At 61.0% G+C, this 111,665-nt stretch carries 110 protein-coding genes (2 of these 110 running past the window's edge); 62 read left to right on the forward strand and 48 right to left on the reverse strand.

Annotated features, from left to right (window positions below; all coding sequences use genetic code 11):
* On the forward strand, positions 1-338 hold the 3' end of the coding sequence (argA, locus tag OC445_RS05965) for an amino-acid N-acetyltransferase (protein WP_003195273.1). Its footprint begins 961 nt before the window's first position; 338 of the gene's 1,299 nt are visible here — the last part of the coding sequence; the start codon falls outside the window, past its left edge; its stop codon occupies positions 336-338.
* Between the two features lie 113 nt (positions 339-451).
* Here the strand turns inward: argA and tauA are convergent, their stop codons facing one another.
* The gene (gene tauA, locus OC445_RS05970; RefSeq protein ID WP_262020017.1) at positions 452-1,438 is read right to left on the reverse strand and encodes a taurine ABC transporter substrate-binding protein; all 987 of its coding nucleotides are present in this window, start codon (positions 1,436-1,438) and stop codon (positions 452-454) included.
* A 370-nt stretch (positions 1,439-1,808) separates the two neighbouring features.
* Here tauA and OC445_RS05975 point away from each other — a divergent pair, with 370 nt between their 5' ends.
* The 8 genes from OC445_RS05975 to OC445_RS06010 all read left to right on the forward strand — a co-directional run bounded on the left by OC445_RS05975 (position 1,809) and on the right by OC445_RS06010 (position 9,061).
* Positions 1,809-3,152 (forward strand): OprD family porin, encoded by a 1,344-nt coding sequence (locus OC445_RS05975; RefSeq protein ID WP_034128998.1) that lies wholly within the window; start codon positions 1,809-1,811, stop codon positions 3,150-3,152.
* 274 nt (positions 3,153-3,426) lie between these two features.
* Positions 3,427-4,065, forward strand: a complete 639-nt coding sequence (locus OC445_RS05980) for a peroxiredoxin (RefSeq protein WP_003195267.1) — start codon at positions 3,427-3,429, stop codon at positions 4,063-4,065.
* Between the two features lie 328 nt (positions 4,066-4,393).
* On the forward strand, positions 4,394-4,987 hold the full coding sequence (gene ssuE, locus OC445_RS05985; RefSeq protein WP_054895984.1) for an NADPH-dependent FMN reductase: 594 nt from the start codon (positions 4,394-4,396) through the stop codon (positions 4,985-4,987).
* A 97-nt stretch (positions 4,988-5,084) separates the two neighbouring features.
* Entirely contained in the window at positions 5,085-6,053 is a 969-nt protein-coding gene (locus tag OC445_RS05990; RefSeq protein WP_089041500.1) for a sulfonate ABC transporter substrate-binding protein, read from the forward strand.
* A gap of 26 nt (positions 6,054-6,079) precedes the next feature.
* A complete protein-coding gene (ssuD, locus tag OC445_RS05995) occupies positions 6,080-7,228 on the forward strand; it encodes an FMNH2-dependent alkanesulfonate monooxygenase (RefSeq protein WP_003195260.1) in 1,149 nt (382 codons plus the stop codon).
* Between the two features lie 9 nt (positions 7,229-7,237).
* Positions 7,238-8,023, forward strand: coding sequence for an aliphatic sulfonate ABC transporter permease SsuC (gene ssuC / locus OC445_RS06000; RefSeq protein ID WP_072445609.1), 786 nt, complete (start codon positions 7,238-7,240; stop codon positions 8,021-8,023).
* On the forward strand, positions 8,020-8,826 hold the full coding sequence (gene ssuB / locus OC445_RS06005) for an aliphatic sulfonates ABC transporter ATP-binding protein (RefSeq protein ID WP_032902254.1): 807 nt from the start codon (positions 8,020-8,022) through the stop codon (positions 8,824-8,826). Before ssuC ends, ssuB begins: the two co-directional genes overlap by 4 nt.
* Positions 8,827-8,845: 19 nt before the next feature.
* Positions 8,846-9,061 carry a molybdopterin-binding protein gene (locus OC445_RS06010; protein WP_003176783.1) on the forward strand — a complete coding sequence of 72 codons (216 nt, stop codon included), beginning with the start codon at positions 8,846-8,848 and terminating at the stop codon, positions 9,059-9,061.
* A gap of 122 nt (positions 9,062-9,183) precedes the next feature.
* Here OC445_RS06010 and OC445_RS06015 read toward each other — a convergent pair whose 3' ends face one another.
* Both OC445_RS06015 and OC445_RS06020 read right to left on the reverse strand, forming a co-directional pair.
* Positions 9,184-9,813 carry a TetR/AcrR family transcriptional regulator gene (locus OC445_RS06015; RefSeq protein WP_054917063.1) on the reverse strand — a complete coding sequence of 210 codons (630 nt, stop codon included), beginning with the start codon at positions 9,811-9,813 and terminating at the stop codon, positions 9,184-9,186.
* A gap of 245 nt (positions 9,814-10,058) precedes the next feature.
* Entirely contained in the window at positions 10,059-11,435 is a 1,377-nt protein-coding gene (locus tag OC445_RS06020; protein ID WP_003195252.1) for a glutamine synthetase family protein, read from the reverse strand.
* 597 nt (positions 11,436-12,032) lie between these two features.
* Here OC445_RS06020 and OC445_RS06025 point away from each other — a divergent pair.
* From OC445_RS06025 to OC445_RS06055, 7 genes are all read left to right on the forward strand, one after another.
* Complete coding sequence (locus OC445_RS06025; RefSeq protein WP_003195249.1) at positions 12,033-13,391, forward strand: glutamine synthetase family protein; 1,359 nt, start codon at positions 12,033-12,035, stop codon at positions 13,389-13,391.
* A 57-nt stretch (positions 13,392-13,448) separates the two neighbouring features.
* Positions 13,449-14,813 carry an aspartate aminotransferase family protein gene (locus OC445_RS06030; protein ID WP_014720386.1) on the forward strand — a complete coding sequence of 455 codons (1,365 nt, stop codon included), beginning with the start codon at positions 13,449-13,451 and terminating at the stop codon, positions 14,811-14,813.
* A gap of 183 nt (positions 14,814-14,996) precedes the next feature.
* Complete coding sequence (locus tag OC445_RS06035; protein ID WP_034129075.1) at positions 14,997-16,091, forward strand: polyamine ABC transporter substrate-binding protein; 1,095 nt, start codon at positions 14,997-14,999, stop codon at positions 16,089-16,091.
* Positions 16,092-16,332: 241 nt separating this feature from the next.
* Positions 16,333-17,427 carry a polyamine ABC transporter substrate-binding protein gene (locus OC445_RS06040; protein WP_014720384.1) on the forward strand — a complete coding sequence of 365 codons (1,095 nt, stop codon included), beginning with the start codon at positions 16,333-16,335 and terminating at the stop codon, positions 17,425-17,427.
* A 66-nt stretch (positions 17,428-17,493) separates the two neighbouring features.
* Entirely contained in the window at positions 17,494-18,636 is a 1,143-nt protein-coding gene (locus tag OC445_RS06045) for an ABC transporter ATP-binding protein (protein WP_003195240.1), read from the forward strand.
* Complete coding sequence (locus OC445_RS06050; RefSeq protein ID WP_003195238.1) at positions 18,633-19,553, forward strand: ABC transporter permease subunit; 921 nt, start codon at positions 18,633-18,635, stop codon at positions 19,551-19,553. The genes OC445_RS06045 and OC445_RS06050 overlap by 4 nt, the downstream gene beginning before the upstream one ends.
* A complete protein-coding gene (locus OC445_RS06055; protein ID WP_003195236.1) occupies positions 19,550-20,434 on the forward strand; it encodes an ABC transporter permease subunit in 885 nt (294 codons plus the stop codon). Before OC445_RS06050 ends, OC445_RS06055 begins: the two co-directional genes overlap by 4 nt.
* Positions 20,435-20,562: 128 nt before the next feature.
* Here the strand turns inward: OC445_RS06055 and OC445_RS06065 are convergent, their stop codons facing one another.
* The gene (locus OC445_RS06065) at positions 20,563-21,204 is read right to left on the reverse strand and encodes an HD domain-containing protein (RefSeq protein ID WP_054917059.1); all 642 of its coding nucleotides are present in this window, start codon (positions 21,202-21,204) and stop codon (positions 20,563-20,565) included.
* A 248-nt stretch (positions 21,205-21,452) separates the two neighbouring features.
* Here OC445_RS06065 and OC445_RS06070 point away from each other — a divergent pair, with 248 nt between their 5' ends.
* Positions 21,453-22,418, forward strand: a complete 966-nt coding sequence (locus OC445_RS06070) for a GlxA family transcriptional regulator (RefSeq protein ID WP_262020018.1) — start codon at positions 21,453-21,455, stop codon at positions 22,416-22,418.
* Here the strand turns inward: OC445_RS06070 and OC445_RS06075 are convergent.
* Positions 22,396-22,749, reverse strand: coding sequence for a carboxymuconolactone decarboxylase family protein (locus OC445_RS06075; RefSeq protein WP_034128991.1), 354 nt, complete (start codon positions 22,747-22,749; stop codon positions 22,396-22,398). The genes OC445_RS06070 and OC445_RS06075 overlap by 23 nt on opposite strands.
* Before the next feature lie 99 nt (positions 22,750-22,848).
* On the opposite strand from OC445_RS06075, the gene OC445_RS06080 reads away from it, so the two are divergent.
* Complete coding sequence (locus OC445_RS06080; RefSeq protein WP_034128990.1) at positions 22,849-23,757, forward strand: AraC family transcriptional regulator; 909 nt, start codon at positions 22,849-22,851, stop codon at positions 23,755-23,757.
* A gap of 109 nt (positions 23,758-23,866) precedes the next feature.
* On the opposite strand, the gene OC445_RS06085 is transcribed toward OC445_RS06080, so the two are convergent.
* Positions 23,867-26,221 (reverse strand): penicillin acylase family protein, encoded by a 2,355-nt coding sequence (locus tag OC445_RS06085; RefSeq protein WP_198790967.1) that lies wholly within the window; start codon positions 26,219-26,221, stop codon positions 23,867-23,869.
* A gap of 26 nt (positions 26,222-26,247) precedes the next feature.
* Positions 26,248-26,823, reverse strand: a complete 576-nt coding sequence (locus OC445_RS06090) for a DUF6436 domain-containing protein (RefSeq protein WP_032894642.1) — start codon at positions 26,821-26,823, stop codon at positions 26,248-26,250.
* 98 nt (positions 26,824-26,921) lie between these two features.
* Between OC445_RS06090 and OC445_RS06095 the strand changes: the two genes are divergently transcribed.
* Complete coding sequence (locus tag OC445_RS06095) at positions 26,922-27,863, forward strand: alpha/beta hydrolase (RefSeq protein ID WP_054896031.1); 942 nt, start codon at positions 26,922-26,924, stop codon at positions 27,861-27,863.
* Between the two features lie 86 nt (positions 27,864-27,949).
* Here OC445_RS06095 and OC445_RS06100 read toward each other — a convergent pair whose 3' ends face one another.
* Complete coding sequence (locus tag OC445_RS06100) at positions 27,950-28,702, reverse strand: DUF2059 domain-containing protein (RefSeq protein ID WP_003195224.1); 753 nt, start codon at positions 28,700-28,702, stop codon at positions 27,950-27,952.
* 131 nt (positions 28,703-28,833) lie between these two features.
* Between OC445_RS06100 and OC445_RS06105 the strand changes: the two genes are divergently transcribed.
* Both OC445_RS06105 and OC445_RS06110 read left to right on the forward strand, forming a co-directional pair.
* Positions 28,834-29,466, forward strand: coding sequence for a 2OG-Fe(II) oxygenase (locus tag OC445_RS06105; RefSeq protein ID WP_054895976.1), 633 nt, complete (start codon positions 28,834-28,836; stop codon positions 29,464-29,466).
* Between the two features lie 2 nt (positions 29,467-29,468).
* Positions 29,469-29,951, forward strand: coding sequence for a DUF523 domain-containing protein (locus tag OC445_RS06110; protein WP_034128986.1), 483 nt, complete (start codon positions 29,469-29,471; stop codon positions 29,949-29,951).
* Positions 29,952-30,059: 108 nt separating this feature from the next.
* Here the strand turns inward: OC445_RS06110 and OC445_RS06115 are convergent, their stop codons facing one another.
* Positions 30,060-30,533 (reverse strand): transporter substrate-binding domain-containing protein, encoded by a 474-nt coding sequence (locus OC445_RS06115; RefSeq protein WP_054895975.1) that lies wholly within the window; start codon positions 30,531-30,533, stop codon positions 30,060-30,062.
* 134 nt (positions 30,534-30,667) lie between these two features.
* Here OC445_RS06115 and OC445_RS06120 point away from each other — a divergent pair, with 134 nt between their 5' ends.
* The gene (locus tag OC445_RS06120) at positions 30,668-31,108 is read left to right on the forward strand and encodes a DUF4399 domain-containing protein (protein ID WP_198790969.1); all 441 of its coding nucleotides are present in this window, start codon (positions 30,668-30,670) and stop codon (positions 31,106-31,108) included.
* A 135-nt stretch (positions 31,109-31,243) separates the two neighbouring features.
* Here the strand turns inward: OC445_RS06120 and serA are convergent, their stop codons facing one another.
* Positions 31,244-32,473 (reverse strand): phosphoglycerate dehydrogenase, encoded by a 1,230-nt coding sequence (serA, locus tag OC445_RS06130; protein WP_003195214.1) that lies wholly within the window; start codon positions 32,471-32,473, stop codon positions 31,244-31,246.
* 205 nt (positions 32,474-32,678) lie between these two features.
* Between serA and OC445_RS06135 the strand changes: the two genes are divergently transcribed.
* The 4 genes from OC445_RS06135 to OC445_RS06150 all read left to right on the forward strand — a co-directional run bounded on the left by OC445_RS06135 (position 32,679) and on the right by OC445_RS06150 (position 36,962).
* Positions 32,679-34,073, forward strand: a complete 1,395-nt coding sequence (locus OC445_RS06135; RefSeq protein WP_005792341.1) for an FAD-binding oxidoreductase — start codon at positions 32,679-32,681, stop codon at positions 34,071-34,073.
* Positions 34,074-34,095: 22 nt separating this feature from the next.
* Positions 34,096-34,761, forward strand: a complete 666-nt coding sequence (locus tag OC445_RS06140; RefSeq protein ID WP_034128983.1) for a fumarylacetoacetate hydrolase family protein — start codon at positions 34,096-34,098, stop codon at positions 34,759-34,761.
* Positions 34,762-35,008: 247 nt separating this feature from the next.
* A complete protein-coding gene (locus OC445_RS06145; protein WP_034128982.1) occupies positions 35,009-35,932 on the forward strand; it encodes an SdiA-regulated domain-containing protein in 924 nt (307 codons plus the stop codon).
* A gap of 121 nt (positions 35,933-36,053) precedes the next feature.
* Positions 36,054-36,962, forward strand: a complete 909-nt coding sequence (locus tag OC445_RS06150) for an SdiA-regulated domain-containing protein (protein WP_034128981.1) — start codon at positions 36,054-36,056, stop codon at positions 36,960-36,962.
* On the opposite strand, the gene OC445_RS06155 is transcribed toward OC445_RS06150, so the two are convergent.
* Both OC445_RS06155 and rpiA read right to left on the reverse strand, forming a co-directional pair.
* Entirely contained in the window at positions 36,963-38,909 is a 1,947-nt protein-coding gene (locus tag OC445_RS06155; protein ID WP_054895973.1) for an autotransporter domain-containing protein, read from the reverse strand.
* A 333-nt stretch (positions 38,910-39,242) separates the two neighbouring features.
* A complete protein-coding gene (gene rpiA, locus OC445_RS06160) occupies positions 39,243-39,914 on the reverse strand; it encodes a ribose-5-phosphate isomerase RpiA (protein ID WP_003195201.1) in 672 nt (223 codons plus the stop codon).
* A 138-nt stretch (positions 39,915-40,052) separates the two neighbouring features.
* On the opposite strand from rpiA, the gene ilvA reads away from it, so the two are divergent.
* The gene (ilvA, locus tag OC445_RS06165) at positions 40,053-41,567 is read left to right on the forward strand and encodes a threonine ammonia-lyase, biosynthetic (RefSeq protein WP_034128978.1); all 1,515 of its coding nucleotides are present in this window, start codon (positions 40,053-40,055) and stop codon (positions 41,565-41,567) included.
* Positions 41,568-41,607: 40 nt separating this feature from the next.
* Positions 41,608-42,021, forward strand: a complete 414-nt coding sequence (locus OC445_RS06170; RefSeq protein WP_014720366.1) for a DUF2269 family protein — start codon at positions 41,608-41,610, stop codon at positions 42,019-42,021.
* 105 nt (positions 42,022-42,126) lie between these two features.
* Here the strand turns inward: OC445_RS06170 and OC445_RS06175 are convergent, their stop codons facing one another.
* The gene (locus tag OC445_RS06175) at positions 42,127-42,783 is read right to left on the reverse strand and encodes an HAD family hydrolase (RefSeq protein ID WP_054895972.1); all 657 of its coding nucleotides are present in this window, start codon (positions 42,781-42,783) and stop codon (positions 42,127-42,129) included.
* A 143-nt stretch (positions 42,784-42,926) separates the two neighbouring features.
* On the opposite strand from OC445_RS06175, the gene OC445_RS06180 reads away from it, so the two are divergent.
* The 3 genes from OC445_RS06180 (at position 42,927) to OC445_RS06190 (ending at position 45,990) form a co-directional block, all read left to right on the forward strand.
* Complete coding sequence (locus tag OC445_RS06180; protein ID WP_003176750.1) at positions 42,927-43,406, forward strand: RNA pyrophosphohydrolase; 480 nt, start codon at positions 42,927-42,929, stop codon at positions 43,404-43,406.
* 22 nt (positions 43,407-43,428) lie between these two features.
* Entirely contained in the window at positions 43,429-45,708 is a 2,280-nt protein-coding gene (ptsP, locus tag OC445_RS06185; protein WP_003195193.1) for a phosphoenolpyruvate--protein phosphotransferase, read from the forward strand.
* A gap of 129 nt (positions 45,709-45,837) precedes the next feature.
* The gene (locus OC445_RS06190; protein ID WP_262020019.1) at positions 45,838-45,990 is read left to right on the forward strand and encodes a hypothetical protein; all 153 of its coding nucleotides are present in this window, start codon (positions 45,838-45,840) and stop codon (positions 45,988-45,990) included.
* A gap of 98 nt (positions 45,991-46,088) precedes the next feature.
* On the opposite strand, the gene OC445_RS06195 is transcribed toward OC445_RS06190, so the two are convergent.
* Positions 46,089-46,835 (reverse strand): NRDE family protein, encoded by a 747-nt coding sequence (locus OC445_RS06195; RefSeq protein WP_262020020.1) that lies wholly within the window; start codon positions 46,833-46,835, stop codon positions 46,089-46,091.
* A gap of 216 nt (positions 46,836-47,051) precedes the next feature.
* On the opposite strand from OC445_RS06195, the gene lgt reads away from it, so the two are divergent.
* Together lgt and OC445_RS06205 are read left to right on the forward strand one after the other, a co-directional pair.
* A complete protein-coding gene (gene lgt, locus OC445_RS06200; protein WP_003195189.1) occupies positions 47,052-47,864 on the forward strand; it encodes a prolipoprotein diacylglyceryl transferase in 813 nt (270 codons plus the stop codon).
* Between the two features lie 51 nt (positions 47,865-47,915).
* Positions 47,916-48,749 (forward strand): thymidylate synthase, encoded by an 834-nt coding sequence (locus OC445_RS06205; protein WP_014720362.1) that lies wholly within the window; start codon positions 47,916-47,918, stop codon positions 48,747-48,749.
* A 130-nt stretch (positions 48,750-48,879) separates the two neighbouring features.
* Here OC445_RS06205 and cadR read toward each other — a convergent pair whose 3' ends face one another.
* Positions 48,880-49,320, reverse strand: a complete 441-nt coding sequence (gene cadR / locus OC445_RS06210; RefSeq protein ID WP_003195185.1) for a Cd(II)/Pb(II)-responsive transcriptional regulator — start codon at positions 49,318-49,320, stop codon at positions 48,880-48,882.
* 85 nt (positions 49,321-49,405) lie between these two features.
* Between cadR and OC445_RS06215 the strand changes: the two genes are divergently transcribed.
* The 6 genes from OC445_RS06215 to OC445_RS06240 all read left to right on the forward strand — a co-directional run bounded on the left by OC445_RS06215 (position 49,406) and on the right by OC445_RS06240 (position 57,888).
* The gene (locus tag OC445_RS06215) at positions 49,406-51,718 is read left to right on the forward strand and encodes a heavy metal translocating P-type ATPase (RefSeq protein WP_082423454.1); all 2,313 of its coding nucleotides are present in this window, start codon (positions 49,406-49,408) and stop codon (positions 51,716-51,718) included.
* A 16-nt stretch (positions 51,719-51,734) separates the two neighbouring features.
* Positions 51,735-52,598: a LysR family transcriptional regulator gene (locus OC445_RS06220; RefSeq protein ID WP_054898683.1), complete on the forward strand. Its 864-nt coding sequence runs from the start codon at positions 51,735-51,737 to the stop codon at positions 52,596-52,598.
* A 224-nt stretch (positions 52,599-52,822) separates the two neighbouring features.
* The gene (locus tag OC445_RS06225; protein WP_054898684.1) at positions 52,823-53,887 is read left to right on the forward strand and encodes a putative 2-aminoethylphosphonate ABC transporter ATP-binding protein; all 1,065 of its coding nucleotides are present in this window, start codon (positions 52,823-52,825) and stop codon (positions 53,885-53,887) included.
* A gap of 1 nt (position 53,888) precedes the next feature.
* Positions 53,889-55,601, forward strand: coding sequence for a putative 2-aminoethylphosphonate ABC transporter permease subunit (locus OC445_RS06230; protein ID WP_054898685.1), 1,713 nt, complete (start codon positions 53,889-53,891; stop codon positions 55,599-55,601).
* 22 nt (positions 55,602-55,623) lie between these two features.
* Positions 55,624-56,637, forward strand: coding sequence for a putative 2-aminoethylphosphonate ABC transporter substrate-binding protein (locus OC445_RS06235; RefSeq protein ID WP_034128970.1), 1,014 nt, complete (start codon positions 55,624-55,626; stop codon positions 56,635-56,637).
* Positions 56,638-56,760: 123 nt separating this feature from the next.
* Positions 56,761-57,888, forward strand: coding sequence for a TIGR03364 family FAD-dependent oxidoreductase (locus OC445_RS06240; protein WP_054917032.1), 1,128 nt, complete (start codon positions 56,761-56,763; stop codon positions 57,886-57,888).
* A 29-nt stretch (positions 57,889-57,917) separates the two neighbouring features.
* Here the strand turns inward: OC445_RS06240 and OC445_RS06245 are convergent, their stop codons facing one another.
* On the reverse strand, positions 57,918-59,285 hold the full coding sequence (locus OC445_RS06245) for a DUF3482 domain-containing protein (RefSeq protein WP_054898687.1): 1,368 nt from the start codon (positions 59,283-59,285) through the stop codon (positions 57,918-57,920).
* Positions 59,278-60,657, reverse strand: coding sequence for a DUF2868 domain-containing protein (locus tag OC445_RS06250; RefSeq protein ID WP_054898688.1), 1,380 nt, complete (start codon positions 60,655-60,657; stop codon positions 59,278-59,280). The genes OC445_RS06245 and OC445_RS06250 overlap by 8 nt, the downstream gene beginning before the upstream one ends.
* A gap of 69 nt (positions 60,658-60,726) precedes the next feature.
* Between OC445_RS06250 and OC445_RS06255 the strand changes: the two genes are divergently transcribed.
* The gene (locus OC445_RS06255) at positions 60,727-61,275 is read left to right on the forward strand and encodes a dihydrofolate reductase (RefSeq protein WP_262020021.1); all 549 of its coding nucleotides are present in this window, start codon (positions 60,727-60,729) and stop codon (positions 61,273-61,275) included.
* A gap of 59 nt (positions 61,276-61,334) precedes the next feature.
* Here the strand turns inward: OC445_RS06255 and OC445_RS06260 are convergent, their stop codons facing one another.
* Positions 61,335-62,726 (reverse strand): L-cystine transporter, encoded by a 1,392-nt coding sequence (locus OC445_RS06260; protein ID WP_054898690.1) that lies wholly within the window; start codon positions 62,724-62,726, stop codon positions 61,335-61,337.
* A 242-nt stretch (positions 62,727-62,968) separates the two neighbouring features.
* Between OC445_RS06260 and OC445_RS06265 the strand changes: the two genes are divergently transcribed.
* The 4 genes from OC445_RS06265 (at position 62,969) to OC445_RS06280 (ending at position 68,292) form a co-directional block, all read left to right on the forward strand.
* Positions 62,969-64,030, forward strand: coding sequence for a hypothetical protein (locus OC445_RS06265; protein ID WP_054898691.1), 1,062 nt, complete (start codon positions 62,969-62,971; stop codon positions 64,028-64,030).
* Positions 64,031-64,243: 213 nt separating this feature from the next.
* Entirely contained in the window at positions 64,244-64,777 is a 534-nt protein-coding gene (locus OC445_RS06270; protein WP_034128963.1) for an RNA polymerase sigma factor, read from the forward strand.
* Positions 64,774-65,721: a FecR family protein gene (locus OC445_RS06275; RefSeq protein ID WP_054898692.1), complete on the forward strand. Its 948-nt coding sequence runs from the start codon at positions 64,774-64,776 to the stop codon at positions 65,719-65,721. Before OC445_RS06270 ends, OC445_RS06275 begins: the two co-directional genes overlap by 4 nt.
* A 129-nt stretch (positions 65,722-65,850) precedes the next feature.
* A complete protein-coding gene (locus OC445_RS06280; RefSeq protein WP_198790974.1) occupies positions 65,851-68,292 on the forward strand; it encodes a TonB-dependent siderophore receptor in 2,442 nt (813 codons plus the stop codon).
* A gap of 205 nt (positions 68,293-68,497) precedes the next feature.
* Here the strand turns inward: OC445_RS06280 and ilvD are convergent, their stop codons facing one another.
* From ilvD to OC445_RS06295, 3 genes are all read right to left on the reverse strand, one after another.
* A complete protein-coding gene (gene ilvD, locus OC445_RS06285) occupies positions 68,498-70,339 on the reverse strand; it encodes a dihydroxy-acid dehydratase (protein WP_262020022.1) in 1,842 nt (613 codons plus the stop codon).
* Between the two features lie 229 nt (positions 70,340-70,568).
* On the reverse strand, positions 70,569-71,759 hold the full coding sequence (locus OC445_RS06290) for an MFS transporter (RefSeq protein WP_262020023.1): 1,191 nt from the start codon (positions 71,757-71,759) through the stop codon (positions 70,569-70,571).
* 125 nt (positions 71,760-71,884) lie between these two features.
* Positions 71,885-73,081 (reverse strand): class I SAM-dependent rRNA methyltransferase, encoded by a 1,197-nt coding sequence (locus OC445_RS06295; RefSeq protein WP_005792302.1) that lies wholly within the window; start codon positions 73,079-73,081, stop codon positions 71,885-71,887.
* A gap of 277 nt (positions 73,082-73,358) precedes the next feature.
* On the opposite strand from OC445_RS06295, the gene OC445_RS06300 reads away from it, so the two are divergent.
* A complete protein-coding gene (locus OC445_RS06300) occupies positions 73,359-74,171 on the forward strand; it encodes an HDOD domain-containing protein (protein ID WP_169918786.1) in 813 nt (270 codons plus the stop codon).
* A 21-nt stretch (positions 74,172-74,192) separates the two neighbouring features.
* Positions 74,193-75,005 carry a bifunctional DNA-formamidopyrimidine glycosylase/DNA-(apurinic or apyrimidinic site) lyase gene (mutM, locus tag OC445_RS06305; protein ID WP_003195148.1) on the forward strand — a complete coding sequence of 271 codons (813 nt, stop codon included), beginning with the start codon at positions 74,193-74,195 and terminating at the stop codon, positions 75,003-75,005.
* 123 nt (positions 75,006-75,128) lie between these two features.
* Here mutM and OC445_RS06310 read toward each other — a convergent pair whose 3' ends face one another.
* From OC445_RS06310 to OC445_RS06330, 5 genes are all read right to left on the reverse strand, one after another.
* A complete protein-coding gene (locus OC445_RS06310; RefSeq protein ID WP_003195146.1) occupies positions 75,129-75,380 on the reverse strand; it encodes a YfhL family 4Fe-4S dicluster ferredoxin in 252 nt (83 codons plus the stop codon).
* Positions 75,381-75,542: 162 nt separating this feature from the next.
* Positions 75,543-76,022 carry a pantetheine-phosphate adenylyltransferase gene (gene coaD, locus OC445_RS06315; RefSeq protein ID WP_262020024.1) on the reverse strand — a complete coding sequence of 160 codons (480 nt, stop codon included), beginning with the start codon at positions 76,020-76,022 and terminating at the stop codon, positions 75,543-75,545.
* 103 nt (positions 76,023-76,125) lie between these two features.
* A complete protein-coding gene (locus tag OC445_RS06320) occupies positions 76,126-77,721 on the reverse strand; it encodes a GMC family oxidoreductase (RefSeq protein WP_198790976.1) in 1,596 nt (531 codons plus the stop codon).
* A 53-nt stretch (positions 77,722-77,774) separates the two neighbouring features.
* Positions 77,775-78,320, reverse strand: a complete 546-nt coding sequence (locus OC445_RS06325; protein WP_020301931.1) for a hypothetical protein — start codon at positions 78,318-78,320, stop codon at positions 77,775-77,777.
* A gap of 29 nt (positions 78,321-78,349) precedes the next feature.
* Positions 78,350-79,777, reverse strand: a complete 1,428-nt coding sequence (locus OC445_RS06330; RefSeq protein ID WP_054917018.1) for a coniferyl aldehyde dehydrogenase — start codon at positions 79,775-79,777, stop codon at positions 78,350-78,352.
* 145 nt (positions 79,778-79,922) lie between these two features.
* Between OC445_RS06330 and OC445_RS06335 the strand changes: the two genes are divergently transcribed.
* Positions 79,923-80,594 carry a TetR/AcrR family transcriptional regulator gene (locus OC445_RS06335; protein ID WP_005792294.1) on the forward strand — a complete coding sequence of 224 codons (672 nt, stop codon included), beginning with the start codon at positions 79,923-79,925 and terminating at the stop codon, positions 80,592-80,594.
* Between the two features lie 33 nt (positions 80,595-80,627).
* Entirely contained in the window at positions 80,628-81,482 is an 855-nt protein-coding gene (locus OC445_RS06340) for a sulfurtransferase (RefSeq protein WP_197881951.1), read from the forward strand.
* A gap of 116 nt (positions 81,483-81,598) precedes the next feature.
* Here the strand turns inward: OC445_RS06340 and OC445_RS06345 are convergent, their stop codons facing one another.
* The 4 genes from OC445_RS06345 to OC445_RS06360 all read right to left on the reverse strand — a co-directional run bounded on the left by OC445_RS06345 (position 81,599) and on the right by OC445_RS06360 (position 86,213).
* A complete protein-coding gene (locus tag OC445_RS06345; RefSeq protein ID WP_034128954.1) occupies positions 81,599-82,597 on the reverse strand; it encodes a hydrolase in 999 nt (332 codons plus the stop codon).
* A gap of 160 nt (positions 82,598-82,757) precedes the next feature.
* On the reverse strand, positions 82,758-83,375 hold the full coding sequence (gene rsmD, locus OC445_RS06350; RefSeq protein WP_105228864.1) for a 16S rRNA (guanine(966)-N(2))-methyltransferase RsmD: 618 nt from the start codon (positions 83,373-83,375) through the stop codon (positions 82,758-82,760).
* Positions 83,375-84,865 (reverse strand): M16 family metallopeptidase, encoded by a 1,491-nt coding sequence (locus OC445_RS06355; RefSeq protein ID WP_198790977.1) that lies wholly within the window; start codon positions 84,863-84,865, stop codon positions 83,375-83,377. Before OC445_RS06355 ends, rsmD begins: the two co-directional genes overlap by 1 nt.
* Complete coding sequence (locus OC445_RS06360) at positions 84,858-86,213, reverse strand: M16 family metallopeptidase (protein WP_054897586.1); 1,356 nt, start codon at positions 86,211-86,213, stop codon at positions 84,858-84,860. The genes OC445_RS06355 and OC445_RS06360 overlap by 8 nt, the downstream gene beginning before the upstream one ends.
* A 232-nt stretch (positions 86,214-86,445) precedes the next feature.
* Here OC445_RS06360 and ftsY point away from each other — a divergent pair, with 232 nt between their 5' ends.
* From ftsY to rpoH, 4 genes are all read left to right on the forward strand, one after another.
* Positions 86,446-87,846: a signal recognition particle-docking protein FtsY gene (gene ftsY, locus OC445_RS06365; RefSeq protein ID WP_054897585.1), complete on the forward strand. Its 1,401-nt coding sequence runs from the start codon at positions 86,446-86,448 to the stop codon at positions 87,844-87,846.
* Positions 87,843-88,514, forward strand: coding sequence for a cell division ATP-binding protein FtsE (ftsE, locus tag OC445_RS06370; protein ID WP_003195112.1), 672 nt, complete (start codon positions 87,843-87,845; stop codon positions 88,512-88,514). Before ftsY ends, ftsE begins: the two co-directional genes overlap by 4 nt.
* Complete coding sequence (gene ftsX / locus OC445_RS06375) at positions 88,511-89,533, forward strand: permease-like cell division protein FtsX (RefSeq protein WP_054897584.1); 1,023 nt, start codon at positions 88,511-88,513, stop codon at positions 89,531-89,533. The genes ftsE and ftsX overlap by 4 nt, the downstream gene beginning before the upstream one ends.
* Positions 89,534-89,663: 130 nt before the next feature.
* Positions 89,664-90,518: an RNA polymerase sigma factor RpoH gene (gene rpoH, locus OC445_RS06380; protein ID WP_003176698.1), complete on the forward strand. Its 855-nt coding sequence runs from the start codon at positions 89,664-89,666 to the stop codon at positions 90,516-90,518.
* A 188-nt stretch (positions 90,519-90,706) separates the two neighbouring features.
* Here the strand turns inward: rpoH and mtgA are convergent, their stop codons facing one another.
* Positions 90,707-91,429 carry a monofunctional biosynthetic peptidoglycan transglycosylase gene (gene mtgA, locus OC445_RS06385; protein ID WP_198790979.1) on the reverse strand — a complete coding sequence of 241 codons (723 nt, stop codon included), beginning with the start codon at positions 91,427-91,429 and terminating at the stop codon, positions 90,707-90,709.
* A gap of 74 nt (positions 91,430-91,503) precedes the next feature.
* Here mtgA and OC445_RS06390 point away from each other — a divergent pair, with 74 nt between their 5' ends.
* From OC445_RS06390 to trmB, 4 genes are all read left to right on the forward strand, one after another.
* Entirely contained in the window at positions 91,504-91,878 is a 375-nt protein-coding gene (locus OC445_RS06390; protein ID WP_054897582.1) for a DUF423 domain-containing protein, read from the forward strand.
* Between the two features lie 79 nt (positions 91,879-91,957).
* Positions 91,958-92,158, forward strand: a complete 201-nt coding sequence (gene thiS, locus OC445_RS06395) for a sulfur carrier protein ThiS (RefSeq protein ID WP_020301926.1) — start codon at positions 91,958-91,960, stop codon at positions 92,156-92,158.
* Positions 92,159-92,212: 54 nt separating this feature from the next.
* Positions 92,213-93,007, forward strand: a complete 795-nt coding sequence (locus tag OC445_RS06400) for a thiazole synthase (protein WP_054897581.1) — start codon at positions 92,213-92,215, stop codon at positions 93,005-93,007.
* A gap of 9 nt (positions 93,008-93,016) precedes the next feature.
* Complete coding sequence (gene trmB, locus OC445_RS06405; RefSeq protein ID WP_003195101.1) at positions 93,017-93,742, forward strand: tRNA (guanosine(46)-N7)-methyltransferase TrmB; 726 nt, start codon at positions 93,017-93,019, stop codon at positions 93,740-93,742.
* A gap of 138 nt (positions 93,743-93,880) precedes the next feature.
* On the opposite strand, the gene OC445_RS06410 is transcribed toward trmB, so the two are convergent.
* From OC445_RS06410 to OC445_RS06450, 9 genes are all read right to left on the reverse strand, one after another.
* Positions 93,881-94,204, reverse strand: a complete 324-nt coding sequence (locus tag OC445_RS06410) for a DUF3392 domain-containing protein (RefSeq protein WP_003195099.1) — start codon at positions 94,202-94,204, stop codon at positions 93,881-93,883.
* Between the two features lie 19 nt (positions 94,205-94,223).
* Positions 94,224-95,426 (reverse strand): radical SAM family heme chaperone HemW, encoded by a 1,203-nt coding sequence (gene hemW / locus OC445_RS06415; protein ID WP_089041476.1) that lies wholly within the window; start codon positions 95,424-95,426, stop codon positions 94,224-94,226.
* Entirely contained in the window at positions 95,423-96,019 is a 597-nt protein-coding gene (rdgB, locus tag OC445_RS06420) for an RdgB/HAM1 family non-canonical purine NTP pyrophosphatase (RefSeq protein ID WP_070415484.1), read from the reverse strand. Before rdgB ends, hemW begins: the two co-directional genes overlap by 4 nt.
* Positions 96,016-96,450 carry a DUF4426 domain-containing protein gene (locus tag OC445_RS06425; protein ID WP_032894709.1) on the reverse strand — a complete coding sequence of 145 codons (435 nt, stop codon included), beginning with the start codon at positions 96,448-96,450 and terminating at the stop codon, positions 96,016-96,018. Before OC445_RS06425 ends, rdgB begins: the two co-directional genes overlap by 4 nt.
* 21 nt (positions 96,451-96,471) lie before the next feature.
* Positions 96,472-97,092, reverse strand: a complete 621-nt coding sequence (gene metW / locus OC445_RS06430) for a methionine biosynthesis protein MetW (protein WP_003195091.1) — start codon at positions 97,090-97,092, stop codon at positions 96,472-96,474.
* A complete protein-coding gene (locus OC445_RS06435) occupies positions 97,089-98,240 on the reverse strand; it encodes a homoserine O-acetyltransferase (protein WP_034128945.1) in 1,152 nt (383 codons plus the stop codon). The genes metW and OC445_RS06435 overlap by 4 nt, the downstream gene beginning before the upstream one ends.
* 215 nt (positions 98,241-98,455) lie before the next feature.
* Positions 98,456-99,043 (reverse strand): YggT family protein, encoded by a 588-nt coding sequence (locus tag OC445_RS06440; RefSeq protein ID WP_003195087.1) that lies wholly within the window; start codon positions 99,041-99,043, stop codon positions 98,456-98,458.
* A gap of 25 nt (positions 99,044-99,068) precedes the next feature.
* Positions 99,069-99,887, reverse strand: a complete 819-nt coding sequence (gene proC, locus OC445_RS06445; RefSeq protein WP_054897578.1) for a pyrroline-5-carboxylate reductase — start codon at positions 99,885-99,887, stop codon at positions 99,069-99,071.
* A gap of 34 nt (positions 99,888-99,921) precedes the next feature.
* The gene (locus OC445_RS06450; protein ID WP_054916915.1) at positions 99,922-100,608 is read right to left on the reverse strand and encodes a YggS family pyridoxal phosphate-dependent enzyme; all 687 of its coding nucleotides are present in this window, start codon (positions 100,606-100,608) and stop codon (positions 99,922-99,924) included.
* Positions 100,609-100,665: 57 nt separating this feature from the next.
* On the opposite strand from OC445_RS06450, the gene OC445_RS06455 reads away from it, so the two are divergent.
* Positions 100,666-101,700, forward strand: coding sequence for a type IV pilus twitching motility protein PilT (locus tag OC445_RS06455; protein ID WP_054897576.1), 1,035 nt, complete (start codon positions 100,666-100,668; stop codon positions 101,698-101,700).
* Between the two features lie 148 nt (positions 101,701-101,848).
* Here the strand turns inward: OC445_RS06455 and OC445_RS06460 are convergent, their stop codons facing one another.
* Positions 101,849-102,487 (reverse strand): C40 family peptidase, encoded by a 639-nt coding sequence (locus tag OC445_RS06460; protein ID WP_034128941.1) that lies wholly within the window; start codon positions 102,485-102,487, stop codon positions 101,849-101,851.
* 249 nt (positions 102,488-102,736) lie between these two features.
* On the opposite strand from OC445_RS06460, the gene OC445_RS06465 reads away from it, so the two are divergent.
* A complete protein-coding gene (locus OC445_RS06465) occupies positions 102,737-103,165 on the forward strand; it encodes an NINE protein (protein WP_054897575.1) in 429 nt (142 codons plus the stop codon).
* A 125-nt stretch (positions 103,166-103,290) separates the two neighbouring features.
* Here OC445_RS06465 and OC445_RS06470 read toward each other — a convergent pair whose 3' ends face one another.
* The 7 genes from OC445_RS06470 to gshB all read right to left on the reverse strand — a co-directional run bounded on the left by OC445_RS06470 (position 103,291) and on the right by gshB (position 109,351).
* Entirely contained in the window at positions 103,291-104,562 is a 1,272-nt protein-coding gene (locus OC445_RS06470; protein WP_034128939.1) for a dihydroorotase, read from the reverse strand.
* Positions 104,559-105,563, reverse strand: coding sequence for an aspartate carbamoyltransferase catalytic subunit (locus OC445_RS06475; protein WP_198790980.1), 1,005 nt, complete (start codon positions 105,561-105,563; stop codon positions 104,559-104,561). Before OC445_RS06475 ends, OC445_RS06470 begins: the two co-directional genes overlap by 4 nt.
* A 24-nt stretch (positions 105,564-105,587) precedes the next feature.
* Positions 105,588-106,094 carry a bifunctional pyr operon transcriptional regulator/uracil phosphoribosyltransferase PyrR gene (gene pyrR / locus OC445_RS06480; RefSeq protein WP_198790981.1) on the reverse strand — a complete coding sequence of 169 codons (507 nt, stop codon included), beginning with the start codon at positions 106,092-106,094 and terminating at the stop codon, positions 105,588-105,590.
* A 132-nt stretch (positions 106,095-106,226) separates the two neighbouring features.
* A complete protein-coding gene (gene ruvX / locus OC445_RS06485) occupies positions 106,227-106,664 on the reverse strand; it encodes a Holliday junction resolvase RuvX (RefSeq protein WP_198790982.1) in 438 nt (145 codons plus the stop codon).
* On the reverse strand, positions 106,664-107,233 hold the full coding sequence (locus tag OC445_RS06490) for a YqgE/AlgH family protein (RefSeq protein ID WP_198790983.1): 570 nt from the start codon (positions 107,231-107,233) through the stop codon (positions 106,664-106,666). The genes ruvX and OC445_RS06490 overlap by 1 nt, the downstream gene beginning before the upstream one ends.
* Positions 107,234-107,414: 181 nt before the next feature.
* Positions 107,415-108,320 (reverse strand): energy transducer TonB, encoded by a 906-nt coding sequence (locus tag OC445_RS06495; protein WP_054897573.1) that lies wholly within the window; start codon positions 108,318-108,320, stop codon positions 107,415-107,417.
* A 77-nt stretch (positions 108,321-108,397) separates the two neighbouring features.
* On the reverse strand, positions 108,398-109,351 hold the full coding sequence (gshB, locus tag OC445_RS06500) for a glutathione synthase (protein ID WP_034128936.1): 954 nt from the start codon (positions 109,349-109,351) through the stop codon (positions 108,398-108,400).
* 238 nt (positions 109,352-109,589) lie between these two features.
* Between gshB and pilG the strand changes: the two genes are divergently transcribed.
* The 4 genes in view from pilG to OC445_RS06520 are tightly spaced (at most 46 nt apart) and all read left to right on the forward strand, a layout consistent with a single transcriptional unit that may run on beyond the window.
* Complete coding sequence (gene pilG / locus OC445_RS06505; RefSeq protein WP_014720321.1) at positions 109,590-109,997, forward strand: twitching motility response regulator PilG; 408 nt, start codon at positions 109,590-109,592, stop codon at positions 109,995-109,997.
* A gap of 46 nt (positions 109,998-110,043) precedes the next feature.
* Positions 110,044-110,409, forward strand: a complete 366-nt coding sequence (gene pilH / locus OC445_RS06510; protein WP_014720320.1) for a twitching motility response regulator PilH — start codon at positions 110,044-110,046, stop codon at positions 110,407-110,409.
* A gap of 11 nt (positions 110,410-110,420) precedes the next feature.
* A complete protein-coding gene (locus OC445_RS06515; protein ID WP_057976483.1) occupies positions 110,421-110,945 on the forward strand; it encodes a chemotaxis protein CheW in 525 nt (174 codons plus the stop codon).
* A protein-coding gene (locus tag OC445_RS06520; protein ID WP_198790984.1) for a methyl-accepting chemotaxis protein crosses the window boundary here: on the forward strand, positions 110,942-111,665 show its start. Its footprint extends 1,328 nt past the window's final position; the window shows 724 of its 2,052 coding nt (coding positions 1-724); it begins with the start codon at positions 110,942-110,944; the stop codon falls past the right edge of the window. Before OC445_RS06515 ends, OC445_RS06520 begins: the two co-directional genes overlap by 4 nt.

Genomic DNA, 111,665 nt, shown 5'->3' on the forward strand with positions numbered 1-111,665 from the left:
AGCGTGAGATCGAGCAGTTCAGCGTGGTCGAGCGCGAAGGCATGATCATCGCCTGCGCGGCGCTGTATCAGATCGCGGATTCGGATGCGGGGGAGTTGGCGTGCCTGGCAGTGAACCCGGAGTACCGCCACGGCGCGCGAGGCGATGTGTTGCTCGAACGCATCCAGACCCGGGCACGCGCCCAAGGCTTGAAAACCCTCTTTGTACTCACCACGCGCACGGCCCATTGGTTCCGCGAACGCGGCTTTGTACCCAGCAGCGTGGACCGCCTGCCGTCGGCGCGAGCGTCGCTGTACAACTATCAGCGCAACTCCAAGATCTTTGAAAAGGCCCTGTAAAAGAGTACGGCTCTGTGTGGGAGCTGGCTTGCCTGCGATAGTGGCGCCTCGGTTTATCTGAAGGACCGAGTTGCTGGTATCGCAGGCAAGCCAGCTCCCACCGAAGACTGTATTTATTGTGTGATGAATTTGTCGGTCACATACGCCGAATAATCCGGCAGCACTGTCTCCACCTTCCCCTGTTCCTTCAAGAACTTCGCCGTCTCCTCAATCGCCTTCGCCGTGCCGTCCTTGAGCAGCGCAGCGGTTTGCTGTGCCTGCGCATCCGGAAACGTCGTACCGGCCAAGAGTTCCGGAATGTCATCCGCATTTGAACCTGTCAATTTGGCGATTTTCTGCACTGGCTCGGAATCCACCGTCCAGCTGTCTTTGTGGGCGGCATAGTCGGCAAAGGCATCCAGGGTAACTTTGGCGAACTTGGCCACTACCTCAGGATGTTTTTGCGCAAAATCCTTGCGCGCCACCCACACCTCAAACGTCGGCGCGCCCCATTGGCCCACCTGCGCCGCGTCTGTGAGGGTCTTGCCGCTCTTGCGGATTTCACCCAGGGCCGGGGACCACACAAAAGCCCCATCAATATCGCCACGCTTCCAGGCGGCGGCGATTTCGGCCGGTTGCAGGTTCACCACTTTGACTTGCTGGGTGTTCAGACCCCAGTGTTTCAGCGCGCCGAGCAGGCTGTAATGGGAGGTGGAGACGAAGGGCGTGGCGATGGTTTTACCGATCAAGTCCTGGGGGTTGTCGATGCCACTGCCGTTGCGCACCACCAGGGCTTCAGAAGCGTTGATCTGTGCCGATACGATAAACGCCACAATCGGCAGGTTGCGCGAGGCCGCCGCCGCGAGCGGGCTGGAGCCGAGGTTGCCGATTTGTACATCACCCGAAGCGATGGCCGTGACTACCTCTGGCCCGCTGTTGAAGCGGCGCCAGGCGATTTTTTCGCCGATGGCTTTTTCATACAGGCCGTCGGCCTGGGGAACCTTGCTGGGATCGATGCCGGTCTGGTAGCCCACCGTCAGGTCGGTGGCGTTGACACCAAAAGAAAGTAATAGCGATACAAAAACTGTAACAAATTGACGGGAGGATGTGCGTTTGGCCATGATGGCGTCGCCTTTTTGATCGTGAGTGACGTATGCAACCGTACGGCAACACTAATCGATCTAAAAAAGCACCAGTAAATACCCTTTAGGAATTAGCTTATGGAGCGGCGCGTCTATCCTGACCGGCCAGCTTCACGGAAAGTCTTATTCCTGGATCGTATGAAAAAGAATGAAATAATTCTTTTTGGGTGTATGAAAAACTCATTACCCTGCAGGGACCAAATCAACTGCGATTAGACGAAGGTAGTAGACACACAAGGTTACGATTGACTTGGTGGTCACTATCTGGCGCTAATCGCGCATCTGTGGATCGAGGGCGTCAGACCCGAGACCAAAGAAATACAAAAATTAGAAATGAGAGGAGCGGTACATGAAGAAGTCCACCTTGGCTGTGGCTGTAACGTTGGGCGCAATCGCCCAGCAAGCAGGCGCTGCCGGTTTCATCGAAGACAGCAAGGCCACACTGGGCCTGCGTAACTTCTACATCAACACCGATAACCGCGAAGGCACGGCCAACCCGAGCCGCAACGAAGAGTGGGGCCAAGGCTTCGATCTGCGTTTCATCTCCGGTTACACCCAAGGCACCGTCGGCTTCGGTCTGGACGCTATCGGCCTGCTGGGTGTTCGCCTGGATTCCGGCGGTGGCACCAACGGCGCGACTGCCAGCTCCTACGGTGGCACGATCTTCCCGAGCAAGTCCAATGGCGAAGCCGTTGATAACTACTCCAGCCTGGGCCTGACTGCCAAGGCCAAGATCTCTCAAACCGAACTGAAGTTGGGTACCTTGCAGCCCAAGCTGCCGGTCATCGTCACCAACGATGGTCGTATGCTGCCGCAAACCTTCCAAGGTGGCCAGATCACCTCCAGCGACATCAAGGACCTGACCCTGGTCGCGGGCCAGATCGAAAAGGCCAAGGGCCGTAACTCCAGCAACAACGAAAGCCTGTCCATTTCCGGCGCCAACAGCCGCGGTGTGAACTGGCGTTCGAGCAACAAGTTCTACTACGCCGGTGGCGACTACAAGATCACCAAGGATCTGACCGCCCAGTACTACTACGGCAACCTGGAAGATTTCTACAAGCAACACTTCCTGGGCCTGACCCACAACTGGGCTATCGGCCCTGGCGTGCTGAAGTCTGACCTGCGTTACTTCAACAGCTCCGACGATGGCAACAACGGTAACCAGTCCGCTTATTTCTCGACGGGCAACTACAGCGGCGTGAACTCCGGCCGTGGCAAAGTCGACAACAACCTGTACAGCGGCCTGTTCCTGTACTCGGTGGCCGGTCACACCTTCGGTGGCGGTTACCAGGTCAGCAACGGCAGCAGCGACTTCCCTTGGCTGAACCAGGGTGACGGCTCGTCGGCTTACATCACCACCGACATGCAAATCCAGAAGTTCGCCCGTGCCGGCGAGCGTACCTGGCAAGCTCGCTACTCCTACGACTTCGCCAAAGTCGGCGTGCCTGGCCTGACCGCCGGTGTGGTTTACCTGAAAGGTGATCATATCGACACCGTCGCCAGCAACCGTACCGAGTTCACCGGCCAGTCCGAGTGGGAGCGTGACATCACTGTTGCCTACGTCGTACCGGAAGGTCCGCTGAAGAACGTCGGCGTGGCGTGGAAAAACGCTATGTGGCGCAGCGACATCGCCAACGCGCGTAACCAGGACGAAAACCGCTTGATCGTCAGCTACTCGATCCCGCTGTTGTAAGACTGTAAAACCTTGCCCGGCGCAATGCCGGGCAAGGTGTCTTGCTATTCAAGTCGGGCTCAACCCCCGCAAGCCCTTCCTGAATCCCTCTTTTTTGCAGCGTCTCAAGGCCTTCTCGAACCTTGAAGGCGATGTTGGCCTCAGGCCGTTCCCAAGTCCAATGAACTGATTTTTAATATTCTTTTATCGTCTAGATAAATCGATATTTATTCTTTTTAAATCACCAAAAATCCATGCACAGTGGGCTCCATAAGCACTCATCAGGAGCCACACCATGAGTCTAAGACTGGGCGATATCGCCCCCGACTTCGAACAGGATTCCAGCGCCGGCAAGATTCGCTTCCACGAATGGCTGGGCGACAGCTGGGGTGTGCTGTTTTCCCACCCTGCGGACTTCACGCCGGTGTGCACCACCGAGCTGGGTTTTACCGCCAAGCTCAAGGATGAATTCGCCAAGCGTGGCGTCAAGGCCATCGCCCTGTCGGTAGATCCGGTGGACTCGCACCACAAGTGGATCGAAGACATCAACGAGACCCAGAACACCGTGGTCAACTTCCCGATCCTGGCCGACGCCGACCGCAAGGTCTCGGACCTCTACGACCTGATCCACCCGAATGCCAGCGATACCCTCACCGTGCGCTCCTTGTTTGTGATCGACCCGAACAAGAAGATCCGCCTGACCATCACCTACCCGGCCAGCACCGGGCGTAATTTCCATGAAATCCTGCGGGTGATCGACTCGCTGCAGCTGACCGACAACCACAAGGTGGCAACACCGGCCAACTGGCAGGATGGGGATGAGGTGGTCATCGTGCCGTCACTCAAGGACGAGGAAGAGATCAAGAAACGCTTTCCCAAGGGCTATCGCGCGGTGAAGCCGTACCTGCGTCTTACCCCACAACCCAATCGTTAAGGCATCACGGACCATGCCTCTGTAGGAGCGAGCTTGCTCGCGAAAAACGTCAACGATAACGCGTGCTTCCTGAATGAACGCGGCGCCTGTGAGTTTTTCGCGAGCAAGCTCGCTCCTACCAAAAAGCACTGACTCACAGCAGGGGTTTTCAGGCCGTTTCCACGGCCTTTTTTTTCGCCTGGGGATTGATCAATCGCTTATGTTTTTATGGAATAAACAAATGAATAAATAAGATTTATAGATATATAAATCTGCTGATAAGGTCTATCCCATCTTGGCGCCATCGCCGTACAGCGAACCGCCGACACTTGCTCAAGGAATCTCCTGCATGCTGGTCGTAACACTTGGAGGCAGTCCCAGCCAGCGGTCCCGCTCTGGGGTCTTGCTGGATAAAACCCGTCAGTGGCTGCAACAGCAGGGCGTGGAAGTGGTGAGTTACCAAGTACGGGACTTCCCGGCTGAAGACTTGCTGCATGCGCGCTTCGACAGCCCCAAGGTCATCGACCTGCTGCAACAAGTCGCCAATGCCGACGGCCTTGTGATTGCCACGCCGGTGTACAAGGCGTCGTTTTCCGGGGCGTTGAAGGCCGTACTGGACCTGCTGCCGGAGCGTGCGTTGGCCCATAAGGTGGTGCTGCCGATGGCGACCGGCGGCAGCATCGCCCACATGCTGGCGGTGGACTACGCCCTGAAGCCGGTGCTGTCGGCCCTCAAGGCCCAGGAATTGCTCCACGGTATTTTTGCCGAAGACAGCCAGATCGCCTATGGCGAAGGCAGCGTGCAGGCGCAACTGGTGCCGGTACTCGAACAGCGTCTGCACGAAGCCCTGGAGCAGCTCTACAGCGCCATGGCGCGCCGGCCAAAACCGCTGGACCCTGACGTATTGAATGAACGTTTGTTGAGTGCTCGCTGGAGCATCTGAGCCTCACCCCGAAAAGCTGGAAACACTCACCTTACTCAGCCGACAACGGCCAAGCAGGTGCAGCCAAAACCCTAATCGCACAGTTGGAGAGAGCGCCATGCGCACTGTCATCTTGCGTCGTGGTCTGGTCGCACTCTTTGCTGCGGCTGTGTCCCTCGGCGCCATCGTTCAAGCCCAAGCCGCCGAGACCTTGCGGATCGGTTATCAGAAGTACGGCACCCTGGTGCTGCTCAAGGCCAAGGGCACCCTGGAAAAACGCCTGGCCGACCAAGGCGTGCAGGTGCAGTGGACCGAGTTTCCCGGTGGCCCGCAATTGCTCGAGGGCCTGAACGTCGGCTCCATCGACTTCGGCGTTACTGGCGAAACCCCACCGGTGTTTGCCCAGGCGGCTGGCGCCGATCTGCTCTACGTCGCCTACGAACCACCCGCGCCTACCAGCGAAGCGATCCTGGTGCCCAAGGACTCGCCGATCAAATCGGTGGCCGAGCTCAAGGGTAAAAAGGTCGTGCTCAACAAAGGCTCCAACGTGCACTACCTGCTAGTGCGTGCCCTGGAAGATGCCGGCCTCAACTACACCGACGTAAAGACCGTGTTCCTGCCCCCCGCCGATGCCCGTGCTGCGTTCGAGCGTGGCAGCGTGGACGCCTGGGTGATCTGGGACCCGTACCAGGCCGCCGCCGAGAAGCAACTGCAAGCGCGCACCCTGCGAGACGGCACCGGGATTGCCGACAACCATCAGTTTTACCTGGCCACCAAACCCTACGCCGAACAGCACCCGCAAGTGATCAAGGCGTTGGTGGAAGAGGTGCGTGCGGTAGGCGAATGGTCCAAGGCCAACCCGCAGGAAGTGACTGAGCAGGTCGCCCCACTGCTCGGCCTGCCGGCAGATATCACCCTCACATCGGTGAAACGCCAGGGCTACGGCGCGCTGTTCCTGACCCCGGCAGTGGTCGCCGCTCAGCAGAAAATCGCAGACACCTTCTACCAACTCAAATTGATCCCCAAGCCCTTGAGCATCAAGGACGTGATCTGGACGCCACCCGCCGCGGTTGCCAAAGCGCCGTAATCCGACTTCATTCAGGAGACAACTCCATGAGCCTCAATATTTTCTGGTTCCTGCCCACCCACGGCGACGGTCATTACCTTGGCACCGCCGAAGGCGCCCGCGCTGTCGACCACGGTTACTTGCAACAAGTGGCCCAGGCTGCTGACCGCCTGGGTTTCGGCGGGGTGTTGATCCCTACGGGTCGCTCTTGCGAAGACTCGTGGTTGGTGGCCGCCTCGCTGATCCCCGTGACCCAGCGCTTGAAATTCCTGGTTGCCCTGCGCCCTGGGATCATCTCCCCGACCGTGGCCGCGCGTCAGGCCGCGACCCTGGATCGCCTGTCTGGTGGCCGTGCGCTGTTCAACCTGGTCACCGGTGGCGATCCGGAAGAACTGGCTGGCGACGGATTGTTCTTGAGCCATGAAGAGCGCTACCAGGCGTCGGTGGAATTCACCCGCATCTGGCGCCGTGTGCTGGAAGGCGAGACCGTGGACTACGACGGCGAGCACATCAGCGTCAAAGGCGCAAAATTGCTCTACCCACCGATTCAACAACCACGCCCGCCGCTGTATTTCGGGGGTTCCTCCGAAGCCGCCCAGGACCTTGCGGCCGAACAGGTCGAGATGGTGCTGACCTGGGGCGAGCCGCCGGCAGCCGTTGCGGAAAAGATCGCGCAGGTACGCGCCAAGGCTGCAAAACTGGGACGCACGGTGCGCTTTGGCATTCGCTTGCATGTGATCGTGCGCGAAACCAACGACGAAGCCTGGAAAGCCGCCGACAAACTGATCTCCCACCTGGACGACGAGACCATCGCCCGCGCCCAGGCGTCCTTGGCGCGCTTCGATTCGGTGGGCCAGCAACGCATGGCAGCCTTGCACGGCGGTAGCCGTGACAACCTGGAAGTCAGCCCCAACCTGTGGGCCGGCGTCGGCCTGGTACGTGGCGGCGCAGGGACGGCGCTGGTGGGCGATGGCCCAACGGTTGCGGCGCGGGTCAAGGAGTACGCGGACCTGGGTATCGATACCTTTATCTTCTCCGGTTATCCACATTTGGAAGAGTCGTATCGGGTCGCCGAGCTGTTGTTCCCGCACCTGGATATCGAACGTCCCGAGCTGCCCAAAAGCGCCGGCTACGTCAGCCCGTTTGGCGAGATGGTGGCCAACGACATCCTTCCCAAAGCTGCGTCACAGAGCTGAGGCGCCGTTATGGACTTAGAAAAAATCAGCCATCGCGTGGCGCCCTGGGTGCTGCCGATCTTATTGCTGGCGGTGTGGCAGTTGTCGGTGTCGGCGGGTTGGTTGTCGACGCGCATTCTGCCAGCGCCGAGTGCGGTGATCGAAGCCGGGATGAACCTGGTGGTCAGCGGCGAAATCTGGACGCACCTGGCCATCAGCGGCTGGCGCGCCGGCCTGGGCTTTGTGATCGGTGGCAGCATCGGTCTGGCCCTGGGCTTTATCACCGGCTTGTCGAAGTGGGGCGAACGCTTGCTCGACAGCTCGGTGCAGATGATCCGCAACGTGCCGCACCTGGCGCTGATTCCGCTGGTCATCCTGTGGTTCGGCATTGATGAGACTGCGAAAATTTTCCTGGTGGCCCTGGGTACCTTGTTCCCGATCTACCTGAACACTTACCACGGCATCCGCAATGTCGACCCGGCACTGGTGGAAATGTCGCGCAGCTATGGCTTGTCCGGTTTCAGCCTGTTCTGGCAAGTGATCCTGCCGGGCGCGCTACCGTCGATCCTGGTTGGGGTGCGCTTTGCCCTGGGCTTCATGTGGCTGACGTTGATCGTGGCGGAAACCATCTCGGCAAGTTCCGGCATCGGTTACCTGGCGATGAATGCCCGTGAATTCCTGCAAACCGACGTGGTGGTGCTGGCCATCGTCATGTACGCCATCCTCGGCAAACTGGCAGACCTGGCAGCCCGCGGGCTGGAACGTGTGTGGCTGCGCTGGCACCCGGCGTACCAAGTCAAAGGAGGCGCAGCATGACGGCTCAACAACCTCCGCGTCTGTTGAAGGGCATCCCTCTGGCAGTGCGCAAATTGCGCAAGGCCTTTGGTACCCGCGAAGTGCTCAAAGAGATTGACCTGCATATTCCCGCGGGGCAGTTCGTGGCCGTGGTCGGTCGCAGTGGTTGCGGCAAAAGTACCTTGCTGCGCCTGTTGGCGGGGCTGGACAAAGCCAGTGGCGGCGAGCTGCTGGCCGGCTCCGCGCCACTGCACGAAGCGATTGAAGATACGCGGTTGATGTTCCAGGAAGCGCGCTTGCTGCCATGGAAGAAGATCATCGATAACGTCGGCCTGGGCCTCAAGGGCGACTGGCGGCCCAAAGCGCTGGATGCGCTGGAAGCGGTTGGCCTGGCCGAGCGCGCCAATGAATGGCCGGCGGCGTTGTCCGGTGGCCAGAAACAGCGCGTGGCACTCGCACGGGCGTTGATCCATCAGCCGCGCCTGTTACTGCTCGATGAGCCGCTGGGCGCACTGGATGCCCTGACCCGCATCGAGATGCAGCAACTGATCGAAAACCTGTGGCGCAAGCACGGTTTCACGGTGTTGCTGGTGACCCACGACGTCAGCGAAGCCGTGGCGATTGCCGACCGCGTAATTCTGATTGAAAACGGCGAAATCGGCCTCGATCTGAACATCGATCTGCCACGCCCACGGGCCCGTGGCTCACACCGCCTGGCCGCGCTGGAAGCCGAAGTGCTCAACCGCGTGCTGTCGCTACCCGGTTCCCCACCGGAACCCGAACCTGTTTCACCGCTGCCGACGCAATTGCGTTGGGCTCAATAACTCACACAGGAAAAACACCATGACTATTAAAGCCATCAACGTGCGTAACCAGTTCAAAGGCACCATCAAGGAAATCGTGGTCGGCGACGTGCTGTCGGAAATTGACGTGCAGACCGCGTCCGGCATTGTCACCTCGGTGATCACCACCCGTTCGGTCAAGGAGTTGGAGTTGGTGATCGGCAGTGAAGTGATTGCCTTTGTGAAATCCACTGAGGTGTCGATTGCCAAGTTGTGATAACCCCACTGATCGTTCCCACGCTCTGCGTGGGAATGCCGCCTGGGGCGCTCCGCGTCCCGCTGTGCCAAAGGTGACGCAGAGCGTCACGGGATGTATTCCCACGCAGAGCGTGGGAACGATCAGCGCTTGGGCAGATAGGCCGGCAAATAAAGCCCCACATACGCATCAAACACCCGCATCCCTTCCTCCGCCATGCGCGGCGTAATCAGCCCATGCTGATGCACCGAGCGCGCGTACACGCGGTCGCTCAACTCCAATGCCAGGGCAAACACGTCCACATCGCCCGGTAGCGTTGGCACTTCAAAGTGGCGATTGAACACCGCCAGCATCAAGTCGCCCAATTCCAGATCATGCTGGCGATCGGCCTGGGTCACTTCGGTCAACCCATGCTGGGCCAGGATCAACTGGCGCGCCGCGGCATCGTTGCTGTAGATGCTGAGCATGCGTTGTTCAACGATGTAGGACAGGTCGCGCCAATGCTTGAGCGATTCATGCTCGATGGGCGCCTGGATGGCGGCGCGAAAGGCTGCGTGAACGTCAGCGGTCAACGCCTCAAGCAACGCCGGCACACTGGCGAAAAAGTGGTACACCGATGACGGTGGAATCTGTGCCCGTTCGGCCACGCTGTAGATCGACAAGCTGGCCACACCTTCGGCGGCCAGCAAGGTGCGGGCGGCGTCGAGGATCGCGTCGATCCGGGCCTGGCTGCGGGCGCGGGGTTTGCGAACAGTGGCGGGGCGGGTGGTCATGGATGTCTCCTACAAGGCAGCGGGCATTGTATGAGCAGGAAGGTGTGTTGTCTGCCAGGCCGCTATCGCAGCGATGCGGCGACCCGACAAGCCAGCTCCCACAATGGAACGCATTTCAAGGTTGGAACGCGATCAAATGTGGGAGCTGGCTTGCCTGCGATGAGGCCAACCCGGTTTCCCAAAATAAACCCATAAAAAAACGCCACTGACCAAAATCAGCGGCGTTCTTTTATTGCAGCAACCGCTTACACGGTATGCAGGTACCAGTTGTACTCAAGGTCGGAGATGGAGTGTTCAAACTCCTCCAACTCACTTTCCTTACAGGCGACGAAGATATCGATGTATTTAGGATCGATGTACTTGGCCATCACCTCGCTGTCGTCCAACTCACGCAGCGCATCGCGCAGGTTGTTCGGCAGGCTCTGCTCGTTCTGCTCGTAGCTGTTGCCTTCCACTGGAGCGTTCGGCTCGATCTTGTTGGTCAGGCCGTGGTGTACGCCCGCCAATACCGAGGCCATCAGCAGGTAAGGGTTGGCATCGGCGCCAGCCACACGGTGTTCGATACGCACGGCATCGGACGAGCCGGTGGGTACGCGAATCGCCACGGTGCGGTTATCCAGGCCCCAGCACGGCGAGTTCGGCACGTAGAACTGTGCGCCGAAACGACGGTAGGAGTTGACGTTGGGGCACAGGAACGCCATTTGGGCGGGTAGGGTCTCCAGCACACCGCCGATCGCGTGACGCAATGCGGCGTTCTGCTCGGGATCCTCGCTGGCAAAGATGTTCTTGCCGTCCTTGTCCAGAATGGAAATGTGTACGTGCAGCCCGTTGCCTGCCTGGCCTGGGTAAGGCTTGGCCATGAAGGTGGTGTCCATCTCATGGTCGTAGGCGATGTTCTTGATCAGGCGCTTGAGCAGTACCGCGTAGTCGCAGGCCTTGATCGGGTCGGCGACGTGGTGCAGGTTCACTTCGAACTGCGCCGGGGCACTTTCCTTGACGATGGCATCGGCCGGAATGCCTTGCTCCTTGGCACCTTCCAGAATGTCCTGGAGGCAGTCGACGTATTCGTCGAGGTCGTCGATCAGGTAGACCTGTGTCGAGTGCGGGCGTTTGCCGGAGATCGGCGAGCGGGGCGGTTGTGGGCGGCCGTTCACGTTCTCCTGGTCGATCAGGTAGAACTCAAGCTCGAAAGCGGCGCAGATGGTCAGACCGAGGTCGTCAAACTTGGTGACAACTTGGCGGAGCACTTCGCGCGGATCGGCGAAGAAAGGTTCACCTTCAAGTTCGTGCATGGTCATCAGCAGTTGCGCGGTGGGGCGCTTTTGCCAGGGTTCATTGCACAGGGTGTCGGGGATTGGATAACAGATTCGGTCAGCATCACCGATGTCCAGGCCCAGGCCGGTGCTTTCCACCGTAGAGCCGTTGATATCCAGGGCAAATAAAGAGGCAGGCAGGTTAATGCCCTTCTCGTAAACCTTGTGGAGGCTGGTGCGTTCGATGCGCTTACCGCGCACCACACCATTCATATCCGCAATTAGAAGGTCTACGTACAGAACCTCAGGATGATCCTTAAGGAACGCGTTCGCTTCGTTAAGCTGAACGGCACGCGGGGGTACCGACATGATGCAACACCTTTGTTGTTAAAAATATCAATCATTGATCTTTTCTGGTTTCAGTCAACCCGAACGGCCTGCCGAAGTCAAGCGAGGCATTTTTTGCCCTAAAAAAGCGCCATGAAGCCTTTTTTGCGGGGTTTTGGGGCGGTTTTTTGGGTTTTAGGGGCTTGGGACCTGCAGGCTTGAGCGGGCCGTGTAGGATTTTTTACGGGGGTGTTGTGTAAAAAAATGAACAAGGCTAAGCTCGATTCAAACCCATAACAGCAATAATACCGGGGTGCTTCATGTTTCACCTGCCGCCAATCGGCGTCTCTGCCTGCTCCAGCCAGGCTTTGTCCGCAGCTCGTTCGCCCCGTGTGAATGCCCAGGCACCGGCCAATATTCTTGACGGCCCGGCCGATCTCCTTTTTGCCATCTCCGACGCCACTGAGCGACCCTCATCCGCCGTGCCGATCATAATTGCGCACAACTTTGGCCTGAGGAATGCAACCCATGGGCAAATGGCAGGTAAGCTCCTACCCTGAATGAAAAAACGACGCGGATGCTGCGTCAACCAACGCCTGGCCTTTAATGGATGCCAGGAAACCCAGCCCAGAGGCATTTATGAGTAACAACCTCGACCAGCTCACCGATTGGTTGAAAGACCACAAGATCACAGAAGTCGAATGCATGATTGGCGACCTCACCGGTATTACCCGGGGCAAGATCTCGCCGACCAACAAGTTCATTGCCGAAAAAGGCATGCGCCTGCCCGAGAGTGTTCTGTTGCAGACCGTGACCGGCGACTATGTCGAAGACGACATCTATTACGAATTGCTCGACCCGGCCGACATCGACATGATCTGCCGCCCCGACCAGAACGCGGTATTCCTGGTGCCCTGGGCCATCGAGCCGACCGCCCAGGTGATCCACGACACCTACGACAAGCAAGGCAACCCGATCGAGCTGTCGCCGCGCAACGTGCTCAAGAAAGTCCTCAAACTCTACTCCGACCGCGGCTGGCAGCCCATCGTGGCGCCGGAGATGGAGTTCTACCTGACCAAGCGCTGCGAAGACCCGGACTTCCCGCTGCAACCGCCGATTGGCCGCTCCGGCCGCCCGGAAACCGGTCGCCAGTCCTTCTCTATAGAAGCAGCCAACGAATTCGACCCGCTGTTCGAAGACGTCTACGACTGGTGCGAACTGCAGGAACTGGACCTCGACACCCTGATCCACGAGGACGGCACCGCGCAGATGGAAATCAACTTCCGTCACGGCGATGCCCTGTCTCTGGCCGACCAGATCCTGGTGTTCAAGCGCACCATGCGTGAAGCCGCGCTCAAGCACGACGTGGCCGCCACCTTCATGGCCAAGCCCATGACCGGCGAGCCCGGCAGCGCGATGCACCTGCACCAGAGCATCATCGACATTGCCACCGGCAAGAACGTCTTCTCCAATGAAGACGGGACCATGAGCCAACTGTTCCTCAACCATATTGGCGGCCTGCAGAAATTCATCCCTGAATTGCTGCCTTTATTCGCCCCCAACGTGAACTCGTTCCGCCGCTTCCTGCCCGACACCTCGGCGCCGGTGAACGTGGAATGGGGCGAAGAAAACCGCACCGTCGGCCTGCGCGTACCGGATGCCGGCCCGCAGAATCGCCGCGTGGAAAACCGCCTGCCTGGCGCCGACGCCAACCCGTACCTGGCGATTGCCGCCAGCCTGTTGTGCGGCTACATCGGCATGGTCGAAGGCCATAACCCGAGCGCGCCGGTGGTGGGCCGCGGTTACGAGCGACGCAACCTGCGCCTGCCGTTGACCATCGAAGACGCCCTGGAACGCATGGAAAACAGCAAGACCATCGAGAAATATCTGGGGCAAAAATTCATCACAGGCTACGTCGCGGTCAAGCGGGCCGAGCATGAAAACTTCAAGCGCGTGATCAGTTCGTGGGAGCGGGAATTCCTGCTCTTCGCCGTCTGATGCGCCGGGCGCGCCCTTCAAACGGCGCGCCTTCACTGAAAAGTCTAGGAGATTGGTATGTCCAGCAACAACCCGCAAACCCGTGAATGGCAAGCCTTGAGCAATGATCACCACCTGGCGCCGTTCAGCGACTTCAAGCAATTGAAAGAGAAAGGCCCAAGGATCATCACCAAAGCCCACGGCGTTTACCTGTGGGACAGCGAAGGCAACAAGATCCTCGACGGTATGGCCGGCCTGTGGTGCGTGGCGATCGGTTACGGTCGCGATGAACTGGCCGATGCCGCCGCCAAGCAGATGAAAGAACTGCCGTACTACAACCTGTTCTTCCAGACCGCACACCCGCCGGTATTGGAGTTGGCCAAGGTCATTTCCGATGTCGCGCCGGCTGGCATGAACCACGTGTTCTTCACCGGCTCTGGCTCCGAAGGCAACGACACCATGTTGCGCATGGTCCGCCACTACTGGGCGATCAAGGGCCAGCCCAACAAGAAAACCATCATTGCCCGCAAGAATGGCTACCACGGCTCTACCGTGGCCGGCGCCAGCCTGGGCGGCATGACCTATATGCACGAGCAGGGCGACTTGCCGATCCCGGGCATTACCCACATCGCGCAGCCGTACTGGTTTGGCGAAGGCGGCGACATGAGCCCCGAGGAATTCGGTGTGTGGGCCGCCAACCAGTTGGAAGAGAAAATCCTGGAGCTGGGCGTGGACAACGTCGGCGCCTTTATTGCCGAGCCGATCCAGGGTGCCGGTGGCGTGATCGTGCCGCCTGCCACGTACTGGCCGCGCATCAAGGAAATCCTCGCCAAGTACGACATCCTGTTTGTCGCCGACGAAGTAATCTGCGGCTTCGGCCGTACCGGTGAGTGGTTCGGTAGCGATTTCTACGACCTCAAGCCGCACATGATGACCATCGCCAAGGGCCTGACCTCGGGCTACGTGCCCATGGGCGGCCTGATCGTGCGTGACGAAGTGGTGGCGGTGCTCAACGAAGGGGGCGATTTCAACCACGGCTTTACCTACTCCGGCCACCCGGTGGCCGCGGCCGTGGCGCTGGAAAACATCCGCATCCTGCGCGATGAAAAAATCGTTAACCGTGTGCACGACGAAACGGCACCGTATTTGCAAAAGCGTCTGAGGGAACTGGGCGATCATCCGCTGGTGGGTGAAGTACGCGGCGTCGGTATGCTCGGTGCGATCGAGCTGGTGCAGGATAAGGCGACGCGCAAGCGTCACGAAGGCAAAGGCGCCGGCATGATCTGCCGAACCTTCTGCTTTGAAAATGGCCTGATCATGCGCGCCGTGGGCGACACCATGATCATTTCGCCGCCACTGGTCATCAGCAAGGCTGAAATCGACGAGCTGGTAACCAAGGCCCGCCATTGCCTGGACCTGACTTTGGCTGCCTTGCAGGGCTAAGTGCTAGGCTCAGTGCGCGGTGCACTGGGCAGTTAAAAATGCAGGGGCTTTGGTTGAAAGCCGGCCCCTGAACTTGCCAGACTGTCGCCCTGTTTTGTTGCCCTTCGGTTGGGCCGTAAAACATACAACGCTTGTGGCCCAAAAAAGAAAAAATTGGAGCATCACCAAATGAAGGCATTAGGTTTGAAGAACGCTGGCAAGACCCTCCTCGCCTTGTCCCTGATGGGTGCAATGGCGGGCGCGGCCCAGGCAGACAATAAAGTGCTGCACGTTTACAACTGGTCCGACTACATTGCACCGGACACCATCGCCAACTTTGAAAAAGAGTCGGGCATCAAAGTGGTGTACGACGTTTTTGACAGCAACGAAACCCTGGAAGCCAAGTTGCTGGCAGGCAAGTCCGGCTACGACATCGTCGTGCCGTCGAACAGCTTCCTCGCCAAGCAGATCAAGGCCGGTGTCTACCAGGAGCTGGACAAGTCCAAGCTGTCCAACTACGACAACCTGAACAAATCCCTGCTCAAGGCCGTATCGGTCAGCGACCCGGACAACAAGCACGCCTTCCCGTACATGTGGGGCTCGATGGGCATCGGCTACAACCCGGAGAAGGTCAAGGCCGCACTGGGCGTGGACAAGATCGACTCGTGGGACGTACTGATGAAGCCGGAAAACATCGCCAAGCTGAAAAGCTGCGGCGTGAGCTTCCTCGATTCGCCAACCGAAATGCTGCCGGTAGCGCTGCATTACCTGGGCCTGCCGACCGACACTACGAAGAAGGCTGATCTGAAACAGGCCGAAGACCTGTTCATGAAAATCCGTCCTTCGATCGGCTACTTCCACTCCTCCAAGTACATCTCCGACCTGGCCAACGGCAACATCTGCGTGGCTGTGGGCTACTCGGGTGACATCGAACAGGCCAAAACCCGCGCGGCTGAAGCCGGCGGCAAGGTCAAGATCGCCTATGACATTCCCAAGGAAGGTGCTGGCAGCTTCTTCGACATGGTCGCCATTCCCAAGGATGCCGAAAACGTCGAGGCTGCCTACGCATTCATGAACTACCTGCTCAAGCCAGACGTCATGGCCGCGATCACCAACAGTGTGCGTTTCCCGAACGGTAACGAGAAAGCCACTGCCCTGGTCGATAAAGACATCACCAGCGACCCGGGTATTTATCCGTCGGCCGAAGTGCAATCCAAGCTCTACGCCATTGCCGACATGCCGGCGGCAACTCAGCGTGAAATGACCCGTAGCTGGACCAAGATCAAGTCCGGTAAATAACGCACAAACCTGTAGGAGCGAGCTCGCTCGCTAAAATCGTCAACGATAACGCGGGGCCTCTGATAGCCCGCGTTGCCTGTGAGTTCTTCGCGAGCAAGCTCGCTCCTACAAACAGTGGCAGCCGTACAGAAAATAAATGACAGAAAGTTTTGCCGGATCGGTTTATCGACGGTAAGTTGCGCGCCGGTTTTGTTGCCGGGCAACAACTTCAAGGCCCCCAACTATTCAAGAGGACCTCCACTTGCCAATTTCTTTATTTCGCAAAGCCATGCTGGTGGGTGCAGGTATCACGCTGGCTGCCAGCGTACAGGCCGCACCGACGGTGCATATTTATAACTGGTCGGACTACATCGGCCCCGACACCCTGGCCAACTTCGAAAAGGCCAGCGGTATCAAGCCTGTGTATGACGTGTTTGACTCCAACGAAACCCTGGAAGGCAAGTTGCTCGCCGGGCGTACCGGCTACGACGTCGTGGTTCCGTCCAACCATTTCCTGGGCAAGCAGATCAAGGCTGGAGCGTTCCAGAAGCTCGACAAGTCACTGCTGACAAACTACGCCAACCTCGACCCGGTGCTGCTCAAGCGCCTGGAAAAGAACGACCCGGGCAACCAGTACGCGGTGCCGTACCTGTGGGGCACCAACGGCATTGGCTACAACGTCGACAAGGTCAAGGAAGTGCTGGGTGTCGACAAGATCGACTCCTGGGCAGTGTTGTTCGAACCGGAAAACATGAAGAAGTTGGCCACTTGCGGCGTGTCGTTCATGGACTCGGCCGATGAAATGCTACCGGCGGTACTCAACTATATGGGCCTGGACCCCAACAGCACCAACCCGGCCGACTACAAGAAAGCCGAGGAAAAACTGCTGAAAGTGCGGCCCTACGTGACCTACTTCCATTCCTCCAAATACATCTCGGACCTGGCCAACGGCAACATCTGCGTGGCGGCCGGTTTCTCCGGCGATGTGTTCCAGGCCAAGGCCCGTGCGGCGGAGGCGGGCAAAGGCGTGAACATCGCCTACACGATTCCCAAAGAAGGCGGCAACCTGTGGTTCGACGTGCTGGCGATTCCCAAGGATGCCAGCAACGTCAAGGAAGCCCACGCCTTCATCAACTATTTGCTGCAGCCTGAGGTGATCGCTCAGGTCAGCGATCAAGTCGGTTACGCCAACCCTAACCCAGGGGCGGACAAACTGATGGAGCAATCGATACGCACCGACGCAGCGGTTTACCCACCGCAGGCGGTTCTCGAGCGGACATTCGTCAACTTTGAGCTACCCCCGAAAGTGCAGCGTTTAATGACCCGTAGCTGGACCAAGGTCAAGACGGGCAAGTAAGGCTAAAACTATCCAAGGCTGGCCCGCATTGGGCCGGCTGCACAGTTTTTTTTGGGAGTTTCGTAAATGGCAGTTGCCTCCGGCGCCTATAAGAAAGCCCTCGAGGGCGACCAGACACCGAAAAAGGTGCTGGTCAAAATCGACCGGGTCACGAAGAAGTTCGACGAGACGATTGCCGTGGACGATGTGTCCCTGGAAATCAAGAAAGGCGAGATCTTCGCCTTGCTCGGCGGTTCGGGTTCGGGCAAATCCACCTTGCTGCGCATGCTTGCAGGTTTCGAGCGCCCAACCGAAGGTCGCATCTACCTCGACGGTGTGGACATCACCGACATGCCGCCCTACGAGCGGCCGATCAACATGATGTTCCAGTCCTACGCCTTGTTCCCGCACATGACCGTGGCGCAGAACATCGCCTTCGGCCTGCAACAGGACAAGATCCCCAAGGCTGAAGTCGACGCACGCGTGGCCGAGATGCTCAAGCTGGTGCAGATGAGCCAGTACGCCAAGCGCAAGCCGCACCAATTGTCCGGCGGCCAGCGCCAGCGTGTGGCCTTGGCCCGCTCCTTGGCCAAGCGCCCGAAGCTGCTGCTGCTCGATGAGCCGATGGGCGCACTGGACAAGAAGCTGCGCTCGCAGATGCAACTTGAGTTGGTGGAGATCATCGAGCGCGTTGGGGTGACCTGCGTGATGGTGACCCACGATCAGGAAGAGGCCATGACCATGGCCGAACGCATCGCGATCATGCACCTGGGCTGGATCGCTCAGATCGGCAGCCCGATCGATATCTACGAAACTCCCACCAGCCGCCTGGTGTGCGAGTTCATCGGCAACGTCAACATTTTCGACACCCAGGTGGTGGACGACGCCGAAGGCCACGCAGTGCTCAAGTGCCCGGACCTGGACCGCGACATCTACGTAGGCTACGGCATCGCCACCTCGGTGGAAGACAAGTCGGTGACCTACGCCATTCGCCCGGAAAAGCTGTTGGTGACCACCGAAATGCCGACCTGCGAACACAACTGGTCCAGCGGCAAGGTGCACGACATCGCCTACCTGGGCGGCCACTCGGTGTTCTACGTGGAGCTGCCGAGCGGCAAGCTGGTGCAGTCTTTCGTCGCCAACGCCGAACGCCGTGGCCAGCGCCCAACCTGGGGTGACCAGGTGTACGTGTGGTGGGAAGACGACAGCGGCGTGGTACTTCGCTCATGAACATGAAGAAATTCAAGCGGCGCTTGGATCGCATCGTGCCCAATGGCAAGCAGGTGGTCATCGGGATTCCCTTCCTCTGGCTGTTCCTGTTTTTCGCACTGCCGTTTTTCATCGTGCTGAAAATCAGCTTTGCCGAAGCCGATGTGGCGATCCCGCCCTATACCGAGATCTATACCTACGTTGAGCAAAAGCTGGAGGTGGTGCTGAACCTGGCCAACTACAGCTTGCTGGCGGGCGACGAGTTGTACATCGCCGCCTACCTGGGCTCGCTGAAGATGGCGTTTTTCAGCACGCTGCTGTGCCTGCTGATCGGCTACCCGATGGCCTACGCCATTGCCACCGCGCGCAAAGAGATGCAGACCGTGCTGGTGCTGCTGATCATGATGCCCACCTGGACCGCGATCCTGATCCGGGTGTATGCGTGGATGGGCATCCTCAGCAACAACGGCCTGCTCAATGGCTTCCTGATGTCCATGGGCTTGATCAACGAGCCGCTGCAGATCCTCAACACCAACATCGCGGTGTACATCGGCGTGGTCTATTCGTACCTGCCGTTCATGATCCTGCCCCTGTACGCCAACCTGGTGAAGCACGACCAGAGCCTGCTGGAAGCCGCTTCGGACCTCGGTTCGAGCACCTTCAACAGCTTCTGGAAAATCACCGTGCCGCTGTCCAAGAACGGCATCATCGCCGGTTGCATGCTGGTGTTTATCCCGGTGGTGGGCGAGTTCGTGATTCCTGAACTGCTCGGCGGCCCGGAAACCCTGATGATCGGTAAGGTGTTGTGGCAAGAGTTCTTCAACAACCGTGACTGGCCGGTGGCGTCTGCCCTGGCGGTGGTGATGCTGGCGATCCTGATCGTGCCGATCATCCTGTTCAACCGCAGCCAAGCCAAAGAGCTGGAGGGCAAGATATGAAGCGCTTTCGTTTCTCCAGCTTCATGCTGGTCGCAGGCTTGTTGTTCATCTACCTGCCGATGTTGATCCTGGTGATCTACTCGTTCAACGAATCCAAGCTGGTGACAGTGTGGGGCGGTTGGTCGATCAAGTGGTACGTGGGCCTGTTGGACAACACCCAGTTGATGGGCTCGGTGGCCCGCTCCCTGGAAATCGCCTGCTACACGGCGGTGGCGGCGGTGGCGTTGGGTACTCTGGCGGCCTTCGTGCTGACGCGCATCAGCCAGTTCAAGGGCCGCACGCTGTTCGGTGGCTTGGTGACGGCGCCGTTGGTAATGCCCGAAGTGATCACCGGCCTGTCGCTGTTGCTGCTGTTCGTGGCCATGGCGCAGATGATCGGCTGGCCCCAGGAGCGTGGCATCGTCACCATCTGGATCGCCCACACCACCTTCTGTGCGGCGTATGTGGCGGTGGTGGTGTCGGCGCGCTTGCGTGAGCTGGACCTGTCGATCGAAGAAGCGGCGATGGACCTGGGCGCGCGGCCGTGGAAGGTGTTCTTCCTGATCACCATCCCGATGATCGCGCCATCGCTGGCAGCGGGCGGCATGATGTCGTTCGCGCTATCGCTGGACGACCTGGTACTGGCCAGCTTCGTGTCGGGCCCCGGTTCCACCACCTTGCCGATGGAAGTGTTCTCGGCGGTGCGTCTGGGGGTTAAACCCGAGATCAACGCCGTGGCGAGCCTGATTCTGTTGGCGGTGTCGCTGGTGACCTTCCTGGTGTGGTTCTTCAGCCGTCGGGCCGAAGAGCATCGCAAGAAGGCTATTCAGCAAGCGATTGAAGAAGCCGCAGCGGATGGCTGGCAGCAGCCGGACAAGCGCCGGGCGCCAGCGCCGGTCTGACTGCCGACGCGATCCACTGTAGGAGCGAGCTTGCTCGCGAAGAACGTTAACGATGACGCTGGGTACCTGACACCCAGCGGCGCTCTCAGGTTTTTCGCGAGCAAGCTCGCTCCTACAGTGGGGTTTAGCTATGCAGCCCACGGCGACGTGCGGATCACCTGCACAAAATTCATCGGCTTGAACCCCGGCTCCTGGTCCACCAGCACGTCGGTCTTAACATTGCCAAACGTGGTCTGCGGGCGATGGCGCAAGCCGTCGGCGAACGCGCAGATAATGCACTCCTTGAACCCTTCACCTCGTGGATGCGCGTGCACCACCGCTTCGCGCTGCGTGCTGCTGAACGCGGCGTAGTCCATGCCCAACACGTCCATTTCCACCCCGGCGGTTACCAGTGCTACGGTGGGGCGCAGGTGTTGCGGCACACCCGGCGTGGTGTGCAGGGCGATGGACAGCCACACTTGTTCGATATCGTCATCGCTCAGCCCATAGGGCTTGAGAAATGCGGCGGCGGCGTTGGCGCCGTCCACTTCAAAACGCTCGTCGTCACTGCGGTGGCCTTCCACCAGGCCCAGGTCATGGAACATCGCGCCGACGTAAAGCAACTCCGGGTTGTAGGCCAATTGCTTGCGCTCACCGCTCAAGGCGCCGAACAGGAAGACCCGGCGCGAATGGTGGTAGAGCAGGTCCGATTCGACGTCGCGGATGTATTCGGTGGTGGCCCTGGCCAAGGCGCTATCAGGGATCTGAATACCGGCTATGGTGATGCTCATGGTGGATCTCCTCTGGAAAGACTTCAGTCTGGTCCCATGACCCTGAAGCGGCTATTGCGACAGGGAGGCGATCCCGGCCAATGTGCCGCCACATCGTGCCAAGCATGTAGGCGATCCCCTGTGGGAGCTGGCTTGCCTGCGATAGCATCACCTCGGTGTACCTGAGGTACCGAGTCGTCTGCATCGCAGGCAAGCCAGCTCCCACAAGGGGGGCGCATTTATCCAGTTGGAAAAAGGTGTTTGTGACCATGGGCAAAACCGTCGCCATCCTGATCTTCCCCGGTGTCCAGTCGCTGGACGTGAGCGGGCCGATGGATGTGTTCTGCGAGGCCAACCGCTTCCTGGCGCCCGAGGATCACTATCGGCTGGAAGTACTCGGCTTTGGCCACGGCGCCATGGCGGTCTCCAACGGTTTGTCACTGCAGGCGCACAAGCACTACAGCGAAGCCCGGCAACCCTATGACCTGTTGCTGGTCGCCGGTGGCCCGCAGTTACCCTTCGAGGATTTCGGCTTCGAGTTTGACGCTTGGCTGCGCGCGGCCGCCGCGAAGGCGCAGCGCTTCGGCTCGATCTGCAATGGCGCCTTCATGCTGGCCCGTGCAGGTCTGCTGGACGGCAAGACCGTCACTACCCATTGGAACGATGCCGCCAGCCTGGCGCGCCTGTGTCCCTCGGCCCAGGTCGAAGCCGACCGTCTCTATGTGCAGGACGGCAAGCTCTACACCTCCGCCGGGGTCACGGCAGGTATCGACCTGTCGTTGTACTTGCTGGCCCAGGATCACGGCCCGGAAGTGGCGCTGAGCGTGGCCAAGCGCCTGGTGGTGTTCACCCAGCGCTCGGGCGGGCAATCGCAGTTCAGCCCGTTCCTCACGCCCCATGCCGAAACCACCTCGGCGGTGGCGCTGGTGCAGCTGTACGTGCTGGCCAACCTGACGGGAGACTTGACCATTGCCGACCTGGCCAAGGCGGCCAATATGAGTGCGCGCAATTTCTCCCGGGTGTTTGCCCGTGAAGCGCGGATTACGCCGGCGGAATTTGTCGAGAGGGCGCGCGTGGATGCGGCACGGGTGATGCTTGAAAGCAGCCACGCACCGCTTAAGACCGTGGCCTATCAATGCGGCTTTCGCGACGCCCAGCACATGCGCAGTGTGTTCAACCGCCGGCTGGGCGTCACGCCGCAACAGTTCAGGCTTAACTTTGCGGCGCCGGTTTGAGCGTGTCGTAGGCTTCCAGGGCGCGCAACGAGTAGATGTAGGCCGCGCCTGCATTCAGCGAGATCGCGGTGGCCAGTGTGGCCGCCACTTCTTCGCGGGTTGCCCCGGCCTTGATCGCGGCATCGGCATGCACGCCGATGCAACCGTCGCAGCGGGTGGTGATCGCCACCGCGATGGAAATCAGTTCACGGGTCTTGGCGTCGAGTACATTGTTTTCCTCGGCAGCTTCCCCCAGCGCCATGTAGGCTTTGACCATCTTCGGGTTGCTCTTGCCCAGTGAGCCAAAGGCTTTCTTCACGGTAGGCAGCAAGTCGGACCAGTTATTGAACATTGCGGTAACTCCTGAACAGGTTGGGTGTGAAGCCAGTCTGTAGCGTTGAAGGCTACGGCTATTGTTCAATCCGCTCATTTTTTTGACCGATGCTCGCAAATGAATGCCATCGACACCCTTATCGCGCTGGCCAACCTGCGCGGCAGCCTGGATTTGCGTTGCCAGTTCCAAGGGGACTGGGCGTTGGACCATGCGCCGGAAAACCTCGGCGTGGCGCCTTATCACATCGTGCTTAGCGGCACCTGCCGCGCCGAGTTGTCTGGCGGGCAATATGTAACGTTGGAGGAGGGCGATATCCTGCTGATGCCCGGTGGCGGTACCCACTTGCTGCGCAGCCAGGGCGCGCGGATCCGCCCGATGCAGCCTCGCGTTATCGAAGGGGGTGCGCTGACCGTGCACCGTTTGGGCGGTGAACAGCCGGATGTGGATATGCTGTGTGGCAGCTTTCACTACAACCGCCAATCGCTGTTGTTCGATGCGTTGCCGGACTACCTGGTGGTGTCCAGCCGCCAGTGGCAAGGCGATGGGCAACTGGCGGCGTTGATAGCGTTGCTGCGCAGTGAAGCGGACGGGCAGCAAGTGGGTGCCCGTTCGTTTATCAATGCGCTGTCGTCAGCCCTGTTCACCTTGATCCTGCGCAGTTGGCTGAGCGACCAGGCGCCAGGGGCGGGAACCTTCGCCTTGCTCGCTGACAAGCGCTTGAGCAAGGCCTGGCAAGCCATGCTGGCCGAACCTGGGCATGAATGGACCATCGATGGTCTGGCGTCGGCGGCCAGCATGTCCCGTGCGACTTTTATGCGTGCGTTCGTCAAAGTGGCAGGTGTATCGCCCTGGGTGTTGCTCACCCAATTGCGCATGGAGATGGCGTTCAACCTGCTGCGCCAGTCACGCCTGAGCCTGATCGATATCGCCGCCCAGGTGGGTTATCAATCCCAGGCGGCGTTCAGCAAGAAATTCAAGGACACCTACGGCCAAGCGCCAGGGCGCATGCGGGCTCACACCCGATGATCATTCCCACGCTCTGCGTGGTAACGCCTCTTGGGACACTCTGCGTCCCGCTTCTAAGGGCGGACGCGGAGCGTCCATGGCTGCATTCCCACGCGGAGCGTGGGAACGATCATCGGGCGGGTAGCAGTTTCAAGGTGCCGTGGGTATTGGCCGTCACTTCCTCCTCACTGAAGTGCGCCTGCTCATACCTGCCCTCGATATAGCTCTGCGCCTGGTCGCCATAGTGCGTATCAAAGGGCACACCGCTTTGCCCCACCGGGTTGATGGTGAGGGCGTGGGCCGGGTCGGCGAAGTCGATCAGGCGCCGTGTCGACGGGCCGTAGGTCACAGGCCACGGCGCCGGGCCAATCGGGGCGGTCTGGTTGTTCGGCACTTCGTGGCTGCCCGGTGCCGGGAACGGGCCGACGTTGAAGATTTTATCCAGCGGTTTTTGCAGGCCCAGCGGGTGGCCGTGGGTCAGGGTGTGCGCCTTGCCCCACTGCCACTGTGCCGGGTCATCGCCGAACGTAGCCTTGAGGTGGGCCAGGCTATTGTCCCAGGCGAGCTTGACGGTGTCGGCCCGATTGCCGTTCCACCAGGGCGAGTCTGCCGACGCGGCCAGGCGGGGCAATGCGGCGTCGATCACGCGGGTGCCGAGCAGGGTCTTGAACAAGGCATCGCCGAGTTTGGGGTGAAAGGTTGCGTCGCTGAGGTTGAACAGCAACTGGTTGAACAGCGTGGCATTGGTGGAGTCCAGCGGGTAGTCACCCTTCCAGTTGGTAAGCTGCTCCACCAGTTTGAGTTGCGCCGGGTCCTTGACCACCTCGCGCAGCACCGGCAACAGCGGTGCCAGCAGGCGTGGGCCGTAGGCGGTGGTGGTGTCCAGTTGCAGGGCCTGGCTGTTGGTCACATCCCACTTCACGCTTGTGTCGCTCAACTGCGCGTTCAACTGCTGGCCGCGGTCAGCCAAGTTGTAATAACCGGGGATCGGCATGCCGGTGGGCGATGCCGGCTGGGCATTGGCGGACACCACATAGCCGCGCGGCGGGTTTTCTTCCTGGGGGTTGGCACTGAAGGGGTAGAAACCCAGCTTGTCGGCCTGGGCAGTGCTACCGTCGAGGATGAACGCCGGGTTGACGCCGGCCGGGCGGATCGGCAACTGCGCTGCCGCCCACCAGCCGATATCGCCTTTGGCATTGGCCCACACGATGTTCAGGCCTGGCGCCGACACCTTGGCGGCTGCGGCACGTGCCTTGGCCAGGGTGTCGGCACGGTTGAGCTGATAGAAGCCATCGAGGATCGGGTTTTCACTGTCCAGGAACGCCCACCACATGGCAATCGGTGTGCTGCCGGCGTTCTCACCGAGCACGTCGTTGATGATCGGGCCGTGGGGCGAACGGCGCAGGGTGAGGGTTACCGGCGCCTGGCCCTTGACCTGGATCTGCTGCTCGCTGCTGCTCATGTCCACCCATTGGTCGTGGTACCAGACCTGGTTGGGGTTGTCCGGATTGACCTTTTCGGCGATCAGGTCGAGGTCGTCGTTCTGGAACATGGTCAGGCTCCAGCCGAAGTCCAGGTTGTGCCCCAGGAACGCCACCGGTACCAGCGCGTTGTGGTAGCCGTACAACTCGAAGCCTGGCGCCGACAGCTGCGCCTCGTACCAGACCGAAGGCACCGAGAAACGGATATGTGGGTCACCCGCCAGCAACGGTTTGCCGCTTTGAGTATGGCTGCCGCTGACGGCCCAGGCATTGCTGCCTTCGAACTGCGGCAGGCCGTTGTCGGCCAGGGCCTTTTCGCTCAGGGCGGCGATGGCGCCAAGCGTCTGCCAATCGCTGGCCGCCAAGTTGAGGGCGCCCTTGGGTTGCCAGTCGAGATCGAAGACGTTCAAGTAGGCGCTGCCCAGCCGGTCGCGCACGTAGGTCAGTACCGGCTCGGTACGAAAGGCTGCGGCAAAGCTGTAGGCCATGTACCCGGCGACGCTGATGCTGTCTTCGGCGGTAAACGGGCGCTTGGCGATGCCCAGCACATCGAATTCCATGGGGCTGGCGTGGCTGTCCTGATACTGGTTGATCCCGTCCAGGTAGGCTTGCAGGGCCTTGGACGAGGCTGAGCCAGGGTCCATGTGTTCCACATAGCTCAAGGCACGCTCGCGAATGCGCAGGCTGCGAAACAGTTTGTCGGTCTCCAGCAGCTTGGGCCCCAGCACCTCGGCCAGTTCGCCACGGGCCAGGCGCCGCATGATCTCCATCTGGAACAGGCGGTCCTGGGCATGCACATAGCCCAGGGCGCGGTACAGGTCGGCTTCGTTTTCGGCGCGGATATGCGGTACGCCACGGTCGTCGTAGCGCACCGTGACCGAGCCTTGCAGGTGCGCCAGCGTCACCGTGCCCTGGCGCGTGGGTTGTTTGCTGTAGACGTACCAACCGACGCCCAGGGCGACCAGCACAATCAGCACCGCAAAAACCTGCAAGACGCGCTTCATGAACATTCCTTACCAAAGTGGACGGACTACAGATCCTTAGGCCACGAACAATAGCAGCCTACCGCGAGGGTGTGAGTGGCATTCACTTCGCGTCCGGCTCCGAGGGCCTTGAGAATTGGCTCGATAAAACTGTTGCTGGCGTTGCACGTCAGGCCTTCGCTGTAGGGGCCGAAATACGCCAGCTTGCCGGTGCGGTCCCAAATGCCCACGGCCGGGCTGGCGGGGATCTGGTCCGCGCCGGGCAGGGCATCGAGGACTTTCAGATGGCGCAGGTTCTCGGGCAACTGGCCGTGGCTGCCGGGTTTTTGCAGGGCATAGAACTCCACCCCTTGGGGCGCGTACTGCTCGATCAACTCGCCCAGGTGTTGCTGGTTACCGACATTGCACGGGCACGCCGGGTCCCAGAAGTGCACCAGGCGAATCGGGCCAGGGCCGCTGAGAGCGGCGGGCAGTTGCAGCGCATCGCCGGAAAATACCGCGGTGTGTTCGCTGAAGGCGCGCAGGTAGCGGCCCTGGAACCAGTCATAGGCCGCCCACAGCACCCCGGCGCAGATAACCAGGATCAGGCTGGCGAACAGGGCGTTACGGTAGGGCGGTCGCATTGGATGTATCCTCGCAGGTCGCGTAGCTTGCCATGCTTGTCCTGACAGATGAATATCGCAGCTCGATATTCATCTTCACCGCAAGTCTGGAAGCCTTTATGCCCGTCACCTTTGACCCTGATCATCTGCGCGAAAGCTTGCGCCCCCTGGTGGATGCGCAGCCGCTGTCAGCCGAGGCGAGGGTTTACCAGCGTTTCTACGGGCTCGACCTAGCCGCACGTCAGGTGCCGGCGGTGAGCCGCCTGGGGCGCTTGCAGGTGGATGGGTTCGAGGTGGTGGCCCAGGTCTGGTGGCCGCCAGCGCCAGTGGCGACGATGTTCCTGTTCCACGGTTTCTACGATCACATGGGGCTGTATCGCCATGTGGTGGATTGGGCGTTGGACCAGGGCTTCGTGGTGATCGCCTGCGACCTGCCTGGCCATGGCTTGTCCAGCGGCGCACGCGCCAGCATCGATGACTTTGCGGTGTACCAGAGCGTGGTGCAGGCCTTGTTCGTCGAGGCCAAGGCGCTGCAATTGCCGCAACCCTGGCACCTGTTCGGGCAAAGCACCGGCGGCGCCATCGTGGTGGACCATCTGCTCAACCACGGCGCCCAAAGCCCGGCCCAGGGCAAGACCTTCCTGTTGTCGCCGTTGGTGCGGCCGCGTGCCTGGGGTTGGTCGCAGGTCAGCTATTACCTGCTGCGCCCGTTCGTCAAAGGCATCGCCCGGCGTTTCAGCGATAACTCCAACGACCCTGCGTTCAAGCCGTTCCTGGAAGCCGACCCGCTGCAGCCTCGCCAATTGCCGACCGCCTGGGTGGGGTCGCTGGCGCGCTGGATCAAACGCATCGAAGCCGCACCACGCAGCCCCCGGCGCCCGGTGATCGTGCAGGGTGAGGAAGATATGACGGTGGACTGGCAGCACAATTTGCAGGTGTTGCGAGGTAAGTTCGACCGGCCTGAGGTGTTGATGCTCAAGCAGGGGCGGCATCACTTGGCCAATGAAATTCCGCAGATTCGCGAAGCATATTTTAACTTCCTCACGGATCACCTGAAATAACGCAGTCCAAATGTGGGAGCTGGCTTGCCTGCGATAGCGGTGTCACTGACACATCGCAATCGCAGGCAAGCCAGCTCCGACAGGGTTTACTGCGTCAGGCTTGAGGTGCTTTGACCAACGGCAAGCCCTGCGCGAATGGCTGCAAGGGCGGCCTGGTAATACGCCTTGCCCTCCGGCGACTCAGCAAAGGTGGCGAACTCTTCCAGCTCCGGGTCGGACAAATCCCGATAGACATACAGCAGGGTATTGTTCAAATCCTTGTCGATCTGCTGCATCAGCCGCTCGCGCTGGCCATTCAACATTCCTTGCGCCTGACCGCCGCCGAGCAGGCCTGGGATCATCTGGCTCAAGCTGTCGGCCGCCACGCCAGCAATCGCCAGGCTGACCTCGGCGCCGGCCTCGCGGGCGGGCAGGGCCTGGGCCAAGTGGCCGATGATCAGGCTGCGGGTGGCATCGGCTTCAAGTTTAGGCAGACCCTGGGCGTTTTTTGCCAGTTGGTCGCGGCGCGTGGCCAGCAACTCGGCGGCGACGATCTTGCGGCCCAGGGGCGATTGGAAAAACGCCAGGGCAGGTTTCGGGTCGGGCAAGTGCTTGCGCAATTGCGCCTCGGCACGCTGGTCCATGGCCTGGGCGGCAAAGCGTTTATTGCTGTTGTCCACCAGCGCCTGGTACACCACCGGCGGCAGGCTATTGCGGTAGCGCTGCTGGGCGGCACTGAGGGCGTCATTGAAGTGCGCACGTTGTTCAGCCCAGCCGGCGACCTTGTACAACTGGTCATGGCCGTCTGCCCAGGCGGGCAAAACGCAGAACATCAACACAGAAAAAAACAAACGACGCATAAGGACTCCTGTCAGTCGGCCACTATTGTCCGTGTCGGGCGTAGGATTTGTCGAGAAGTCCTATCAGTCACCTGACTAAAGTGTATTCAGACGCTCAACGGCGCTGTCGGATTTTCAGGCGTATGGATACTATGCGCGCCATGCAAATACCCCTCGAACACCCGCTGCTGCAACGCATCGTCGACGACTTGGCCGAAAAAGGCTGGTCGCAGCAAAATGGCTTCCTGCCCCAGGCTCTGACCCTGGAGCTGGCGGCTGAGTGCCGTAAACGTGCGGCGCAAGGTGAACTGGCACCCGCAGCAGTAGGTCGTGGGCCGGCCCAGGAGATTCGCGAGGGCATTCGCGGTGACCATATCCAGTGGTTGGAGGAGGGGGACGCGCCTATCTGCGATACCTACATGGGCGTGATGGACGGCCTGCGCCTGGCGATGAATCGCAGCCTGTTCCTGGGCCTGGAAGATTTCGAAAGCCACTTCGCGATGTATCCGCCGGGCGCGTTTTACCTCAAACATGTAGACCGTTTTCGCGACGATGACCGGCGCATGGTCTCGGCGGTGATCTACTTGAACGACGCCTGGCTGCCCGAGCATGGCGGCCAACTGCGCATGTACCTCAAGGGCGGTGTCGAATACGACGTGGTGCCCACCGGGGGCTGCCTGGTGGTATTCCTGTCGGGCGAGGTGCCTCACGAAGTCCTGCCCGCTACGCGCGAACGCCTGTCCTTGACGGGCTGGTTTCGCCGGCGGGGCAACGAGCCGTTTTAAACATGGAAAAGATTCTGGTCAGCCGCTGCCTGCTCGGGCACAAGGTGCGCTATGACGGCGGGGCCAGCGGCCCGTTCGATCAACTGGCGGCGTGGCAAGCTGAAGGTCGCGTGGTTGCCATCTGCCCGGAAGTGGCGGGCGGCTTGCCCACACCGCGGCCCTCGGCCGAAATCCCAGGCGGGCAGGGCATCGACGTGTGGGAAGGCCGCGCCCAGGTGCTGACGGCCGAGGGCGAAGACTTCACCAGCGCCTTTCTCGACGGTGCCCGCCAAGCCTTGGCGCTGGTGCAACGGCATCACATCCGCATCGCCATTCTCAAGGCCAACAGCCCATCCTGCGGCAATCTGTTGACCTATGACGGCACCTTCAGCGGGGTGAAGGTCAGTGGCGAAGGCGTTACGGCTGCGCTGCTCAAACGCCATGGTGTGCAGGTGTTCAGTGAGCTGGAGTTGCCACAGGCGGCGATTGCCCTCACGCAGCTTTAAGAAGCTTAAACAGATCAAGTGTGGGAGCTGGCTTGCCTGCGATAGCGGTCTGTCAGTTACACATAAGGTGCTGATACACCGCTATCGCAGGCAAGCCAGCTCCCACATTTATTGCGCCTTGAGCCATTTCTGCGACAGCGCCTTCAACCGGCCATCGTCCTTAACCCGCTTCAACGCCCCGTTCAAACTGGTCTTGAACGCCGGGTTGCCCTTCTGGAACGGGATCGCCAATGTCGGCTTCTGGTGATAAGGCTCACTGAAATCGAAACGATCCTCAAGCTCGGCAGTCATAGCCATATGGTTAATGGCCACGTCGTACTTGCCGGTTTCCACGCCGGAAAGCAGGTCCGCGTTATCGGTGGTGATAAACGAGGAGCGCACCTCCATTTCCTTGGCCAGCAGTTCACCCAGCTCCACTTCAAAGCCGGCGAGTTTGTCGCCCTCTTTGAAATTGTACGGCGGAGTATCGGCTTCCAGGGCGATGCGCAGTTCACCGCGATCGTTGACGTCGTCAATCAGTTCGGCATGAGCCAAGGGGCTCAGAAGAGGAAGCAACAGCAACAGGCCAGGCGAAAAGCGCATGGTCACTCCTAAAGAATTCGTACAGGCGAGGCGCCGTTCAGCAACGTTTTGTTATGGTGTCGGGTGCCTTGGACCGCAATTTATCGCGAAGTTGTCATAACCCTACAGATTTCACAGAAAAACTGGAGAAGCGAATGAAAGCCCCTTTGTCCCGTGCAACGATTGCCAGCCTTTTGCTGGGTACCTCGATGTTGGCCAGTGCCGCAGACCTTCCTCGTACGCCTGCGCCTGAAGGTGCCGAAGTGTTCATCGTCTCGCCGAAAGATGGCGCCACCGTTGATAAAACCTTCACCGTCAAATTCGGCGTCAAGAAGCTGGACCTGGAACCGATCGACAAGCAAGTGCCTAACGCCGGGCACCACCACCTGTTGGTAGACCAGAAGGTGGAGTCGCTCAACGCCAATGAGGCGATCCCGGCAACGCCTACCTCGATTCACTTCGGCAAGGCGCAGACCGAAACCGAGCTGACCCTGACGCCAGGCAAGCACACCCTGCAACTGGTGGCCGGCGACAACGTGCATCGCCAGTTTGAGCCCACTGTTGCATCGAAAGTGATCACTGTTAACGTCAAATAAAAAAACGGGAGCCCTTTGCGGGGCTCCCGTTTTTATTTGTAGGAGCGAGCTTGCTCGCGAAAATCCCAAGGGCACCGCGTTTAAACAGCTTAAACGCGTCATCGTTGACGTTCTTCGCGAGCAAGCTCGCTCCTACTAGAACAACACGCGGCTACGAATAGTGCCGTTGATGTGCTGCAGCTTCTCTTGCGCCAGGTCCGAGTACTCGGCGTCGACGTCGATCACCACGTAGCCGACCTTCTCGTTGGTCTGCAGGAACTGACCGGAGATGTTGATGCCGTTTTCCGCGAAGACCTTGTTGATCTCCATCATCACGCCAGGGATGTTCTGGTGGATGTGCAGCAGACGGTGCTTGCCCGGGTGAGCCGGCAGGGCCACTTCCGGGAAGTTGACCGACGATACCGAGGTACCGTTGTCGCTGTACTTGACCAGTTTTTCCGAGACTTCCAGGCCGATGTTGGCTTGGGCTTCAGCGGTGGAGCCGCCGATGTGCGGGGTCAGGATCACGTTGTCCAGGCCACGCAGCGGGCTTTCGAAGATGTCATCGTTGGAGCGTGGCTCCACCGGGAACACGTCGATGGCAGCGCCGATCAGGTGCTTGTCCTTGATCGCGTCGGCCAGGGCATCCAGCTCGACCACGGTGCCGCGAGCGGCGTTGATCAGGATCCCGCCTTTCTTGATCGCGCGGATTTCCTTCTCACCGATCATCCACTGGGTCTCGGCCGTTTCCGGAACGTGCAGGGTGACGATGTCGGACATGCCCAGCAGCTCGGTCAGGCTGGCCACTTGGGTGGCGTTGCCCAATGGCAGCTTGGTCAGGGTGTCGTAGAAGAACACCTGCATACCCAGGCCTTCAGCCAACACCGACAGTTGCGTGCCGATCGAGCCGTAGCCGACGATGCCCAGCTTCTTGCCGCGGATTTCGAAGGAGTTGGCCGCGCTCTTGATCCAGCCGCCACGGTGGCAGGAAGCGTTCTTCTCAGGGATACCGCGCAGCAGCAGGATGGCCTCGGCCAGCACCAGCTCCGCTACGGAACGGGTGTTGGAATACGGTGCATTGAACACCGCGATGCCGCGCTCGCGCGCTGCATTGAGGTCGACCTGGTTGGTGCCGATGCAGAAACAGCCGACAGCCACGAGTTTTTTGGCGTGGTCGAAGATCTCTTCGGTCAGCTGAGTGCGGGAGCGAATGCCGATAAAGTGCGCGTCGGCGATCTTTTCCTTGAGCTGGGCTTCCGGCAGAGAACTGGTGATGTACTCAATGCTGGTGTACCCGGCGGCTTTCAGAACGTCGACAGCCGATGGGTGGACGCCTTCCAGAAGAAGGAACTTGATCTTGCTCTTATCGAGAGAAGTCTTGCTCATCTGCGTAAACCTGTATCCCGGAGAAAATTGGCAGGGAGTCGAGCAGCGCAAGCTGACCCGGACGGCAGGAAAGCCGTCACCGCAGAAACGCCCTTTGGGTCTGTCCTGCGGGGGCGGTATGCTAGCATACGCACCCCGCTAAACACCTATTCCTGCGACGTGAAGCGTTCTCAGGATGACCATGAATTGTTCGAGAGTTCTGTCGATGACCCATCCTGCCCTGATTGATGAGCTAAAGACCCTGGTTGAGCCCGGCAAAGTGCTGACCGACGCCGACTCCCTGGAGGCTTACGGCAAGGATTGGACCAAGCACTTCGCTCCCGCACCTAGCGCCATCGTGTTCCCCAAGACCACCGAGCAGGTGCAGGCCATCGTGCGGTGGGCCAATGAGCACAAGGTGGCGCTGGTGCCATCGGGCGGGCGCACCGGTCTGTCGGCCGCTGCCGTTGCCGCCAATGGTGAAGTGGTGGTGTCGTTCGACTATATGAACCAGATCCTCGACGTGAACCTCACTGACCGCACCGCCGTGTGCCAGCCGGGTGTGGTCACCAAGCAACTGCAGAACGTCGCTGAAGAAAACGGCCTGTATTATCCGGTGGACTTCGCCTCGTCCGGTTCCAGTCAGATTGGCGGCAATATCGGCACCAATGCCGGCGGAATCAAAGTGATTCGCTACGGTATGACCCGCAACTGGGTGGCCGGCATGAAGGTCGTCACCGGCAAAGGCGATGTGCTGGAGCTGAACCGCGACCTGATCAAGAACGCCACCGGCTACGACATGCGCCAGCTGTTTATCGGCGCTGAGGGCACCCTGGGCTTTGTGGTCGAAGCCACCATGCGCCTGGACCGTGCGCCAAAGAACCTCACGGCGATGGTGCTCGGCACGACTGATTTCGACTCGATCATGCCGGTGCTGCACGCCTTCCAGAGCAAGCTGGACCTGACCGCCTTCGAATTTTTTTCCGACAAGGCCCTGGCCAAAGTCCTTGGCCGTGGCGACGTGCCGGCGCCGTTCGAAACCGAGTGCCCGTTCTACGCATTGCTGGAATTTGAAGCCACCACCGAAGAAGTCGCCAACCACGCTCTGGAAACTTTCGAACATTGCGTGGAGCAGGGCTGGGTGCTGGATGGCGTGATGAGCCAGAGCGAAACCCAACTGCACAACCTGTGGAAACTGCGCGAGTACATCTCCGAAACCATTTCCCACTGGACGCCGTACAAGAACGACATCTCGGTGACCGTGTCGAAAGTGCCAGCGTTCCTGAGCGAAATTGACGCGATCGTCGGTGAACACTACCCGGACTTCGAAATCGTCTGGTTCGGCCATATCGGTGACGGCAACCTGCACCTGAACATCCTCAAGCCGGAAAACCTGAGCAAAGACGAGTTCTTTGCCAAGTGCGCCACCGTGAACAAGTGGGTATTCGAGACCGTCGCCAAGTACAACGGCTCGATCTCCGCCGAGCACGGCGTGGGCATGACCAAGCGCGATTACCTGACCTACAGCCGTTCACCGGTTGAAATCGAATACATGAAGGCCGTCAAAGCCGTGTTCGACCCTAACGGGATCATGAACCCTGGCAAGATCTTCGCTGTTTAATCGCACCTGAAGGAGTCGTTCCATGAGCTACCAGCACAAGTATGTCGACGGCACCAACATCCACTTCCCGGTGGGTAAAGTGGTGTGCATCGGGCGTAACTACGCCGAACACGCCAAGGAACTGGACAACCCGGTGCCCACCGAGCCGCTGCTGTTCATCAAGCCGGGCAGCTGCGTGGTGCCGTTGGAAGGCGGCTTTGCCATTCCGACCGAACGCGGTTCGGTGCACTACGAAGCGGAAATCGCCGTGTTGATCGGCAAGCCTTTGTCCGCCAAGCCGAGCCGGGAAGAAGTGCTGGACGCCATCTCGGGCTTCGCCCCGGCCCTGGACCTGACCCTGCGCGACAAACAGGCCGAGCTCAAAGCCAAGGGCCTGCCGTGGGAAATCGCCAAGTCTTTCGATGGCGCGGCGGTGATTGCCCCCTTCGTGGTCAGCAGTACCTTTGCAGACGTGACCGATATCGGCATTCGCCTGAGCATCAACGGTGAAGTGCGCCAGGACGGCAACAGCGCGCAGATGCTCAACCCGATTGTGCCGATGATTCAGTACATGGCGGGTTGCTTCTCCCTGCAGGCGGGCGACGTGATCCTGACCGGCACCCCGGCGGGCGTTGGCCCGTTGAATGTGGGGGATGAAGTGGTGTTGGAGCTGGCGGGTGTCAATCGCTTCGAAAGCGTTGTGCGCTAAATCACTGCCAAACTGCAATTAAACTGTGGGAGCGGGCTCGCCCGCGATGGCAGTGTGACAGTCACTGAATAGTTGACTGAACGCCCTCAATCGCGGGCAAGCCCGCTCCCACAGTTGTTTGTGTACATCTGCAGGATCCGGCGTTTTGCATTTTTTTCACACGCCATCCGGATAATTCCCTGCTCTTGCGCGCGGGGCCTTGAATCCTGTGCTATCCCCTACGGCTCACTTTCCGGAAAAGCGCTCAATGGTCGTGCCTTTGCCCACTTCGAAAACCTCGCTCCGCTCCCGCTTGTCCATGCGCTGGTATTCCTGGGTGTTCTTGGCCGGTGCCATTTTGTATGGCGTGGCCTGGGCCATGCACTGGGACGATCGCGGTCTGCTGTGGGTGCTGGAGCGTTTCGAGAGTTCGGCTGAGCGCCGGGAGAGTGTGTGGCTGCCCGACTATCACGCGGTGATCGACGCCAAGTTGCTGCCCGGTATGGAGAAGGATGAGGCTTCGGACCTGTCCTACAACCCTCAGACCAAAACCCTGTTTTCGGTGATGGGCAAGAACCCCTTCCTGGTCGAGTTGAGCCTGCAAGGCGATGTGTTGCGCAAAATGCCGCTCAACGGTTGGAACAATCCGGAAGGCGTGGCGGTGATGGAAAACGGCTTGATGGCGGTGGTCGATGAACGCGATCACAGCCTGACCGTGGTCAAGGTCGACGCCGGTACTACGGCGCTGAACAAGGCCGATTTCCCCAGCCATGACCTGGGCCCGTCCAAAGATCAGAACAAAGCCTTTGAAGCCGTCACATGGGACAAGCGCAACCAGCAGCTGGTGCTGGGCGAAGAGCGTCCGCCGGCCTTGTTTACCTGGAAAAGCGATGGCAATACGCTGACCGGCGACAAGCAAAAACTGGCCAGCACCGAACTGGATGTGCGCAACCTGTCGGCCCTGTCCATCGACCCACGTACCGGGCATTTGCTGGTGCTGTCGGCCGATTCCCACCTGCTGCTGGAACTGGATGAAACGGGCGAGCAAGTCAGCTTCATGACCTTGCTTGGCGGCTTCAATGGCCTGAAAGACACGATCCCACGTGCCGAAGGCGTGACCATGGACGAGAGCGGCAATCTGTACATGGTCAGTGAGCCAAACCTGTTCTATCGCTTTGAAAAGCAGAAATAACTGACGAATTACGTCAGAGTTTTCTTTATAAACGGCATTCGCCAGGCAGTCCGGTGCGTTTAAGTTTAAATTCAGGTGACCTTGATATCTATTCGCCAGTTTTTTCTCTGAGCCCGCCCCGATGCGTCGACTTGCCCGCCCCAAACCTGCTGTTTTTATCCTGCTGTTGCTCGCCTTGGTCGCTGCCGGGCTGGTGGCACAGCAGTTCCGTCTGTTCGAACGCGCCTGGTTCAACTGGCAGGTGTGGTACCAGCCTGCGGATGAGCGCGCGATTGGCCTGGCGGATTATCGCGTCACCCTCGAAGGCCAGGTGATCGAAGGGCTCGACGACGATGTCTCGGCCCTGACCTACGACCCCGTGCGCAAAAGCCTGTTTACTGTCACCAATAAAAACGCCGAACTGGTCGAGTTGTCGCTGGAGGGCAAGATCCTGCGGCGCATTCCGCTGGTGGGCTTTGGCGATGCCGAAGCGGTGGAATTTATCAGCGACAACATCTACGTCATCAGCGATGAGCGCCAGCAGCGCTTGATCAAAGTGCATGTGGACGATGACACCACGTTCCTCGACGCCGCCGATGCGGAGCAAATGACCCTGGGCGTGCACGTTGGCGGCAACAAAGGCTTTGAAGGGTTGGCCTACGACTCGGTGGGCAAGCGCTTGTTCGTGGCCAAGGAACGCGACCCCATGCTGATCTACGAGGTGCACGGGTTTCCCCATTTCAAGCCGGAAAAAACCTATTCGGTACATGTGATAAACAACCCCAAGCGCGATGCCGGGCTGTTTGTGCGCGACCTGTCGAGCCTGCAATACGACGAGCGCAGTGGCCATCTGTTGGCGCTGTCGGATGAGTCGTTCCTGGTCTTGGAGCTGGATATTGATGGTCGCCCTCTAAGCAGTCTGTCGTTGCTTAAAGGGCGCCATGGGCTGAGCAAGCGCGTGCCCCAGGCCGAAGGGATCGCCATGGATGACGACGGCACGCTGTACATGGTCAGCGAGCCCAACCTGTTTTACGTGTTCAAGAAACCCTGATCAGAACATCCATTGCACGCCCAGCGAATAACCGGTCTGGCTGCCTTCAGCATGCCCTAGGCGGCCATTGACCTCGGCAAACACGCCCAACTGTGGGGTGATCGCCAGTTGGCTGCCGAGTTGTGCGCGAGCGAAGCTTTTATCCACTGAGCCCAGCCTGGCGGTGCGGGCCTGGCCATCGGCGCGTGCGGTGAGTTGCAGGTCGTCCAGGCGGCCGTCGGCCAATTCCTTGACCCAGGCGATGTCGCCGTAGGGCATCAGGTTCAGGCCATAGGGCAGGGCAACAGCGCCGCGCACGCGCCAGCCGAGGCTGGCTTCCAGCGAGTCGAAAGACTGCTCTTCGTACTCCAGGGCCGTGCGCAGGTTCTGCTTTTCGTGGAACTTGTCGATGCGGTAATGGCTGTAGTCCAGGCCGGCGAACGGCCCGCTCTTGATCGCGCCAAAATCAAAGTCATAGCCACCCAGCACCCGTGCGCCCAACGCCAAGGCATCGGTGTCGCCCGTCAGTTGCTGATTGAGCAGGATCGGCCCGCCATTGGCCTGGATGACCAGGTTGCGCTTGGAGTCGAAGCGCGTGTGGCCCACGCTCAGGTCACCGGCCAGCCAGCTTGGCCCGCCATCGTTGAGCAGCGCATAGACGGCTGCCTGCCAGGTGTCGCTGTCGAGCTTGCCGCGATGCTCCAATTTGTCGCGCCCATTGAGGTAGCTGAGGCTGGCGCCGATATTCAAGCTTGAAGTCAGTTGGTAGTCGCCGAGGGCATGCAGGCCCACGCGCCGGGCTTCGGGGTTGGGGGCACTGTCGAAGCCGCTGTCCGGGTTGTATTCGCCATCCACCCCGATCTCGCCATCGAAGCTTGCGACCTCGCGGCTGGCCGCTTGCAGGGTCAGCCAGCGGCGATCATGCAGGCGCACCAGGGCCTGATGCTGGCGCTGCAGGTTGTCTTGCATATTGCGCGCAACGGCACCGCCAGAAGCGGTCGAGGCCATCAGGTCGGCGTTGGTCAGTTCCAGCACCAGGCGGCTGAGCAGGCGTGAATAGTCACGCAGGCGCTGGTCGATGCGCGCCTGGCCGAACGCATCGGTCAGCACGGCTTTGTTGTCTTCGTTCGGGTCGTGCCAGGTCGAGCCGCCGGGGATTTTCGGGTTGTCGGTCTGGGTGTAGCCGTCCAGGTCGCCCAGTTCCCAGTTGGTGGCCTCTATATAAAGGATCGGGATATTCAGCGGTTCGAACGCTTCACCATCGCTGCAGCAGCCCGTGCCCTTCGGGTACTGCGGGTCGAGGCCGGGGTTGCTGAACAAGGGAATGTTCAACTCCTTGGCGATCTGGAAGGCGTGCTCGCGCAAGGAGGCCAAGGCCGGGTTGGCGGTGCTGTTCTGGCCGGCGTGGGCATACATCATGTCGCCGGTGATCAGGCTGTCGAGGTTGATCATCGCGAGCATGTTGGCGCGCTGGCTGGCGCTGAGTGAGTCGACAAAGGCACGGGAGCCGCGCAGGCCTTCTTCTTCGGCGCCGAAGCCAACGATTTGCAGGCCATTTTCCAGTGACAGGCCGCCGAGGTTCTTCGCCACCTCGGTCAACACGCTGGCGCCGGAGCCGTTGTCATCCAGGCCTTGCAGGGTCGGGCGGCCGAAGTAAGTGTCGAAGTGCGCGCCAATCACCACGTACTGGGCCTTGATACCAGCGGCAGAGGCCACCACGTTTTGCGAAGCCCGGCTGCCGTTGTTCCAGGTGAAGTCCTGGCGGCTGAAGCTATAGGCCGTGCCCATCTGGCTCTGCATCCAGTCGGCTGCCCCGGCAAAATTTGCCGTGCCTCGATATCGGCCAGGGTAGTCGTTGATCAGTTTTTCCAGGGTGGTGTTGGCGTGCTGGCCGTAATCGTAGGCCTGGGTATGCGTGGACAGCAGCGCACCGGCAACGCTGATGGCGAAGGCTAAGGGCTTTATCACAAGGTCTTCCTTGAGGTGAGGGGGACGTTCAAGCCCAGACCCTTTGCACAATGCGCGCCTCATTCCATGGGCGGCTGCGAATTGGCGCATTGTTAAACGCGTGGGTCGCGTGGCTGTAATTTGTAACGGATTGGATACCAGGCGGGGCAGGGGATGCCGTGACAGAGCGCACGGTTTTGGCGAGGAGTGCTGCGAAAAGTAGCGTTTTTGTTACATCGCTCTAGAGTCGAGCGCTAACACATGTGGGAGCTGGCTTGCCTGCGATGGCATCGCCTCGGTATCCATTGATACGCCGAGTCGTCTGCATCGCGGGCAAGCCCGGCTCCCACAGGGTCAGGCCTTGAGGGTTTTCACGCCTTCCGGGGTGCCCAGCAGCAATACATCCGCCGGGCGCGCCGCGAACAGGCCGTTGGTGACCACGCCCACAATGGCGTTGATCTGCGTCTCAAGCTCCACCGGGTTGGTGATCTGCATATTGAACACGTCGAGGATGATGTTGCCGTTGTCGGTCAACACACCTTCGCGGTACACCGGGTCGCCGCCCAGTTTCACCAGCTCGCGGGCCACATGGCTGCGGGCCATGGGGATGACTTCCACCGGCAGTGGGAACGTGCCCAGCACGGGTACCAGCTTGCTCGCGTCGGCGATGCAAATGAAGGTCTTGGCCACGGCCGCGACAATCTTCTCGCGGGTCAGGGCCGCGCCGCCGCCTTTGATCAGGTTCAGGTGCTCGTCGCTTTCATCGGCGCCGTCGACGTAGAACTCCAGGTCGCTCACGGTGTTGAGCTCGTACACCGGAATGCCATGGCCCTTGAGGCGGGCAGCGGTGGCTTCGGAACTGGCCACGGCGCCGTCGAACGCGCCCTTGTGCTGGGCCAGTGCGTCGATGAAGCAGTTGGCGGTGGAACCGGTGCCGACACCGACGATGCTCTTGTCGTCGAGCTTAGGAAGGATTAAATCGACAGCGGCCTGGGCCACTGCCTGTTTGAGTTGATCCTGGGTCATGCGGGCTCCGGAACGGGCGGGGAATTAACGAGGGCGGCGAGTATAACCCAACAAAACCTCGGGATTCGTGTGGTCGCCCGGCCAAACGCTGGGTTAGACTCCTTGGCCCTGCCCAACCCGTGAAGTAGATGCCTGCCGATGCTTGAACACTACGTCAAAAAAATCCTCACCTCGCGTGTCTACGACATCGCCGTGGAAACCCCCTTGCAGACTGCCCGCCAGCTCTCCGAGCGGCTGGGTAACAAGATTTGGCTCAAGCGCGAAGACTTGCAGCCGGTGTTCTCGTTCAAGATTCGCGGCGCCTACAACAAGCTGACCCAGCTCAGTGCCGAAGAACGTGCGCGCGGCGTCGTCACCGCGTCGGCCGGCAACCATGCCCAGGGCCTGGCCCTGGCGGCCAAGGTGCTGGGGGTCAAGGCCACCATCGTGATGCCCAAGACCACCCCGGAGATCAAGGTCGAAGGCGTGCGCTCCCGTGGCGGCAAAGTGGTGCTGCACGGTGATTCCTTCCCGGAAGCCCTGGCCTACTCGCTCAAGCTGGTCGACGAAAAAGGCTACGTGTACATCCACCCCTACGATGATCCGCACACCATTGCCGGGCAGGGCACCGTGGCGATGGAAATCCTGCGCCAGCACCCAGGGCCTCTGGACGCGATTTTCGTACCGGTGGGCGGCGGCGGTCTGATCGCCGGGATTGCGGCGTACGTGAAATACCTGCGCCCGGAGATCAAGATCATCGGCGTGGAGCCGGACGATTCCAACTGCCTGCAAGCCGCCATGGCGGCGGGCGAGCGCGTGGTATTGCCGACCGTCGGCCTCTTTGCCGACGGCGTGGCAGTGGCGCAGATCGGCCAGCACACCTTCGACATCTGCAAGGACTATGTGGATGAAGTGATCACCGTCAGCACCGATGAAATCTGTGCGGCGATCAAGGACATCTACGACGACACCCGCTCCATCACCGAGCCGGCGGGTGCGCTGGGCGTGGCCGGGATCAAAAAGTACGTCGAGACCCGCGGTGTCAGCGGCCAGACCTTTGTCGCCATCGACTCGGGCGCCAACGTCAACTTCGACCGTTTGCGCCATGTGGCCGAGCGCGCCGAACTCGGTGAAGGTCGTGAGGCCATTATCGCCGTGACCATCCCCGAGCGGCCGGGCAGCTTCAAGGCCTTCTGCGAGGCGGTGGGCAAGCGCCAGATCACCGAATTCAATTACCGCTACCACTCCGGCAGCGAAGCGCACATTTTCGTCGGCGTGCAGACCCACCCGGAGAACGACCCGCGCAGCGCGTTGGTGGCCAGTTTGACCAGCCAGGGTTTCCCGGTGCTAGACCTTACCGAGAACGAACTGGCCAAGTTGCACATTCGCCATATGGTCGGCGGGCATGCGGCCAAAGTCAGCGACGAGTTAGTGTTTCGTTTCGAGTTTCCGGAGCGGCCGGGGGCGTTGTTCAACTTTCTCCACAAGCTCGGCGGGCGCTGGAACATCTCGATGTTCCACTACCGCAACCACGGCGCGGCTGACGGCCGAGTGGTGGCGGGCTTGCAAGTACCGGCGGACGAGCGCCACCTGGTGCCTGCCGCGCTGGCGCAAATCGGTTACCCGTACTGGGATGAAAGCGAAAACCCGGCTTACCAGCTGTTCCTCGGTTGAGCGACTACGCTGACTGAGCGGCCTATAAGGAATAGAGACCATGGAAACGCTGACCACCCTCAAGGTGATCCACATCACCGCCACCGTATTGCTGCTGCTCAGCGGCCTCGGCCTGGCCGTATTGGCGTGGCGTAAACGCAGCGCCGGCCCGGCCGCGACCGTGCAGCGCCCCTGGGCATTTGTATGGCTGCTGATGGGGATTTGCCTGGTGAGCATGCCATTCACCGGCTGGTGGCTGGTGCACCTGCTCGGCTGGCCATTGGGGCAAACCTGGATCTTGGGCTCCAGCATCCTCTACACCGTGGCGGCGCTGGCCTGGTTCTGGCTGGTGGCGCGGCTCAATCGGCTGCGCAAGGGCGAGGGCGGGAGCCTGAATTTCACCCTGGTGCTGGCGGTGGTCAGCCTGGTGGGGTTTGTGGCGATTGCAGGGCTCATGGGCGCCAAGCCTGTTTGAAACCGCGTCGCCTTCATCGCAGGCAAGCCAGCTCCCACACTTGACCGGATTCCAACATGAGAACAGGGTCAAAATGTGGGAGCTGGCTTGCCTGCGATAGCGTTGTCAGCTGCGCAGCGTAATCACCGGCCAACCCCGTTTCTGGGCCTCAGCACGAAGATTCGGATCCGGATCCACTGCCACCGGGTGCGTCACCTGCTCCAGCAACGGCAAATCATTCATCGAGTCGCTGTAGAAGTAGCTGTCTTCCAGGCTGTGCCCGGTTTCTTCCAACCAGCGGTTCAAACGTGTCACCTTGCCCTCGCGAAAGCACGGCACATCGGTGCTGCGCCCGGTATAGCGGCCATCCACCATTTCGCACTCGGTGGCGATCAGAGTCTCGACGCCCAGGCGGGCGGCAATCGGCGCGGTGACGAAGCGGTTGGTGGCGGTGATGATCACCAACTTGTCACCGGCGGCGCGGTGCTTGGCCAGCAGTTCAACGGCCTTGGGAAGCATGATGGGCTCGATGCAGTCGCGCATGTAGTCGTTGTGCCACGCGTCCAGCTGGGCCATCTCGGTGCGGCCGAGGATTTCCAGGCAGAAGTTCAAGTAGGCGGCGTTATCCAGCCGGCCGGCCAGGTAGTCCTGGTAGAACTCGTCGTTGCGGGCCTTGTAGGCTACCGCGTCGAGAATCCCGCGTTCACACAGGTAATCGCCCCAGGCGTGATCGCTGTCACCGCCCAGAAGGGTATTGTCCAAGTCGAATAAAGCCAGGCGCATTGCAGTTACTCGCTGAAAAGTCTGTAAAAAGGCGTCCAGAATACGGTCTTTTCACAAGAGTGCACATAAGGTAAGAAGCCTCGTTGCCGCTGGAACAACCTTTGTGGAACAATGCGGCGACATGCGTTTGCGAGGTTGTTGCCGTGATCGACCCCGATGGTTTCCGTCCTAATGTCGGCATTATTCTGACGAATGATGCCGGACAGGTGCTATGGGCTCGCCGAATCAACCAAGATGCCTGGCAGTTTCCTCAAGGTGGAATCAACCCCGACGAAACCCCTGAAGACGCCTTGTACCGTGAGTTGAACGAAGAAGTCGGCCTTGAGCGCGAAGATGTGCAAATTCTGGCCTGTACCCGTGGCTGGTTGCGCTATCGTTTGCCGCAACGCCTGGTGCGTACCCACAGCCAACCGCTGTGCATCGGCCAGAAGCAGAAATGGTTTCTTTTGCGCCTGATCTCCAACGAGCAGCGGGTGCGGATGGATTTGACCGGTAAACCGGAGTTCGATGGCTGGCGCTGGGTCAGCTATTGGTATCCGTTGGGCCAGGTGGTGACATTCAAGCGCGAGGTTTATCGTCGCGCTCTCAAAGAGCTTGCCCCGCGCCTTTTAGCGCGCGACTGACGACGGAGTTCGACCCCGAGCCATGCTCAATACGCTGCGCAAGATCGTCCAGGAAGTTAACTCCGCCAAGGATCTCAAGGCGGCGTTGGGGATTATTGTGTTGCGCGTCAAGGAAGCCATGGGCAGCCAGGTCTGCTCGGTTTACCTGCTGGACCCCGAGACCAACCGTTTTGTGCTGATGGCCACGGAGGGCTTGAACAAGCGCTCCATCGGCAAGGTCAGCATGGCGCCCAATGAAGGTCTGGTGGGCCTGGTGGGGACGCGTGAAGAACCCCTGAACCTCGAGAACGCGGCCGATCACCCGCGTTATCGCTACTTTGCCGAAACCGGTGAAGAGCGCTACGCCTCGTTCCTTGGCGCACCGATCATTCACCACCGCCGTGTTGTCGGCGTGTTGGTCATCCAGCAAAAAGAGCGTCGCCAGTTCGACGAAGGCGAAGAAGCCTTCCTGGTGACCATGAGCGCGCAACTGGCCGGGGTTATCGCCCACGCCGAAGCGACCGGCTCGATTCGCGGCCTGGGGCGCCAGGGCAAGGGTATCCAGGAAGCCAAGTTCGTCGGCGTACCGGGTTCGCCAGGCGCCGCGGTGGGTACCGCGGTGGTCATGCTGCCGCCAGCCGACCTCGATGTGGTGCCGGACAAGAGCGTCAGTGACATCGACGCCGAGATCAAACTGTTCAAGACCGCCCTCGAAGGCGTGCGCGCCGACATGCGCAACCTGTCGACCAAGCTGGCCACCCAGTTGCGTCCCGAAGAGCGTGCGCTGTTCGACGTGTACCAGATGATGCTCGACGACGCGTCCCTGGGTAACGAAGTCAAGACCGTGATCAAGACCGGCCAGTGGGCCCAGGGCGCGTTGCGCCAGGTGGTCACCGATCACGTCAACCGTTTCGAAATGATGGACGACGCCTACCTGCGCGAGCGGGCATCGGATGTGCGCGACCTGGGGCGCCGTCTGTTGGCGTACCTGCAGGAAGACCGCAGCACCAACATGGTCTTCCCCGATAACACCATCCTGGTCAGTGAAGAATTGACCGCCACCCAGCTTGGCGAAGTGCCTGAAGGCAAGCTGGTAGGCCTGGTCTCGGTATTGGGTTCGGGTAACTCCCACGTGGCGATCCTGGCCCGGGCCATGGGTATCCCGACGGTGATGGGCCTGGTGGACCTGCCGTACTCCAAGGTCGATGGCATCGACATGATCGTCGACGGGCATCGCGGCGAGGTGTTCACCAACCCCAGCGACGTGCTGCGCAAGCAATACGCCGAGGTGGTGGAAGAAGAGAAGCAACTGGCCCAGGGCCTGGATTCGCTGCGCGAGCTGCCGTGTGTCACCCCCGACGGCCACCGCGTACCGCTGCTGGTCAACACCGGCCTGCTGGCGGATGTAGCTCGTGCGCAACAACGCGGCGCCGAAGGGGTGGGTCTGTACCGCACCGAAGTGCCGTTCATGATCAACCAGCGTTTCCCGAGCGAGAAGGAGCAGCTGGCGATTTATCGCGAGCAATTGCAAGCCTTCCACCCGTTACCGGTGACGATGCGCAGCCTGGATATTGGCGGCGACAAGTCACTGTCCTATTTCCCGATCAAGGAAGACAACCCCTTCCTTGGCTGGCGTGGCATCCGCGTTACCCTCGACCATCCCGAAATCTTCCTCGTCCAGACCCGCGCCATGCTCAAGGCCAGCGAGGGCTTGAACAACCTGCGTATCCTGCTGCCGATGATCTCCGGCACCCATGAACTGGAAGAAGCCCTGCACCTGATCCACCGCGCCTGGGGCGAAGTGCGCGACGAAGGCGCCGATGTGCCGATGCCGCCGATTGGCGTGATGATCGAAATCCCTGCGGCGGTGTACCAGGCCAAGGAACTGGCGCGGCAGGTGGACTTCCTGTCGGTAGGCTCCAACGACCTGACCCAGTACCTGCTGGCCGTGGACCGTAACAACCCACGTGTGGCCGACCTCTACGACTACCTGCACCCGGCGGTGCTGCAAGCGCTGCAACACGTGGTGCGCGACGCCCATGCCGAAGGCAAGCCGGTGAGTATCTGCGGCGAAATGGCCGGTGACCCGGCGGCGGCGGTGCTGTTGATGGCGATGGGCTTTGACAGCCTGTCGATGAACGCCACCAACTTGCCGAAAGTGAAGTGGATGCTGCGCCAGGTGGAATTGAGCAGGGCCAAGGATTTGCTCGCCGAGTTGATGACCATCGACAACCCGCAAGTTATCCACAGCTCGCTGCAATTGGCGCTGAAAAACCTGGGGTTGACCCGGATGATCAACCCGGCCTCGGCCAAAACCCTGTAGGAGCGAGCTTCTAGCAGATCGTTCCCGCGCTCTGCGTGGGAATGCAGCCCTGGACGCTCCGCGTCGGCTTTTAGAGCGTGACGCAGAGCGTCACAAGAGGCGTTCCCACGCAGAGCGTGGGAACGATCAATGCGCCAGGTGGAATTGAGCAGGGCCAAGGACTTGCTCGCCGAGTTGATAACTATCGACAACCCGCAAGTTATCCACAGCTCGCTGCAATTGGCGCTGAAAAACCTGGGGTTGACCCGGATGATCAACCCGGCCTCGGCCAAAACCCTTTAGACCGAGGCGCCTTCATCGCAGGCAAGCCAGCTCCCACCTGTGGAATGCATTCCCCTGTGGGAGCTGGCTTGCCTGCGATAGCGGTGGTCCAAGCAGCGCTAAAACATCAGGTCCACCTCACCCAGCCGCCCCCCGTGCGGGCCAAAGCTGCGCTCCAGCATCCGCCGCGTCCCATCGGCATTCACGATCAGCGCCGTGCTCGCCCGTGTCCCATAACTGGGGCTGGCGATAAACACGCTCGACAGCAGGCTTTCGGTCGCCAGGCCTACGCCGGTGTCCGGCAACTCAGCAAACGGGGCAGTCTGCGGGTCGCTGAGAATTCCCTGCAGTGCCTCAGGCTCGGGGTTTTCCAGCACGGCGCTGAACGCTGCTTTGGCCTTCACCAGCTTCGGCCATGGCGTATCCAGCCCGGCATTGGATAACCCGTACACCCCAGCCTTCAATCGCGTCGGCTCGGTATCATTGGCGTTGTAGTGCCACAGTTCATCCCGCGTGCCCACCAGCAGGTTGAACCCGGCATATTCAATCGAGCGGCCATTTACATCGGCCAAATAATCGTCGATCGGCAGCGAGCCGCTGAGAAACCGCGCAACCAGTTCGCCGCGAGACTTGCGTGCCGGTGGCTGGTGCGGGTCGCGGATGTTGGTCAAGGCGGCAAAGCGCCCATCCGCGTTCACCCCCAGCCAGGTGCCCCCGGCCTCCTGATCGCGACCGGCATAGACCTGGGGCGCATCCGCCCACTGGGCCAGCGGCAGGCTGGGGCGGGCGTAGAACTCATCGCGGTTGGCCGCAACGATCAGCGGTTGGGCATGGCCCGGTCGCCAGGCGAAAACAATCAGGCACATCGGGTGACCCCTTTTGTGTTTTTGCCACTCTACCCACAGACGCGCCGGTGTTCCATCGTCTCGAAGTTGGGCCGCGCACCTCTGATCCGTTAACATGCCGGGCTGTTTGGTGTGTATGTGAACTTCTTAATTTGATCTCGCAGCTGTAACGCAGGCTTAATCGCACATCGGCATGGTCCGGTGCGTCATGACTAAATGTTTTAACGAGGAGTCGCAATGCTGCCTTACCCGCAGATCGACCCGGTGGCCCTGGCCATCGGTCCGCTGAAAATCCATTGGTACGGGTTGATGTACCTGATCGGCATCGGCGGTGCCTGGCTGCTGGCTTCCCGGCGCCTGAACCGTTTCGACCCGACCTGGACCAAGGAGAAGCTCTCCGACATGGTGTTCTGGATGTCGATGGGCGTGATCGTCGGCGGGCGCCTGGGGTATGTGCTGTTCTACGACCTGTCTGCGTATCTCGCCAACCCGACCCTGATCTTCGAAGTATGGAAGGGCGGCATGGCGTTCCACGGCGGGTTTATCGGCGTGATGATCGCCGCATGGTGGTTTGGTCGGCGCAATGGCAAGTCGTTCTTCCAACTGATGGACTTCGTCGCACCCTTCGTGCCGATCGGCCTGGGCGCCGGGCGCATTGGTAACTTTATCAACGCCGAGTTGTGGGGCAAGCCGACCGACGTACCGTGGGCGATGGTGTTCCCGCCGTTCAGCGACCCGGCACAACTGCCGCGCCACCCGTCGCAGCTTTACCAGTTCGCGTTGGAAGGTGTGGCGCTGTTCCTTATTCTCTATATCTTCTCGCGCAAGCCACGCCCAACCATGGCCGTGTCGGGCATGTTCGCGCTGTTCTACGGGATTTTCCGCTTTATCGTCGAATTCGTACGGGTACCGGATGCGCAGTTGGGCTACCTGGCGTGGGGCTGGCTGACCATGGGTCAGGTGCTTAGCCTGCCGATGATCCTGGCGGGCCTGGGCATGCTGTGGTGGGCGTACAATCGCCCGCAGCCGCTGAAGAACGCCGCGCTTTAAATTCGAATGCCAAGACCAGGAGGTCTTGGCTTCAACGATACGGGTAAAAACATGAAGCAATATCTCGAACTGCTGCAGGACGTCGTGACCAATGGCCTGACCAAGGGCGACCGCACGGGCACCGGCACCAAGGCTGTGTTTGCGCGTCAGTATCGGCATAACCTGGCCGACGGCTTCCCGCTGCTGACCACCAAGAAGCTGCACTTCAAAAGCATCGCCAACGAACTGATCTGGATGTTGAGCGGCAACACCAACATCAAGTGGCTCAACGAAAATGGCGTGAAGATTTGGGATGAGTGGGCCACCGAAGACGGCGACCTGGGCCCGGTCTACGGCGAGCAGTGGACTGCCTGGCCGACCAAGGACGGCGGCACGATCAACCAGATCGACTACATGGTGCACACGCTCAAGACCAACCCCAACAGCCGTCGCATCCTGTTCCACGGCTGGAACGTTGAATACCTGCCGGACGAAACCCAGAGCCCGCAGGAAAACGCGCGTAATGGCAAACAAGCCTTGCCGCCGTGCCATTTGCTTTACCAGGCGTTCGTGCATGACGGCCACCTGTCGATGCAGCTGTATATCCGCAGCTCCGACGTGTTCCTGGGCCTGCCGTACAACACTGCCGCGCTGGCGTTGCTGACCCACATGCTGGCCCAGCAGTGCGACCTGATCCCCCACGAGATCATCGTCACCACGGGCGACACCCACGCCTACAGCAACCACATGGAACAGATCCAGACCCAGTTGGCGCGTACGCCGAAAAAACTGCCGGAACTGGTGATCAAGCGTAAGCCTGCGTCGATCTACGACTATAAGTTCGAAGACTTCGAAATCGTGGGTTACGACGCCGACCCAAGCATCAAGGCCGACGTGGCGATCTAAAGCCTTACTCGGTGAAAAACTGTGGGAGCTGGCTTGTCTGCGATAGCGCAGTGTCAGGCGAAATTAATGTCGCTGGTCCACCGCCATCACAGGCAAGCCAGCTCCCACATGGGTTTGGTGTTCACCTGAGTTAATGGCCGTGGCTTCTGCCCACATGCGAAGGCTCGGCCTCGCTGGCCGCAATCCCTCCGCTGACTTCCAACTGCTGCAAGATCCCGCACTGGTTGCCACCGCCGCAACGTTGGCGCAGGTCCAGCAGTTGTTCCTGCAAGGCCAACAATCCGTCGATCCGCGCTTTCACATGATGGATATGCTCGTCGATCAACGCATTTACGCTTTCGCACTGGTCCTGGGGGCTGTCACGCAGCCCCAGCAGGCTGCGGATTTCTTCGAGGGTCATGTCCAGGCTGCGGCAGTTGCGGATAAAGGTCAGCCGCTCGGTGTGCGCCTGGGTGTACACGCGGTAGTTGCCGTCGGTGCGTGCCGGAGGCGGCAGCAGGTTTTCCTTCTCGTAATAACGGATGGTTTCCACCGGGCAATCGGTGAGTTTGGCCAGTTCGCCGATCTTCATCGCAGCAATCTCCAAATGGGTGCTTGACCCTATAGTGGCTACAGGGTCTTTACTTGGCAACAGGCACCTTTACGGACGCGACCTGATGAGCCACTCCATTCATACCCCGCACAAGCACGACCACAAGCATGATCACGATCACGATCACGATCACGATCACGCTCATGACCACGGCCATGATCACAAACATGACCATGGGCCCGCCAAACTCACGCCTGTGGATAACCACGGCCATTCCGGCTCCTGCTGCTCCGGCGCTGCCGGGCCTGCCATCGTGACCTTGAGTGAAGCGCCCACCGCCGGCTCGCGCCTGAGCACCTTCCGCATCGAAGCCATGGATTGCCCTACCGAGCAGACGCTGATCCAGAACAAGCTGGGCAAGCTCGCTGGCGTGCAGCAACTGGAATTCAACCTGATCAACCGCATCCTCGGCGTCACCCATGACCTGCCGAACACGGCGCCGATCATTGAGGCAATCAAGTCCATCGGCATGCAGGCCGACCCTATCGAAGAAGGCAGCCCCGCCGCCGCGCCGCCCGCCAAGAAACATTGGTGGCCGCTGGCGGTGTCGGGCGTGGGTGCCCTGGGGGCCGAGGTGTTGCATTTCACTGGTGTGGCACCCACCTGGGTAATCGCGCTGGTGGCGTTGGTGTCGATTCTCAGCGGCGGCCTTACCACCTACAAGAAGGGCTGGATTGCCCTGAAGAACTTCAACCTCAATATCAATGCCTTGATGAGCATCGCGGTGACGGGCGCGATCCTGATTGGCCAGTGGCCGGAAGCGGCGATGGTGATGTTCCTGTTCACCGTGGCCGAGTTGATTGAGGCCAAGTCCCTGGACCGGGCGCGCAACGCCATCAGCGGCCTGATGCAGATGACCCCGGAACAGGCCACGGTGCGCCAGGCCGATGGTTCCTGGCTGGAACAAGAGGTCAAGAGCATTGATCTTGGCGCGATTGTCCGAGTAAAACCCGGCGAGCGCATCGGGCTCGACGGTGAAGTCACGGCCGGCCAGTCCACCATCGACCAGGCACCGATCACCGGGGAAAGCCTGCCGATCGAAAAAACCGTGGGCGATAAGGTGTTTGCCGGCACCATCAACCAGGCCGGTTCCCTGGAGTACAAGGTCACCGCCGCGGCCAACAACTCCACGCTGGCGCGGATCATCCACGCGGTGGAACAGGCTCAAGGCGCACGCGCACCGACCCAGCGCTTTGTCGACAGTTTCTCCAAGGTCTACACCCCGGCTGTCTTCCTGTTTGCCCTCGGTGTGGCGGTGATTCCGCCGCTGTTCATGGCGGGCGTGTGGTTTGACTGGATCTACCGCGCCCTCGTGCTGCTGGTGGTGGCCTGCCCTTGTGCCTTGGTGATCTCCACCCCGGTGACCATTGTCAGCGGCCTGGCGGCGGCGGCGCGCAAAGGCATCCTGATCAAGGGCGGCGTGTACCTGGAGGGCGGCTACAAGCTCGACTACCTGGCCCTCGACAAGACCGGCACCATCACCCACGGCAAACCGGTGCAAACCGACTACCTGCCGCTGTTCCCGAACATCGAAGACAGCGCGCCGGCCCTGGCGGCCAGCTTGGCATCGCGTTCCGATCACCCGGTGTCCCTGGCGATTGCCAACGCGGCTGTGGATAAAAACCTGTCGACTCACGCTGTGGATAACTTCGAAGCCCTGGCCGGGCGCGGTGTGCGGGGTGATATCAACGGCCAGACCTATCACCTGGGTAACCACCGCCTGGTGGAAGACCTCGGTCTGTGTTCCGAGGCCTTGGAAGAGAAACTCTTTGCCCTGGAAAAACAAGGCAAGTCCGTGGTGTTGCTGTTGGACAAGTCTGGCCCGCTGGCGCTGTTTGCCGTGGCCGACACGGTCAAGGAGAGCAGCCGCGAAGCCATTCAGCAGTTGCACGACCTAGGCATCAAGACCCTGATGCTCACCGGCGACAACACCCACACTGCCAAGGCCATTGCGGCCCAGGTGGGTATCGACCAGGCCCAGGGCGACCTGTTGCCCACCGACAAGCTGCAAGCCATCGAAACCCTCTACGGCCAGGGCCATCGGGTGGGCATGGTCGGTGACGGTATCAACGACGCCCCGGCCCTGGCCCGTGCCGAGATCGGCTTTGCGATGGCCGCAGCGGGCACCGATACCGCTATCGAGACCGCCGACGTGGCGCTGATGGACGATGATTTGCGCAAGATTCCGGCTTTCATTCGGTTGTCGCGGCAAACGTCGAGTATCCTCAAGCAGAACATCGCCCTGGCGCTGGTGATCAAGGCGATCTTCCTGGCCGTCACGTTCATGGGCATGGCGACCATGTGGATGGCGGTCTTCGCCGACATGGGCGTGAGCCTGCTGGTGGTGTTCAATGGCCTGCGCCTGGTGCGCAAATAGAGGATGAGAGGGTGGTGTGCTGAGTGCTGAGTTAAAGGCGTTTTTCATGGTCGCCCGCCTGGGCAGCATTACCCAGGCGGCGAAGAAACTCGGCTTGAGCCAGCCCACGGTGACCACCCAGATTCGCAACCTGGAAAGCCACTACGGCGTCGAGTTGTTCTACCGTGGCGGCCGCCGCCTCACCGTCAGCGACGAAGGCGCGCGGCTATTGCCGATGGTCAAGGCGCTGTTGCAGCAGGAAGCGGATATCGAGTTTTTCCTGCGCAACAACGGCCAGGTCCAGGGTGCGCTGAGAATTGCCGCAACGGCGCCGTATTACATCCTCGATCTGGTCAAAGCCTTTCGCGAGCGCCTGCCCCAGGTGGACGTGTCGGTGGAAATCGGCAACTCCCAGCAGGTGCTTGAGGCGCTGGACGATTACCGCGTCGATGTCGCGGCCTCATCGCAATTGCTGGAAGACGCCCGTCTGATCCGCCGCGTGCTGGGCACCGACCCGCTGGTACTGGCGGTGCACCGCAATCACCCGTTGGCCAAGCTCGATCACGTACCGTTGAGCGCGCTAGTCGGGCATACCTTGCTGATGCGTGAAGCGGGCTCCACTACCCGCAGGCTGACGGAAGAGATGTTGAAGAATGCGGGCGTCGGATATGGGCCGTTGTTGGAGATTGGCAGCCGTGAGTCGATTCGCGAGGCGGTGCTGCGCAATATCGGCATCAGCATCATCGCCCGCCAGGAAGTGCCCCACGACCCGCAGTTGCGCGTGCTGACCATCGAGAATGCACCGCAGATTCCGGAGTATCTGTATTGCCTCAAGGAGCGCAAAGGAGCGCGCCTGCCGGCGGCGTTCCTTGGCCTGGCTCAGGAAATGTCACCCCTCTGATCGTTCCCACGCTCCGCGTGGGAACGCCGCCCAGGACGCTCCGCGTCCGTGACGCGGAGCGTCACTAGAGACATTCCCACGCAGAGCGTGGGAACGATCATGATAGCGGTCGTGAGTCCTACACAAATCCACCAATACCACTATCACCTCTTTTTGCCTTTCTGCCACACCCGCTACGCATTGCCCTCCTAGCATGGCCTTCATCCGTTCGATGAGGTGCCACCATGCACACAGCCCTGACCCAACCCGGCGCACCGATGAAAGTGCGCGCAATCCAGAAACGCTTTGGCGCCTTCACCGCGCTGGACAACGTCTCCCTGGACGTCGCCGCCGGCGAGCTGGTGTGTCTGCTGGGCCCTTCCGGCTGCGGCAAGACCACACTGCTGCGTTGCATCGCCGGCCTGGAGCGCCAGGACAGCGGTGAGCTCTACCTGGGCGAACGGGACGTGTCCCTGCTGCCACCCCAGGCGCGGGACTACGGCATCCTGTTCCAGTCCTATGCGTTGTTTCCCAACCTCAGCGTTGAAGCGAACATCGGCTACGGCCTCACCGGCAGCGGCCGCGATGAAGTGCGCAAGCGGGTCGCGCAGATGCTCGAACTGGTCGGCCTGGTGGGCAGCGAAAAGAAGTACCCCGGCCAACTCTCCGGCGGCCAGCAACAGCGCGTCGCCCTGGCCCGCGCACTGGCGCCGGCGCCGTCGTTATTGCTGTTGGATGAGCCGATGTCGGCCCTCGATGCCCGGGTGCGCGAGCACCTGTGCACCGAACTGCGCCAACTGCAGCGGCGCCTGGGTATCACCACCTTGATGGTGACCCACAACCAGGACGAAGCCATGTTGATGGCCGACCGCATTGCCGTGATGAACAACGGCAAGGTCGAGCAGTACGCCACGCCCCAGGAAATCTACGACCGCCCGGCCACGCCGTTCGTGGCGGAGTTTGTCGGCCAGGGCAACTGGTTGCCGTTCAGCCGTAACAGCGCCAGCCATGCCCAGGTGGGTGGGTTGAACATGCGCCTGGCTGAGGACGCGGGTGTCGCCCAGTCCGGCCGCTTGTTCTGCCGCCCGGAAGCCATTTGCGTCAACCCGCTGGTGCATGAAGAAAACCTGTTCCCGGCCAAGGTTCGCGAGATCACCTTTCTCGGCAACCGCTGCCGCATGAGCTTTGAGCTGGAACAATTGCCGGGCCATGCGTTGCTGGCTGAACTGGCGCCGGAAGCGATGCCGCGCCTGGGCGCCCAGGACATCTGGGTGGCGTTGCCGCCGCGCAGCCTGCAGGTGTTTGCCTGAGATGGGGGCTGTGATGACATTGCCGGTACCGCGCCAGGTGTCCCGCGCCGAGTGGGGCGACCGCCTCTTCGTGGTCGGCGGCAAGTGGCTCTGGCTGGGCCTGTTAGTGGTGGCGGTGCTGTTGCCGCTGTTGGCGATCTTCTGGCGCGGCTTCAGCAGCGAAGCCGGGCAGGGCGGTGGCCTGGTAGCCGCTCGCGAACTGCTGAGCAGCGCCAACTTTCACTGGTTGCTGGGCAATAGCCTGAAAGTTTCCCTCAGCGTGGCGGCCATCGTCGTGCCGCTGGCCTACTTGTTTGCCTATGCCCTGCAACGCACGCTGATCCCCGGCAAGTCCATCTGGCGCGGCCTGTCATTGCTGCCATTGATGGCGCCGTCGATGCTGCCAGGTATTGCCCTGGTTTATCTGTTCGGCAACCAGGGCCTGCTGCGCGGCTTGTTCTCGGAAAATATCTACGGTTTCTGGGGCATTGTGCTCGGTGAGGTGATCTACACCTTTCCCCATGCCTTGATGATTTTGCTGTCGGCGTTGTCCTTGGCGGATGCACGCTTGTTTGACGCTGCTTCGAGCATGGGCGCCAGCCCGGCACGGGCGTTTCGCAGCATTACCTGGCCAGCCACGCGCCAGGCGGTGTTCGCCGCTTTCTGCCTGGTGTTCACCCTGACCATCACCGACTTCGGAGTACCGGTGGTGGTGGGCGGCGATTATCAGGTGCTGGCGCTGGAAGCCTACAAGGCGGTGGTGGGCCAGCAACAGTTCGGTCGCGGCGCGTTGATCGGCATGGTGTTGCTGCTGCCGGCGCTGTTCAGCTTTGGCGTGGATGCGTGGTTGCGCCGTCGGCATGGCGACGCGATGAGCGGCCGCGCCCAGGTGTTCCAGCCAGCGCCATCGCGGCTGCGCGACGGGTGCTACCTGGCCGTCGTACTGCTGATTTGCGCGGCGTTGCTGCTGGTGTTCGGCATGGCGGTGTACTCCTCGCTGGTGAAATTCTGGCCGTACAACCTGTCGCTGTCGCTCAACCACTACCAATTCGAAGACACCGCCGGCGGCGGCTGGCTGGCCTATCGCAACAGCCTGACCATGGCGCTGTGCACGGCGTTGATCGGCAGCGTGCTGATTTTCACCGGTGCCTACCTGATGGAAAAGACCAAGGGCCAGAAGAACCTCAACCTGGCGCTGCGCATGCTCAGCTTCGTGCCGATGGCCGTGCCGGGCCTGGTCCTGGGGCTGGGCTACGTGTTCTTCTTCAACCTCAACGGCAACCCGTTGCATGTGTTGTACGGCAGCATGGCGTTGCTGGTGGTGTGCACCATTGCGCACTACCTGACCACCGCGCAGATGACCGCGACCACCGCCTTGCGCCAGTTGGACGCCGAGTTCGAAGCTGCCGCGTTGTCCCTCAAGGCACCGTTGTACCGCCATTATCTGCGCGTCACGGTGCCGATCTGTCTGCCGGCGCTGCTGGACATCCTGCGCTACCTGTTTGTCTCGGCGATGACCACCGTCTCCGCCGCGATCTTCCTCTACAGCCCCGACACCATCCTCGCCGCCGTCGCCGTGCTGAACATGGACGACGCCGGCAATGTGGGGGGCGCGGCGGCCATGTCGACCCTGATCCTGTTCACCTCGGCCAGCGTCTCGCTGCTGCTGGCGTGGGCTTCACGTGGCGCGCTGCGCCGCTCCCAAGCCTGGCGCCAGCGCGCACCTGGCCAATAAACATTCCTGAAGGAGGTGCTCCATGTTCAAGCCCCTGGCGCTGGTCGCTGCAGTCCTCACGGCATTCAGTCTGAATGCCTTCGCCAAGACCGAGTTGACCGTGTACACGGCCCTTGAAGCCGAGCAATTGAAGACCTACAAAAAAGCTTTCGAACAGGCCAACCCCGACGTCGAGATCAAGTGGGTGCGCGACTCCACCGGCATCATCACCGCCAAACTGCTGGCCGAGAAAGACCGCCCCCAGGCTGACGTAGTGTGGGGCCTGGCCGCCTCCAGCCTGGCGATCCTCGATCAGCAAGGCATGCTCGACAACTACGCGCCCAAGGACCTGGACAAGATCGGCAAGCATTACCGCGACGCCGCCAACCCTCCGGCCTGGGTGGGCATGGACGTGTGGGCCGCCACCCTCTGCTTCAACACCGTCGAAGCCGAGAAGCAGGGCCTCACCAAACCGGTGAGCTGGCAGGACCTGACCAAGCCCGAATACAAGGGCAAGATCGTGATGCCTAACCCGGCGTCTTCAGGCACCGGCTTCCTGGATGTCAGCGCCTGGCTCCAGACCTTCGGCGAGAAGCAAGGCTGGCTGTACATGGACGACCTGCACCGGAACATCGGCCAGTACGTTCACTCCGGCTCCAAGCCGTGCAAGCTGGCGGCGTCCGGTGAGTTCCCGATTGGCATTTCCTTCGAATACCCGGCGGTTCAGCTCAAACGCCAGGGCGCGCCGCTGGAGATCATCCTGCCCAAAGAGGGGCTGGGCTGGGAGATCGAAGCCACCGCTGTGATCAAGGGCACTGCCCATGCCGACGCGGCGAAAAAACTCGCCGACTTCTCTGCCAGCACCGCGGCGATGGACCTGTACAAGGAAAACTTCGCCGTGCTCGCGCAACCGGGTATCGCCAAGCCGCAGACCGAATTGCCGGCGGACTATGAGCAACGGTTGATCAAGAACGACTTTGTCTGGGCTTCCAGGAACCGTGACAGCATCCTGGCCGAATGGCGTAAGCGTTATGACGGTAAGTCGGAAAAACAGTAACCGATCGTTCCCACGCTCCGCGTGGTAACGCCGCTCTGGACGCTCCGCGTCCGCTTTTAAAGGTCGTGACGCGGAGCGTCACCGGATGAATTCCCACGCGGAGCGCGGGAACCAGAGGACAGTATGAGTAGTGATCTGTTAGTCGTCGGCGCCGGCATCCTCGGCCTCTCCCACGCCTATGCCGCCGCCAGGCGCGGCCTCAAGGTCAAGGTGTTCGAGCGCAGCGCCACGCCATTGGGCGCCTCAGTGCGCAACTTCGGCCAGGCACTGGTCACCGGTCAACCACCAGGGCCAATGCTGGACCTGGCGCGGGAAAGCCGCGAAATCTGGGGCCAGTGGGCGCAAGCGGCGGGCCTGGCGCTCAAGCGCAATGGCTCCTACCTGTTCGCCCGCACCGAAGCCGAAGAACATCTGCTCGAAGCCTTCTGCGCCGGGCGCGCGCGGGAGCACGGCTACAACGTCGAGCTGCTGCAGGGCGCTGCCATGAACGACCTGTACGCCGGCCAGTTCCGCCATCACCGCGCCGCCCTGCATGGCAAGGATGACCAGCAGTTGTACTCCCGCGAGGCGATCCCGGCGCTGATCCATTACCTGAGCCAGCACTTGCACGTGGAGTTTCACTTCTCCACGCTGGTACGTGACGTAGAGCCGGGCCAACTGCACAGCACGGCCGGCAGCTTTCGCGGGGAGCAGATCGTTGTCTGTTCAGGCCACGACTATCAGACCCTGCTGGCCGAATCCATCGCCCCGCTCAACCCGCACACCTGCCGCCTGCAAATGCTGCGTGCGCGGCCGGTGCTTAATCTGAACCTGCAACACGCGCTGCTCACCGGCTTGAGTTGCGTGCATTACGGCGCTTTCGCCGACCTGCCGGAAGCCGCTGTGGTCCAGGCGCAGATTCTGCGCGAAACGCCACATCTGCAGGAACACGGCATTCACCTACTGATCAGCCCCACGCCCCATGGCGAACTGATCATCGGCGACTCCCACCATTACGACAGCGACCCGTCGCCCTTCAATGCCGAGCAGATCGATGACTGGATGATCGAGCTGGCGCAGCAGACCCTGGGGTGCAACATTCAGGTGGTCGAGCGCTGGCAAGGCGTTTACGGCGCTCGCGGCCCCGGGCCGTTTTCGTTTGTGCAGGCGGCACCTGGCGTCAGCGCTGCCTTGATGCACACCGGCGTAGGGATGAGCGTGGGGCCGGCCATGGCCGAGCGCAATATCCGCAGGTTATGGGGAGAAGCGTGATGAACCCGGAACAGGCAGGCATTGGCGGTTCAGGTCTGGTCCAGGCGTTGGGCCAGGGCTTCAACCTGCTCTTGGCGCTCGGCCTGGCTTAGTTTCGCGTGGGGATTGAGGGATGACCATTGCGGATAGGCGCGGGCTTTGTTCAAGGCGTCGGGCAGTTTGCCCTCGCGCCAGGTTTTGTCCTGGGGCGTATCGACCTTGATGCTGTGCATTGCCGCATGGCCGCGCAGGTTCAGGGCCTTGAGCAACTGGCGCTGGCGCAGGGCTAGCAGGCGCAGCACGCTGTCGTCGACGGTCAGCTCGCGCTGGCCCTTGATCTTGCCGAGCAGGCGACTGCCGTAGCTGCGTGCGGTTTGCAGGGCGCCACCGGCGATAGCGCCTGCCAGGGCCGCGGCGCCAAGGGTCAGGCCGCCGACCAGTAGATCCACGCCAGCACCGGCAGCGGCTCCGGCAGCTATCCCGCCGCCGACCCGCACGCCAAGTTGCTTGAGGGTTTCGGGGTTGAACAAGTCATCGCCCCAGCGACCGTCGAGCAGCGGCAGGTCGCTGGCCGCCGCGTCCTGTGGGCGAAAGCCGAACAGTTTGAGCAGGGCTTCAACGCACTTTTGTTCGCGTTGGCGCACGGCCTTGCGTAAGTCGCTGACGGCTTGGGGCTCATTCTCGGTTGTCACACTGCGACGGCAGGCCGCGCAGTCGATCAACAGTTCGGCGATCAAGCGGGCGGCGCTTTGCTGGCGAGCCTGGCGCTGGGCTTCTTGATCGAGGATCAGGCGTTCCAACTGCGGCCGTGAGTTTTCCAGCAGCAGGGCCAGGCTTTCATACAGCCGGCGTTCGCCGTCTTCGGGCGGTGCCACGCTGTCAAAACGCACCAGCGCATGCAGGCCGAGGCGGGCCAGGGCTTCGCGCCAGTCCGGTTCGCGGTGGTCGCTGCTGCTGACAAAGTTGAGCACCGGCAACAACGGCTTGCCGCAACTGGCCAGCACTTGCAGTTCGTCGCGGTACTTGGCCAGCACCGGCTCGCGAGCGTCGATCACGTACAGGCCGGCATCGGAGGCCAGCAACTGGCGCAGCACCTTGGCTTCCTGTTCGAAACGCTGGCGCGCCTCGCTGCCTTCCAGGAAACGCGTCAGCCGCGCAGGGCCATCCAGGCGTTCGCCGGGGCGGTCGAGGCGTTCCAGGTAATCGAGCAGGGCGATGGCGTCTTCCAGGCCGGGAGTGTCGTACAGCTCCAGCAAAGCTTCGCCATCTACCGATAGGCGTGCACCTTCGACGTGCCGCGTGGTGCTGGGGCGATGGGACACTTCGCCAAAGCCGACATCACGGGTGAGGGTGCGCAACAATGAGGTTTTGCCCACGTTGGTATGGCCGACCACGGCGAGTTTCAGCGGTTTAGTCATGACCTGTCTCCAGCCAAGTGAGCGGCGCGCAATCGGCAAACGACACTTCAAGCTGTTGCAACGCGGCATGCCAGTCGCCCAGGCGCTCGGCGTCCAGCGCCTGGCCCGGTGGTGCCTGCAGCAGCCATACGCGAGTGTCGGTGGCGCTGCGTGCCAGCTCGGCGATCAGTGCCAGGCTGCCACGGTCGGGCGAGCGGCGCGGGTCACAGGCGATGGCCAGGCGCGCGGGTGGGAAACGGCTGAGTTGCTCCAGCAGTTTGTTGCGTGATTCGCGGCTGTCGAGGATGCCGGCGTTCTTGACGTTGGCAGGCAGTTTGGGGGGCCAAGGGTGTTGGTCGTCGAGTTCGATGGCGACCAGCAAGGCGCCATCACTCTCCAGCTCACTTGCGCCGCCGCTGATCGAGTGCAGGTGATCGGGCGCCACATCGTTGACCCCCAGGCGCTCGCTGCTGGGCATCAGGCGTTCGCGCAGTTGGGCGTAGCCGGGGAGGTTGAGGTCCAGGTGCAACGCTGCGCGCCCGCGTTTCCATCGCCACAGGCACAGCAAGGCAAGGATCAACCGCGGCAGCAGACCGTAGACCAGCAACACGCCCACCAGCCAGGCCGCCCAGGCCTGGCGGGCGCTTTCGATATTCAGCGCGGAGTCGCCGCTGGCGCGGATCATCTCCACGGTGGGCACATTGAAACCGAGCAGAGCCGGGAGTGTGCCGAGGGCCTGGGTCACGGCGACAAAGGTATCGGCGCCGAGAATGGTGGTTTCCCACACAAACCCATAGCGGCGGGTGGCGAGCAGAGTCAGCAGGATCACCAGGGCGCTGAGCAAGGCCAGCAACCACAAGCTGTTGACCAGCACACCCACCGCCCAGCGATTGAGTTTTTGCCGTTGCAGCAACAGCAACAACGCCGGGGCCAGTTGCGCGGCCTTGGCGTCACGGGCCAGTTTCTCGCTGAGCCACAACCACAGCCGGCCAAGGCTGGCGCTGTGTTCGCCGGCAAACAGCAGGCCCAGGGCCCAACTGATCAGCAAGATCAGGTTCAGGCCGAGCAGGCTGCCCAAGGCCCAGAACACATTCACCGGGGCCAGGCCATTACCCAGCGCGGCGAACGCCAAACCGGCGCCGCTGATGACGGCGACCGCCGCCAGTAACACCAGCGCCAGGCGTGCGCCTTGCAGCCAGCGGCTGAGCGCGGCGGCCAAACCATCGCGCTCGGCCAGGTGCAGCGCACGCTGCTGGATGCGCGTGGCCAGGTCGCCCCCGGCGGTGCGGGCCAAGCGGTTGGCTTCCAGGTCTTCCAGAGGGCCGGCGTGTTCTTCCCGCAGGCGCACGGTTTCTGTCAGCCAAAGTCTGTGCAGCGGGTTCAGTGCAGTCACGCGCCGTCCTGTCGTGTTGATGAGGTTGGAGCATAACCGCTGGCTCGCCGCTCTGGTATTCTCGTCGCCATGAAAAAAACTCTCCCTTTAAGCCTGATCGCAGCCCTCGGTGAAAACCGTGTGATCGGCGTCGACAACAGCATGCCCTGGCATTTGCCGGGGGATTTCAAATATTTCAAAGCCACCACCCTTGGCAAGCCGATCATCATGGGGCGCAAGACCTGGGATTCCCTGGGCCGACCGCTGCCGGGGCGCTTGAACCTGGTGGTCAGCCGTCAGACCGATCTTGTGCTGGAAGGTGCGGAAGTTTTTCCTTCACTGGGTGCAGCGGTCGAGCGCGCTGAGGAATGGGCCAAGGCGCAAGGCGTGGACGAGCTGATGCTGATTGGCGGCGCGCAGTTGTATGCGCAGGGGCTGGAACAGGCCGATCGCTTGTACCTGACCCGCGTGGCGCTGAGCCCGGGAGGGGATGCGTGGTTTCCGCAGTTTGATGGGAACCAGTGGAAGCTGGTGTCGAATGTCGAAAATCCGGCTGAAGGTGATAAGCCGGCCTACAACTTCGAGGTGTGGGAGCGAGCTTGCTCGCGAAGATCGTCAACGATGACGCGTGCATTCTGAATGAACGCGGCGCCCTCAGGTTCTTCGCGAGCAAGCTCGCTCCTACAGGTTATAAGCCTTTATGCCTGCGCCAGTTCGGCATGCTCATCGGCATCCAGCAACGCTTTATCCGTCTGCCCCATGATCTGGCTGGTAATCGCCCCCGCCGTCATCGAACCATTGACGTTCAACGCCGTACGGCCCATGTCGATCAGCGGCTCCACGGAAATCAACAGCGCCACCAGTGACACCGGCAAGCCCATGGCCGGCAGCACGATCAGCGCGGCAAAGGTCGCACCGCCGCCCACGCCGGCAACGCCCGCCGAACTCAAGGTCACTATCGCCACCAGGGTCGCGATCCACAGCGGGTCCAACGGGTTGATGCCCACAGTCGGCGCGACCATCACCGCCAACATCGCAGGGTAAAGACCGGCACAACCGTTCTGGCCGATGGTCGCGCCAAACGAGGCGGCGAAGCCGGCGATGGATTGCGGGATGCCCAGGCGACGGGTCTGCGCTTCAATGCTCAGCGGGATGCTTGCAGCGCTGGAGCGGCTGGTGAAGGCGAAGGTCAGCACCGGCCACACCTTGCGGAAGAAGCGCAGCGGGTTGATCCCGGCCAAGGACAGCAGCAGGCCGTGCACCACGAACATCAGGCCCAGGGCCAGGTACGACACCACCACGAAACTGCCCAGCTTGATGATGTCTTGCAGGTTGGAACCGGCGACCACTTTGGTCATCAGCGCCAGCACACCGTAGGGGGTCAGCTTCATCACCAGGCGCACCAGGCGCATCACCCAGGCTTGCAGGGTGTCGATGGCGTTAAGGACTTTCTGGCCTTTTTCCACGTCGTCCTTGAGCAGTTGCAGCGCGGCAACCCCAAGGAACGCGGCGAAAATCACCACGCTGATGATCGACGTCGGCTTGGCCCGGGCCAGGTCGGCGAACGGGTTGGCCGGTACGAACGACAGCAGCAACTGCGGGATATTCAGGTCGGCAACCTTGCCCGCGTAATCACTCTGGATCACTTGCAGGCGCGCCATTTCCTGGGTGCCGGCCACCAGGCCTTCGGCAGTGAGGCCGAACAGGTTGGTCAGGCCGATGCCGATCAGGGCCGCGATGGCCGTGGTGAACAGCAGCGTGCCGATGGTCAGGAAGCTGATCTTGCCCAGGGACGAGGCGTTGTGCAGGCGCGCCACGGCACTGAGGATCGAGGCGAATACCAGCGGGATCACGATCATTTGCAGCAGCTGCACATAGCCGTTGCCGACCAGGTCAAACCAGCCGATCGAAGCTTTGAGCACCGGGTTGCCGTCGCCGTAGATCGTATGCAACGTCGCACCGAACAGCACGCCAAGCACCAGGGCGAACAGCACCTTCTTGGCGAGGCTCCAGTTAGTACGGCCAGTTTGTGCCAGGCCCAGCAACAGGGCCACGAACACCAATAAATTGAGAATCAGGGGCAGATTCATTGAAGCTCCGTTGAGAAGGCAGCCAATCGCGTGAGCCTGCGATTGCGAACCGGGAAGCCTAACAGCTTGAAATATATTGATTTAATACCAATATGGAATGGCGACTGTCGTTTTTGGAATAAGCGTTTGACGCCCAGGCGTATGCGCTTGGCGCAATCGCGACGTCAGCGGTCGCGCTCGGGCGATAAGTGTCATACGGATTTGTTAGCGTCGATGTCTTTCACTTGAGGGAGACAACGCCTATGAAGCTCGCGCCGAAACTACTGTTATCCGCCGCCTTTTGCCTCGGGCTCGCCAGCCAGGCGTTTGCCGCCACCGAGTTGAAACACTGGCCGGCACCTGCCGCCAAACAACTCAATGAAATGATCGCCGCCAACGCCAACAAGGGTAACTACGCGGTGTTCGATATGGACAACACCAGTTACCGCTACGACCTTGAAGAGTCCTTGCTGCCGTTCATGGAAAACAAGGGCCTGATCACCCGCGAAACCATGGACCCTTCGCTCAAGCTTATCCCCTTCAAAGACACCGCCGACCATAAGGAAAGTCTGTTCAGCTACTACTATCGCCTGTGTGAAGTCGACGACATGGTCTGCTACCCCTGGGTTGCGCAGATTTTTTCCGGCTTCACCCTCAAGGAACTCAAAGTGCAGGTCGACGAGCTTATGGCCTCCGGCAAGCCCGTGCCGGTCAGCTATTTCGAAGGCGACGTGGTGAAAAAATCCGAGGTACAGCCGCCAAAAGTCTTCACCGGCCAGGCCGAGCTGTACAACAAACTGATGGAAAACGGCATCGAGGTATATGTGATGACCGCCGCGTCCGAGGAGTTGGTGCGCATGGTCGCGGCTGATCCGAAGTACGGCTACAACGTCAAACCCCAGAACGTCATCGGCGTGACCACCTTGCTCAAGGATCGCAAGACCGGCGAGCTGACCACCGCACGCAAACAGATCACTGCCGGCAAGTATGACGAGAAGAGCAACCTCGGCCTGGAACTGACCCCCTACCTGTGGACCCCGGCGACCTGGATGGCCGGCAAGCACGCGGCGATCCTCACCTACATCGACGAATGGAAAAAACCAGTGATTGTCGGCGGTGACACACCGACCAGCGACGGCTACATGCTGTTCCACGATGTGGACGTGGCCAAGGGCGGCGTCCACCTGTGGATCAACCGCAAAGACAAGTACATGACCCAACTCAACGGTATGATCGCCAAGCACGCGGCGGCGCAAGCCAAGGAAGGGCTGCCGGTGACGGCGGACAAGAACTGGGTGATCGTCAAGCCGGAAGAGATCCAGTAAGACCGAGTCACCTGCATCGCAGACAAGCCAGCTTCCACCGTCGACCGCATTCTCATGTTGGGGAGCGGTCAACTGTGGGAGCGGGCTTGCCCGCGAAGGCGGTCTTAAGAACACCGCAGACTCAAAGGCAAAATAGATATCAATTGCGAACTAATCTCATTCTTTGCTAGCGTGCGCACTCCCTGAACCGTCCGTTCTTCTCAAGGTAGTGCTGTGTCCTCCTGGAATACGCAGATCGCGCGCCTGTTCGCGGAGCAGAAGAAAGCCCTCGAAGCCTTCGTCACGCGCCGCACCGGCAGCGCCCAGGTGGCTGCCGACCTGACCCAGGAATCCTTCCTGCGCCTGGCGCGCCTGGAGTCCGGCGAGAAGATCGATAACCTACCCGCGTTCCTCTTCACCATTGCCAGCAACCTGGTGCGCGACCACCAGCGCCAGGCTATCCGCCGCGAGCGTCTGGATGCCGGCGCACCGAGCGAAGAACTGCCCTGCAGCAACCCCGGTGCCGACGAACAACTGGCCGCCTATCAGCAGGAGCAACTGATGCAGGATGCGATCCTGGGCCTGCCCGAGGCGACTCGGCAGATCTTCCTGCTCTATCATGTCGACGAGCTTTCCTACCGCGAGATTGGCGAACGCCTGTCGATCAGCCCGCGCAGTGTGGAATACCAATTGCGTCGCGCCTTGATTGAATGCCGTGGGTACATCAAGACGCGCCTAGCCTGCGATGCACAAGGACGTCGGTCATGACTGCCCTGCCTACTGCTGATGTGTTGTTCGAAGAGGCGTCCGGCTGGTATTTCCGCCTGCACGCCGAGGACTTGACCCCGGCTGAAATGGACGCCTTTGCTGCGTGGCTCGGTCAGGGCCAGGCCCAGGATGATGCCTGGCAGGAAGTGCAGGCGATGCTCGGCGGCCTGCGTGAGCCGGCGCGCGTCATTCGCCGTGGCGAGCAGGCCAACTGGCGTAAACCGCTTCGGCGCTGGGCGTATGCGGCTGCCGTGTTGCTGGCCGTGGGCCTGATCGTGCAGAACACTCCCTGGCTTGACCGCTTGCGTGCCGACTACGCCACCGGCACTGGCGAGTCGCGCACCATCGAACTGGCCGATGGTTCCCACCTTCAGCTCAACACCGACAGTGCGGTGCAAATCCGCATGACTGCGGGTGAGCGGCAGATTCGTTTGCTGCGTGGCGAAGGTTTCTTCGATGTGACCAAGGACCCCGCACGGCCCTTCGTGGTGCAGTCGGGCGACGGCTGGGTGCGAGTGGTCGGCACCCAGTTCAGTGTGGCGCGGCGTGATGACCAGACGCGTGTGCAGGTGGCGCAGGGCAAGGTTGAAGTCAGTGCAGGGAGCGGCACGCCGGTCTATCTGGAACCGGGGCGGGCCGTGGAGTATCAGAGCCGGCACCTTGCACACGTCCACGGTTTCGACCCGGCCAGCGGCTTTGCCTGGCGTCAGCGGCAACTGGTGTTCCGTCAGCAACCTTTGTCGGTGGTGGTCTCTGAACTGAACCGTTACTGGCCCGGCAAGACGCTGGTGCTCGGTGATGCGTTGCGCAGTCGGGTAGTGTCCGGCGTGTTCGAAATCGACAAGCCCGATGCCGTGCTCAAGGCGTTGGAATACACCCTCAGCCTGCGTGCCGAGCACTACACCCCGTATTTGCTGGTGTTGCGTGAAGGCAATGCGTCCTGACGGCAATTTCTCAAAATATTTTCAGGGTTTCCCCGCAAGCCATCGTCCTTGATCACTGAGGCGTAAATAGTAAGCACTCTCAAGTAGTGCGGCGCCGATCACAGACTTTTGTACCGGGGAGCACCATTCATGGCACACCGATTCGCCACACGGCCCTTGCTGGCCTTGGCCATTTCCTTGGCCAGCTGTATCGCGCCGTCGTACCTGCAGGCCGCTGAGGCCAAGCAGGCCCAGACCTACCGCTTCGATATTCCCGGGCAGGGCCTGGACGCTGCGCTGGCGGCGTTCTCGGCGGTGACGCGGGTTCAGGTGCTAGTGAATGGGGAGTTGACCCAGGGGGTGATATCGCCGGGTGTGAAGGGCAACCTGGGGCAGCGTGAAGCCTTGGGGCAACTGCTCGGCGGCACGGGACTGAGCGCGGCGTTTATCAATGCCGATACCGTCACCCTGGAAAAACGTGTGGTACCAGGTTCTGCCCTGGAAGTGGGCGCCACCACCATCACGGCCGAACGCCTGGGCGTCACCACCGAAGGCACGGGCTCGTACACCACGGGGGCCGTGACCCTGGGCAAGGGCGAGCAAAAACTCAAGGACATCCCGCAGTCGGTCAGCGTCATGACCCGCAAGCAGATGGATGATCAGAACACCACCAAGCTCTCTGAAGTGGTCAAGCGCACGCCCGGCCTGACAGCGACCAAGTCTCCCGGCTCCGGTATGTTCATCTTCTCCCGTGGCTTCGAGGTTGGCACCCTGCAATACGACGGTGTGGGGATTCCACGTAACACTTACACCTTGGGCAGCTATCTCACCGAAAACATGGCCATTTACGACCGCGTCGAGACGCTGCGCGGCCCGGCCGCCTTGCTGCAAGGTGCCAACAGCCCCGGCGGCACCATGAACCTGGTGCGCAAGCGCGGGCAGCAAGCGCCGACGGCGACCATTACCGCCAAGGCTGGCTCATGGGACCACTACGGCACTCAGGTCGATGTCGGTGGCCCGCTGAACGCCGAAGGCACCTTGCGCGGACGCTTCGTGGCGGATTACGACACCACCGACTCCTTCGTCGACTATGCGGGCGGCTGGAACCAGACGGTTTATGGCGCCGTCGACTACGATTTCACTCCCGACACCACCGTCGGCCTGGGCATCAGTAACCAGAAGGGCCATTCGCGCCCCAACTTCATGTCGTTGCCCCGTTATGCCGACGGCAGTGATATCGGTCTGCCGCGTTCGACATTTGTCGGCGCCAGTTGGAACCGCAGCGTCAACAATCAGACTCAGGTGTTTGCCGACATCGAGCACCGCTTCAACGATAACTGGAAAGTGAAAGCCGCACTGGTAGCCATGGATGAGCACAACGACGCAACCTACCAGGCGACGTGGGACACGGTACCCGTCGGCGGTGGCACTGTGCCCTATGTAGATTGGATCACCGACTTCAATACCAAGAGCCGCGGCGCGGATGTGTATGTAAACGGCAAGTTTGAGGGGCTGGGCTTCCAGCAGGAAGTGGTGCTGGGCGCCAACTATTCCAAGCTCACCACCGACGACCAGTGGGCACGGGCTTCAAACCCCGGCGCGGATATCTTCAACATCGACCACAACCGCCCACAGCGCGACAAATACCAATTGTTCCAGGAGGGTGCCGCCTCGAAGAGCTGGTATGACATTCGCCAGAAAGGCATCTATGGCACCTGGCGTGTGAAAGCCCTGGACCCGCTGACGTTGATCGTCGGTGCGCGTACCAGTTGGTATGACTATTCCTACATTGGCCAGAGTGGTTTCAAAGGCACATATGGTGCCCCGCAGGACAATACCACCCAGTCCAATGGCAAGGTTACGCCCTACGCCGGCCTGGTCTATGCGCTCAACGAGCAGTGGTCGGCCTACGCCAGCTATGCCGATGCCTTTGAGCCGCAAACCAACCTGACCACCTCCGGCTCCCTGCTCAAGCCTATCGAGGGCAAAAACTACGAGTTGGGCATCAAGGGAGAGCTGGCTGACGGGCGCCTCAATACCTCGTTTGCGATCTTCCGTTACGATCAGGAAAACCGTAGCGTGCAGGACCTGCAAGGGCCAATGAACTGCAATGGTTGGTACTGCTCGGTCGCCTCTGGCAAGGTCCGCAGCCAAGGCTTTGAAGCCACACTCAGTGGTGAGGTGCTGCCAGGCCTGCAGCTGGCCTCTAGCTACACCTACAACACCACTGAATTCCTCAAGGACGACACCTACCAAGGCAAGATTTTCAGCACTTGGACCCCCAAGCACTTGCTCAAGGTCTGGGGTGATTACCAGTTGCCGGGCGATTGGCAACATTGGAGCGTGGGTGCCGGTGTGACCGCGCAAAGCAGCACCGAAGCCTATGACCGTACGTTCAGCGTGCCGGGCAATGCATTGTGGGATTCGCGGGTGGCCTACAAGATCAACCAGGAATTCACCGTGGCGGCAAACCTGAACAACATGTTCGACAAGAAGTATTACATCCCGGCCTACAACGCGAACTGGGGCAGCAATTACTACGGGGACCCACGCAATGTGATGTTCACCATGACCTATACCCCACAGTTCTAAAGCTTGACGCATCATTGCTGTAGGAGCGAGCTTGCTCGCGAAAAACTCAAAGGCACCGCGTTTATTCAGTAAGTACGCGTTATCGTTGACGCTTTTCGCGAGCAAGCTCGCTCCTACACTGGCATTAGGGGTAAGCCCCGTCCCATATGGGATTTCCAGGCATAAAAATGCCCCGCACCTGGCGGGGCTTTTTTATGCGCGGGGCTTACAGGCCGTCGAGCATGGCTTTGTTGCGTACGGCACCCTTGTCGGCACTGGTGGCCAACAACGCGTAGGCCTTCAATGCGGTGGTGACTTTGCGCGGGCGCTTCTCCACTGGCTTCCAGCCTTTCTTGTCCTGCTCAACGCGGCGTGCTGCCAGTTCTTCATCGCTGATCAACAGGTTGATCGAGCGGTTCGGGATGTCGATCAGCACCTTGTCGCCATCCTGCACCAGGCCAATCGCGCCACCGGCAGCGGCTTCCGGCGAAGCGTGGCCGATGGACAGGCCTGACGTGCCGCCGGAGAAACGGCCGTCGGTCAGCAGGGCGCAGGCTTTGCCCAGGCCTTTGGATTTCAGGTAGGACGTGGGGTAAAGCATCTCCTGCATACCCGGGCCGCCTTTGGGGCCTTCGTAGCGGATGATCACGATATCGCCTTCCTTGACTTCGTCCGCGAGGATGCCGCGTACCGAGCTGTCCTGGCTTTCGTAGATCTTGGCGCGGCCTTCGAAGACGTGGATGGACTCATCCACAGCTGCCGTTTTGACCACACAGCCGTCGAGGGCGATGTTGCCGTACAGCACGGCCAGGCCGCCTTCTTGAGAGTAGGCGTGCTCGACACTGCGGATGCAGCCGTTTTCACGGTCGTCATCCAGGGTGTCCCAACGGGTCGACTGGCTGAACGCCGTCTGCGTCGGAATACCGGCCGGGCCGGCCTTGAAGAAGGTGTGCACGGCTTCGTCGTCAGTCTGAGTGATGTCCCATTTGGCGATGCCTTCGGCGATGGACTTGCTGTGCACGGTCGGCAGGTCGGTGTGCAGCAGGCCGCCACGGGCCAGGGAGCCGAGGATCGAGAAGATCCCGCCGGCGCGGTGCACGTCTTCCATGTGGTACTTCTGGATGTTCGGCGCGACTTTGCACAGTTGCGGCACGTGACGGGACAGGCGGTCGATGTCGCGCAGGTCGAAATCGATCTCGGCTTCCTGGGCCGCGGCCAGCAGGTGCAGGATGGTGTTGGTGGAACCGCCCATGGCGATGTCCAGGGTCATGGCGTTTTCGAACGCCTTGAAGTTGGCGATATTGCGCGGCAACACCGACTCATCGTTCTCGCCGTAGTAACGCTTGCACAGCTCGACGATGGTGCGGCCGGCCTGCAGGAACAACTGCTCGCGGTCGCTGTGAGTGGCCAGTGTGGAACCGTTGCCCGGCAAGGCGAGACCCAAGGCTTCCACCAGGCAGTTCATCGAGTTGGCGGTGAACATGCCGGAGCACGAACCGCAGGTCGGGCAGGCGCTGCGCTCGTATTCCGCGACCTTCTCGTCAGAAGCGCTGGAATCGGCGGCGATCACCATGGCGTCGACCAGGTCGAGGCCGTGGGAGGCAAGTTTGGTCTTGCCGGCTTCCATCGGCCCGCCGGAGACGAAGATCACCGGGATGTTCAGGCGCAAGGCAGCCATCAACATGCCGGGGGTGATCTTGTCGCAGTTGGAAATGCACACGATGGCGTCGGCGCAGTGGGCGTTGACCATGTACTCCACGGAGTCAGCGATGATCTCGCGGCTCGGCAGGGAATACAGCATGCCGTCATGGCCCATGGCGATGCCGTCGTCCACGGCGATGGTGTTGAATTCTTTAGCCACGCCACCGGCGCGTTCGATCTCGCGGGCGACCAGTTGGCCCAGATCCTTGAGGTGGACATGGCCCGGCACGAACTGGGTGAACGAGTTGGCAATCGCGATGATCGGCTTTTTGAAGTCGTCATCTTTCATCCCTGTGGCACGCCACAGTGCGCGCGCACCGGCCATGTTGCGGCCGTGGGTGGATGTTTTCGAGCGGTAATCAGGCATTGGAGCACTCCGGGCGGCTAATCAAGTACTAAAGGGGAGTGAGCTTCTAATTGACGACTGGAACACTCAGAAAATGGCCGTGTGTCCGGAAGTTGCCACTCGCGTCGCGGGATCGCCGCTTGCTTGGGCCTCGAGCTCATAAACCCGCCGGGGGATGACTGGCGATGAATAGGGCCGATTCTACACCGCTGGCGGCTGGAGGGAATGGGCGCAACCTTGAAGTTAGCCGCTACAGGACGTGCGGGTGGCGCCTTGCCCATGAGTTCAACGCAAGGGCGGCGAGGCTCAGGATCAGAAAACACAAGCCAAGCGAAGTACTCAACTGGTGGGTAAAGGTGCTGATAAACGCACTGATACAGCCGCCAGCAATGAACAGCACTGCCGCAACGGCGGAAGCCGCGGCTCCCGCATTGTCTGGAAACAGGCTCATGGCCTTGGAGTTGGACATGGGCCGGGTGATGGTGGTGCCCGCCGTGCAGAGCAGCATGGGCACCAACACTGTCGGGGTTGATAAGCCGAAAAGGTAGGCCAACAGCAGTATGACCACGCCAGAGATAGCGATCAGAACCAGCCCGACTGCCATCTGGGTAGCCGCCGCCAGCCGTTTGTGCAGGACGCCTGCACAGAGGCCACCCACTACGTAGGCGGCGCCGTAGAGAAGCAAGGTCAATGAGTACTCATGGGGTGACAGCTTTAACTGGTCCATGAAAATGAGCGGTGACACAACGATGAATGAGAAATGACAGGCGAAGGTGATCGCGGAGATCGTGGCGTAGCTGGCGAAATGTCTGTTGGCGAAAACCTTGGCGTAGGCCCTGAAAATACCCCGCTCGCCTGGCGCGGTTGGAGGGAAGCCGCCATGCAGTAATCGGTGAGCCATAATCCACGTTGCGGCACAGAGGGCGATAAACGCGTAGAAGCTGGCTTTCCATCCCCAGTGCAATTGCAGCCATGCGCCCAGCACTGGGGAAATCGAGATGAAAATGCCTCCGGCCGTGGCCATTGCTATGCGCAACCGCTCCTGTTCCCTGCCGAAAAAAAGGTCCTGCACCAGCGCTTGGGACAGTATGAAACCACCGCAGCCTATGGCCTGAATGACTCGGAAGAACAGGAATTGGGGCGTGTTTCTGGCGGCCAGACACCCGACTGCACCCAGGATGGCTACTACCATACTGGCCAGGAGTAGCTTCTTGCGACCGATTCTGTCGGACAGCGGGCCGATCAGCAGCATTGAGCAGGAAAATCCAATGGCGAACAGGCTGACGGATCGAGCGATATGGGTGGTCGAGGTATGGAAGTGTTCAGCCAGGGCGGGAAAGGAGGGCAGTACGACGTCAAGGGGGAAGACGCCCAGCAAAGTCATGGTCATCAGCCAGAAAACCAAGAGCGGTTTTTCAGCCTGTGTAATTGCCTTCGACATGCGCGAGCCTCGGTTCCATGAGAGGGGCGAGGATCGAGTCTGCGCTACGGAAAGTCAAAGCCTGGGGCAGTACGACATTTCCTGAAAACCTGTAGGAACCCGAAAGTCCCTACAGGGGAACAGCATCAGCTATTGGGTAGCAACCGGCAGGTAATGCTCTTGATGTAGCGCGTCTCGACAATCGCCGGGTGCACCGGGTGGTCCGGGCCTTGGCCGCCGCGTTCGAGCATCTGGATGTTGCGGTCCAGATGGCGGGCGCTGGTGAGCAGGATGTTTTGCAGGTCGTCTTCCGGCAGGTGCATGGAGCACGAGGCGCTGACGAGGATGCCGTCTTTGCTGAGCAGGCGCATGGCTTGCTCGTTGAGGCGGCGGTAGGCGCCTTCGCCGTTTTTCATGTCTTTTTTGCGTTTGATGAAGGCCGGTGGGTCGGCGACGATCACGTCGAAGCGTTCTTCGCTGGCTTTCAGTTCTTTAAGCGCTTCAAAGACGTCGCCTTCGATGCAGGTCATCTTCTCGGCAAAGCCGTTCAGCGCGGCGTTGCGCTCTACGCCGTCGAGGGCGAAGGCCGAAGCGTCGACGCAGAACACTTCACTGGCACCAAAGGCGGCGGCTTGCACGCCCCAGCCGCCGATGTAGCTGTACAGGTCCAGTACACGCTTGCCCTTGGCATACGGGGCCAGGCGGGCGCGGTTCATGCGGTGGTCGTAGAACCAGCCGGTTTTCTGGCCCTGGATCACCGGGGCTTCGAATTTCACGCCGTTCTCTTCCAGCGCCACCCACTCCGGCACCAGGCCGAACACGGTTTCGACGTAGCGGTTGAGGCCTTCGGCGTCACGCGCGGCGGAGTCGTTCTTGAACAGGATGCCGCTGGGCTTGAGTACTTGGGTCAGCGCGGCAATCACATCTTCTTTATGGGCTTCCATGGTCGCCGAGGCGATCTGTACCACCAGGATGTCGCCGAAACGGTCGACCACCAGGCCCGGCAGCAGGTCGGAATCACCGTAGACCAGGCGGTAGAACGGCTTGTCGAACAGGCGGTCACGCAGGGACAGCGCGACGTTGAGGCGGTGCACCAGCAGCGACTTGTCCAGCGGCAACTTGATGTCGCGCGACAGCAGGCGGGCGCAGATCAGGTTGTTCGGGCTCATGGCCACGATGCCCAGGGTCTTGCCGCCGGCCGCTTCCAGGATAGCCTGGTCACCTGCCTGGAAGCCGTGGAGTGGGGTGGCGGCCACGTCGATTTCGTTGCTGTAGACCCACAGGTGGCCGTTGCGCAAACGACGATCGGCGTTGGCTTTGAGACGCAGGCTTGGCAGGGACATGACGTCGCTCCGGAAAAAAGAGCGGGAGTATACCCTTTGCGCACTCTTTCATGTGGGAGCTGGCTTGCCTGCGATGCGGGCGGCGCGGTGTATCAGACGTACGGTGGTGAGGCTATCGCAGGCAAGCCAGCTCCCACATTCGATCGGGTTTCAGTTGGGTTTTTGGGTGTCGGCCACATCGGCATAAGGGGTAGAATTCGCGCCTAGCCCAGAGTGTGTACTTATGTCCCAAGAGCTTTCCCCCGAGCAGATCCAACAGGCCCTGCAAGGCATCAGCGTGCCGCCCCAACCGCAAATCATGGTGGATTTGCAGATGGAGCAGTACATGCCCGACCCGGACCTGGAAGTGATTGCAAGGTTGATCTCCCAGGACCCGGGCTTGTCCGGCGCGCTGCTCAAGATCGTCAATTCGCCGTATTACGGCCTGAGCAACAAAATTGCATCGATCCAGCGCGCGGTAAACCTGTTGGGCAGCCGCTCGATCATCAATTTGATCAACGCGCAGTCAATCAAGGGCGAGATGTGCGACGACACCATCGTCACCCTCAACCGCTTCTGGGACACTGCCCAGGATGTGGCCATGACCTGCCTCACACTGGCCAAGCGCACCGGCTCGCAAACCGTCGACGAAGCCTATGCCCTGGGCCTGTTCCACGATTGCGGCGTGCCGTTGATGCTCAAGCGCTTCCCCAACTACATGTCCGTGCTGGAACAGGCTTACGCCAACGCCGGCCCGGATTGCCGCGTGGTCGATACCGAGAACAATGCGTTCCACACCAACCATGCGGTAGTCGGCTACTACACCGCCAAGTCCTGGCGCCTGCCGGAGCATGTCACCGACGCCATCGCCAATCACCATAACGCCCTGGTGATTTTCAGCGATGAGACGACGCGCAACCCGCAGCTCAAGAACCTGCTGGCCATTTTGAAGATGGCGGAGCATATCTGTTCGTCTTACCGCGTACTGGGTAACCAGGCGGTGGACCATGAGTGGAATGCCATCGGCCACCTGGTGCTGGATTACGTGGGCCTGTCGGACTACGACTTCGAGAGCCTGAAGTTGTCGATCCGCGAACTGGGCGCGCACTGACCCGTCATTCAAGAGGTACACATGCCCGAGTTACCAGAAGTCGAAACCACCCGACGCGGCATTGCCCCGCACCTGGAAGGCCAGCGCGTCAGCCGCGTGGTAGTGCGTGAGCGGCGCCTGCGCTGGCCAATTCCGGAAGACCTGGATGTGCGCCTGTCAGGGCAGCGCATCGTGCTGGTGGAGCGCCGGGCCAAATACCTGTTGATCAATGCCGAGGTGGGCACCTTGATCAGCCACCTGGGCATGTCGGGCAACTTGCGCCTGGTGGAGGTAGGTATGCCGGCGGCCAAGCATGAACATGTGGATATCGAGCTGGAATCGGGTATGGCCCTGCGCTACACCGACCCGCGGCGCTTCGGTGCGATGCTCTGGAGCCTCGACCCGCACAACCATGAGTTGCTGATGCGGCTGGGGCCGGAGCCGTTGACCGACCTGTTTGATGGCGAGCGTTTGTTCCAGCTGTCTCGCGGCAAGTCGATGGCGGTGAAGCCGTTCATCATGGACAACGCGGTGGTGGTAGGCGTGGGTAATATCTATGCGACAGAGGCGCTGTTTGCAGCGGGGATTGACCCGCGCCGCGCCGCCGGGGGAATTTCACGCGGGCGTTATTTGAAGCTGGCGATTGAGATCAAGCGGGTGCTGGCCGCTGCCATCGAGCGGGGCGGTACCACGTTGCGGGACTTTATCGGCGGCGATGGGCAGCCGGGGTATTTCCAGCAGGAACTGTTCGTGTATGGCCGGGGCGGCGAGGCGTGCAAGGTCTGCGGCACTGAGCTGCGCAATGTGGTGCTGGGGCAGCGGGCGAGTGTGTTTTGCCCTAGGTGTCAGAGCTGATGGTTGGGTGAGGGCTGAGATTGCTATCGCAGGCAAGCCAGCTCCCACATTTGAATGTATTCACATATCCAAGTGTGGGAGCTGACTTGCCTGCGATGAGGCCTTTACGGGCAATGAAGAGGCTTAGGCCTTACCGGTAATCTTGCGGTACTTCTCCATCAACTGCTCTTCAGTCTCAGGGTGTGCCTCGTCCAGAGGAATGCAATCGACCGGGCATACCTGCTGGCACTGCGGTTCGTCGTAGTGGCCGACGCACTGGGTGCACAGGTTGGGGTCGATCACGTAGATCTCTTCGCCTTGGGAAATGGCGGCGTTCGGGCACTCGGGTTCGCAGACGTCGCAATTGATGCAATCGTCGGTGATGATCAGGGACATGGAAACTCCTGCCAGGGCACTCTGCCAAGGCATCTGAAAACTAATGCGCGCAATTGTGCCGCATTGACGCCCGCAGTGCGAGCCTGTCTCTGTGGTGAGGGATGAAAGGATTGGGACTGCTGCGCAGTCCAGCGGGAGCAAGCTCCCTCGCCACAATGAGCCTTACTTCTTGAAGCGCAATGTCAGTGCGTCTGCTACAGCTGGATGCACGAACTTGGTGATATCTCCGCCCAAAGCAGCGATTTCACGAACCAACGTCGAGGAAATGAACGAATAACGCTCCGACGGCGTGAGGAACAGGCTTTCCACGGCCGGCGCCAATTGGCGGTTCATGTTGGCCAGCTGGAATTCGTATTCGAAGTCCGACACCGCACGCAGGCCACGCAGGAACACATTGGCGTTCTGCTCCTTGGCGAAATGCGCCAGCAGTGTCGAAAAGCCCACTACTTCCACATTCGGCAGGTGCTTGGTGACCTCTTGCGCCAGCTCCACACGTTGTTCCAGGGGAAACAGCGGGTTTTTCTTGGGGCTGGCCGCGACCGCGATGATCACATGGTCGAACAGGCGAGAGGCGCGTTCGACCAGATCGCCATGGCCTTTGGTAATCGGGTCGAAGGTACCTGGGTACAACACTCGGTTCATCGCGTCGTCCTTGCGGAGTCCGTTGGGGAACCGGATGGTATCGCAGCATTACCGGTGGGCCAAGTCGACTTATGTAGATAGATACCGTGAATACCCTGTCTTTTCATGCCGTTTTCAGACGTTCGGCCAATGCGCTCGCCAGTTGCGCGGTCAATCCGTACACCGACAATTGCGGGTTGGCGCCAATGCTGGTGGGGAACAGCGAGCCATCGTGGATCGACAGGTTACGCAACTGATGATGGCGACCCAGGCTGTCGGCGACGGCATCTTTCGGATCTTCACCCATGGCACAACCACCCATCACGTGGGCGCTGCCCAGGGTGGTGCGATGCAGCTCCAGGCTCAGACCGTCGATTACGCTGCGCGCTTCGGCCAAGTTGTTCACAAAGCGCGCGTCGTGATGCAGGGGCTTGACCGATTTGGCCCCCGCCGCGAACTGAATCTCGGCCATGCTGTGGAAGGCCCGGCGCAGGCCGTCCCAGGCGTAGGGCGAGACCTGATAGTCGAGCACTGGGGTGCCGTCACCGCGTAACTCCACCGTACCGCCCGGGCTGTCGGGGTGAAAGCCGTCGCGCAGCAGGGCGAGCATGGCGTGGGTGTGGGGTAATTGGTTCATGTCCAGGGCGTTCTGGTTGCCATAGCCACCAAACAGGGTGCTCGCCAGGCCTGGATGCAGGGGCGGTGCTTCCAGTTTGTAGGACATTTTGCCGGTAGTGCCGTCCTGCCATTGGAAATGGTCGGAGTAGATGGATTGCGGCGCACCGTAGAAGGGGTTGATCACCTCGTCGAACAGCCCAGCGGAGAAATTGACCAGGTGCAGGAAGGTGCGCTTGCCCAGCCGCGAGTGTGGGTCGGGCGCGTCGGAGCGCATCAGCAGGGCCGGGCTGTTGATGCCGCCGCCCGCCAGCACATAGTGCTTGGCTTTCACCCTGATCTTGCGCCCTGTGGGCGCTACGCAGCGGTCGTCCATGGCCACGCATTCGAGGCTGCTGATGGTGTCGCCGCTGTAGATAAGCCGTTCGGCGCGGGCCAGGTAAAGCAGTTCGCCGCCCTTTTCCAGGGTGGACGGGATGGTCGTCACCAGCATTGACTGCTTGGCGTTGACCGGGCAGCCCATGCCGCAATACCCCAGGTTGAAGCAGCCGCGCACATTGCGCGGGATCACATGCCAGCTGTAGCCGAGCTTTTCACAGCCTTTGCGGATCACATCGTTGTTGGCATTCGGCGGCAGCGCCCAGGGCGCGATGCCCAGGCGCTGTTCCATTTTTTCGAACCAGGGCGCCATTTCGGCGCTGCTGTGGCCTTTGACCGCATATTCGCTGGCCCAATGCGCGAGGGTAGCGTCAGGGGTGCGAAAGCTGGAGGTCCAGTTGATCAAGGTGGTACCGCCCACCGCCCGGCCTTGCAGGATGGTGATAGCGCCGTCCTTGCTCATGCGGCCGATGCCTTCCTGGTAAAGGCTGGCGTAGGCTTCGTCTTCCAGCAGCTTGAAATCACTACTGGTCTTGAGCGGGCCTTCTTCGATCAGCAACACTTTGTAGCCGGCGGCGCTGAGGATTTCGGCGGTGGTACCGCCCCCGGCGCCGCTGCCGATGATGGCGACATCCGCTTCCAGGGTCAGGTCGTGATCCAGGGCGGCGCCATTGTGGGTTTTCCAGCCACGGGCCAGGCCGTCGCGGAACAGATCGGGTACGGGCATAGGTGTGCTCTCTTATTCTTGTCGGAAGATGCAATCTTGGGGGATTGCCCAGGCTAGATCTTGGGCGGGCCGGGGTAGCCGCAATGGGCCCAGGACTCGGGCCGGAAGTACCAGGCCATGATCACCAGTTTGAGCAGCGAGCCCTGGCCCATGCGCAAAAGGTTCAGGTAACTGTTTTCCCAGCGGTGCAGGAAATTGCGGATCTGTTCGCTGCTGGCGTTTTCCCAACTGCCCCAGATACCGGTCAGTGGGCCGCGGGTAATGCCCATGCCCAGTACGTCGAATAATTGCTGGGTGAGCTTGAACATCTCGGGCGACAAGTGCTGCAGGCTGTAATCGAGCTTTTTCAGGGTGCCCTCAATACCTGCAAGCACTTGTTCGGCACTGGCCGCGCCTTCTAGCAGCACCGGGATTACCGCCCGCAAGAACGGCAAGTCGCTGGTGCGCAACATCGCAAAGCCGCTGGCCGGCGTACTGCTGGAGCAACCACTGAGGCTGGCGCCCAACCCGGCGGTGGCGAGGAAGGCGCTGGCACACAGGCCGATTTTCAAGACGCCGCGCCGTGACAGCGCGGGTGAATCAGTCAGGCTGGGGTTCATTGTTTTTATAGTCCCGAAGGTGGCGGTTATCAGCGTATAAACAGCTTCTGGATCAGCTTCTGGATCGACTTGCCATAGGGCGGGTAGATCAACTTCGCTGCGTTCAGGCGCTGTTTGACCAGCACACCCTTGGCCTTGCTGAACGTCAGGAAACCTTCGTGACCGTGGTAATGGCCCATGCCTGACGGGCCGATGCCACCGAACGGCATATCGTCCTGGGCGACGTGCAGCAAGGTGTCGTTCAGGCACACACCGCCGGAATGGGTTTCGTGGAGCACCCGCGCTTGTTCGCCTTTGTTGTAGCCGAAGTAATACAAGGCCAGTGGGCGAGGGCGCTGGTTGATGTAGGCAAAGGCTTGGTCAAGGCCGCGATACGGCACGATGGGCAGGAGCGGGCCGAAGATTTCGTCCTGCATCACGGTCATGTCGTCGCTGACATTCAACAGCAGGCTGTGGGCCATTCGCCGCGCCTGGCCTTGCTCGTACAGCGGGATCAAGGTGGCGCCTTTGTCGGTGGCGTCCTTGGCGTAGGCATTGAGCCGGGCCAGTTGGCGCTCGTTGATGATGGCGGTGTAGTCCGGGTTGTCGGCCAGCGTCGGATAAAACCCGCGCACGGCTTTGGAATACGCCTCGACAAAGCCCTCCACGCGATCTTCCGGTACCAGCACATAATCTGGCGCCACGCAGGTTTGTCCGGCGTTCAAGGCTTTGCCGAAAGCGATGCGTTCGGCAGCATCCTTGAGCGGCACGTCGGCCGAGACAATGGCTGGCGATTTGCCGCCCAGCTCCAGGGTCACCGGCGTGAGGTTTTCAGCCGCCGCACGCATCACGTGCTTGCCTATACTGGTAGCGCCGGTGAACAGCAGGTGATCGAAGCGCAACTTGGAAAACGCCATGCCCACGTCAGCTTCGCCCAGCACGACGGACACCAGGTCCTCGGGGAAGATCTTGGCCAACAACGCCTTGAGCAGCTCACCGGTGGCCGGCGTGGACTCGCTGAGCTTGAGCATCACTCGGTTACCGGCAGCCAATGCCCCAACCAGTGGGCCGATGGCCAGGTACAGCGGGTAGTTCCACGGCACGATGACGCCGACGACGCCCAGTGGCTGGTAAATGACTTTGGCTGAGGCGGGCTGGAAGGCAATGCCTACAGCGCGGCGGGAAGGTTTCATCCAGCCCTTGAGGTGTTTGCTCGCGTAGTGAATGCCATGCAGGCTAGGCATCAATTCGGCAAAAAGGGTTTCGTCGGCGCTGCGATGGCTGAAATCCTGGCTGATCGCATTGATCAGCGCCTGGCGTTCGTCGCTCAACAGATCCCGCAGAGCCTTGAGCCATTGCTGGCGCTGCCCGGCCGGCGGCATCGGGTTGGCGGCATAGGCGCGGCGTTGGGCGTCGAACAGGTCCTGGAGTTGATCCAGCGCCTGGGAATCTTGCAGGTAGGCAACGTTGGCAGACATGGCGCGGCACCGATTGTTATTGGTCTGCCTGGATTTTTAGAGTCGTTGCTCTAAATTGTCAAATAACATTGCAGTAACATCCAGATTTATCCTGGCCGGGTTAGGCCGTAAGATGCCCCATCCCGTGTATAGAAGCTGATCCCCTATGGCACCACGAGTAAAGACCAGCGAGCGCATTGTGCAAACCAGCCTGGAGCTTTTTAACCAGCAGGGCGAGCGCAGTGTCAGTACCAACCACATTGCCGCCCACATGGAAATTTCCCCGGGCAACCTGTACTACCACTTCCCTAACAAGCAGGCGATCATCGCCGTGCTGTTCCGCGAATATGAAGCGTTGGTAGACAGTTTCCTGCGCCCACCCCAGGGACGCACGATGGTGGTGGAGGATAAACGCTTTTACCTGCAAGCCGTATTGGCCGGCATGTGGCGTTATCGCTTCCTGCATCGCGACCTCGAACACCTGCTGGAGAGCGACCCGGAACTGGCGACCGGCTACCGGCGTTTTTCCCAGCGTTGCCTGATTCAGGGCGGCGCGATCTACCAGGGCTTTGTCGATGCCGGCATTCTCAATATGGACCCGGTGCAAACAGAAGCCCTGACCCTGAATGCGTGGATCATCCTCACCTCGTGGGTGCGCTTTTTGTGTACCACCAATGAAAAATCCACCCACCTGAGCGCCGAGGCGATCAAGCGTGGGGTTTATCAGGTGCTGGTGCTGGAGGCGGGGTTTGTCACGCCACAGGCCAAAGAGGCGGTGGACGCCTTGTTCAAAGAGTTTTACGTGCCGTTGAATCAGGCACTGGAAGAAGTGAAGTAAGACCTTTCCCCTTTGTATTCACAGGAGTCAGTCATGCCGCTTGCCCAACTGATCAGCCCCCAGCAATTGGCCGAGCGCCAACAGTCGAGCGGGTGGGTGATCCTGGATTGCCGCTTTGCCCTGGAAGACCCCGACTATGGCTTGTGCAGTTACGCCGAAGGGCATATCGAGGGCGCGCAATACGCCGACCTGGAGCGCCACCTGAGCGGCCCGGTGACCAAGGGCGTGACCGGTCGTCATCCTTTGCCGGCGGCGGACACGTTCGCCAGGCAACTGCGGGCCTGGGGTATCAGTGCCGACACCGATGTGGTGCTGTATGACGACGGCCCCGGAGCCTACGCCGCCCGTGCCTGGTGGTTGCTGGCCTGGCTGGGCAAGCGTGATGGCGTGTTCATTCTGGATGGTGGCCTCAAGGCCTGGCATGCCGCCGGTTTCCCCCTGAGCCTGGACGCGCCCGTGGTTGAGCCAGGTACCTTCGCCGGTACGCCGGATCATCGTCTGTTGCTGGATGCCGAACACCTGCAAAAACGCCTGGGCCAACCCGGCCTGACCTTGATCGACGCCCGCGCCCAGCCGCGCTTTCGTGGCGAAGTAGAACCCATCGACCCGATTGCCGGGCATATCCCTGGCGCGCAATGCGCGGCGTTCAGTGAAAACCTGGGCAGTGATGGTCGTTTCTTGCCGGCTGATCAGCTCAAGCAACGCTTTGCCGCGCAGTTGCAAGGGCGCCCGGCTCAGGAGCTGGTGGCGTATTGCGGGTCTGGAGTGACGGCGTGCCATAACCTGTTTGCGTTGAGCCTGGCGGGGTACCCGTTGGGCAAGTTGTATGCGGGGTCGTGGAGTGAGTGGATTACTGATCCGGCGCGGGAAATTGCGAAGGGCGACTAAACGATCGGTGTGAACACTTGCTTAAAATGTGGGAGCTGGCTTGCCTGCGATAGCAGATTGTCAGCCACCTCAACGTTGGCTGGCCCACCGCTATCGCAGGCAAGCCAGCTCCCACACTATTGACCGTATTGGGTTTGGAGCCATTGTGGGATCCGGCGCTCCAGGTAGTAACCAGGGCGCTTCAGCGAACCCTCCACAAACCCCACATGCCCGCCCTTGGCCAGCAACTCGAACTCGGTGCAGGCCGACAGCTCACTGGCGTCAGGCAAGCTGTGCGCAAACACAAACGGATCATCAGCCGCCTGGATAATCAGCGTCGGCGTGCGGATACCGCCCAGGTAATAGCGACTGGAGGCGCGGCGATAGTAATCCTCGGCACTCAAGAAACCGTGCAGCGGCGCGGTTACCCGCCCGTCGAAGTCCCAGAACGTGCGCATCTTTTCCAGGGAACCAAGGGCCTCGAGGGTTTTGAGCCCATCCTCACGACCGTCCTGCAGGAATTGGCGTTGCTTGACGCGGATATACGCCAGCATCTCGCGCATGAAGTGCTTCTGATACACCCGCGAGAACCCCAGCCCAATGCGATCCGCGCATTGATCCAGGCGAAACGGCACCGACACCGCCGCCGCGCCCTGCAGCCCTGAAGCCTCGCCGGTTTCCCCCAAATGCTTGAGCAACACGTTGCCGCCCAGGGAGTAACCCACCGCGTACAAGGGCGCCAAAGGCCGCTTGGCGCGCAGATGAGCAATCGCGGCTGCCAGGTCTTCGCTGGCGCCGGAGTGATAGCTGCGAGCCAGCAGGTTGGGCTCGCCCGAGCAGCCGCGCCAGTTCAACGCAGCACTGGCCCAGCCTTGGGCGGCGAGGACTTTTTGCAGGCCGGCCACATAGGGTGAATTGGACGAACCGGTCAGCCCATGCAGCACCAGCACCAAAGGCGCTTGCACGTCATGAGGCCCGTGCCAGTCGAGATCGAGGAAGTCGCCATCCTCCAGCCACAGGCGCTCGCGTTGGCGCTCGATGTGGGTGGTCGGCCGCCACAGCGGTCCCCACAGTGTCTGCAAGTGAGGGTTGCCGAGGCCGAAGGCGGGTTTGAACAGGTCGCAAGAAGGGGTCATGACGCTCTCGGTGGCAAGTGAACTCACTGTGGCGAGCGAGCTTGCTCGCGCTGGGCCGCGTAGCGGCCCCATCAAGAACACTGCGTTTATTCAGTCGGAACACCTTGGCAGGTTTCAGGGCCGCTTCGCAGCCCAGCGGGAGCAATCTCTAGCCACACGATCAGGCGGCGTTTTCGACCAAACGATGCCACAACGCGTAATACACCCGCCCGGACTTCTGCTCCCGGTGCAGGCGCCAACCACTTGGCAGGCCGAGCGTGGAGGGCGCGGTCTCGCTCTCAGTGTAGATCCAGGCATCCGGTGCCAGCCACTGGCGTTCTTCGAGCAAGGCGCACACGGTCGGCAGCAGGTTCTGGTTGAACGGTGGATCGAGGAACACTACGTCGTATTCAGTGGCCGCCTGGGTTTCCAGGTAGCGCAGCGCGTCGGCCGTCTGCACCTGGCCGGTGGTGCAACGCAGCGTGCCCAGGTGCTCCTTGAGGCTGGACACCGCCACATTGCTGGCGTCCAGCGCCTGGCCCTGGGCCGCGCCACGGGACAGCGCCTCCAGGAACAGCGCGCCGCTGCCGGCGAACGGGTCCAGCACTTTGGCCCCGCCTATGTACGGCGCGAGCCAGTTGAACAGGGTTTCACGCACGCGATCGGGCGTCGGGCGCAGGCCCACGACGTCGGGGAAGCTCAGCTTGCGGCTGCCCCATTCACCGCCAATGATGCGCAGTTGGCCCACACCGTTATGCACGTTGTGGACAGGTTTTTTCGGGCGAGATGAACTGGCCATTAATGCTCCGGAACCCCGAGCGGCTGCTCGGCAGGTTTATCAGTGGGGGGCGGTAGTGGCTTTTGCGCAATCGTCGGGCCGGCGGTCACGATGACCATCTTGTCGGCGCTCAAGTGTTTGTTCATTGCAGCCTTGACCTGATCGACGGTCAGGGCCTGGGATTGTTTCATGAAATCTTCCAGATAGCTCAGCGGCAGGTTGTAGAAACCCATGGCGCCCAACTGCCCGACGATATCGGCGTTGCTGGCGGTGGACAGCGGGAAGCTGCCGGCCAGTTCGCGCTTGGCGTCATCCAGTTCCTTTTGCGTCGGGCCGGTCTTGAGGTAGTCAGCCAGCACGTCCTCCACCAGGCGCAGGGTGCCGCCGCTCATTTCGGCGCGGGTCTGCAGGTTGATCATGAACGGGCCGCGCACCTGCATCGGTGAGAAACCGGAGTACACGCCGTAGGTCAGGCCGCGTTTTTCACGCACCTCGCTCATCAAACGGGTACCGAAGCCGCCGCCGCCAAGGATCTGGTTGCCCAGGGACAAGGCTGCGTAGTCCGGGTCGGCGCGGTCGATGCCCAATTGCGCAAACAGCAGGTGGGTTTGCTTGGACGGAAACTCGATGCGGCTCAGGCCGGCTTTTGGCTCGGTCGGTTGAGCGATCTTGGCCATGGCCGGGCCTTTGGGCAGCGATGCCGACACTTTGGCCGTCATGGCCTCGGCTTCTGCACGGGTCAGGTCGCCGACGACCGCAATCACGGCATTGCCCGCCGCATAGGCTTTGGCATGGAACGCCTGCAACTGTGCCAGGGTAATTTTCGGCACGCTTTCTGGGGTGCCTTCGCTCGGATGCGCGTAAGGATGGTCGCCGTACAGACGCTTGAACAGCTCGATGCTCGCCAGTTTGCCGGGGTTCTGTTTCTGGTACTCGAAACCGGCCAGGATCTGGTTCTTGATCCGCGCCAGGGAATCCGCCGGGAACGTCGGCTGGCCAATCACCTGGTCGAACAGGGCCAGGGCGGCGGTGCGCTTATCGTTGTCGCTCAGGCTGCGCAGGGTCACCAGCGCCATGTCGCGATAGGCGCCGTTGCCGAAATCGGCCCCCAGGCCTTCGAACCCACTGGCGATCTGGCTGACATCCTTACCCGGCACGCCTTCGTTGAGCATGGCGTTGGTCATCAGCGCCAGGCCTGGCACGTCGCCATCCTGGCTGCTGCCGGCGGCAAACAGCAGGCGCATGTCGAACATCGGCAATTCGTGGGCTTCGACGAACAGCACCTTGGCGCCTTCGGCGGTGGTCCAGGTTTGTACGTCGAGCTTGCGGTTGGTCGGTGCCTTGCCATCCAGTTCCGCCAGGGACTGCAGGGTGCTGGCCGTTTGAGCCTTGTCCAGGGCCTGGCTGGCGACCGACTCGCTCGGGCGCAAAAAGTAAACGGCGCTGGCCGCCATCAGGGTGACGGCGATCAGGCCGGGCAGGATCAGGCGGCTGTTTTTGCGATCACTCATGAGCGGTCTCCTCAGGCAAAACATGGGCGACGCTCAGACGTTCGCGGGTGAAATAAGTGCGTGCGGCCTTCTGGATGTCTTCCGGGGTCACGCTTTGCAGGTCGGCAAGCTCCGTGTCCATGAGCTTCCAGGACAGGCCGACCGTTTCCAGGGAGCCGATGGCCGTGGCCTGGCTGGTGATGGAATCACGCTGGTACACCAGGCCGGCAATGACCTGGGCACGGATGCGCTCCAGTTCTTCGGCGGTCGGCGGCTTGGCCTTCAACTCATCGAGCAGGCGCCACAGGCCGGCTTCGGCTTGGGCGACGGTTTTCTTCTTCTGCTGGTTCGGCGTGGCCGAGAGCGTAAACAGGCTGTCGCCGCGGGTGTAGGCGTCGTAGTTGGTGGAAGCCGCGGACACAAGTTCCTCACCGCGCTCCAGTTGCTCGGAGATCCGTGCACTGTAGCCGCCGTCCAGCAGCGCCGAGATCAGGCGCAGGGCCTGCACCGAGCGTTTGTCTTCGGCGGTGGCCAGGCCAGGCACGTTGAAGCCCAGGAACACGCTTGGCAATTGGGTCTGCACGTGCAGGGTCAGCAGGCGCTCGCCGGGCTCGGCCAGTTCCATCGGGATTTTTGCCGGCGGCACGTCACGCTTGGGGATCGGGCCGAAGTAACGTTGGGCGAGGTTTTTCACCTCGTCCGGGGTCACGTCGCCGACCACCACCAGGGTGGCGTTGTTCGGCACGTACCAGGATTGGTACCAGTGGCGCAGTTCCTCGACCTTCATGCGGTCCAGGTCGGCCATCCAGCCGATGGTCGGCGTGTGGTAGCCACTGGCGGGGAAGGCCATGGCCTTGAAGCGCTCGTAGGCCTTGGACATCGGGTTGTCGTCGGTGCGCAGGCGGCGCTCTTCCTTGATTACCTCGATTTCCCGGCTGAACTCGTCGGCCGGCAGGCGCAGGCTGGCCATGCGGTCGGCTTCCAGCTCAAAGGCCACACCCAGGCGATCACGGGCCAATACCTGGTAATACGCGGTGTAGTCGTCGCTGGTGAAGGCGTTTTCTTCGGCGCCCAGGTCGCGCAGGATCAGCGAGGCTTCGCCGGGGCCAACCTTGGCGCTGCCCTTGAACATCATGTGTTCCAGGGCGTGGGACAAACCGGTCTGGCCCGGGGTTTCGTAGCTTGAGCCAACCTTGTACCAGACCTGGGAAACCACCACCGGCGCGCGATGATCTTCGCGCACGACCACCTTGAGGCCGTTATCGAGGGTGAATTCATGGGTGGGTTGTGGATCGGCAGCCAAAGCTGAGAGAGGCAGACAAACTGTGCTGAACAGCAGGCCTGCGGCGCGGCGGGCTAGAGCATTCATTCGTTTTTAAACCTGTTGGGCTGCCCGCTTGGTCTTAGCGTCGGCGGGCGAGGAGGTGCTAGGATACTGATCCGACCTAGGGACGGCCACTGTGGCTGTCTTGTTGAGGCCCTATTTAGGCCTTACAAAATGTTGCGCATGAACGAGCTGGCTAAAAAACAGTCTGTTACGCATCGAATTTTATTTACCGAAGCGCCCCTTGGCGCGTCGCTACCTTGAGATAGCCGTCTCCATGTTTGGTTCCAACGACGACAAGAAGACCCCAGCTGCGGCTGGCGAGAAGAAAGGCCTGTTCGGATGGCTGCGCAAAAAGCCGCAGGAAACCGTCGTCGAACAGCCACAGGTTCACGCTGAACCCACCCCTGAACCCGTAATAGAAGCCGAACCGGTTGCCGAGACGCCAGTTCCGGTGGTGTTGCCGATGGCTGAGCCGGTGTTGCAGCCGGTCGTCGAGGCCGAGCCGGAACTTGAGCCTGCGCCTGAGCACAAGCCTTGGTTGGAACTGCCGGTGGCCGAAGAGCCTGTGGCGTTGGTGGAGGATGTTCAGGCCGAGCACGTCGTGCCGCCGATTCCTGCAGTGGTTGAGCCGGCGCCGGTAGAGGTTGTGGCTGAAGTTCCGCCCGTCGTTGAAGTGCCGGCACCGGTTGTTGCCGCACCTGCCGTCGTCGAGCCAGAGCCTGTCGTCGCCACCACCGAAACCAGCAAAACCGGGTTTTTTGCCCGTCTCAAGCAGGGCCTGAGCAAGACCAGCGCCAGTATTGGCGAAGGCATGGCCAGCCTGTTCCTGGGCAAGAAAGTCATTGATGACGAGCTGCTGGAAGACATCGAGACCCGCCTGCTCACCGCCGACGTGGGCGTCGAAGCCACCGCCGTGATCATCCAGAGCCTGACGCAGAAGGTCGCGCGCAAGCAGTTGACCGACGCCGACGCCCTGTACAAATCCCTGCAGGCTGAGCTGGCCGCCATGCTCAAGCCGGTTGAAGCGCCGCTGGTGATCACGCCGAAAAAGCCGTTCGTCATCCTCGTTGTAGGTGTAAACGGCGCTGGCAAGACCACCACCATCGGCAAACTGGCCAAGAAGCTGCAGGGGGAGGGCAAGAAAGTCATGCTCGCCGCCGGTGACACCTTCCGTGCCGCCGCCGTCGAGCAGTTGCAGGTGTGGGGCGAGCGCAACAAGATCCCGGTGATTGCCCAGCACACCGGTGCCGACTCTGCGTCGGTGATTTTCGATGCTGTGCAAGCCGCCAAGGCGCGCAACATCGATGTGCTGATCGCCGATACAGCCGGCCGCCTGCACACCAAAGACAATTTGATGGAAGAACTGAAGAAAGTGCGCCGCGTGATCGGCAAGCTTGACGCCGATGCACCCCACGAAGTCTTGCTGGTGCTCGACGCTGGTACCGGCCAGAACGCCATCAGCCAGGCCAAGCAATTCAACCAGACGGTGCAACTGACCGGCCTGGCATTGACTAAGCTCGACGGCACGGCCAAGGGCGGTGTGATTTTCGCCCTGGCCAAACAGTTCGGGTTACCGATTCGCTATATCGGCGTCGGTGAAGGCATCGACGACCTGCGCACCTTTGAAGCCGAACCCTTTGTACAGGCACTGTTTGCCGAGCGGGAGCGTTCATGATTCGATTCGAACAGGTCGGTAAACGCTATGCCAACGGGCATGTGGGCTTGCATGAGCTGAGCTTTCGAGTGCGTCGCGGCGAATTCTTGTTTGTCACCGGCCATTCGGGCGCGGGCAAAAGTACGCTGTTGCGCCTGTTGCTGGCCATGGAACGCCCGACCACCGGCAAGTTGCTGCTGGCGGGCCAGGACCTGGCTACCATCAGCAATGCGCAAATTCCATTCTTGCGCCGCCAGATCGGCGTAGTGTTCCAGAACCATCAGTTGCTGTTCGACCGTACGGTGTTCAACAACGTGGCCCTGCCGTTGCAGATACTGGGGCTGTCCAAGGCCGAGATCGTCAAGCGCGTGGACTCGGCCCTGGAGCGTGTAGCCTTGTCGGACAAGACCGACCTCTTCCCCGGCGACCTGTCCACCGGCCAGCAACAGCGTGTCGGTATCGCCCGCGCCATCGTCCATCGCCCGGCTTTGCTGCTGGCGGACGAACCCACCGGTAACCTCGACCCGCGCCTGGCGGCCGAGATCATGGGGGTGTTCGAAGATATCAACCGCCTGGGCACCAGCGTATTGATTGCCAGCCACGACCTGGCCCTGATTGCCCGTATGCGTCATCGCATGCTGACCCTGCAGCGCGGCCGCCTGATCGGCGATGGGGAGGCGGGCGTATGAGTGCTACACGCAGCCCTAAAGTATCCGAACGCGTGGCGCCGAAACCGGCCGACCCGCAACCGAAAAAGAAAAAACACGACGACGACGACGGCCCGGACTTCGGTACCCTGGTGCACGCCTGGATTGAAAGCCATCGCGCTAGCCTGCTGGACAGCCTGCGGCGCCTGGGCAAACAGCCGATCGGTAGTTTTTTCACTTGCCTGGTGATGGCGGTGGCCTTGAGCCTGCCGATGGGCTTGTCGCTGTTGCTTAATAATGTGGAGCGCCTGGGCGGTTCCTGGCAGCGGGCGGCGCAGATTTCGCTGTACCTGAACCTGGACACCAGCAGCAAGGAAGGCGAAGCGCTGCGTGACGACATCAAGAACATCCCGGGGGTAGCCGAGGCCGAGTACATCAGCCGCGACCAAGCCCTCGAAGAGTTCCAGCAGCAATCGGGCCTGGGCGAGGCGCTCAAGGAGCTGCCGCAGAACCCGCTGCCGGGCGTGGTGTTGGTAACGCCGAACGAGGTCGACAAGCCGGCGCTGGAAGCCCTGCGACAAAAACTCGCAGAGATGCCGAAGGTGCAACAGGCCCAACTTGATCTAGTCTGGGTAGAGCGCCTGGCCGCAATCCTCAAGCTGGGTGACCGCTTTGTGTTCGGCCTGACGGTGTTATTAGTGTCTGCATTACTTTTGGTGATAGGTAATACCATTCGTCTTCATATTGAAAACCGTCGCACCGAGATAGAAGTGATTAAACTGGTGGGCGGCACAGACAGCTATGTGCGTCGGCCTTTCCTGTACATGGGCGCGCTGTATGGCTTGGGTGCGGGGATCTTGTCCTGGGGCGTACTGGCGTTTGGCCTGGATTGGTTGAACGACGCGGTTGTTGGCCTGGCCGGGCTCTACGGCAGTGATTTCGCGCTGGCCGGTGTGCCGGTAGCCGATGGTCTGAGTCTCTTGCTTGGCGCGGTGTTGTTGGGGTATATCGGTGCGTGGATTGCGGTGGCACGGCATTTACGCGAGCTGGCACCGAAGTAGTTAATGCCAGATTAATGTGGTTTCGTTTGTATTGACCGTATCAGCGGTTTAGGGAACTTGTCCTACGGTTCCCAGGTCAATTTTCGCAGTGCTGAACTGCACGAGTTATGTGAGTCGGAGGTTTTTTCGTATGACCACTTCTTTGCAACCTGCTTATGCCTTGGTCCCGGGTGCGAACCTGGAGGCTTATGTGCACACGGTCAACAGCATTCCATTGCTGACGCCCGAGCAGGAGCGTGAACTGGCCGAGAGTCTCTACTATGAGCAGGATTTGGGGGCGGCTCGGCAGATGGTGCTCGCCCACCTGCGTTTTGTCGTACATATCGCCCGTAGCTATAGCGGCTACGGTCTGGCCCAGGCCGACCTGATTCAGGAAGGCAACGTTGGCCTGATGAAGGCAGTGAAGCGTTTCAACCCTGAAATGGGCGTGCGCCTGGTTTCGTTTGCCGTGCACTGGATCAAGGCGGAAATCCACGAGTTCATCCTGCGCAACTGGCGCATCGTGAAAGTGGCCACTACCAAGGCCCAGCGCAAGCTGTTCTTCAACCTGCGCAGCCAGAAAAAACGCCTGGCGTGGCTGAACAACGAAGAAGTCCACCGCGTGGCCGAAAGCCTCGGCGTGGAGCCGCGTGAAGTGCGCGAGATGGAAAGCCGCCTGACCGGCCATGACATGGCCTTCGACCCAGCCGCCGAAGCGGATGACGACAGCGCCTTCCAATCGCCGGCCAACTACCTGGAAGACCACCGGTACGACCCGGCGCGTCAACTGGAAGACGCCGACTGGAGCGACAACTCCAACCACAACCTGCACGAAGCGCTGGAAGTGCTGGACGACCGCAGCCGTGACATCCTCTACCAGCGTTGGCTGGCAGAAGAAAAAGCCACGCTGCACGACCTGGCGCAGAAGTACAACGTGTCGGCCGAGCGGATTCGTCAGCTTGAGAAAAGCGCGATGAACAAGCTGAAGTTGTCGATCGCCGCTTAAAATGCAGCGAACAAAAAATGCCCCGGTCGAAAGACCGGGGCATTTTTGTTTGTGTTCGAAAAGTCTCAAGCCCAACTCGGTTTAATGTGGGAGCTGGCTTGCCTGCGATGAGGCCGTGTCAGCTGAAGCATGGGTTACTGACCCACCGCTATCGCAGGCAAGCCAGCTCCCACAGGTCCCATATTGTGTCAGTCGGACCAGGGTGCCTTTCGAGAGTTGTTCAGCTCCATCAGGTAACCATCCCCGCCCAATTGGCTCATCTGCTGGCGAATCCATGCCGCCCTGCGTGCCACATAGGCGGTCGGATGGCTGGCACTCCACACCCGTGGATTAGGCAACACCGCCGCCAGGTAACTGGCCTGCTGCCGCGAAAGGCCCTTGGCGCTCACGCCAAAATGGTGTCGCGCCGCCGCCTCTGTGCCGAACACGCCCTCATCCCATTCCACGCTGTTGAGGTACACCTCAAGAATCCTTTGCTTGGGCCACAGCACCTCGATCAACCCGGTAAACCACGCTTCCAGGCCCTTGCGCAAATAGCTGCGGCCGGCCCACAGGAACAGGTTTTTCGACACCTGCTGGCTCAGGGTGCTGGCACCGCGAATCGAGCCGCCGCGTTCGTTGTGCAGAATCGCCGCCTGGATCGCGCCGAAATCAAAACCCCAATGTTGTGGGAAGCGCTGGTCTTCACCGGCCATCACCGCCACTTTCAGGTCATCGGATATTTCATCCCATGGCACCCAGCTGCGTTGCAGGTCGATAGGCTCACCGTCGACCCAGGACTCGACCTTGCGCTCCACCATCAGCGCAGTGAACGGTGGCGGCACCACACGAAACAGCAGCACCAGCAACACACTGCCGATGGCAAACCATTTCACGACGTTGAGAAAGCGTTTGAAGAGGACACGCAGCATAGAGATGGCTTGGCCGAACCCGTTGAGCGGGCCATTATACAGACCCTGCCCGATGAGTCTGACTGGAGTTCCCCATGCTGCGTAGCTTTCTGATGCTGGCTGCCTTTTTCGGCTTTACCGGTGTCGCCCTGGGCGCGTTCGCCGCTCACGGCCTGAAAAACCGCCTGAGCACCGACTACCTGGCGATCTTTCATACTGGTGTGACCTACCAGTTGGTGCATGCCCTGGCACTGTTCGGCGTGGCCTTGCTGGCGGCGCATATTCCGGGTCGGCTGGTCACTTGGGCGGGTATTTCGTTTACCGTCGGTATCCTGCTGTTCTCGGGCAGCCTGTATGTGCTGACGATGACCGGCATCAGTAAACTGGGGATCATCACGCCGTTTGGCGGGCTGGCGTTCCTGCTCGGCTGGTTCTTCCTGGGCCTGGCGGCGTGGCGTTTGCAGCTTTGACCGCTTGACGCTTGGAGCTGACCTTCAGGTTCCAATCGCGCTAGAATGCGGGCCCCTAAAAACGATGGCGGCCCGTGGCATGCGCATTCAGTTGAACGGCGAACCCTTTGAACTGCCCGACGGCGAAACCGTTGCGGCCCTGCTGACCCGTCTGGACCTGACCGGGCGTCGCGTCGCAGTGGAGCTCAACCTGGATATCGTCCCGCGTAGCCAGCACGCCGAGACTGCGCTCACCGAAGGTGACCAGATCGAAGTGGTCCACGCCATCGGCGGCGGCTAGCCCGCCACGGCCGCAACGCATTCTGCAGAACCTCATCCAACCAGAGGATTTCCCATGAGCATCGTTCGTAGCGACAAGCCTTTCGTCCTGGCCGGTCGTACCTACCAGTCCCGTCTGCTGGTCGGCACCGGCAAGTACCGCGACATGGAAGAGACCCGCCTGGCCATCGAAGCCTCGGGTGCCGAGATCGTCACCTTCGCCGTACGCCGCACCAACCTCGGCCAGATCGAGGGCGAGCCGAACCTGCTCGAAGTGCTGTCGCCGGAGCGCTACACCTTTCTGCCGAACACCGCCGGTTGCTACGACGCCATCGAAGCCGTGCGCACCTGCCGCCTGGCCCGTGAGCTGCTCGACGGCCACAACCTGGTGAAGCTGGAAGTGCTGGCCGACCAGAAAACCCTGTTCCCCAATGTGATCGAAACCCTCAAGGCCGCCGAAACCCTGGTCAAGGAAGGTTTCGACGTTATGGTCTACACCAGCGATGACCCGATCATCGCGCGCCAACTGGCAGAAATCGGCTGCATCGCGGTGATGCCGCTGGCCGGTCTGATCGGTTCCGGCCTGGGGATCTGCAATCCGTATAACCTGCAGATCATCCTCGAAGAAGCCAGGATTCCAGTACTGGTGGATGCGGGCGTGGGCACAGCCTCCGACGCGACCATCGCCATGGAGCTGGGCTGCGACGCCGTACTGATGAACTCGGCCATTGCCCATGCCCAGCAACCAATCATGATGGCCCAAGCCATGAACCACGCCATCGTCGCGGGCCGCCTGGCCTACCTCGCCGGGCGCATGCCGAAAAAACTCTATGCCAGCGCCTCTTCGCCGCTGGATGGTCTGATCAAGTAAGAGCTATTGATGACTGAATCAAACGAAACGCCGAACACCGTGGAAGAGGGCGACGAGTCCAAGCACCGCCGCATCAAGAGTTTTGTGATGCGCGCTGGCCGCATGACCGAAGGCCAACAAAAGGGCCTGGAACAGGGCACGCCGCTGTTCGTGTTGCCCCTGGCCGACGCGCCGGTGGACTATGACCAAGTGTTCGGCCGTTCGGCCCCGCGCTCCCTGGAAATCGGTTTCGGTATGGGCCATTCCCTGCTGGAAATGGCCGCAGCCGCGCCGGAGCAGGATTTCATCGGTGTGGAAGTGCACCGCCCAGGCGTCGGCGCACTGCTCAACGGTGTGCTGACCCAAGGCCTGAAAAACCTGCGGGTCTACGACTGCGATGCGATTGAAGTGCTCAACCGCTGCATCGCCGACAACAGCCTCGACCGCCTGATGCTGTTCTTCCCCGACCCATGGCACAAGGCCCGTCACCACAAGCGCCGCATCGTCCAGGCGTCCTTCGCGGAACTGGTGCGCAGCAAGCTGAAAGTGGGCGGCATCCTGCACATGGCGACCGACTGGGAACCGTACGCGGAATACATGCTGGAAGTGATGAACGTCGCCCCCGGCTACCGCAACCTGGCCGAAGACGGCAAATGCGTGCCACGCCCGGCCGAGCGGCCGATCACCAAGTTCGAACGCCGTGGCGAGCGATTGGGGCATGGGGTGTGGGATTTGAAATTCGAGAAGCTGGCTTAAACAGTCATCAGCTTGAAACGCAATCAAATGTGGGAGCTGGCTTGCCTGCGATAACATCACCTCGGTATCACTGATACACCGAGGTGTCTGTATCGCAGGCAAGCCAGCTCCCACATGTGTTTTGTAGTGCCTGCTGGGTCAGCGGCGGTCTGCTACCACGCCAATCAACACCAGCACCACGATCAACACCGGCGCTAGGCTGTAGTTATTGAACTGGCTCAACCCCCGCACAATCCACGGCGTGGCATAGATCAACGCCGCACCGCTGCCGATCAGGCACAGCAGGGCCATCAAGGGTACGCGCAAGGCGCCGGCGATGCTGCCCAGGCGCGCTTCGACCCAGCCCTTGATGTCGGCGCCGAACAGCACCAGCAAACAGCCCACAAGGGCCAACGATATTTCCGACAGGTTGCTACGGCTCCAGCGGGATACGGTGGCGAGCAGGTCGAGTACCAGATCCATTCGATTTCCTTAAGAGCTATCAGCTCAAAAACTTCTGCAACAGGTCATTGAGAAAGAGTTGCCCGCGGTCGGTGGCCGCCAGGCGTGACGGTTCGACCTGCATTAATCCACTTTGTTCTGCGTCGCGGCGGCCTTCATCGAGGCTCGCCAGATCGAGGCCGGTGCGCTCGGCGTAAAGCTTGGCATCAACCCCTTCGGTGAGGCGCAGCGCGTTCATCAGAAACTCGAACGGCAGTTCATCGTTGGTCAGTTCTTTCGCGCCGGCCTGGAAGCTTTTGGCCGGGTTGAGGTAGTCCTTTGGTGCACGGGTTTTCCAGGTGCGGATAATGCGCCCGTCCGGGTGGCTGAGCTTGCCGTGGGCCCCGGCGCCGATGCCGATAAAGTCGCCAAAGCTCCAGTAATTGAGGTTATGCCGCGCCGGCCGCCCCGGTTGGGCGTAGGCCGAGACTTCATATTGTGCGTAACCGTGTTCGGCGAGCAGTGCCTGGCCGGCTTCCTGGATATCCCACAGCGTGTCGTCTTCCGGCAGCGCGGGCGGCTGGTTCCAGAACACGGTGTTGGGTTCCAGGGTCAGTTGGTACCAGGACAGGTGCGTCGGTTTGAGTGCAATGGCCTGGCGCAGGTCGCCCAAGGCGTCCTCCAGGGACTGGTTGGGCAGGCCGTGCATCAAGTCCAGGTTGAAGTTGTCGAACCCGGCCTGGCGCGCCATGCCGGCTGCGCGCACGGCTTCATCGCCATTGTGGATGCGGCCCAGGGCTTCAAGCTTCTCTTGCTGGAAACTCTGGATGCCGATGGACAGGCGATTGATCCCCAGTTTGCGGTACGCCACGAACTTCTCTTGTTCGAACGTCCCGGGGTTGGCTTCCAGGGTGATCTCGATATCGTCAGCAAACGGGATACGCGCTTGAACGCCCTTGAGCAGGCGGCCCAGTGCAGCCGCACTGAACAGGCTGGGCGTGCCGCCGCCAAAGAAGATCGAACTCAGCTTACGGCCATATACGGCGTGCAGGTCTTGGTCCAGGTCGGCCAGCAGGGCGTCCACATACTCTTCTTCCGGCAGCACTTTGCTGGCAGTGTGGGAGTTGAAGTCGCAATACGGGCATTTACGCACGCACCACGGGATGTGGATGTACAGCGCCAGAGGCGGCAGCACAGGCAAGGCCGCCCGAGGTGTTTGCGCGCCGCCGTGAATCAGCGGCTGCGCAGAGGTGTTCTGGGTCATTTCAAACCCAGGCGCTGGCGCAGCAACGCCATGGCGCGGGCGCGGTGGCTGATCTGATTCTTGTCGGCCGGGCTCAGTTCAGCGCTGGAGACATTGCGCTCCGGCACCCAGAACAGCGGGTCATAGCCAAAGCCATGTTCACCGCTGGCCGCGTGCAGGATGCGCCCGTGCCACAAGCCTTCGCACAGAATCGGCAGCGGGTCGTCGGCATGCCGCACCAGGGCCAACACGCAGACGAACTGCGCACCACGCTCGGCCTCCGGCACGTCTTTGAGGGCGTCGAGCAGCTTGACGTTGTTGGCTGCATCGCCCTGGCCGTCGGCGTAACGGGCCGAGTAGATACCAGGGGCGCCGCCGAGGAAATCCACGGCCAGGCCCGAATCATCCGCCAGGGCCGGCAGGCCAGAGATACGCGCAGCATTGCGGGCCTTGAGGATGGCATTCTCGACGAACGACAGGCCGGTCTCTTCCGGTTCGACCTGGCTGAACTCGCCGATCGAACGCAGTTGCACAGACTCACCGAGCATGGCCTGCAGTTCTTTGAGTTTGCCGGCGTTATGGCTGGCGAGTACGAGTTGGGTAAGGTTCATCATTGGGCGGGGAACAGTTCTTGGTTGAATTGGAAGCCGTGGGCCTTGCCGCCGGTTTCAACGTTGATGGTGAAGGTCTTGTATTCCCGTTGCGTCACGGTGTAGGGCGCGAGGTAGCTGATGCCGCCTTTTTCTTCGATCTGCTTGAACGTCAGGATCTCGCTTTTGCCGCCCAGGTCCTTGATAGTGCCGGTGACTTGCGCGGCCACTGGGCTTACGCCCTTGATCACGGTGACGTTGATCAACCCCTTCTCCTTGCTGCGCACCACGCCGACTTTCTGGGCGGTCTCGGGTGGCAGGAAGCTTGAAGTGAAGGTGTTGTAATGAACGGTGATATCGCCAAAGTCTTTTTTGCGATTAGCGTCGATAGTGTCGGCGGCCATGGCGCTGGCGCCCAGGCATGCGGTCAATAGAAAAATAGCCAAACGACTCATGAACGTCCCTCTTGAAGATGATTAGACGGCAACTTTGTGGTCGGTCAGGCCAGGACTGCTGACCCGGTAGATACCAATTTCGCCCAACAGGTTGGGCCATAGCTTACTCGCCCAGCCGTGGCGGTGCTGTTGATCGACGGCAAGGCGGTTGATCACCTTGGCTTCACGTTCGCCACACAGGGCTTCAAAGTCTTCGAAGGTGCAAAAGTGGATGTTCGGCGTGTTGTACCAGGTGTACGGCAGGAAGTCGGAGACCGGCATGCGCCCCTTGGTGGCCAGGTACCAGCGGCAGCGCCAGTGGCCAAAGTTGGGGAAGGTGATGATGCATTGGCGGCCCACGCGCAGCATTTCGTCAAGGATGCGGTCCGGGTAGTGCACCGCTTGCAGGGCCTGGGTCATCACCACGATATCGAAGCTGTTGCTGGCAAAGTTGCCCAGGCCCTTGTCCAGGTCCTGCTCGATCACGTTGATGCCCTTGGCCACGCATTGGGCGATGTTGTCCGGGTCGTTTTCCAGGCCGTAGCCGGTGACTTGCTTGTGGTCGCGCAGCCAGCTCAGCAGTTCGCCGTCGCCGCAGCCCAGGTCGAGCACGCGGCTGCCGGCGGGGATCCAGTCTTGGATGATTTCCAGGTCGGCTCTCATGGCGTTCTCACAAGCGAAATACGGTTCATGTAGTTACTGAACGCCTGCAGGTAGCGTGGGATCGGAATCAGGAAGGCGTCGTGGCCTTGCGGTGCATCGATCTCCAGGTAGCAGACGTCTTTCTTGGCGGCCATCAGGGCATCCACCAGCTCACGGGAGCGCGCTGGCGAAAAGCGCCAGTCGGTGGTGAACGACATCACGCAGAACTTGGCCGTGGCGTGCTCGAAGGTTTTCGCCAGGTCGTCATCGTGATTGGCGGCCGGGTCGAAGTAGTCCAGGGCTTTGGTCATCAGCAGGTAGGTATTGGCGTCGAAACGCCCCGAGAACTCCTCGCCCTGGTAACGCAGGTAGCTTTCCACCTGGAATTCGACGCTGTGGAAGTCGTAGTTTAGCTTCTCGCTCTTGAGGCCACGGCCGAATTTCTCGCCCATGGAGTCGTCGGACAGGTAGGTAATGTGGCCGACCATCCGCGCCAGCATCAAGCCGCGCTTGGGGATCACGCCTGCTTCCTGGAACGAACCGCCGTGGAACTCGGGATCGGTGAGGATGGCCTGGCGCGCCACTTCGTTGAAGGCGATGTTCTGCGCTGACAACTTGGGCGCCGAGGCGATAGCCAGGCAATGGCGCACACGGTCCGGGTAAGTGATGGTCCATTGCAGCGCCTGCATACCGCCCAGGCTGCCGCCAATCACGGCGGCCCACTGGCTGATGCCCAACAGGTCGGCGAGGCGTGCCTGGCTGTGCACCCAGTCCTCTACCGTCAGCACCGGGAAGTCGGCGCCGAACGGCTTGCCGGTTTCCGGGTTGAGGCTGCTGGGGCCGGTGGAACCGTTGCAGCCGCCAAGGTTGTTCAGGCTGACCACAAAGAACTTGTTGGTGTCGATGGGCTTGCCGGGGCCGATGCAGCTGTCCCACCAGCCGGGCTTGCGGTCGTCAACGCTATGGAAGCCGGCGGCGTGATGATGGCCGGATAAGGCATGGCAGATCAGCACGGCGTTGCTCGCCGTGGCGTTCAACTGGCCATAGGTTTCGTAGATCAGGTCGTAGGCTGGCAACGAACGGCCGCAGGCCAGGGCCAGCGGTTCGCTGAAGTGCGCCACTTGTGGCACGACCAGTCCAACAGAATCGGGGGGGAAGGCAGCTGGCATCGACCCTGCTCTCGTTTAAATGAGGCGTAAGTCTAAAGAGCGGGGACCCTAGCGGCAAGCAAAGGTCGGGGTTAGCGTGATCGTTCCCACGCTCCGCGTTTGATCGTTCCCATGCTCCGCGTGGGAATGCCTCTTGGGACGCTCTGCGTCCCGTCCTTGTGACGCGGAGCATCACGGGCTGCATTCCCACGCAGAGCGTGGGAACGATCTATTGGTCAGATCAGGCCAAACAACTCTTTTGGCATGTAGGCAAAGTACGCCAGGCGTGGAATCACCCAGCTCTGCAGCAGCTGAATCACGATAAACGCAAAGATCGGCGAGATATCCAGGCCACCCAGGTTCGGGATCAGGCGACGGAAGGGTGCCAGCACCGGTTCGGTGATCTGAGCCACCAATTCGGCGCCCGGGCTACGGCTGCCTGGCGCGACCCACGAAAGAATCACGCTGATGATCATCGACCAGAAAATGATCTTCAGGAACAGCGAGAAAATACCGATCAGGCCCCATGGCAACAGCAGCACGGTGAAGGCCTGGTAGCCGTTGAGCATCAGGATCACCACGAACAGCAGGATTTGCAGCAGTAACGCCAGCACCAGCGACGACATGTCCAGGCCGAACAGGCTCGGGATCACTCGGCGCAGCGGCTTGAGCAGTGGTTGGGTGGCCTTCACCACGAACTGGCACAGCGGGTTGTAGAAGTTTGCACGCACCAGTTGCAGGATAAAGCGCATCAGCACGATCAGCAGGTACAAGCTGCCCAGGGTCTGGATGATGAAAATGGCAGCGTCATTGATTCCGAGCATGTTTGATTACCTTGGTAAGGGACGACTATTTGCCCAGTTGCTCAGCCATCTCGGCTGAACGATGTGCGGCGGCACCCAGTGCTGTTTCCACCAGGGCTTCAAAGCCCCCGGCCTGGAACGACTCGATAGCCGCTTGTGTGGTGCCACCTGGCGAGGTGACGCGACGGCGCAGTTCGGCGGCATCGACATCGCTGCCCACAGCCATTTTCGCGGCGCCCAGGGCCGTTTGTTCAGCCAGTTGTTCGGCAACGTCGTGGGGCAGGCCCAGCTTGACGCCGGCGGCGGTCATGGCCTCGATCAACAGGAAGAAGTAGGCCGGGCCGCTGCCGGAAACGGCGGTGACCGCATCCAGTTGCTGTTCCTGCTCCAGCCATACGGCGAGGCCCACCGCAGACAGCAGCTCCTGAGCCTGGTCACGCTGTTGCGCGCTGACTTCGGCGGTGGCGTACAAACCGCTGACGCCCTGGCGCAGCAACGCTGGGGTATTGGGCATGCAACGTACGATCGGCTGGTCGCCGAGCCAGGTTTTCATGCTGGCACAGGTGATGCCGGCGGCAATCGACACCACCAACTGATGCGGCTGCAGGCTCGGGCGCAGGCTCTCGCACACGGCCTTCATGGCCTGGGGCTTGACCGCCAGCACGATCACATCGACGCCGTGGATGGCCTCGGCGTTATCGGCGAAGGTCTGGATACCGTGTTCGGCGCCGACGCGCTCGCGGGTCTCGGCGCCCGGGTCGCTGGCGCGGATCTGCTCGGCGTCCAGGCCCTTGGCCCGCAGGCCACCGATCAGGCTGGCCGCCATGTTACCGGCGCCGATAAAGGCAATACGCGTGTTGCTCATGACAGGTCCTTATTTTCGAGGGATGTCAGCCATTTCACGGCTGGCCGTAGTCGCGGGCGCCAAACAGGGCGGTACCGATCCGCACCCAGGTGGCGCCTTGGGCAATGGCCGACTCAAGGTCATGGCTCATGCCCATGGAAAGTGTGTCCAGCGGCAGGTTCAAGCTGGCTTGCAGGTCGCGCACTGTGGCAAACGCCGCATCCTGCTCCGCCCGGTCTTCAGTCGGCTCGGGAATTGCCATCAAACCCCGCAGCTTCAAGCGCGGCAGGGCGCTGATCGCCGTGGCCAGGGCCGGCAGGTCGGCGGGTGTGCAGCCGGACTTGCTGGCTTCGCCACTGACATTGACCTGAATGCAGATATTGAGCGGCGGCAGGTCGGTCGGGCGTTGTTCGGACAGGCGTTGTGCGATTTTCAGGCGGTCCACGGAATGCACCCAAGCGAAGTTCTCGGCGATGGCGCGAGTCTTGTTCGATTGAATGGGGCCGATGAAGTGCCAACTCAAGGGCAGGTCGGTCAAATCCGCCTGTTTGCCCAAGGCTTCCTGCAGGTAGTTTTCCCCAAAGTCGTGCAGCCCGGCGGCATAGGCGTCGCGTACCGCCTGCGCGGGTTTGGTCTTGCTCACGGCCAGCAGGTGGATGCTGCTTGCGTCACGTTGCACGGCGGCGGCTGCGGCGCGGATGCGCTGGATAACCAGGCCGATGTTGTCTGCTATCGTCGACATTCAAGATGCGCCCGTGGATATGGAGTCCGCGGCATTCTACTGGAAATGGAAAGCCCTATGGATATCACGCAATTGCTGACGGCCAGCGTAAGCCGAGGCGCCTCAGACCTGCATCTGTCAGCCGGCCTGGCACCGATGCTGCGCATTGATGGCGAGGTTTGGCCGCTGGATGGGCCAGCGCTGAACGCTACCCAAGTGGTCGACTTATTGAGCCCTTTGCTGAATAAACATCAACAAAAGGATTTCGAAACATCTCTTGAAACGGATTTTGCCTTCGAATTGCCAGGCGTCGCCCGGTTCCGGGCGAACGTGTTCCGCCAGGATCGCGGCGTGGGTGCGGTGTTCCGGGCTATTGCGACTGAGGTCCAAAGCCTGGAGGACCTGGGACTGGGCGAGGTGTTCCAGCGTATCGCCCGCCTTCCTCGTGGCCTGGTGCTGGTGACCGGGCCCACCGGCTCGGGCAAGTCTACGACCCTGGCGGCGATGATCGACGACCTCAACCGGCATCGACGCCAGCATATCCTCACGCTGGAAGACCCCATCGAGTTTATCCACAGGCCGAAACTGGCGCTGGTCAACCAGCGCCAGGTGCATCGCGACACTCACAGTTTCTCGGTGGCCCTGCGTTCAGCCCTGCGGGAAGACCCGGATGTGATCCTGGTGGGTGAATTGCGCGATCTGGAAACCATCCGCCTTGCGCTGACGGCGGCAGAGACCGGGCACCTGGTGTTCGGCACCCTGCACACCTCGTCGGCGGCAAAGACAGTGGACCGGCTGGTAGACGTCTTCCCGGCCGGGGAGAAGGCCATGGTCCGCTCGATGCTGTCGGAGTCGTTGCAGGCGGTGGTGTCTCAGGTGCTGGTGAAGAAGGTGGGCGGTGGGCGCGTGGCCGCTCATGAAATCATGCTGGGCACCCCGGCAATTCGTAACTTGATTCGCGAAGACAAGGTGGCGCAGATGGTTTCGGCTATCCAGACGGGAGGGGCGTTGGGGATGAAGACCCTGGATATGAGTTTGAAGGCGTTGGTCGGCGCGGGGCTGGTCAGTCGGGAAGAGGCCCGGGAGAAGGCGAGGGTACCGGCAGATATCTAGAACACACAGATGCACAATGTGGGAGCTGGCTTGCCTGCGATAGCGGACTGTCAGGCACTCTCTCGGCCAACTGACACTCCGTCATCGCAGGCAAGCCAGCTCCCACATTTGATTGCATTTCAAATGGGGAGCTTCAGTAGCGCCTTGCTTAGCGCTGCACGATCCGCAGGTTGTTGTTCTGCTCTTTAGGCAGTACCCGCTTGGCAATCACGTAGTTCTTGTCCCAGAACGGCTTTTTCAGTGTGTCGATGCTCACCGACTTGCCACGGCGCGGTGCGTGGATAAAGCGGTCGTTGCCCAGGTAGATGGCGACGTGATTGACCTGGCGGCTCTTGAGTTTGAAAAACAACAGGTCGCCCGGTTTCAGGTCTTTGCGGTCAACCTTCAACCCATGGCCGGCCGCCATGGCGTTGGAAGTGCGTGGCAGGTCCACCGCTTTTACATCGTTAAATGCATATTTCACCAGGCCGCTGCAGTCGAACCCTTTACTTGGGCTGCTGCCGCCCCAACGATAAGGTGTACCGAGCACGTTGACGGCACGGCTCAAGACGTTGCTGCTTTGCTTGGTGTTCACGGCCAGTTGGGTGGAAAGCGCTTTGCCGTGGGCCTTGCTCAGTTGAGTCGGGCGGCTGACGGTCGGCTTTGCCGATTTGGCAGTGCTGGGCGTGCTATGGACTTTAGGGGTGAAACCGTTAACGTTCGGAAGTCGTTGCTCACGATTGGTGGCGTGGGCGGCCAGTGGCATTAATAGGCAAATGGTTAGCCATGTCTTGAAAAATGGTCGCATTAGGCGTGGCTCTTATGGGTTTGCGCGCAACTTTATAACAGCTTTTTGTGCTGTTCTCAGCCCGTTTGTCGACTGAACCTTGGGGTCAAATTCAGGAAAAACGCGACGATTCGCCGCAATTGTCCTACACAAGTCAGGCGCTACAAGGCTTTGAGGGCAGGACGATACCATTTGCCGTACGTCGGGCGCCCGTAAAAAAGTCACAAAGAAAATGAAAAAATTTATCTATCGAAGCAAAAGAGGTCCTTCATGAACACCTATCAACAGGTTGCTCAGCAGCAAGACACCCACAGCAAGGCGATTGGTTACCTGCTGTGGATTTTCGGTTTTACCGGGGCTCATCGCTTTTATTACGGCAAGCCTGTGACGGGCACGATCTGGTTTTTCACCTTCGGCTTGTTCGGCATTGGCTGGTTGATCGACTTGTTCCTGATCCCGGCCATGGACCGTGAAGCCGACCTGCGGTTTACCGCAGGGCCGATTGAATACAGCGTGGCGTGGATTCTGTTGGCGTTCCTGGGGGTGTTTGGTGTGCACCGTATGTACCAGGGCAAATGGATCACCGGCCTGATCTACCTGCTGACCGGCGGTTTGTTCCTGATCGGGGTGCTGTATGACTTCTGGACGCTGAACACGCAGATCTCGATCCGCAATGCCGAGCGCAACAGCGGGCGCTGAGCACTGATCGTTCCCACGCTCCGCGTGGAAATGCAGCCCAGGACGCTTCGCGTCCACCTTTGGAGTGCTGACGCAGAGCGTCACAGGATGCGTTCCCACGCAGAGCGTGGGAACGAGCTTGCGCGTCAAGCCTGGTAGCTGATCCGCCCATCCATCAAGGTATACCGCACCGTCGCCGGCAGGCTGTGGCCGATGAACGGGCAGTTTTCGCCCTTGGACAACCAACGCTCACCAGCCACCGTCGAGCTTGCCAGGTCGAACAGCACCAGGTCCGCCGGTGAACCCACCGCCAACTGGCCTGCCGGCAAGCGCAGGGCCTCGGCCGGGCCGGCGCTCAGGCGTGCCAGCAGTGTCGGAAGGTCCAGCAAGCCGTCTTCCACCAGCGTCATCGCCAGTGGCAACAACAACTCCACGCTGCTGATGCCTGGCTCGGTCGCGCCAAACGGTGCCAGCTTGGCGTCTCGCTCGTGAGGTTGGTGATGGCTGGAAATCGCCGACACCACGCCCGACTTCACCGCCGCACGCAAACCGTCACGGTCAGCCTTGGTGCGCAGCGGGGGCTGTACGTGGTACAGGCTGGAGAAGTCGATCAGCGCCTCATCCGTCAGGATCAGTTGGTACAGGGCGACATCCGCGGTGACCCGCAAGCCACGGGCCTGGGCCTGGGCGATCAGAGCCACGCCCCGGGCGCTGGTCAACTGGCTGAAATGCGCACGCACGCCGCTTTGCTCCACCAGCAACAGGTCACGAGCGAGAGCCACGGTTTCTGCTGTTTCCGGAATGCCCGGCAGGCCGAGGAAGCTGGCCACTGCGCCTTCGTGGGCCAGGCCGCCTTCGGCCAGGTCGCGGTCCTGGGAATGGAAGATCACCGTCAAGTCGAAGGTGGCCGCGTATTCCAGGGCGCGGCACAAGGTGCGCGTGCTGCGAAAGCTTTCCAGGCCATTGCCGAAGGCCACGCAACCGGCGTCACGCAGGGCGATCAATTCGGCGAGTTGTTCGCCATCCAGGCCCTTGCTCAAGGCACCAATGGGAAACACTTTGCAGTTGCCGGCTTCGCGGGCGCGGTCGAGGATCAGCTCGGTCACGGCCGACGTGTCCAGCACCGGCTTGGTGTTGGGCGGGCAACACAGGCTGGTCACGCCACCGGCTGCCGCGGCCTGGGTTTCGCTGGCGATATTGCCTTTGCGGCTGTAGCCCGGCTCGCGCAGTGCGACATTCAGGTCCACCAGCCCAGGCGCGGCCACCAGGCCCTTGGCATCGATGCTCTGGCCGGCGTTGAAGCCTGCGGGGGCGGCGCCAATGGCGACGATCTTGCCGGCGTCCAGGTGTAGATCGGTAACTTGGTCCAGGCCACTGGCCGGGTCGATGACTCGGGCGCCGAGAATGCTGAGCTTCACTGGGCCTGCTCCTGCTCGAATTGACGTTGCGCGGTTTGCCCGCTCATGGCCATGGACAGCACGGCCATGCGCACGGCGATGCCGTAGGTCACTTGGTTGAGAATCACCGACTGCGGGCCATCGGCCACCGCCGACTCAATTTCCACACCGCGGTTGATCGGCCCCGGGTGCATCACGATTGCATCCGGCTTGGCCATGGCCAGGCGTGCGGTGGTCAGGCCGAACAGGCGGTAGAACTCACCTTCGCTGGGCAACAAGCCCCCGGCCATACGCTCGCGTTGCAGGCGCAGCATGATCACTACGTCCACATCCTTGAGGCCCTCGGCCATGTCGGTGTAGATCTTCACGCCATACTGTTCGATGCCGATTGGCAACAGGGTCTTGGGCGCGATCACGCGGATATCCGGGCAACCCAGGGCCTTGAGAGCCAGCATGTTCGAACGCGCCACCCGCGAATGCAGGATGTCGCCGACGATGGCTACCGAGAGGTTTTCAAAGCTGCCCTTGTGCCGACGAATGGTGAGCATGTCGAGCATGCCCTGGGTCGGGTGCGCGTGACGGCCGTCGCCGCCATTGATGATCGCCACGTTCGGGCACACATGCTCGGCGATGAAATGCGCAGCGCCGGAGTCGCCGTGGCGTACCACGAACATGTCGGCTGCCATGGCTTCCAGGTTGCGCAGGGTATCGAGCAGGGTTTCGCCCTTGCTCGCCGACGAGGTGGACACGTTCAACGTGATCACATCGGCCGACAGCCGCTGGGCCGCCAGTTCAAAGGTGGTGCGGGTGCGGGTGGAGTTCTCGAAGAACACGTTGCAGATGGTTTTACCGCGCAACAGCGGGACTTTCTTCACTGCCCGGCCACCGACTTCCAGGAACGAATCGGCGGTGTCGAGGATTTCGGTGAGCAGTTCGCGGGGCAAACCGTCGAGGGACAAGAAGTGTTGCAACTGGCCCTGAGCATTGAGCTGCAGCGGGCGCTTGGCATCTAGAGGCGTCATCGCGGGGACTCTTTACAAGGCGGTTTAAAGGGCAAGGTCTTGCAGTTCGAGTTCGAGCGGCGTAGGACCGGACAATTTTACCCGCTGCTGGGGGGCAAGCGACAGGGTCGCGCCTACGACGTCCGGGCTGATCGGCAGTTCGCCGGCATCCAGGTCCAGCAGGCACACCAGGGTCACGCTGGCCGGGCGGCCATAGTCGAACAGTTCGTTCATGGCGGCGCGGATGGTGCGGCCGCTCATCAGCACGTCGTCGATCAGTACCAGGTGCCGGCCTTCGATCTCGAAGGGCAGGGCCGAAGGGCGTACTTGTGGATGCAGGCCGTTCTGGCTGAAATCGTCGCGGTAGAAGGACACGTCCAGGGTGCCCAGGGGCGAATCGCTGCCCAGTGCTTCCAGCAATGCCTGGGCTACCCACACGCCACCGGTGCGTATGCCGATAAAACGCGGTTCGCTGATGGCACGGTGTTCCAGGTGCGCCTTGAGGCGTATCGCCATCTGGCTGATCAGTTCGGCAGGGTTCGGCAAGCTCATGGTGGCTCCTTATCAAGTGTGTAGGAGCGAGCTTGCTCGCGAAAAACTCATGGGCACCGCGTTCATCCAGTCTTCTCGCGGTATCGTTAACGTTCTTCGCGGGCAAGCCCGCTCCCACAGGATCGCGGCGGGTCAGGATTCAAATAAAGCGGTGTTTTCATCCAGCCAGCCCTGCAACAGCAAGGCCGCGGCGATGGCGTCTACCGGGTTGTCGCGGTAACTGCCCTTTTGCCCGCCACGGTCGCGGCGCTCCCCCTTGGCTTCGAAGGTGGTGAGGCGTTCGTCGTGGGTATAGAAGGGCAGGTTGTAGCGGCCAGTGAGGCGGCGCGCGAACTTCTCGGCGCGCAGGCACATGTCACTGGGGGTGCCATCCATGTTCAGGGGCAGGCCGACCACCACCGCGTCAGGCTTCCACTCTTTAATCAGGGCTTCGACCTGGTTCCAGTCCGGCACGCCGTTCTGGGCCTTGAGGGTGCACAGCTCGCGGGCCTGGCCGGTGATGACCTGGCCAACCGCTACGCCGATCTGTTTGGTGCCGTAGTCAAAACCGAGGATCAGACGCAAGGCCATCAGGCGTGCCCCGCCTGGCTGGTCAGCAGGCTGAGGTTGACCCGCAGCTTGGCTGCTGCCGCTTCCAGGCGCAGTTCGCTGGCGGTGTTGAACAGGATGTCAGCGTCGAACGGGCAGGTCAGCCAGGCATTGCTGGCCAGTTCGGCCTCCAGTTGCCCGGCTTCCCAACCGGCGTAGCCCAGGGTGATCACACTTTGCTCAGGGCCGACGCCGTCGGCGATGGCGAACAGCACGTCCTGGGATGTGGACAATGACACACCCTCAAGGTCTACCGTGGCCTGGAACTTGGGCCCGGTGGGGTGCAGCACAAAACCGCGATCGGTCTGCACCGGCCCGCCGATGTAGATCGGTACGTCCTGGCAGCGCGCCGGCGGGTCGATTTCCGGGCGCAGTTGCTCAAGGATATCGGCCAGGTTCAGCTCCTGCGGGCGGTTGACCACCAACCCCATGGCACCATTGGCCGTGTGCTCGACGATGTAGGTCAAGGTCTGCGCAAAGTTCGGGTCGGCCATATGGGGCATGGCGATCAGGAATTGGTGCTTGAGGTAGGTCGGGCTGACGTTTTTCATGTCCGCTAGTGTGGCGTTGGAGGGGCGAACTGACAAGTGCGGGCGCGAGCCTGATCGCTGATCGTTCCCACGCTCCGCGTGGGAACGCATCCCGGGGCGCTCCGCGTCCCAAGAGCAGACGCAGAGCGTCCAGGCGGCATTCCCACGCGGAGCGTGGGAATGATCTGTAGTGCGGGCGTGATCAGTTGCTGGACAACCGGTCGCCCTTGGCGAACCGCCAGGTGCGGATGATTTCCAGGCGGTCCACGTCGCTCAAGTCGCCGCTGAACGGCGCAAAGGGCGCGGCTAGGCGCACGATGCGTTGCGCAGCCTGGTCCAGCAGCGGCTGGCCGGAGGACTCCAGCACCTGCACCTCATACAGCGAGCCGTCACGGTTGATCGACACCAGCAAGCGCAAATTGCCATAAATCTGTTGGCGCCGCGCCTCGTCCGGGTAATTGAGGTTGCCGATGCGTTCGACTTTCTTGCGCCACTCGTCCTTATACCAGGCACCTTTATCGCGCATGGTTGAGGCGGCGTTCAGACGGTAGATGCGCGGGCGCTTGGCATAAAGCTGTTGCTCATGGGCCAGTTCGGCTTCCAGGCTGGAAATTTCGTCGGATAACGTCGAACTGTCGAACGTCGGAGCAGGTTTCACTGGCTCGAGCTTGGGTTCGGTCTTGGCCTTTTCGCGCTGGGTCGGGGCTTTTTGCGGTTTGGGCGCGACAGTGGTCACCGCGGCCTTGGGCGTGGCCTGCCTGACCTCAGGCTTGGGCGCTGGCGGCGGAGTGACCTTCTTGACCTGGTTGTCATGGAAGGGCGCTACCTCGGTGGTCTTGGGCACTGCTTTCTTGTCGAGGGTGCCGCTGCCCTGTTGGTTGTCCTGGGCGAGAAAGTCAGCCTTTTCGGGCTTCTTTTCGCTCTTGAACGTGGCGAGAGTGATTTCCAGGGTCTTGGTGATCTGCTTGGGTTCGACCAGGGTGAACCCCACACCCAGGAGCAGGGCGAGATGAATCAAGGCAGCGAGAAACAGGGTAAAACCGAGACGATCGGCCGGGCGCACGCCGCTGGGGGAGAATTCGGGGGGCAGATCGGACGGGAGTGTCATGACAAGAAAACCAACATCGCGCGTTTCACAGGTGGCGCATGATAACGCAATGTTGGTAGGTGTCCGGCTGTTCTATGTCACTTGGCTTGTAGCTTGCGTTCAATGGCGGCCATCAGCATTTCGCCGATGTTCGTGCCAAATGCGTTGTCGATCTCGCGAATACAGGTCGGGCTGGTGACGTTGATTTCAGTGAGGTTCTCGCCAATTACGTCTAGTCCGACAAATAGCAGACCTTTTTCCCGCAGGGTTGGACCGACTTGAGCGGCAATCCAGCGGTCTTTTTCTGATAACGGCCGCGCTTCACCGCGACCACCGGCGGCCAGGTTGCCACGGGTCTCGCCGGCTGCCGGGATGCGCGCCAGGCAATAATCCACCGGTTCGCCGTCAATCATCAGGATACGCTTGTCGCCATCCTTGATCGCCGGCAGGTAGGCCTGGCCCATGATCTGCTGGGTGCCCAGGGCGGTCAGGGTTTCGAGGATCACCGACAGGTTCGGGTCGCCGGCGCGGTGACGGAAGATCGAGGTGCCGCCCATGCCGTCCAGCGGCTTGAGGATCACGTCGCCATGCTTGGCGGCGAATTCACGCAGTACATCGGCGCGGCGGCTGACCACGGTCGGTGGCGTGCACTGCGGGAACAGGGTGGCGAACAGTTTTTCATTACAGTCGCGCAGGCTTTGCGGCTTGTTGACGATCAACACGCCCGCGCGTTCGGCCTGCTCCAGCAGGTAGGTGGAGTACACAAATTCCATGTCGAACGGCGGATCCTTGCGCATCAGGATCACGTCGAGGTCGCTCAGCGGGCTGTCGATTTCGTCAGAAAGCTCGAACCACTTCTCGGGGTTGGCAAACACCTGCAGCGGGCGCATGCGTGCGCGGGCCTCTCCGTCACCCTGGTAAAGGTCGCGCTGCTCCATATAGAACAAGGTCCAGCCGCGGGCCTGGGCGGCCAGGAGCATGGCCAGCGAACTGTCCTTTTTATAGGAAATGCTGGCGATAGGGTCCATGACAATGCCGACGCGAACGCTCATGGGGATTTCCTCTAGCAAATTAGGGCGCATAAAAGTGGCGTCAGAGTGGCGCTGCGGCTGTTGTGGGTCAAGGAAAAACCACTGGGCGGGTGCCTCGATAGATTGCGCCAGGAGACTGTGCTAAAAAGGCTGGCACGGCGCAGCAGCCCTTGAATTCCAAGGCTTGCGGCGTTCATCCTGTGCAACATCAGGCAGTACACACCGAAAACCGATTCGCTGTGGCGATGGTAGAGCAGATATGGAACAGCATTCCAACGCCTTGAAGGTGATGGTAATCGACGATTCGAAAACGATCCGCCGCACCGCCGAGACGCTGTTGAAGAACATGGGGTGCGAGGTCATCACGGCGATCGACGGTTTCGACGCCCTGGCCCGTATTGTCGATCATCACCCGCACATTATCTTTGTCGACATCATGATGCCGCGCCTGGACGGCTACCAGACCTGCGCCCTGGTGAAGAACAACCCGGCGTTCAAGTCGATCCCGGTGATCATGTTGTCTTCCAAGGACGGCCTGTTCGACAAGGCCAAGGGGCGCATCGTGGGTGTCGATCAATTTTTGACCAAGCCTTTCAGCAAGGAAGAACTGCTGGGGGCGATCAAGGCCTATGTGCCTGGGTTCGCCGCAGTAGAACAAGCACACTGACGCCGCCTCACGAGGGCCGGCGCCGACCAATGTAGCGGGGAAAACCATGGCACGTGTTCTGATCGTCGACGATTCGCCGACCGAAATGTACAAACTCACCGGCATGCTGGAAAAGCATGGCCACCAGGTGCTCAAGGCCGAAAACGGCGCGGACGGCGTGGCCCTGGCCCGCCAGGAAAAGCCCGACGCGGTGCTGATGGATATCGTGATGCCCGGCCTCAACGGCTTCCAGGCCACGCGCCAGTTGTCCAAGGAGCCGGAAACCAACGGTATCCCGATCATCATCATCACCACCAAGGATCAGGAAACCGACAAGATCTGGGGCGCACGCCAGGGCGCCAAGGACTACCTGACCAAGCCTGTGGATGAAGAAACCCTGATTGCCACCCTGAACAAGGTGCTGGCCGGCTAAGGCTTGCGATCATGACCGAGTCGCAAACCGCCTTCGAGCTGCTGCTGGACATCGACCGCCGCTGCCGCTTGCTGGCCGCGGACCTGCCGTCCCAGGAAACGCGCCTGCAACGCTGGAGCGGCATCGCTTTCCGCGTAGGGCCAAACGCCTACGTGGCGCCCATGGGCGAAGTCGCCGAGGTGTTGCATGAGCCACGTTGCACCTTGATGCCGGGGGTCAAGCCCTGGGTCAAGGGCGTGGCCAACCTGCGCGGGCGCTTGCTGCCGGTGATGGACCTGGGCGGTTTCCTGGGCCTTGAGTTGTCCAGGGCGCGCAAGCAACGGCGGGTGCTGGTGGTGGAGTTCAACGACCTGTTTGTCGGGCTGCTGGTAGATGAGGTGGTAGGCATGCAGCATTTCCCATTGGATGCCTGGGTGGCGAGCGCTGCCTCGAGCGCGCCGTTTATTCAGGGCCAGTTCGACGGCGACCCGCCGTGGCAAGTCTTCAGCCCCTTCGCCCTGGCCCAGGCCCCTGGCTTCATGGATGTTGCCGCATGAGCACCGCTACCACGCCCAAACCCCAGGCCGCTTCGCGCAGCCGTTCGCAGATCATCGTGCTGTTTATCGCCTTGATCGTGTTCATCATGCTGCTGTTCGCCAACTTCGCGTACCTCAACACCCAGTCCACTTACGATAAGCAGTACATCGGCCACGCCGGTGAGCTGCGCGTGCTGTCCCAGCGCATTGCCAAGAACGCCACCGAGGCCGCTGCCGGGAAAGCGGCGGCGTTCAAGCTGCTGGGCGATGCGCGCAACGATTTTGCCCAGCGCTGGGGCTACCTGAAAAAAGGTGACCCGCAAACCGGCTTGCCGGCGGCGCCCAGTGCGGTGCGCGCCGAAATGCGGGCGGTGCAGACCGACTGGGAGGCGTTGCTGAAAAACACCGACGCCATCCTGGCCAGCGAGCAGACCGTGTTGTCGTTGCACCAGGTGGCGGCGACCCTGGCCGAAACCGTACCGCAACTGCAGATCGAGTCGGAAAAAGTCGTGGATATCCTGCTGCAACGCGGCGCCCCGGCCAGCCAGGTAGCCTTGGCCCAACGCCAGTCGCTGCTGGCCGAACGTATCCTGGGGGCGGTCAACACGGTGCTGGCGGGGGATGAAACCGCCGGGCAGGCCGCCGATGCCTTCGGTCGCGATGCCAACCGTTTTGGCGTGGTGCTCAATGGCATGCTCAACGGCAACCCGGGGCTGCGTATCACCCAGGTTGAAGACCCGG

This window comes from Pseudomonas sp. Pse35 (assembly GCF_024519715.1).
In the GTDB taxonomy this organism is placed as follows: domain Bacteria; phylum Pseudomonadota; class Gammaproteobacteria; order Pseudomonadales; family Pseudomonadaceae; genus Aquipseudomonas; species Aquipseudomonas paracarnis.

Excerpts from the sequence above, each read along its gene's own strand:
- tauA (WP_262020017.1), bottom strand. The coding sequence starts at position 1,438 with ATGGCCAAACGCACATCCTCCCGTCAATTTGTTACAGTTTTTGTATCG.
- OC445_RS05975 (WP_034128998.1), top strand. The coding sequence starts at position 1,809 with ATGAAGAAGTCCACCTTGGCTGTGGCTGTAACGTTGGGCGCAATCGCC.
- OC445_RS05980 (WP_003195267.1), top strand. The coding sequence starts at position 3,427 with ATGAGTCTAAGACTGGGCGATATCGCCCCCGACTTCGAACAGGATTCC.
- ssuE (WP_054895984.1), top strand. The coding sequence starts at position 4,394 with ATGCTGGTCGTAACACTTGGAGGCAGTCCCAGCCAGCGGTCCCGCTCT.
- OC445_RS05990 (WP_089041500.1), top strand. The coding sequence starts at position 5,085 with ATGCGCACTGTCATCTTGCGTCGTGGTCTGGTCGCACTCTTTGCTGCG.
- ssuD (WP_003195260.1), top strand. The coding sequence starts at position 6,080 with ATGAGCCTCAATATTTTCTGGTTCCTGCCCACCCACGGCGACGGTCAT.
- ssuC (WP_072445609.1), top strand. The coding sequence starts at position 7,238 with ATGGACTTAGAAAAAATCAGCCATCGCGTGGCGCCCTGGGTGCTGCCG.
- ssuB (WP_032902254.1), top strand. The coding sequence starts at position 8,020 with ATGACGGCTCAACAACCTCCGCGTCTGTTGAAGGGCATCCCTCTGGCA.
- OC445_RS06010 (WP_003176783.1), top strand. The coding sequence starts at position 8,846 with ATGACTATTAAAGCCATCAACGTGCGTAACCAGTTCAAAGGCACCATC.
- OC445_RS06015 (WP_054917063.1), bottom strand. The coding sequence starts at position 9,813 with ATGACCACCCGCCCCGCCACTGTTCGCAAACCCCGCGCCCGCAGCCAG.
- OC445_RS06020 (WP_003195252.1), bottom strand. The coding sequence starts at position 11,435 with ATGTCGGTACCCCCGCGTGCCGTTCAGCTTAACGAAGCGAACGCGTTC.
- OC445_RS06025 (WP_003195249.1), top strand. The coding sequence starts at position 12,033 with ATGAGTAACAACCTCGACCAGCTCACCGATTGGTTGAAAGACCACAAG.
- OC445_RS06030 (WP_014720386.1), top strand. The coding sequence starts at position 13,449 with ATGTCCAGCAACAACCCGCAAACCCGTGAATGGCAAGCCTTGAGCAAT.
- OC445_RS06045 (WP_003195240.1), top strand. The coding sequence starts at position 17,494 with ATGGCAGTTGCCTCCGGCGCCTATAAGAAAGCCCTCGAGGGCGACCAG.
- OC445_RS06050 (WP_003195238.1), top strand. The coding sequence starts at position 18,633 with ATGAACATGAAGAAATTCAAGCGGCGCTTGGATCGCATCGTGCCCAAT.
- OC445_RS06055 (WP_003195236.1), top strand. The coding sequence starts at position 19,550 with ATGAAGCGCTTTCGTTTCTCCAGCTTCATGCTGGTCGCAGGCTTGTTG.
- OC445_RS06065 (WP_054917059.1), bottom strand. The coding sequence starts at position 21,204 with ATGAGCATCACCATAGCCGGTATTCAGATCCCTGATAGCGCCTTGGCC.
- OC445_RS06070 (WP_262020018.1), top strand. The coding sequence starts at position 21,453 with ATGGGCAAAACCGTCGCCATCCTGATCTTCCCCGGTGTCCAGTCGCTG.
- OC445_RS06075 (WP_034128991.1), bottom strand. The coding sequence starts at position 22,749 with ATGTTCAATAACTGGTCCGACTTGCTGCCTACCGTGAAGAAAGCCTTT.
- OC445_RS06080 (WP_034128990.1), top strand. The coding sequence starts at position 22,849 with ATGAATGCCATCGACACCCTTATCGCGCTGGCCAACCTGCGCGGCAGC.
- OC445_RS06085 (WP_198790967.1), bottom strand. The coding sequence starts at position 26,221 with ATGAAGCGCGTCTTGCAGGTTTTTGCGGTGCTGATTGTGCTGGTCGCC.
- OC445_RS06090 (WP_032894642.1), bottom strand. The coding sequence starts at position 26,823 with ATGCGACCGCCCTACCGTAACGCCCTGTTCGCCAGCCTGATCCTGGTT.
- OC445_RS06095 (WP_054896031.1), top strand. The coding sequence starts at position 26,922 with ATGCCCGTCACCTTTGACCCTGATCATCTGCGCGAAAGCTTGCGCCCC.
- OC445_RS06100 (WP_003195224.1), bottom strand. The coding sequence starts at position 28,702 with ATGCGTCGTTTGTTTTTTTCTGTGTTGATGTTCTGCGTTTTGCCCGCC.
- OC445_RS06105 (WP_054895976.1), top strand. The coding sequence starts at position 28,834 with ATGCGCGCCATGCAAATACCCCTCGAACACCCGCTGCTGCAACGCATC.
- OC445_RS06110 (WP_034128986.1), top strand. The coding sequence starts at position 29,469 with ATGGAAAAGATTCTGGTCAGCCGCTGCCTGCTCGGGCACAAGGTGCGC.
- OC445_RS06115 (WP_054895975.1), bottom strand. The coding sequence starts at position 30,533 with ATGCGCTTTTCGCCTGGCCTGTTGCTGTTGCTTCCTCTTCTGAGCCCC.
- OC445_RS06120 (WP_198790969.1), top strand. The coding sequence starts at position 30,668 with ATGAAAGCCCCTTTGTCCCGTGCAACGATTGCCAGCCTTTTGCTGGGT.
- serA (WP_003195214.1), bottom strand. The coding sequence starts at position 32,473 with ATGAGCAAGACTTCTCTCGATAAGAGCAAGATCAAGTTCCTTCTTCTG.
- OC445_RS06135 (WP_005792341.1), top strand. The coding sequence starts at position 32,679 with ATGACCCATCCTGCCCTGATTGATGAGCTAAAGACCCTGGTTGAGCCC.
- OC445_RS06140 (WP_034128983.1), top strand. The coding sequence starts at position 34,096 with ATGAGCTACCAGCACAAGTATGTCGACGGCACCAACATCCACTTCCCG.
- OC445_RS06145 (WP_034128982.1), top strand. The coding sequence starts at position 35,009 with ATGGTCGTGCCTTTGCCCACTTCGAAAACCTCGCTCCGCTCCCGCTTG.
- OC445_RS06150 (WP_034128981.1), top strand. The coding sequence starts at position 36,054 with ATGCGTCGACTTGCCCGCCCCAAACCTGCTGTTTTTATCCTGCTGTTG.
- rpiA (WP_003195201.1), bottom strand. The coding sequence starts at position 39,914 with ATGACCCAGGATCAACTCAAACAGGCAGTGGCCCAGGCCGCTGTCGAT.
- ilvA (WP_034128978.1), top strand. The coding sequence starts at position 40,053 with ATGCTTGAACACTACGTCAAAAAAATCCTCACCTCGCGTGTCTACGAC.
- OC445_RS06170 (WP_014720366.1), top strand. The coding sequence starts at position 41,608 with ATGGAAACGCTGACCACCCTCAAGGTGATCCACATCACCGCCACCGTA.
- OC445_RS06175 (WP_054895972.1), bottom strand. The coding sequence starts at position 42,783 with ATGCGCCTGGCTTTATTCGACTTGGACAATACCCTTCTGGGCGGTGAC.
- ptsP (WP_003195193.1), top strand. The coding sequence starts at position 43,429 with ATGCTCAATACGCTGCGCAAGATCGTCCAGGAAGTTAACTCCGCCAAG.
- OC445_RS06190 (WP_262020019.1), top strand. The coding sequence starts at position 45,838 with ATGCGCCAGGTGGAATTGAGCAGGGCCAAGGACTTGCTCGCCGAGTTG.
- OC445_RS06195 (WP_262020020.1), bottom strand. The coding sequence starts at position 46,835 with ATGTGCCTGATTGTTTTCGCCTGGCGACCGGGCCATGCCCAACCGCTG.
- lgt (WP_003195189.1), top strand. The coding sequence starts at position 47,052 with ATGCTGCCTTACCCGCAGATCGACCCGGTGGCCCTGGCCATCGGTCCG.
- OC445_RS06205 (WP_014720362.1), top strand. The coding sequence starts at position 47,916 with ATGAAGCAATATCTCGAACTGCTGCAGGACGTCGTGACCAATGGCCTG.
- cadR (WP_003195185.1), bottom strand. The coding sequence starts at position 49,320 with ATGAAGATCGGCGAACTGGCCAAACTCACCGATTGCCCGGTGGAAACC.
- OC445_RS06215 (WP_082423454.1), top strand. The coding sequence starts at position 49,406 with ATGAGCCACTCCATTCATACCCCGCACAAGCACGACCACAAGCATGAT.
- OC445_RS06225 (WP_054898684.1), top strand. The coding sequence starts at position 52,823 with ATGCACACAGCCCTGACCCAACCCGGCGCACCGATGAAAGTGCGCGCA.
- OC445_RS06230 (WP_054898685.1), top strand. The coding sequence starts at position 53,889 with ATGGGGGCTGTGATGACATTGCCGGTACCGCGCCAGGTGTCCCGCGCC.
- OC445_RS06235 (WP_034128970.1), top strand. The coding sequence starts at position 55,624 with ATGTTCAAGCCCCTGGCGCTGGTCGCTGCAGTCCTCACGGCATTCAGT.
- OC445_RS06240 (WP_054917032.1), top strand. The coding sequence starts at position 56,761 with ATGAGTAGTGATCTGTTAGTCGTCGGCGCCGGCATCCTCGGCCTCTCC.
- OC445_RS06245 (WP_054898687.1), bottom strand. The coding sequence starts at position 59,285 with ATGACTAAACCGCTGAAACTCGCCGTGGTCGGCCATACCAACGTGGGC.
- OC445_RS06255 (WP_262020021.1), top strand. The coding sequence starts at position 60,727 with ATGAAAAAAACTCTCCCTTTAAGCCTGATCGCAGCCCTCGGTGAAAAC.
- OC445_RS06260 (WP_054898690.1), bottom strand. The coding sequence starts at position 62,726 with ATGAATCTGCCCCTGATTCTCAATTTATTGGTGTTCGTGGCCCTGTTG.
- OC445_RS06265 (WP_054898691.1), top strand. The coding sequence starts at position 62,969 with ATGAAGCTCGCGCCGAAACTACTGTTATCCGCCGCCTTTTGCCTCGGG.
- OC445_RS06275 (WP_054898692.1), top strand. The coding sequence starts at position 64,774 with ATGACTGCCCTGCCTACTGCTGATGTGTTGTTCGAAGAGGCGTCCGGC.
- OC445_RS06280 (WP_198790974.1), top strand. The coding sequence starts at position 65,851 with ATGGCACACCGATTCGCCACACGGCCCTTGCTGGCCTTGGCCATTTCC.
- ilvD (WP_262020022.1), bottom strand. The coding sequence starts at position 70,339 with ATGCCTGATTACCGCTCGAAAACATCCACCCACGGCCGCAACATGGCC.
- OC445_RS06290 (WP_262020023.1), bottom strand. The coding sequence starts at position 71,759 with ATGTCGAAGGCAATTACACAGGCTGAAAAACCGCTCTTGGTTTTCTGG.
- OC445_RS06295 (WP_005792302.1), bottom strand. The coding sequence starts at position 73,081 with ATGTCCCTGCCAAGCCTGCGTCTCAAAGCCAACGCCGATCGTCGTTTG.
- mutM (WP_003195148.1), top strand. The coding sequence starts at position 74,193 with ATGCCCGAGTTACCAGAAGTCGAAACCACCCGACGCGGCATTGCCCCG.
- OC445_RS06310 (WP_003195146.1), bottom strand. The coding sequence starts at position 75,380 with ATGTCCCTGATCATCACCGACGATTGCATCAATTGCGACGTCTGCGAA.
- coaD (WP_262020024.1), bottom strand. The coding sequence starts at position 76,022 with ATGAACCGAGTGTTGTACCCAGGTACCTTCGACCCGATTACCAAAGGC.
- OC445_RS06320 (WP_198790976.1), bottom strand. The coding sequence starts at position 77,721 with ATGCCCGTACCCGATCTGTTCCGCGACGGCCTGGCCCGTGGCTGGAAA.
- OC445_RS06325 (WP_020301931.1), bottom strand. The coding sequence starts at position 78,320 with ATGAACCCCAGCCTGACTGATTCACCCGCGCTGTCACGGCGCGGCGTC.
- OC445_RS06330 (WP_054917018.1), bottom strand. The coding sequence starts at position 79,777 with ATGTCTGCCAACGTTGCCTACCTGCAAGATTCCCAGGCGCTGGATCAA.
- OC445_RS06335 (WP_005792294.1), top strand. The coding sequence starts at position 79,923 with ATGGCACCACGAGTAAAGACCAGCGAGCGCATTGTGCAAACCAGCCTG.
- OC445_RS06340 (WP_197881951.1), top strand. The coding sequence starts at position 80,628 with ATGCCGCTTGCCCAACTGATCAGCCCCCAGCAATTGGCCGAGCGCCAA.
- OC445_RS06345 (WP_034128954.1), bottom strand. The coding sequence starts at position 82,597 with ATGACCCCTTCTTGCGACCTGTTCAAACCCGCCTTCGGCCTCGGCAAC.
- rsmD (WP_105228864.1), bottom strand. The coding sequence starts at position 83,375 with ATGGCCAGTTCATCTCGCCCGAAAAAACCTGTCCACAACGTGCATAAC.
- OC445_RS06355 (WP_198790977.1), bottom strand. The coding sequence starts at position 84,865 with ATGAGTGATCGCAAAAACAGCCGCCTGATCCTGCCCGGCCTGATCGCC.
- OC445_RS06360 (WP_054897586.1), bottom strand. The coding sequence starts at position 86,213 with ATGAATGCTCTAGCCCGCCGCGCCGCAGGCCTGCTGTTCAGCACAGTT.
- ftsY (WP_054897585.1), top strand. The coding sequence starts at position 86,446 with ATGTTTGGTTCCAACGACGACAAGAAGACCCCAGCTGCGGCTGGCGAG.
- ftsE (WP_003195112.1), top strand. The coding sequence starts at position 87,843 with ATGATTCGATTCGAACAGGTCGGTAAACGCTATGCCAACGGGCATGTG.
- ftsX (WP_054897584.1), top strand. The coding sequence starts at position 88,511 with ATGAGTGCTACACGCAGCCCTAAAGTATCCGAACGCGTGGCGCCGAAA.
- rpoH (WP_003176698.1), top strand. The coding sequence starts at position 89,664 with ATGACCACTTCTTTGCAACCTGCTTATGCCTTGGTCCCGGGTGCGAAC.
- mtgA (WP_198790979.1), bottom strand. The coding sequence starts at position 91,429 with ATGCTGCGTGTCCTCTTCAAACGCTTTCTCAACGTCGTGAAATGGTTT.
- OC445_RS06390 (WP_054897582.1), top strand. The coding sequence starts at position 91,504 with ATGCTGCGTAGCTTTCTGATGCTGGCTGCCTTTTTCGGCTTTACCGGT.
- thiS (WP_020301926.1), top strand. The coding sequence starts at position 91,958 with ATGCGCATTCAGTTGAACGGCGAACCCTTTGAACTGCCCGACGGCGAA.
- OC445_RS06400 (WP_054897581.1), top strand. The coding sequence starts at position 92,213 with ATGAGCATCGTTCGTAGCGACAAGCCTTTCGTCCTGGCCGGTCGTACC.
- trmB (WP_003195101.1), top strand. The coding sequence starts at position 93,017 with ATGACTGAATCAAACGAAACGCCGAACACCGTGGAAGAGGGCGACGAG.
- OC445_RS06410 (WP_003195099.1), bottom strand. The coding sequence starts at position 94,204 with ATGGATCTGGTACTCGACCTGCTCGCCACCGTATCCCGCTGGAGCCGT.
- hemW (WP_089041476.1), bottom strand. The coding sequence starts at position 95,426 with ATGACCCAGAACACCTCTGCGCAGCCGCTGATTCACGGCGGCGCGCAA.
- rdgB (WP_070415484.1), bottom strand. The coding sequence starts at position 96,019 with ATGATGAACCTTACCCAACTCGTACTCGCCAGCCATAACGCCGGCAAA.
- OC445_RS06425 (WP_032894709.1), bottom strand. The coding sequence starts at position 96,450 with ATGAGTCGTTTGGCTATTTTTCTATTGACCGCATGCCTGGGCGCCAGC.
- metW (WP_003195091.1), bottom strand. The coding sequence starts at position 97,092 with ATGAGAGCCGACCTGGAAATCATCCAAGACTGGATCCCCGCCGGCAGC.
- OC445_RS06435 (WP_034128945.1), bottom strand. The coding sequence starts at position 98,240 with ATGCCAGCTGCCTTCCCCCCCGATTCTGTTGGACTGGTCGTGCCACAA.
- OC445_RS06440 (WP_003195087.1), bottom strand. The coding sequence starts at position 99,043 with ATGCTCGGAATCAATGACGCTGCCATTTTCATCATCCAGACCCTGGGC.
- proC (WP_054897578.1), bottom strand. The coding sequence starts at position 99,887 with ATGAGCAACACGCGTATTGCCTTTATCGGCGCCGGTAACATGGCGGCC.
- OC445_RS06450 (WP_054916915.1), bottom strand. The coding sequence starts at position 100,608 with ATGTCGACGATAGCAGACAACATCGGCCTGGTTATCCAGCGCATCCGC.
- OC445_RS06455 (WP_054897576.1), top strand. The coding sequence starts at position 100,666 with ATGGATATCACGCAATTGCTGACGGCCAGCGTAAGCCGAGGCGCCTCA.
- OC445_RS06460 (WP_034128941.1), bottom strand. The coding sequence starts at position 102,487 with ATGCGACCATTTTTCAAGACATGGCTAACCATTTGCCTATTAATGCCA.
- OC445_RS06465 (WP_054897575.1), top strand. The coding sequence starts at position 102,737 with ATGAACACCTATCAACAGGTTGCTCAGCAGCAAGACACCCACAGCAAG.
- OC445_RS06475 (WP_198790980.1), bottom strand. The coding sequence starts at position 105,563 with ATGACGCCTCTAGATGCCAAGCGCCCGCTGCAGCTCAATGCTCAGGGC.
- pyrR (WP_198790981.1), bottom strand. The coding sequence starts at position 106,094 with ATGAGCTTGCCGAACCCTGCCGAACTGATCAGCCAGATGGCGATACGC.
- ruvX (WP_198790982.1), bottom strand. The coding sequence starts at position 106,664 with ATGGCCTTGCGTCTGATCCTCGGTTTTGACTACGGCACCAAACAGATC.
- OC445_RS06490 (WP_198790983.1), bottom strand. The coding sequence starts at position 107,233 with ATGAAAAACGTCAGCCCGACCTACCTCAAGCACCAATTCCTGATCGCC.
- OC445_RS06495 (WP_054897573.1), bottom strand. The coding sequence starts at position 108,320 with ATGACACTCCCGTCCGATCTGCCCCCCGAATTCTCCCCCAGCGGCGTG.
- gshB (WP_034128936.1), bottom strand. The coding sequence starts at position 109,351 with ATGAGCGTTCGCGTCGGCATTGTCATGGACCCTATCGCCAGCATTTCC.
- pilG (WP_014720321.1), top strand. The coding sequence starts at position 109,590 with ATGGAACAGCATTCCAACGCCTTGAAGGTGATGGTAATCGACGATTCG.
- pilH (WP_014720320.1), top strand. The coding sequence starts at position 110,044 with ATGGCACGTGTTCTGATCGTCGACGATTCGCCGACCGAAATGTACAAA.
- OC445_RS06515 (WP_057976483.1), top strand. The coding sequence starts at position 110,421 with ATGACCGAGTCGCAAACCGCCTTCGAGCTGCTGCTGGACATCGACCGC.